This is a genomic window from Pseudomonas sp. SWRI18, from assembly GCF_014268345.1.
In the GTDB taxonomy this organism is placed as follows: Bacteria; Pseudomonadota; Gammaproteobacteria; order Pseudomonadales; family Pseudomonadaceae; genus Aquipseudomonas; species Aquipseudomonas cedrina.
Window position 1 is genome coordinate 1 of sequence record NZ_JACCQQ010000003.1, and the last position, 112,190, is coordinate 112,190.

108 protein-coding genes, 7 tRNA genes and 1 rRNA gene are annotated in these 112,190 nt (G+C 60.6%); 62 read left to right on the forward strand and 54 right to left on the reverse strand.

From position 1 onward, the window contains the following. Window positions 1-222: 222 nt before the first annotated feature. From rrf to H0Z09_RS04790, 4 genes are all read left to right on the forward strand, one after another. Window positions 223-338, forward strand: a 5S ribosomal RNA gene (gene rrf, locus H0Z09_RS04775). Window positions 339-495: 157 nt separating this feature from the next. Then, a complete protein-coding gene (locus H0Z09_RS04780) occupies window positions 496-1,155 on the forward strand; it encodes a paraquat-inducible protein A (protein ID WP_186687953.1) in 660 nt (219 codons plus the stop codon). Then, entirely contained in the window at window positions 1,142-1,765 is a 624-nt protein-coding gene (locus tag H0Z09_RS04785; protein WP_076951019.1) for a paraquat-inducible protein A, read from the forward strand. The genes H0Z09_RS04780 and H0Z09_RS04785 overlap by 14 nt, the downstream gene beginning before the upstream one ends. Continuing rightward, complete coding sequence (locus H0Z09_RS04790; protein ID WP_076951020.1) at window positions 1,758-4,061, forward strand: MlaD family protein; 2,304 nt, start codon at window positions 1,758-1,760, stop codon at window positions 4,059-4,061. The genes H0Z09_RS04785 and H0Z09_RS04790 overlap by 8 nt, the downstream gene beginning before the upstream one ends. A gap of 103 nt (window positions 4,062-4,164) precedes the next feature. On the opposite strand, the gene mksF is transcribed toward H0Z09_RS04790, so the two are convergent. The 3 genes from mksF to mksB are packed head-to-tail and all read right to left on the reverse strand — an operon-like array spanning window position 4,165 to window position 8,976. After that, window positions 4,165-7,005, reverse strand: coding sequence for an Mks condensin complex protein MksF (mksF, locus tag H0Z09_RS04795; protein ID WP_186687956.1), 2,841 nt, complete (start codon window positions 7,003-7,005; stop codon window positions 4,165-4,167). Next, window positions 7,002-7,709, reverse strand: a complete 708-nt coding sequence (mksE, locus tag H0Z09_RS04800; RefSeq protein ID WP_186687959.1) for an Mks condensin complex protein MksE — start codon at window positions 7,707-7,709, stop codon at window positions 7,002-7,004. The genes mksF and mksE overlap by 4 nt, the downstream gene beginning before the upstream one ends. Further along, entirely contained in the window at window positions 7,699-8,976 is a 1,278-nt protein-coding gene (mksB, locus tag H0Z09_RS04805) for an Mks condensin complex protein MksB (RefSeq protein WP_076951023.1), read from the reverse strand. The genes mksE and mksB overlap by 11 nt, the downstream gene beginning before the upstream one ends. 187 nt (window positions 8,977-9,163) lie before the next feature. Between mksB and H0Z09_RS04810 the strand changes: the two genes are divergently transcribed. Next, complete coding sequence (locus H0Z09_RS04810; protein ID WP_186688607.1) at window positions 9,164-9,910, forward strand: energy transducer TonB; 747 nt, start codon at window positions 9,164-9,166, stop codon at window positions 9,908-9,910. Continuing rightward, a complete protein-coding gene (gene rimI / locus H0Z09_RS04815) occupies window positions 9,903-10,355 on the forward strand; it encodes a ribosomal protein S18-alanine N-acetyltransferase (protein ID WP_186687962.1) in 453 nt (150 codons plus the stop codon). Before H0Z09_RS04810 ends, rimI begins: the two co-directional genes overlap by 8 nt. A gap of 150 nt (window positions 10,356-10,505) precedes the next feature. On the opposite strand, the gene H0Z09_RS04820 is transcribed toward rimI, so the two are convergent. Further along, on the reverse strand, window positions 10,506-10,910 hold the full coding sequence (locus H0Z09_RS04820; RefSeq protein WP_186687964.1) for a serine kinase/phosphatase: 405 nt from the start codon (window positions 10,908-10,910) through the stop codon (window positions 10,506-10,508). 139 nt (window positions 10,911-11,049) lie between these two features. Between H0Z09_RS04820 and can the strand changes: the two genes are divergently transcribed. After that, a complete protein-coding gene (gene can / locus H0Z09_RS04825) occupies window positions 11,050-11,694 on the forward strand; it encodes a carbonate dehydratase (RefSeq protein WP_053134092.1) in 645 nt (214 codons plus the stop codon). A 47-nt stretch (window positions 11,695-11,741) separates the two neighbouring features. Here the strand turns inward: can and H0Z09_RS04830 are convergent, their stop codons facing one another. The 3 genes from H0Z09_RS04830 to H0Z09_RS04840 form a co-directional block, all read right to left on the reverse strand. Then, window positions 11,742-12,911 carry a hypothetical protein gene (locus H0Z09_RS04830; protein WP_186687966.1) on the reverse strand — a complete coding sequence of 390 codons (1,170 nt, stop codon included), beginning with the start codon at window positions 12,909-12,911 and terminating at the stop codon, window positions 11,742-11,744. Window positions 12,912-13,034: 123 nt separating this feature from the next. After that, window positions 13,035-14,735, reverse strand: coding sequence for an acid phosphatase (gene acpA, locus H0Z09_RS04835; protein ID WP_186687968.1), 1,701 nt, complete (start codon window positions 14,733-14,735; stop codon window positions 13,035-13,037). Window positions 14,736-14,828: 93 nt separating this feature from the next. Beyond that, a complete protein-coding gene (locus tag H0Z09_RS04840) occupies window positions 14,829-15,149 on the reverse strand; it encodes a hypothetical protein (protein ID WP_186687970.1) in 321 nt (106 codons plus the stop codon). 271 nt (window positions 15,150-15,420) lie between these two features. On the opposite strand from H0Z09_RS04840, the gene H0Z09_RS04845 reads away from it, so the two are divergent. Next, window positions 15,421-15,711: a nucleotidyltransferase gene (locus tag H0Z09_RS04845; RefSeq protein ID WP_017844503.1), complete on the forward strand. Its 291-nt coding sequence runs from the start codon at window positions 15,421-15,423 to the stop codon at window positions 15,709-15,711. A 34-nt stretch (window positions 15,712-15,745) separates the two neighbouring features. On the opposite strand, the gene H0Z09_RS04850 is transcribed toward H0Z09_RS04845, so the two are convergent. Further along, the gene (locus tag H0Z09_RS04850; RefSeq protein ID WP_186687972.1) at window positions 15,746-17,164 is read right to left on the reverse strand and encodes a TIGR00366 family protein; all 1,419 of its coding nucleotides are present in this window, start codon (window positions 17,162-17,164) and stop codon (window positions 15,746-15,748) included. Window positions 17,165-17,349: 185 nt separating this feature from the next. Here H0Z09_RS04850 and H0Z09_RS04855 point away from each other — a divergent pair, with 185 nt between their 5' ends. Together H0Z09_RS04855 and H0Z09_RS04860 are read left to right on the forward strand one after the other, a co-directional pair. Next, window positions 17,350-18,639, forward strand: coding sequence for an MFS transporter (locus tag H0Z09_RS04855; protein WP_186687975.1), 1,290 nt, complete (start codon window positions 17,350-17,352; stop codon window positions 18,637-18,639). A gap of 118 nt (window positions 18,640-18,757) precedes the next feature. Continuing rightward, a complete protein-coding gene (locus H0Z09_RS04860; protein ID WP_186687978.1) occupies window positions 18,758-19,342 on the forward strand; it encodes a flavin reductase family protein in 585 nt (194 codons plus the stop codon). Between the two features lie 22 nt (window positions 19,343-19,364). Here the strand turns inward: H0Z09_RS04860 and H0Z09_RS04865 are convergent, their stop codons facing one another. Continuing rightward, window positions 19,365-20,174, reverse strand: a complete 810-nt coding sequence (locus H0Z09_RS04865) for an AraC family transcriptional regulator (protein WP_186687981.1) — start codon at window positions 20,172-20,174, stop codon at window positions 19,365-19,367. A 141-nt stretch (window positions 20,175-20,315) separates the two neighbouring features. Here H0Z09_RS04865 and H0Z09_RS04870 point away from each other — a divergent pair, with 141 nt between their 5' ends. Beyond that, window positions 20,316-20,954 (forward strand): LysE family transporter, encoded by a 639-nt coding sequence (locus tag H0Z09_RS04870; protein WP_186687984.1) that lies wholly within the window; start codon window positions 20,316-20,318, stop codon window positions 20,952-20,954. A gap of 157 nt (window positions 20,955-21,111) precedes the next feature. On the opposite strand, the gene pgeF (H0Z09_RS04875) is transcribed toward H0Z09_RS04870, so the two are convergent. After that, the gene (pgeF, locus tag H0Z09_RS04875) at window positions 21,112-21,834 is read right to left on the reverse strand and encodes a peptidoglycan editing factor PgeF (protein WP_076951033.1); all 723 of its coding nucleotides are present in this window, start codon (window positions 21,832-21,834) and stop codon (window positions 21,112-21,114) included. Between the two features lie 27 nt (window positions 21,835-21,861). Beyond that, entirely contained in the window at window positions 21,862-23,673 is a 1,812-nt protein-coding gene (gene ggt, locus H0Z09_RS04880; protein ID WP_346656779.1) for a gamma-glutamyltransferase, read from the reverse strand. Window positions 23,674-23,835: 162 nt separating this feature from the next. Between ggt and H0Z09_RS04885 the strand changes: the two genes are divergently transcribed. Beyond that, window positions 23,836-28,176, forward strand: a complete 4,341-nt coding sequence (locus H0Z09_RS04885; RefSeq protein ID WP_186687995.1) for an AvrE-family type 3 secretion system effector — start codon at window positions 23,836-23,838, stop codon at window positions 28,174-28,176. Between the two features lie 74 nt (window positions 28,177-28,250). On the opposite strand, the gene H0Z09_RS04890 is transcribed toward H0Z09_RS04885, so the two are convergent. Together H0Z09_RS04890 and H0Z09_RS04895 are read right to left on the reverse strand one after the other, a co-directional pair. After that, a tRNA-Met gene (locus tag H0Z09_RS04890) sits at window positions 28,251-28,327 on the reverse strand. A gap of 192 nt (window positions 28,328-28,519) precedes the next feature. After that, window positions 28,520-29,071: an RNA polymerase sigma factor gene (locus H0Z09_RS04895; protein WP_076951036.1), complete on the reverse strand. Its 552-nt coding sequence runs from the start codon at window positions 29,069-29,071 to the stop codon at window positions 28,520-28,522. Window positions 29,072-29,333: 262 nt separating this feature from the next. On the opposite strand from H0Z09_RS04895, the gene sctW reads away from it, so the two are divergent. From sctW to sctU, 11 genes are read left to right on the forward strand one after another with little or no spacing between them, the layout of a single operon-like run. Beyond that, window positions 29,334-30,398 carry a type III secretion system gatekeeper subunit SctW gene (sctW, locus tag H0Z09_RS04900; RefSeq protein WP_186687998.1) on the forward strand — a complete coding sequence of 355 codons (1,065 nt, stop codon included), beginning with the start codon at window positions 29,334-29,336 and terminating at the stop codon, window positions 30,396-30,398. After that, window positions 30,395-32,488 carry a type III secretion system export apparatus subunit SctV gene (sctV, locus tag H0Z09_RS04905; RefSeq protein WP_186688001.1) on the forward strand — a complete coding sequence of 698 codons (2,094 nt, stop codon included), beginning with the start codon at window positions 30,395-30,397 and terminating at the stop codon, window positions 32,486-32,488. The genes sctW and sctV overlap by 4 nt, the downstream gene beginning before the upstream one ends. A gap of 34 nt (window positions 32,489-32,522) precedes the next feature. After that, complete coding sequence (locus H0Z09_RS04910) at window positions 32,523-33,422, forward strand: FHA domain-containing protein (RefSeq protein WP_186688609.1); 900 nt, start codon at window positions 32,523-32,525, stop codon at window positions 33,420-33,422. Further along, window positions 33,419-34,777, forward strand: a complete 1,359-nt coding sequence (locus H0Z09_RS04915) for a FliI/YscN family ATPase (protein WP_186688004.1) — start codon at window positions 33,419-33,421, stop codon at window positions 34,775-34,777. Before H0Z09_RS04910 ends, H0Z09_RS04915 begins: the two co-directional genes overlap by 4 nt. After that, window positions 34,764-35,192, forward strand: coding sequence for a YscO family type III secretion system apparatus protein (locus tag H0Z09_RS04920; protein ID WP_186688007.1), 429 nt, complete (start codon window positions 34,764-34,766; stop codon window positions 35,190-35,192). Before H0Z09_RS04915 ends, H0Z09_RS04920 begins: the two co-directional genes overlap by 14 nt. Beyond that, window positions 35,189-35,647 carry a type III secretion system HrpP C-terminal domain-containing protein gene (locus H0Z09_RS04925; RefSeq protein WP_186688010.1) on the forward strand — a complete coding sequence of 153 codons (459 nt, stop codon included), beginning with the start codon at window positions 35,189-35,191 and terminating at the stop codon, window positions 35,645-35,647. The genes H0Z09_RS04920 and H0Z09_RS04925 overlap by 4 nt, the downstream gene beginning before the upstream one ends. Further along, window positions 35,644-36,657: a FliM/FliN family flagellar motor switch protein gene (locus H0Z09_RS04930; RefSeq protein ID WP_186688013.1), complete on the forward strand. Its 1,014-nt coding sequence runs from the start codon at window positions 35,644-35,646 to the stop codon at window positions 36,655-36,657. Before H0Z09_RS04925 ends, H0Z09_RS04930 begins: the two co-directional genes overlap by 4 nt. Continuing rightward, window positions 36,654-37,307 (forward strand): type III secretion system export apparatus subunit SctR, encoded by a 654-nt coding sequence (gene sctR / locus H0Z09_RS04935; RefSeq protein WP_186688016.1) that lies wholly within the window; start codon window positions 36,654-36,656, stop codon window positions 37,305-37,307. Before H0Z09_RS04930 ends, sctR begins: the two co-directional genes overlap by 4 nt. Before the next feature lie 7 nt (window positions 37,308-37,314). Then, window positions 37,315-37,578, forward strand: coding sequence for a type III secretion system export apparatus subunit SctS (gene sctS, locus H0Z09_RS04940; RefSeq protein ID WP_186688020.1), 264 nt, complete (start codon window positions 37,315-37,317; stop codon window positions 37,576-37,578). A gap of 10 nt (window positions 37,579-37,588) precedes the next feature. Further along, on the forward strand, window positions 37,589-38,377 hold the full coding sequence (sctT, locus tag H0Z09_RS04945; RefSeq protein WP_186688023.1) for a type III secretion system export apparatus subunit SctT: 789 nt from the start codon (window positions 37,589-37,591) through the stop codon (window positions 38,375-38,377). Next, window positions 38,374-39,471: a type III secretion system export apparatus subunit SctU gene (gene sctU / locus H0Z09_RS04950; RefSeq protein WP_186688026.1), complete on the forward strand. Its 1,098-nt coding sequence runs from the start codon at window positions 38,374-38,376 to the stop codon at window positions 39,469-39,471. Before sctT ends, sctU begins: the two co-directional genes overlap by 4 nt. Here the strand turns inward: sctU and H0Z09_RS04955 are convergent, their stop codons facing one another. The 17 genes from H0Z09_RS04955 to H0Z09_RS05035 form a co-directional block, all read right to left on the reverse strand. Next, entirely contained in the window at window positions 39,472-39,819 is a 348-nt protein-coding gene (locus H0Z09_RS04955; RefSeq protein WP_186688029.1) for a transcriptional regulator, read from the reverse strand. It abuts the gene before it with no gap. Window positions 39,820-39,830: 11 nt separating this feature from the next. Beyond that, entirely contained in the window at window positions 39,831-40,034 is a 204-nt protein-coding gene (hrpT, locus tag H0Z09_RS04960) for an HrpT family type III secretion system protein (RefSeq protein WP_076951048.1), read from the reverse strand. Continuing rightward, window positions 40,031-42,166, reverse strand: a complete 2,136-nt coding sequence (gene sctC, locus H0Z09_RS04965) for a type III secretion system outer membrane ring subunit SctC (RefSeq protein ID WP_186688032.1) — start codon at window positions 42,164-42,166, stop codon at window positions 40,031-40,033. The genes hrpT and sctC overlap by 4 nt, the downstream gene beginning before the upstream one ends. 14 nt (window positions 42,167-42,180) lie before the next feature. Then, window positions 42,181-42,573 carry a type III secretion protein gene (locus H0Z09_RS04970; protein ID WP_186688035.1) on the reverse strand — a complete coding sequence of 131 codons (393 nt, stop codon included), beginning with the start codon at window positions 42,571-42,573 and terminating at the stop codon, window positions 42,181-42,183. Between the two features lies 1 nt (window position 42,574). Continuing rightward, the gene (locus H0Z09_RS04975; protein ID WP_186688045.1) at window positions 42,575-42,793 is read right to left on the reverse strand and encodes a hypothetical protein; all 219 of its coding nucleotides are present in this window, start codon (window positions 42,791-42,793) and stop codon (window positions 42,575-42,577) included. Between the two features lie 106 nt (window positions 42,794-42,899). Next, the gene (sctL, locus tag H0Z09_RS04980) at window positions 42,900-43,475 is read right to left on the reverse strand and encodes a type III secretion system stator protein SctL (protein ID WP_186688047.1); all 576 of its coding nucleotides are present in this window, start codon (window positions 43,473-43,475) and stop codon (window positions 42,900-42,902) included. A 574-nt stretch (window positions 43,476-44,049) separates the two neighbouring features. Further along, the gene (sctJ, locus tag H0Z09_RS04985; RefSeq protein ID WP_186688050.1) at window positions 44,050-44,850 is read right to left on the reverse strand and encodes a type III secretion inner membrane ring lipoprotein SctJ; all 801 of its coding nucleotides are present in this window, start codon (window positions 44,848-44,850) and stop codon (window positions 44,050-44,052) included. 485 nt (window positions 44,851-45,335) lie between these two features. Then, complete coding sequence (locus H0Z09_RS04990) at window positions 45,336-45,536, reverse strand: hypothetical protein (RefSeq protein WP_186688053.1); 201 nt, start codon at window positions 45,534-45,536, stop codon at window positions 45,336-45,338. A gap of 266 nt (window positions 45,537-45,802) precedes the next feature. Next, a complete protein-coding gene (locus H0Z09_RS04995; protein WP_186688056.1) occupies window positions 45,803-46,726 on the reverse strand; it encodes a sigma 54-interacting transcriptional regulator in 924 nt (307 codons plus the stop codon). A 289-nt stretch (window positions 46,727-47,015) separates the two neighbouring features. Next, window positions 47,016-48,116, reverse strand: a complete 1,101-nt coding sequence (gene ychF, locus H0Z09_RS05000) for a redox-regulated ATPase YchF (protein ID WP_057725888.1) — start codon at window positions 48,114-48,116, stop codon at window positions 47,016-47,018. 21 nt (window positions 48,117-48,137) lie between these two features. After that, window positions 48,138-48,722 (reverse strand): aminoacyl-tRNA hydrolase, encoded by a 585-nt coding sequence (gene pth / locus H0Z09_RS05005; RefSeq protein WP_186688059.1) that lies wholly within the window; start codon window positions 48,720-48,722, stop codon window positions 48,138-48,140. Between the two features lie 167 nt (window positions 48,723-48,889). After that, on the reverse strand, window positions 48,890-49,492 hold the full coding sequence (locus H0Z09_RS05010) for a 50S ribosomal protein L25/general stress protein Ctc (protein WP_076951058.1): 603 nt from the start codon (window positions 49,490-49,492) through the stop codon (window positions 48,890-48,892). A gap of 136 nt (window positions 49,493-49,628) precedes the next feature. Next, the gene (locus H0Z09_RS05015) at window positions 49,629-50,570 is read right to left on the reverse strand and encodes a ribose-phosphate pyrophosphokinase (protein ID WP_003208392.1); all 942 of its coding nucleotides are present in this window, start codon (window positions 50,568-50,570) and stop codon (window positions 49,629-49,631) included. Between the two features lie 45 nt (window positions 50,571-50,615). After that, window positions 50,616-50,690: transfer RNA gene (locus H0Z09_RS05020), tRNA-Gln, on the reverse strand. A 36-nt stretch (window positions 50,691-50,726) separates the two neighbouring features. Beyond that, a complete protein-coding gene (gene ispE / locus H0Z09_RS05025; protein ID WP_189672084.1) occupies window positions 50,727-51,530 on the reverse strand; it encodes a 4-(cytidine 5'-diphospho)-2-C-methyl-D-erythritol kinase in 804 nt (267 codons plus the stop codon). Between the two features lie 49 nt (window positions 51,531-51,579). Next, window positions 51,580-52,197: a lipoprotein insertase outer membrane protein LolB gene (lolB, locus tag H0Z09_RS05030; RefSeq protein WP_186688064.1), complete on the reverse strand. Its 618-nt coding sequence runs from the start codon at window positions 52,195-52,197 to the stop codon at window positions 51,580-51,582. Between the two features lie 4 nt (window positions 52,198-52,201). Continuing rightward, the gene (locus H0Z09_RS05035) at window positions 52,202-53,926 is read right to left on the reverse strand and encodes a tetratricopeptide repeat protein (protein WP_186688065.1); all 1,725 of its coding nucleotides are present in this window, start codon (window positions 53,924-53,926) and stop codon (window positions 52,202-52,204) included. A 182-nt stretch (window positions 53,927-54,108) separates the two neighbouring features. Between H0Z09_RS05035 and hemA the strand changes: the two genes are divergently transcribed. The 6 genes from hemA to H0Z09_RS05065 all read left to right on the forward strand — a co-directional run bounded on the left by hemA (window position 54,109) and on the right by H0Z09_RS05065 (window position 59,488). After that, a complete protein-coding gene (hemA, locus tag H0Z09_RS05040; RefSeq protein ID WP_076951062.1) occupies window positions 54,109-55,398 on the forward strand; it encodes a glutamyl-tRNA reductase in 1,290 nt (429 codons plus the stop codon). Next, on the forward strand, window positions 55,395-56,477 hold the full coding sequence (gene prfA / locus H0Z09_RS05045; protein WP_076951063.1) for a peptide chain release factor 1: 1,083 nt from the start codon (window positions 55,395-55,397) through the stop codon (window positions 56,475-56,477). The genes hemA and prfA overlap by 4 nt, the downstream gene beginning before the upstream one ends. Window positions 56,478-56,489: 12 nt before the next feature. Beyond that, window positions 56,490-57,320 carry a peptide chain release factor N(5)-glutamine methyltransferase gene (gene prmC, locus H0Z09_RS05050; protein WP_186688068.1) on the forward strand — a complete coding sequence of 277 codons (831 nt, stop codon included), beginning with the start codon at window positions 56,490-56,492 and terminating at the stop codon, window positions 57,318-57,320. Continuing rightward, the gene (locus H0Z09_RS05055; protein WP_186688070.1) at window positions 57,314-58,069 is read left to right on the forward strand and encodes a molybdopterin-synthase adenylyltransferase MoeB; all 756 of its coding nucleotides are present in this window, start codon (window positions 57,314-57,316) and stop codon (window positions 58,067-58,069) included. The genes prmC and H0Z09_RS05055 overlap by 7 nt, the downstream gene beginning before the upstream one ends. After that, the gene (gene murI, locus H0Z09_RS05060) at window positions 58,062-58,856 is read left to right on the forward strand and encodes a glutamate racemase (RefSeq protein WP_186688072.1); all 795 of its coding nucleotides are present in this window, start codon (window positions 58,062-58,064) and stop codon (window positions 58,854-58,856) included. The genes H0Z09_RS05055 and murI overlap by 8 nt, the downstream gene beginning before the upstream one ends. Window positions 58,857-58,969: 113 nt before the next feature. Next, window positions 58,970-59,488 (forward strand): acyloxyacyl hydrolase, encoded by a 519-nt coding sequence (locus H0Z09_RS05065; protein WP_186688074.1) that lies wholly within the window; start codon window positions 58,970-58,972, stop codon window positions 59,486-59,488. A gap of 136 nt (window positions 59,489-59,624) precedes the next feature. Here H0Z09_RS05065 and H0Z09_RS05070 read toward each other — a convergent pair whose 3' ends face one another. The 7 genes from H0Z09_RS05070 to H0Z09_RS05100 all read right to left on the reverse strand — a co-directional run bounded on the left by H0Z09_RS05070 (window position 59,625) and on the right by H0Z09_RS05100 (window position 65,483). After that, entirely contained in the window at window positions 59,625-59,930 is a 306-nt protein-coding gene (locus H0Z09_RS05070) for a YkgJ family cysteine cluster protein (RefSeq protein WP_076951068.1), read from the reverse strand. Window positions 59,931-60,005: 75 nt separating this feature from the next. Beyond that, window positions 60,006-60,785: an SDR family NAD(P)-dependent oxidoreductase gene (locus H0Z09_RS05075; protein ID WP_186688077.1), complete on the reverse strand. Its 780-nt coding sequence runs from the start codon at window positions 60,783-60,785 to the stop codon at window positions 60,006-60,008. 45 nt (window positions 60,786-60,830) lie between these two features. Further along, complete coding sequence (gene phrB / locus H0Z09_RS05080) at window positions 60,831-62,276, reverse strand: deoxyribodipyrimidine photo-lyase (protein ID WP_186688078.1); 1,446 nt, start codon at window positions 62,274-62,276, stop codon at window positions 60,831-60,833. Then, window positions 62,277-63,206: a MerR family transcriptional regulator gene (locus H0Z09_RS05085; protein ID WP_186688080.1), complete on the reverse strand. Its 930-nt coding sequence runs from the start codon at window positions 63,204-63,206 to the stop codon at window positions 62,277-62,279. It lies immediately after the preceding gene. A gap of 3 nt (window positions 63,207-63,209) precedes the next feature. After that, window positions 63,210-64,169: a DUF523 and DUF1722 domain-containing protein gene (locus H0Z09_RS05090; RefSeq protein ID WP_186688082.1), complete on the reverse strand. Its 960-nt coding sequence runs from the start codon at window positions 64,167-64,169 to the stop codon at window positions 63,210-63,212. A 115-nt stretch (window positions 64,170-64,284) separates the two neighbouring features. Further along, window positions 64,285-64,500 (reverse strand): TIGR02450 family Trp-rich protein, encoded by a 216-nt coding sequence (locus tag H0Z09_RS05095; protein ID WP_186688083.1) that lies wholly within the window; start codon window positions 64,498-64,500, stop codon window positions 64,285-64,287. Then, complete coding sequence (locus tag H0Z09_RS05100) at window positions 64,497-65,483, reverse strand: FAD-dependent oxidoreductase (protein WP_186688085.1); 987 nt, start codon at window positions 65,481-65,483, stop codon at window positions 64,497-64,499. Before H0Z09_RS05100 ends, H0Z09_RS05095 begins: the two co-directional genes overlap by 4 nt. A gap of 211 nt (window positions 65,484-65,694) precedes the next feature. Here H0Z09_RS05100 and H0Z09_RS05105 point away from each other — a divergent pair, with 211 nt between their 5' ends. Continuing rightward, window positions 65,695-66,594 carry a TIGR01777 family oxidoreductase gene (locus H0Z09_RS05105; protein ID WP_076951075.1) on the forward strand — a complete coding sequence of 300 codons (900 nt, stop codon included), beginning with the start codon at window positions 65,695-65,697 and terminating at the stop codon, window positions 66,592-66,594. Window positions 66,595-66,608: 14 nt separating this feature from the next. Continuing rightward, window positions 66,609-67,634 (forward strand): ferrochelatase, encoded by a 1,026-nt coding sequence (gene hemH, locus H0Z09_RS05110; RefSeq protein WP_186688087.1) that lies wholly within the window; start codon window positions 66,609-66,611, stop codon window positions 67,632-67,634. A 122-nt stretch (window positions 67,635-67,756) separates the two neighbouring features. Here the strand turns inward: hemH and H0Z09_RS05115 are convergent, their stop codons facing one another. Next, window positions 67,757-69,853 carry a TonB-dependent siderophore receptor gene (locus H0Z09_RS05115; protein WP_186688089.1) on the reverse strand — a complete coding sequence of 699 codons (2,097 nt, stop codon included), beginning with the start codon at window positions 69,851-69,853 and terminating at the stop codon, window positions 67,757-67,759. A gap of 112 nt (window positions 69,854-69,965) precedes the next feature. Continuing rightward, window positions 69,966-71,120 (reverse strand): Do family serine endopeptidase AlgW, encoded by a 1,155-nt coding sequence (gene algW, locus H0Z09_RS05120; protein ID WP_186688092.1) that lies wholly within the window; start codon window positions 71,118-71,120, stop codon window positions 69,966-69,968. A 101-nt stretch (window positions 71,121-71,221) separates the two neighbouring features. Between algW and H0Z09_RS05125 the strand changes: the two genes are divergently transcribed. From H0Z09_RS05125 to cysN, 3 genes are all read left to right on the forward strand, one after another. Then, window positions 71,222-71,980 carry a Nif3-like dinuclear metal center hexameric protein gene (locus tag H0Z09_RS05125; RefSeq protein WP_076951079.1) on the forward strand — a complete coding sequence of 253 codons (759 nt, stop codon included), beginning with the start codon at window positions 71,222-71,224 and terminating at the stop codon, window positions 71,978-71,980. A gap of 177 nt (window positions 71,981-72,157) precedes the next feature. Next, on the forward strand, window positions 72,158-73,075 hold the full coding sequence (gene cysD / locus H0Z09_RS05130) for a sulfate adenylyltransferase subunit CysD (RefSeq protein WP_186688095.1): 918 nt from the start codon (window positions 72,158-72,160) through the stop codon (window positions 73,073-73,075). Between the two features lie 9 nt (window positions 73,076-73,084). After that, complete coding sequence (gene cysN, locus H0Z09_RS05135; RefSeq protein ID WP_186688098.1) at window positions 73,085-74,983, forward strand: sulfate adenylyltransferase subunit CysN; 1,899 nt, start codon at window positions 73,085-73,087, stop codon at window positions 74,981-74,983. Window positions 74,984-75,156: 173 nt separating this feature from the next. Here cysN and H0Z09_RS05140 read toward each other — a convergent pair whose 3' ends face one another. From H0Z09_RS05140 to H0Z09_RS05150, 3 genes are all read right to left on the reverse strand, one after another. Next, complete coding sequence (locus H0Z09_RS05140) at window positions 75,157-76,056, reverse strand: acyltransferase (protein WP_076951083.1); 900 nt, start codon at window positions 76,054-76,056, stop codon at window positions 75,157-75,159. Further along, window positions 76,057-78,156: a phosphate acetyltransferase gene (gene pta, locus H0Z09_RS05145; protein WP_186688101.1), complete on the reverse strand. Its 2,100-nt coding sequence runs from the start codon at window positions 78,154-78,156 to the stop codon at window positions 76,057-76,059. A gap of 79 nt (window positions 78,157-78,235) precedes the next feature. Further along, window positions 78,236-78,526 (reverse strand): DUF3565 domain-containing protein, encoded by a 291-nt coding sequence (locus H0Z09_RS05150; RefSeq protein ID WP_186688612.1) that lies wholly within the window; start codon window positions 78,524-78,526, stop codon window positions 78,236-78,238. Between H0Z09_RS05150 and H0Z09_RS05155 the strand changes: the two genes are divergently transcribed. Continuing rightward, window positions 78,525-79,010: a peptidylprolyl isomerase gene (locus H0Z09_RS05155; protein WP_003171645.1), complete on the forward strand. Its 486-nt coding sequence runs from the start codon at window positions 78,525-78,527 to the stop codon at window positions 79,008-79,010. The two genes, H0Z09_RS05150 and H0Z09_RS05155, sit on opposite strands and share 2 nt — an antisense overlap. A 265-nt stretch (window positions 79,011-79,275) precedes the next feature. Here H0Z09_RS05155 and rpsT read toward each other — a convergent pair whose 3' ends face one another. Next, window positions 79,276-79,554 (reverse strand): 30S ribosomal protein S20, encoded by a 279-nt coding sequence (gene rpsT, locus H0Z09_RS05160; RefSeq protein ID WP_003188401.1) that lies wholly within the window; start codon window positions 79,552-79,554, stop codon window positions 79,276-79,278. Between the two features lie 253 nt (window positions 79,555-79,807). Here rpsT and murJ point away from each other — a divergent pair, with 253 nt between their 5' ends. The 6 genes from murJ (at window position 79,808) to ispH (ending at window position 87,325) form a co-directional block, all read left to right on the forward strand. Then, window positions 79,808-81,346: a murein biosynthesis integral membrane protein MurJ gene (murJ, locus tag H0Z09_RS05165; protein WP_186688104.1), complete on the forward strand. Its 1,539-nt coding sequence runs from the start codon at window positions 79,808-79,810 to the stop codon at window positions 81,344-81,346. 119 nt (window positions 81,347-81,465) lie between these two features. Beyond that, the gene (gene ribF / locus H0Z09_RS05170; RefSeq protein WP_186688107.1) at window positions 81,466-82,404 is read left to right on the forward strand and encodes a bifunctional riboflavin kinase/FAD synthetase; all 939 of its coding nucleotides are present in this window, start codon (window positions 81,466-81,468) and stop codon (window positions 82,402-82,404) included. A 14-nt stretch (window positions 82,405-82,418) separates the two neighbouring features. After that, window positions 82,419-85,250 (forward strand): isoleucine--tRNA ligase, encoded by a 2,832-nt coding sequence (gene ileS / locus H0Z09_RS05175; protein ID WP_186688110.1) that lies wholly within the window; start codon window positions 82,419-82,421, stop codon window positions 85,248-85,250. Continuing rightward, window positions 85,243-85,752, forward strand: coding sequence for a signal peptidase II (gene lspA, locus H0Z09_RS05180; RefSeq protein ID WP_076951090.1), 510 nt, complete (start codon window positions 85,243-85,245; stop codon window positions 85,750-85,752). Before ileS ends, lspA begins: the two co-directional genes overlap by 8 nt. Further along, window positions 85,745-86,197 carry an FKBP-type peptidyl-prolyl cis-trans isomerase gene (fkpB, locus tag H0Z09_RS05185; protein ID WP_186688113.1) on the forward strand — a complete coding sequence of 151 codons (453 nt, stop codon included), beginning with the start codon at window positions 85,745-85,747 and terminating at the stop codon, window positions 86,195-86,197. Before lspA ends, fkpB begins: the two co-directional genes overlap by 8 nt. A 180-nt stretch (window positions 86,198-86,377) precedes the next feature. Further along, window positions 86,378-87,325: a 4-hydroxy-3-methylbut-2-enyl diphosphate reductase gene (gene ispH / locus H0Z09_RS05190; protein WP_076951092.1), complete on the forward strand. Its 948-nt coding sequence runs from the start codon at window positions 86,378-86,380 to the stop codon at window positions 87,323-87,325. On the opposite strand, the gene H0Z09_RS05195 is transcribed toward ispH, so the two are convergent. Continuing rightward, window positions 87,279-87,860 (reverse strand): GspH/FimT family protein, encoded by a 582-nt coding sequence (locus tag H0Z09_RS05195; protein WP_186688116.1) that lies wholly within the window; start codon window positions 87,858-87,860, stop codon window positions 87,279-87,281. The genes ispH and H0Z09_RS05195 overlap by 47 nt on opposite strands. A gap of 193 nt (window positions 87,861-88,053) precedes the next feature. Between H0Z09_RS05195 and pilV the strand changes: the two genes are divergently transcribed. The 5 genes from pilV (at window position 88,054) to thiO (ending at window position 91,367) form a co-directional block, all read left to right on the forward strand. Next, window positions 88,054-88,539 carry a type IV pilus modification protein PilV gene (gene pilV, locus H0Z09_RS05200; RefSeq protein ID WP_186688118.1) on the forward strand — a complete coding sequence of 162 codons (486 nt, stop codon included), beginning with the start codon at window positions 88,054-88,056 and terminating at the stop codon, window positions 88,537-88,539. Further along, window positions 88,536-89,243, forward strand: a complete 708-nt coding sequence (locus H0Z09_RS05205; protein WP_186688121.1) for a prepilin-type N-terminal cleavage/methylation domain-containing protein — start codon at window positions 88,536-88,538, stop codon at window positions 89,241-89,243. Before pilV ends, H0Z09_RS05205 begins: the two co-directional genes overlap by 4 nt. Before the next feature lie 8 nt (window positions 89,244-89,251). Continuing rightward, window positions 89,252-89,782 (forward strand): PilX N-terminal domain-containing pilus assembly protein, encoded by a 531-nt coding sequence (locus H0Z09_RS05210; protein ID WP_186688123.1) that lies wholly within the window; start codon window positions 89,252-89,254, stop codon window positions 89,780-89,782. 11 nt (window positions 89,783-89,793) lie between these two features. Further along, window positions 89,794-90,195 (forward strand): type IV pilin protein, encoded by a 402-nt coding sequence (locus tag H0Z09_RS05215; RefSeq protein WP_186688126.1) that lies wholly within the window; start codon window positions 89,794-89,796, stop codon window positions 90,193-90,195. A gap of 62 nt (window positions 90,196-90,257) precedes the next feature. Continuing rightward, the gene (gene thiO / locus H0Z09_RS05220; RefSeq protein WP_186688129.1) at window positions 90,258-91,367 is read left to right on the forward strand and encodes a glycine oxidase ThiO; all 1,110 of its coding nucleotides are present in this window, start codon (window positions 90,258-90,260) and stop codon (window positions 91,365-91,367) included. Here the strand turns inward: thiO and H0Z09_RS05225 are convergent. Together H0Z09_RS05225 and H0Z09_RS05230 are read right to left on the reverse strand one after the other, a co-directional pair. Beyond that, entirely contained in the window at window positions 91,354-91,587 is a 234-nt protein-coding gene (locus tag H0Z09_RS05225) for a PP0621 family protein (RefSeq protein WP_076951098.1), read from the reverse strand. The genes thiO and H0Z09_RS05225 overlap by 14 nt on opposite strands. A gap of 124 nt (window positions 91,588-91,711) precedes the next feature. Continuing rightward, window positions 91,712-92,737, reverse strand: a complete 1,026-nt coding sequence (locus tag H0Z09_RS05230; RefSeq protein WP_076951099.1) for an outer membrane protein assembly factor BamD — start codon at window positions 92,735-92,737, stop codon at window positions 91,712-91,714. A gap of 149 nt (window positions 92,738-92,886) precedes the next feature. Here H0Z09_RS05230 and rluD point away from each other — a divergent pair, with 149 nt between their 5' ends. From rluD to H0Z09_RS05265, 7 genes are all read left to right on the forward strand, one after another. Beyond that, window positions 92,887-93,849 carry a 23S rRNA pseudouridine(1911/1915/1917) synthase RluD gene (rluD, locus tag H0Z09_RS05235; protein ID WP_186688133.1) on the forward strand — a complete coding sequence of 321 codons (963 nt, stop codon included), beginning with the start codon at window positions 92,887-92,889 and terminating at the stop codon, window positions 93,847-93,849. Then, window positions 93,846-94,571: a peptidoglycan editing factor PgeF gene (gene pgeF / locus H0Z09_RS05240; RefSeq protein WP_186688138.1), complete on the forward strand. Its 726-nt coding sequence runs from the start codon at window positions 93,846-93,848 to the stop codon at window positions 94,569-94,571. Before rluD ends, pgeF (H0Z09_RS05240) begins: the two co-directional genes overlap by 4 nt. Window positions 94,572-94,718: 147 nt before the next feature. After that, the gene (gene clpB / locus H0Z09_RS05245) at window positions 94,719-97,283 is read left to right on the forward strand and encodes an ATP-dependent chaperone ClpB (protein WP_186688151.1); all 2,565 of its coding nucleotides are present in this window, start codon (window positions 94,719-94,721) and stop codon (window positions 97,281-97,283) included. 301 nt (window positions 97,284-97,584) lie between these two features. After that, window positions 97,585-97,660: transfer RNA gene (locus H0Z09_RS05250), tRNA-Asn, on the forward strand. Window positions 97,661-97,669: 9 nt separating this feature from the next. Beyond that, window positions 97,670-97,746, forward strand: a tRNA-Pro gene (locus tag H0Z09_RS05255). A 5-nt stretch (window positions 97,747-97,751) separates the two neighbouring features. Further along, window positions 97,752-97,827 (forward strand) — tRNA-Lys (locus tag H0Z09_RS05260). Window positions 97,828-97,921: 94 nt separating this feature from the next. After that, window positions 97,922-97,998: transfer RNA gene (locus H0Z09_RS05265), tRNA-Pro, on the forward strand. 193 nt (window positions 97,999-98,191) lie between these two features. Here the strand turns inward: H0Z09_RS05265 and H0Z09_RS05270 are convergent. The 3 genes from H0Z09_RS05270 to H0Z09_RS05280 are packed head-to-tail and all read right to left on the reverse strand — an operon-like array spanning window position 98,192 to window position 100,410. Beyond that, the gene (locus H0Z09_RS05270; RefSeq protein WP_186688154.1) at window positions 98,192-99,490 is read right to left on the reverse strand and encodes an NAD(P)/FAD-dependent oxidoreductase; all 1,299 of its coding nucleotides are present in this window, start codon (window positions 99,488-99,490) and stop codon (window positions 98,192-98,194) included. 60 nt (window positions 99,491-99,550) lie between these two features. Next, window positions 99,551-99,724, reverse strand: coding sequence for a DUF3094 family protein (locus tag H0Z09_RS05275; protein ID WP_076951104.1), 174 nt, complete (start codon window positions 99,722-99,724; stop codon window positions 99,551-99,553). A 56-nt stretch (window positions 99,725-99,780) separates the two neighbouring features. Next, window positions 99,781-100,410: a DUF1780 domain-containing protein gene (locus H0Z09_RS05280; protein WP_169377254.1), complete on the reverse strand. Its 630-nt coding sequence runs from the start codon at window positions 100,408-100,410 to the stop codon at window positions 99,781-99,783. A gap of 103 nt (window positions 100,411-100,513) precedes the next feature. Here H0Z09_RS05280 and H0Z09_RS05285 point away from each other — a divergent pair, with 103 nt between their 5' ends. Both H0Z09_RS05285 and H0Z09_RS05290 read left to right on the forward strand, forming a co-directional pair. Continuing rightward, on the forward strand, window positions 100,514-101,203 hold the full coding sequence (locus tag H0Z09_RS05285; protein ID WP_186688163.1) for an energy-coupling factor ABC transporter permease: 690 nt from the start codon (window positions 100,514-100,516) through the stop codon (window positions 101,201-101,203). A gap of 64 nt (window positions 101,204-101,267) precedes the next feature. Further along, complete coding sequence (locus H0Z09_RS05290; RefSeq protein ID WP_003171680.1) at window positions 101,268-101,483, forward strand: hypothetical protein; 216 nt, start codon at window positions 101,268-101,270, stop codon at window positions 101,481-101,483. Here the strand turns inward: H0Z09_RS05290 and yacG are convergent. From yacG to H0Z09_RS05310, 4 genes are read right to left on the reverse strand one after another with little or no spacing between them, the layout of a single operon-like run. Next, on the reverse strand, window positions 101,480-101,680 hold the full coding sequence (gene yacG, locus H0Z09_RS05295; RefSeq protein ID WP_003188437.1) for a DNA gyrase inhibitor YacG: 201 nt from the start codon (window positions 101,678-101,680) through the stop codon (window positions 101,480-101,482). The genes H0Z09_RS05290 and yacG overlap by 4 nt on opposite strands. After that, the gene (gene coaE / locus H0Z09_RS05300; protein WP_186688173.1) at window positions 101,677-102,300 is read right to left on the reverse strand and encodes a dephospho-CoA kinase; all 624 of its coding nucleotides are present in this window, start codon (window positions 102,298-102,300) and stop codon (window positions 101,677-101,679) included. The genes yacG and coaE overlap by 4 nt, the downstream gene beginning before the upstream one ends. Further along, window positions 102,297-103,163: an A24 family peptidase gene (locus tag H0Z09_RS05305; RefSeq protein WP_186688182.1), complete on the reverse strand. Its 867-nt coding sequence runs from the start codon at window positions 103,161-103,163 to the stop codon at window positions 102,297-102,299. The genes coaE and H0Z09_RS05305 overlap by 4 nt, the downstream gene beginning before the upstream one ends. Next, on the reverse strand, window positions 103,160-104,368 hold the full coding sequence (locus tag H0Z09_RS05310) for a type II secretion system F family protein (RefSeq protein ID WP_186688185.1): 1,209 nt from the start codon (window positions 104,366-104,368) through the stop codon (window positions 103,160-103,162). Before H0Z09_RS05310 ends, H0Z09_RS05305 begins: the two co-directional genes overlap by 4 nt. 202 nt (window positions 104,369-104,570) lie before the next feature. Here H0Z09_RS05310 and H0Z09_RS05315 point away from each other — a divergent pair, with 202 nt between their 5' ends. The 4 genes from H0Z09_RS05315 (at window position 104,571) to H0Z09_RS05330 (ending at window position 107,009) form a co-directional block, all read left to right on the forward strand. After that, window positions 104,571-104,984 carry a pilin gene (locus H0Z09_RS05315; RefSeq protein WP_186688615.1) on the forward strand — a complete coding sequence of 138 codons (414 nt, stop codon included), beginning with the start codon at window positions 104,571-104,573 and terminating at the stop codon, window positions 104,982-104,984. A 35-nt stretch (window positions 104,985-105,019) separates the two neighbouring features. After that, complete coding sequence (locus tag H0Z09_RS05320; RefSeq protein WP_186688188.1) at window positions 105,020-106,420, forward strand: O-antigen ligase family protein; 1,401 nt, start codon at window positions 105,020-105,022, stop codon at window positions 106,418-106,420. A gap of 48 nt (window positions 106,421-106,468) precedes the next feature. Next, window positions 106,469-106,541 (forward strand) — tRNA-Thr (locus H0Z09_RS05325). A 162-nt stretch (window positions 106,542-106,703) separates the two neighbouring features. Then, complete coding sequence (locus tag H0Z09_RS05330; protein WP_076951111.1) at window positions 106,704-107,009, forward strand: DUF6388 family protein; 306 nt, start codon at window positions 106,704-106,706, stop codon at window positions 107,007-107,009. Between the two features lie 149 nt (window positions 107,010-107,158). Here the strand turns inward: H0Z09_RS05330 and nadC are convergent, their stop codons facing one another. Next, window positions 107,159-108,007 carry a carboxylating nicotinate-nucleotide diphosphorylase gene (nadC, locus tag H0Z09_RS05335; RefSeq protein WP_186688191.1) on the reverse strand — a complete coding sequence of 283 codons (849 nt, stop codon included), beginning with the start codon at window positions 108,005-108,007 and terminating at the stop codon, window positions 107,159-107,161. A 191-nt stretch (window positions 108,008-108,198) separates the two neighbouring features. On the opposite strand from nadC, the gene H0Z09_RS05340 reads away from it, so the two are divergent. The 3 genes from H0Z09_RS05340 to ampE all read left to right on the forward strand — a co-directional run bounded on the left by H0Z09_RS05340 (window position 108,199) and on the right by ampE (window position 111,789). Further along, a complete protein-coding gene (locus tag H0Z09_RS05340) occupies window positions 108,199-110,331 on the forward strand; it encodes a DUF1631 domain-containing protein (protein ID WP_186688193.1) in 2,133 nt (710 codons plus the stop codon). A 61-nt stretch (window positions 110,332-110,392) separates the two neighbouring features. Continuing rightward, the gene (gene ampD / locus H0Z09_RS05345) at window positions 110,393-110,956 is read left to right on the forward strand and encodes a 1,6-anhydro-N-acetylmuramyl-L-alanine amidase AmpD (protein ID WP_076951114.1); all 564 of its coding nucleotides are present in this window, start codon (window positions 110,393-110,395) and stop codon (window positions 110,954-110,956) included. Beyond that, on the forward strand, window positions 110,953-111,789 hold the full coding sequence (ampE, locus tag H0Z09_RS05350; protein WP_186688195.1) for a regulatory signaling modulator protein AmpE: 837 nt from the start codon (window positions 110,953-110,955) through the stop codon (window positions 111,787-111,789). Before ampD ends, ampE begins: the two co-directional genes overlap by 4 nt. The last annotated feature ends 401 nt before the right edge of the window (window positions 111,790-112,190 follow it).

The window sequence follows — 112,190 nt, forward strand, 5'->3', positions numbered from 1 at the left end:
TTGGGTGTGTAAGCGCTGTGAGGCGTTGAGCTAACCAATACTAATTGCCCGTGAGGCTTGACCATATAACACCCAAGCAATTTGACTACTCGAAAGAGCATAAGATTGCGGTGTGTGAAGACGAGATGAACCGAAAGTTCGACGCTCACAAAACACCGACAGCTGTCACATACCCAATTTGCTGAAGCGAGGCCATCTGGTCACGACTCAGTACCCGAATTTCTTGACGACCATAGAGCATTGGAACCACCTGATCCCATCCCGAACTCAGAAGTGAAACGATGCATCGCCGATGGTAGTGTGGGGTTTCCCCATGTGAGAGTAGGTCATCGTCAAGATTAAATTCCGAAACCCCATTTGCGAAAGCAGATGGGGTTTTGTTTTGGGCGATCAGAAATTCAATCAACCCAACGTGCCCAACAAATCTGCACAGTTATTTCTGAACCAGACCACTAGAATACGCACCTAATCTTTTTTAGAGCCCGAGCCCTACTTATGCCCGATCCGGTTGATGCCCTTGAGGTGTCGGATTCAGCACTGGACGACCTGGTGGCATGCCATGAGTGCGACTTGCTGATGCGCAAACCAGTGCTCGCCCTTGGCGAAAAAGCCCAATGCCCGCGTTGCGGTTACGAACTTTACGCACACCGTCATAACGTCGTTGAGCGAAGCCTTGCCTTGGTGTTGGCCGCATTGCTGTTGTACATCCCAGCGAACTTTCTGCCCATCATGCAGCTCAACTTGCTCGGGCAGTCCTCCGAAGACACCGTATGGACCGGCGTAGTCGGTCTGTTCGATACCGGCATGCAAGGTGTTGCCGCCGTGGTGTTCCTGTGCAGTATGGGCATTCCATTGCTCAAGCTGCTGTGCCAACTGGCTGTGTTGCTCAGCATCCGTTGGAACATCGGGCGCAGTTATGGACTACTGCTGTACCGCATCTACCATCACATGAAAGATTGGGGGATGTTGGAGGTGTACCTGATGGGCGTATTGGTGGCGATCGTAAAACTCGCCGACATGGCCTCCATCACAATCGGCCTGGGCCTGGTCTGCTTTGTCAGTCTGCTGATGGTTCAGGTTCTACTTGAGGTGGTGATGTCGCCGCACCAGATCTGGCAGGCGCTGTCAGGAGAGGATGATCATGCGGGCGATTGATGCAGGCATTCTGGTTTGTACCGAATGTCACGAATTGAACAAACAAGACACCGATAGCGATGAGCAAACCTGCACCCGATGTGGTGCGCTGATCCATGCCCGTCGCCCCAACAGCCTCACCCGCACCTGGGCGCTGCTGATCACCGCAGCCATCTTGTACATCCCCGCCAACCTGCTGCCGATCATGACCGTCAATTCACTTGGGCAAGGGGAACCCAGTACCATCATGGCGGGTGTGATCCAACTGGTTCAGCACGGCATGTTCCCCATCGCAGCCGTGGTGTTCATCGCCAGTATCCTGGTGCCGACGTTCAAGCTGGTGGGCATCGGGCTGCTACTGTTCTCGGTGCAGCGTCACCAACCGCTGTCGGCGCAACAACGCATTGTGATGTACCGCTTTATCGAATTCATTGGCCGCTGGTCCATGCTGGATATCTTCGTGATCGCCATCCTGGTGGCGGTTGTTAACTTTGGGCGACTTGCCAGCGTCGAGGCCAATCTCGGCGCTGCGGCGTTCGCCAGTGTGGTGATCTTGACGATGCTCGCCGCAGTAACTTTTGATCCCCGACTGATTTGGGATAATACGGAGTCGGACGACGACCATGAGTGATTTGCCTAGAGCTAAAACCCGCCCAGCCTCCAATTGGTCGGCCATTTGGGTGTTGCCCCTGATTGCCCTGATCATTGGCGGGTGGCTGGGGTGGCGCGCCTATTCCCAGCAGGGCATCGATATTCAAGTGCGCTTTGAGAGCGGTGAAGGCATCCAGGTCAACAAGACCGAAGTGGTCTACAAAGGCATGCCGGTGGGCAAGGTCAAGGCCCTGGCCCTGGATGACGAAGGTAACAACCGCGGAGTCATCGCCACCATCGAAATGGACAAGGACGTCGAGCAATACCTCAGGACCAACACGCGCTTCTGGCTGGTCAAGCCGAGCGTCACCCTTGCGGGTATCACCGGCCTGGAAACCCTGGTATCGGGTAACTACATCGCCGCCAGCCCCGGCGACGGTGAACCCACGCGCAAGTTCAAGGCGCTCTCCGAAGAGCCACCGTTGTCCGACGCCAAGCCGGGATTGCACCTGACCGTCAAGGCTGACCGCCTTGGTTCGCTCAACCGTGGCAGCCCGGTGTTCTACAAGCAGATCCAGGTGGGCCAGGTTAAAAGCTACCTGCTTTCCGAAGACCAGAGCACCGTCGAGATCAAGCTTTATATCGAACCGACCTACGCCAGCCTGGTGCGCAAACACACGCGGTTCTGGAACGCCAGCGGCATCAGCATCGACGCCAACCTCTCCGGCGTGAAAGTGCGTAGCGAATCACTCTCCAGCATCGTCGCCGGCGGTATCGCGTTCGCCACGCCGGAGAACCGCAAGGACAGTCCGCCGACCGATCCGAGCCTGCCTTTCCGCCTGTACGAAGATTTTGACGCAGCCGCGGCGGGCATCCGGGTCAAGGTCAAACTTACCGACTTCGAGGGCCTGCAGGCCGGCCGCACGCCTGTGATGTACAAAGGCATTCAGGTCGGCAGCCTGAAAACCCTGAAGATCAACCCCGACCTTTCCAGCGCCAACGCAGAGCTTACCCTTGATCCGCTGGCCGAGGATTACCTGGTCCAGGACACTCAATTCTGGGTAGTCAAACCGTCTATTTCCCTGGCCGGCATCACCGGGCTTGAAGCCTTGGTGAAGGGTAACTACATCGCCATTCGTCCCGGCGACAAAGGCACCGCTCCACAACGCGAGTACGTCGCCCGCGCCAAGGCGCCGCCCCTGGACCTGCGCTCCCCAGGCCTGCATATGGTGCTGCTCACCGACAACCTCGGTTCCCTGGACGTTGGCAGCCCCATCCTCTACAAGCAGGTCAAGGTCGGCTCGGTACAGAGTTACCAGTTCTCGCGCAAGAACAAGCAATTGGTGATCGGCGTCCACATCGAGAAGGAATACGAAAACCTGGTCAACGGCTCGACGCGCTTCTGGAATGCCAGCGGCGTGACCCTGACTGGCGGCCTCACCGGCGGTATTCAGGTCAAGAGTGAATCCCTGGCGAGTCTGATGGCCGGCGGTATTGCCTTTGAAACGCCGGAACCAAACGTCCCGCTGAAAAAGCGCATCCCGCGTTTCCGCCTGTTCGCCGACCGCGAAGCCGCCAACCAGCACGGCACCTTGGTGACCATCAAAGTTGACCGCGCCGACGGCATGCGCCCTGGCACGCCGGTGCGTTTCAAAGGTCTGGACGTGGGCAAGATTGAACGCGTCGACCTCAGTGCCGACATGCAGTCGGTGCTGCTCAGCGCACGTATTACCCAGGTAGCCGATCGTATTGCACGCGTTGGTAGTCAATTCTGGGTGGTCAAGCCTGAGCTGGGGCTGATGAAAACCTCCAACCTGGAAACCCTGGTCACCGGGCAATACATCGAAGTGCAACCGGCTGCCAAAAGCGCCGGCCCGCAGAAGAGCTTCGTTGCGCTGGATCAGCCCCCTGAGGCCGTCCGTCAGGAAGCGGGCCTGCGCCTGACACTCAGCGCCGCACGCCGTGGCTCGTTGAAGGAAGGCGTACCCGTCACCTATCGTGAAGTCACCGTGGGCAAAGTGACCGGCTATGAGCTGGGCCAGACCGCCGACCGCGTATTGATCCACATCCTGATCGAGCCCAAGTACGCGCCGTTGGTACGCAGCGGCAGCCGCTTCTGGAACACCAGCGGCTTTGGCCTCGACTTCGGTCTGTTCAAAGGCGCGACGGTGCGTACCGAGTCCCTGGAAACATTGGTTGCCGGTGGCATCGCCTTCGCCACGCCCGACGGCGAGCGCATGGGCAATGCCGCCCGGCCCCAGCAAACTTTCCCGCTGTTCGACAAGTTTGAAGAGGAATGGCTGACCTGGGCGCCTAAAATCTCACTCGGAAAATAGCCCGAGGCGCGCCCTTCGCGAGCAAGTCGAATAGGCCGGCACAGACAACAAAAAAGGCCCCTGGGTTCTCACCCAGGGGCCTTTCGCATTTCAGTGCAACCGATCAGACCTCATCCAACTCCGGCTCGTCCGCCTGCACGTTCACCGTGGCCTTCACCCCATCGTGACGACGAATATACTTCCAATCCGCCTCATCGATATAAATCCCGTTCGGCCCGCTGCCGCCTTCCAGGTCGATCGCCACCTGGGCAGACACCTGTGGCTTCACACTGGCAAGGATCGGCACAAAGCCCAGCTGCAGACTGGTTTCCAACAACGCCGCCTGATTCTTCTCATCGATGTCCGCCGCCTCATCGAGGTAGTACGGCAAACGCACACGCCCGGCCTGGTCGCGATCCATCAAGTGCAGCAACAAGTACATGTTGGTCAGCGCCTTGATGGTCATGGTGGTGCCGTTGGACGCCGCACCATCGATATCGGTATGAATCACCGGCTGACCGTTTACCTTGGTGATCTCGAACGCCAGTTCGAACAAATCCTTTAGGCCCAACTGGTTATGGTTGGCAGCTACCAGGCGCGCCAGGTACTCCTTGGCTTCTTCGTTCTTGTTGTCCTGCTCGGCGCTATGGCTTAGGTCGAACACCGACAGCGTCTCGCCTTCTTCATACTGACCGGCACTGTGGATGATCTGGTCGATATGCTTGAGCGCTTCCTTGTTCGGCGCCAGCACAATACGGAAGCTTTGCAGGTTGGACACCTGGCGCTTGTTGATCTCGCGGTTGAACAACGCCAACTGGTGCTCAAGGCTGTCGTAGTCGCTACGGATATTGCGCAGGGTCCGGGCGATATCGGTGACGGCTGCACGGCGCGCCTTGCCCAGGGTCAGGGCTTCATCGGTACGGTGTGCATAAGCGTTGATCAGCAGTTGCAGGCGACGCTCAACGTCGTCCTCGCTGTCGAACTTGGCCACGCCCTTGAGGCGCACCTGCGCATACAGCGCTTCGATCTGGCCATCGGCGCGCAACAAACCTTGCCAGCTGTCCTGATAGTCATTGAGCAGCGGCAGCAGGTTGTCCATGGAATCGTCGACCGGGTCCATGAACGGCGTGCCGAACGGCAAATCCGCCGGCAGCAACTGACGACGGCGCAGCGCGTCATCCAGCGTGCGTTGCTTGGCTTCCATATCGCCGATCTGACGGCCAACCAATTGCAGCTTGGCCGACAGTTGCTGAACGCGCTCGGTAAAGGCATCGCTGGAACGCTTCAACTCATCTTGCGCCGCTTCCATCTGCGCCAGGGTTTCCAGTTTCTCGCCTTCTTCGGCACTCAGGGTTTGTGCGCGGCGGAAGTCTTCCAAAGCCTTCTGCGCGTCGAGTACCTGCTGGTACAGCGCTTCGGTCTGGGTCTTGCTCGCGGCGCGGTCGGAGGCTACGGCCTGCTGAGTCTTGAGTTGCTTGAGCTCTTTTTCCAGGCGCTCTTTCTGGTCACGCAACGCCGCGCGATCGGCCAGCGCCTGCAATGCCGGCGGCTCGATATGCGAGAGGTCGATGGCCAGCCCCGGCACTTCAAAACGCTCGCCTTTGAAACCATCGAGAATCAGCTCCAGGGATTTGACCCACCGGCCTTCCTCGTCCAGCGTGATGCCCTGCGCGCCCAACGGCAGGCTGAACAGCGAACTGTTGAACAGACGCATCAGACGTTCAACATCCGGCTGTGAGAACTCTTCCCGCAGCTTGGCGTAGCTGTTGTTGTCGGCATGATCAAGCTGCTGCTTGACCGATTTCAGGCGTTTTTCCAGGTCGCGCAAACGCTCGTCGAGATCCTCGGCGCTGAACTGCCGGGATTGCGCCAGGGCGCCGGCCAGTTCATCGTGGGCATCCTTGGCCGCCAGCAGTTGCTGCTCCAGCACCTTCACGTCATCGACCAAGGCGAAGCGGTGTTTGAGCACCGACAGCTCGCCCAGCCAGCGCTGGATGCCGCTGATCTCGCGCTCCAGGCGCATCAGCTCCTGGGTGCCGCCACGCTGGTCGTTCTGCAGCGCATCCTGCTCGTTGCGATAGTGCTCGGCCTGGATGGTGAGCTCTTCCTTGCGCGCACTGGCGTAGTCCGACCAGGTGCCCAGCAGCGAATCCAGCAGCGGTGACAGGCGATGCAGCTTGCCGCGCAAGATATCGCGTTGTTTCACGCCGTTTGCGAGCGCCTCGACCAAAGGCCCGGCGGCCACCAGCGAGTTGTAGTCCTGCTCCATGCGTCGTACATCGCGGAAGGCTTCTTCGCACGCGGCGATGTAATCAACACTGCCGGAACGCAGGCTGTGTTCAAACGCGTCCAGGAACAATTGCTTGAGCTTGGCCGCGGTGATTTCGCGCATGTGCAGCAAGTTGATAAACAGCGCGCGGAAGGTCTTCAGGCTTTGTTCGCTGGTAGAGCGCAGCGGAATCAGCGTCAGGTCCAGCGGGATCGACGTGTGGCCGCCCACCAGCAAGCGCCGCAGTTCATCAGGCTTGAGTTCGTAAGCTTTGAGGCCTTCGCGTTCAAGGTTGGTGAACAGCTCTTTCTGGCGCAGGCACGTGTCGTTTTTCTGGTAATGGGCCAGGTCCAGCTTGCCGGCATAGGCAAAGAACTGGTGACCGAAACCACCGCCCGGGCCGCGCCCGACCACGCCGATGACATGCGGGCCGTGAGGCAGCGAAACTTCCACCAGGATGTAGCTGGTGTCGGTCGCAAAGTAGAAGCGCCGGGATTGCTCCAGGGTGTACTTGCCGAAACTCATGTCCGACATGCGCGCCAGGATCGGGAACTGCAAGGCGTTGATCGACGCGGATTTACCCAGGTTGTTGGCGCCATACACCGACAGCGGTTCTTCCAGCGGGAACAAACCCAGGCTGTAGCCGGCGGTGTTCAATAGGGCGAAGCGGCGGATGCCGTAGCGTTCCTTGCTCATGCGTCGGTCTCCTGTTCTTCGGCAATGGCGCGGGCCATGGCGTCTTCTTCGCTTTCGTCCGCAAAGTCACTCAGATCGAGCGGATCATCGGTCTTCAGCAATTTCTCATCGCTGTCTTCATCGATGATCACCGGCGCAGGCAATGGCAATACGCTGTGTACGCTGGCGGCCAGGTCGCGGTCCTGCTGCACCGACAGGCACACATCGAGGAAACGGTGCATCGGCGGCAGGAAGCGGTAGATGCCGTTGTCTTCGCTGGCAAAACCCAGCTGAGTCATACGGCGCATGATTTTTTCTTCGAGCTCTTCCTGGGTCTGCACCTCGGCCTGCATAAACAGGTCGCGGTACTTCTCCAGCAGGGACGGCAGCTCATCGCGGCCGAGGCTGCCGCCGTCAAGCACGGCGATCGGGTCGCGGCCCTGGTCGGCCAGGTGCTCAACGAGAATGAAGGTGAACAACGCCAGGCGCTGGGCGGTTTTGTTCACCTGCGCGCTGGCAATCGCGGAGTCCGGCACGAAGTAGTAGAAACCTCGGGTATCGCACACCAGCTCAAAGCCCAAGGCCTTGAACAGCGTGCGGTACTGGTCCTGGAAGTTTGAGAGCTGCGCGTACAGCTCCGGATCACGTCGGCTGACGTGGTAACCCTTGAACAGCTCGCGAAAGATCGGCGCCAGCTGGGACAGTTCGGATAGATCAAGATGCATAGGGGATGCTCGCAGTATTCTCGGCGGCGTCGGTGCTGGCCGGGAGCAGGGCGAATGAGCGCAGGCTGACCTGATGCTCGTGGGTGTGGTAATCGCGGCGTTCCAGGCGTTCGCGCTTGAAGCGTTTTTCACGCGAGAGGCGCGAGAACCAGTACAGCAATTCGTCGGTGGCGCCGTCCGGTTCCTGCTCCAGCAGCCAGGTCATCAGGTCCGGCATCGGCAGCGCGTCTTCGCAGCGTTCGAGCATTTCCTTGACCGTGCGCGGCGCACGCTGGGCTTCGCCCTTGTGGGATTTGTGCGCCTTGGGGAAACGCGCCGGTTTCGGCTCGAAATTCGCCAGGGCATACACATAGGCTTCCACCTGGCTCGCGCTGCCGAGGAAGGTGCTTTGCGGGCGGGTGAACATCGGCATCGCCGCTTGCGGCACCGCGTCCAGGCCTTTGCGGCGGATAGCCGACAGGGCCAGCGCCGCGCCACGGGTCACGGCGTTGTGCCGGCGCGCTTCTTCGCGCAACGGCAACAGCAACTCGCGCGCATGACGCAAGGTCAACTGGGCGCTGGTCTGCATTTCGAGGATGCGCGCGTGGGTGCGCAGCAGCATGTCGTCATCCACCAGGTGGCCGAGGCGTTGCTGCTCGGTGAGCATGCGCAGCAGCACATTCTCGACCTTGCGCACGCCTTGCTCGAAGGCGCCGTCGGCATTAACCAGTTGGATCATCGGTTCGACGTATTCGTCCCAAGTCGCCAATACTTCGGCGTAGCGCTGGCGCAACGGGATCTGGCGGTCGCTGGTCTTGGCGCGGTCGGCCACGGCGGCGAGGGCCTGTTCGTCGTTGGCGAGTTTTTTCAGCACGTCGCGCACACGCATATCCAGCAGGCGCAGTTGGCGGGCCAGGTCGTGGCCATCGCGGATATCGAAGGCATCCTGGATGTAACCGGCCAGGCGCTCTAGGTGGCGCAGGTAGGCTTCGATCTCCAGGCACAGGCCAAGCCGGTGCTCCTTGCGAAGGTAAGCCAGGAAGTCGTGGATCTGCGCGTTGAGCTCGAAACGGTTCGGGCTCTTGGCGACAGGCACCAGAATGTCCAGGCGAATCCACACGTCCAGCAGGCTGGTAATGTCCTGTGGCGTGCTGTCCAGTTGTTGGGCGGCCAGTTGCGCGCGCAGTTCGCCAAGGCTCAGGGTGCCTTGGTCGAAGTGTTCGCACAGTGGCTCGAGCAAGGCCCAGTGTTCGGCGAGGGCGCGCAGGACGCGCTTGGGTTCGATCATGGGGATGGCCGGCTGGTTAGCGATTAAAAGTCGCGATTGTACTGCATCGAGCGCGGGATTTATCCACAGCCGGTCAGTGTGCAGTGGGCGATTGTTGCCGAACAGCGGTAGAATCCCCGCTCTTTAGTTATCCGCAAGTGGCCGAGCTGTGCTTACCGAGTCCCGACGTCGCGCTTACTTGACCGCCATGCAGGTGGTCAACTGGCTGCCCCGCACCGAACTGCCGTTTGCCGCGCCGTCGCGGCCCGAGCTGTTGCAGGCGCTTGAGCCCGAAGAGGCGTTCCAGGTGTCGGGCGAGGAAGCGGCCGCGCCGGTCGCGGTGGTCAAGCCGGTGCCCGAGTCACGCCCTGTGGTCGAGCGCGCGAAAATCGAAGTACCGCGCCCATCGCCGCTGGCCAAGGCGGCCGTGGTGGCCGAAGAGGCTGCCACGGTGGTCAAGGCGCCAGTGGTGCCGCCACCGCGTTTCGCCCTGCAATTGCTGCGCGCCGGGCGCTGCCTGCTGCTGGTGGAGTTGCCCACCGGTGAACGCTTCCAGACCCGTGACCCCGCCTACATGCTGCTCAAGGACATGCTGCGCGCCGCCGGCTTGCCCGACAGCCCGCAAATCGTCGGCGACCCGGTGCGCTGGCCATTGCTGGTGCGCGGCACCATGGACCAGGGCCCGGAAGCTGCGCGTGATTTTGTGCAAGGCTTTGTGTCGGCGCGCCTGGAAGACGAACCCTGCGTGTGCCTGTGGCTGATCGGTCTGCCCGCCGTGCGGTTTGCCGGCCAAGCGAATGCCGAAGCCTGGTACCGCGAGCTGCAGGTCGAAGGCCTGGGCTCGGTATGGGCCCTGCCGGGCCTGGAATTATTAATGGAAGAGCCACAGCGTAAGGCTGATGTCTGGCAAGCCATGCGCCGGCTGATGGCGCGCTGGAAAACAACCGATGAGTGAGGCTTTATCTTTCCGCCCGATGACCGAGGCCGACCTCGATACCGTGCTGAAAATCGAATACGCGGCGTTCAGCCACCCTTGGACCCGTGGGATCTTTCTCGACGGGTTGGGCAAATATCAGATCTGGCTGATGTTCGAAGGCGAGCAGCAGGTGGGGCACGGTGTGGTGCAGATCATCCTCGATGAAGCGCATTTGTTGAACATCACCGTGAAGCCGGAAAACCAGGGCAGGGGGCTTGGCCTGGCGCTGTTGGAGCATTTGATGTCCCGCGCTTATGCTGCGAATGCGCGGGAATGCTTCCTGGAAGTGCGTGACAGCAATACCGGGGCGTTCCGTTTGTACGAACGTTATGGTTTCAACGAAATTGGCCGTCGCCGCGACTATTATCCGGCCGTGGGTGGCCGCGAAGATGCGGTTGTCATGGCCTGCACCCTTGTTGATTAAACATGTAAAACCCTTGGACACCCCAGTACCTGTGGGAGCCGGGCTTGCCCGCGATGCAAGCACCTCGGTGTTTCAGTGAGACCGAGGTGATGCAATCGCAGGCAAGCCAGCTCCCACAGGGGCCTTTTTTACAATGAGTTCTGCGGTGTGTCAGCGGTTACCGTTTACAGGATCCAGGTCGGCCAGTTCGGCCTCATCCAATCCATTCCCGCCGCCAATGTCATCTTCATCTACAACGCTTAGATCGTAATCCGCCGGACCGTCTTCCCCTTCTTCCCGTGCATCGCGCGCGCCGTCTTCGCGGATCAGCGTCTCGGGGCTCATGTCATCGTCAGTCGATTCGTGGTCGGCGACCGACGCACCGGTCATCCCGGCTTCGCGCACCCGCTCGTCGGGCATCAGCTGCTCGCGCTCACCCGGCGGGATCTCATCGCCGATTTCCGCCGTCTGATCTTCCTGGTCAAAATCCAGCTCGCGCATCGAACCCATGCGATCTTCGTTGTCATCAATCGGTTCGGGCTGCGTGGCGCCGTAGGGACGTCGTGATTCAGTCATGGCCAATCCTCATACTGTGGGGCTTATAGTGTGTGGACCGTTGTAGCGCCTTAAAGATTCAAGCTAATTGCAGCTCGGCGTGACCCGGACGAGGGGTTGTCAGTCACAAAACTGCGCATCATTCCTGAGGCTTTCCCTGATGAACGAATTACAAGACCTGCTTGATAACAATGAACGCTGGGCGGACGCGATCAAACAGGAAGATCCCGAATTCTTCGCCAAGCTCGCCCGCCAGCAAACCCCGGAATACCTGTGGATCGGCTGCTCCGACGCCCGCGTACCGGCCAACGAGATCGTCGGCATGCTGCCGGGTGATCTGTTCGTACACCGCAACGTGGCCAACGTGGTGCTGCACACCGATCTCAATTGCCTCTCGGTGATTCAGTACGCGGTGGACGTGCTCAAGGTCAAGCACATCCTTGTCACCGGCCACTATGGCTGCGGCGGCGTGCGGGCTTCGATGCAGGACCGTCAGTTCGGCCTGATCGACGGCTGGCTGCGTACCATCCGCGACCTCTATTACGAAAACCGTGACGTACTGGCCCAACTGCCGACCGAAGAAGAACGCGTCGACCGCATGTGCGAGTTGAACGTGATCCAGCAGGTCGCCAATGTCGGCCACACCAGCATTGTGCAAAACGCCTGGCACCGTGGGCAGAGCCTGTCGATCCACGGCTGCATCTACGGCATCAAGGACGGGCGCTGGAAGAGCTTGAACACCACCATCAGTGGTTTCGAGCAGTTGCCGCCGCAGTATCGCCTGCGTCCGTTGGGTGAAGTCTAAGAGCCGACGCGGCTGCGCTTGTGTTCCAGCAAGCGCAGCCCCTGCAGCTACAGCGCCGGGATCGCCGTGGCTGGAATGGGAGCAGGGTTCTTCAGTTGTTTCAACTGGGTCTTGATCCCAGGCGTGGCGCATTTGGCATTTGCCTCTCCCGGGGACAGGTTGCGCACCGAGGTGTAGAACAATTCGCAGGTCTGCTCTTTGCGCGTGACCTGCCAGGTGTTCATGCACGCCTTGAGCGTTACATTCGGGTCGCTCTCGGGTTTTTGGCCCATGCCGGCCTGCCAGCAGGCGGCGCTCAAATCCTGGCCCATCACCTTCAAGCCGGCCTCGTCGGCTTTCTGCTCGTTGCCCTCGTAGGTATCGGGGCTTGCGGCATACCAGATGTAGCTCGGGTGGTTCGCCCCCAGCACGGACACGGTTTTGCCCGCTGCCGGGCTGATCTGCACCAGGCTCAATACACCCACCGTCTGCCCGTACTGTTGCTTGATCCAATTGCGCACCGGCGCGCCAAAGGCCACCATCGGTAACGCCCCTTTGTCGGACAGGCTCAGCTCCTGGACCATGCGCGTCTGGTAATCGGTGAAGTAGCTGTAGACGGTTTCCAGGTCCTTGCCCGCGTTGGACGGCGCGGCGATGGGCGCGATATCGATGATGGTCTGGTAAGTCGGGGTTTCAGTGGCAGGCACGCCATTATCCGCGAGCAGCGTTGCCCAGCGGTCGGTGGTGGCCGATTCCAGGTAATCCTGCGCTTGGGTCAGTGAATAATCGGGCGGGAAATGCAGCAACTCGATGCTTTTGCGATTTTCCAGGGCCATGCCCAGTGGCAGAAACAGGTACCAGTTGTAAGCCCACTTGCCGTCGCTGTTGAGCCGGCTGGCGCCTTGATAGGCCAGGTCGGCGGTATCGAGCAATCGGGTCAGGGGCTGGCCGTAACTGTCGGGCACACCGCTGAAAATCGCTGATACCTTGCCGTCCAGAGTCTTGACGCTGACTTTCGCTCGGCTGTACCCGTCCCGTTGCAGGCTCTGGTTCAGATAATGCTCGACAGTCTGTTCCAGCGTCCATGGCCGAAAGCAGATCACATTGCAGTTATTAGGGTAGGCGAACAGTTGGGTTACACGCTGCGTGCTCCCCAGAGGTACCTCAATGTCGGCCTGTACGACCGCACTCGCCATCAGTGCGGCCAGGGTGCAACACAGCCTGGTCGGTTTGAACATTGGTTGTTTCCTTGTCAGCGAAAGCCCGTCTGCGCGGGGTGAAAGCCCACCTCCACACAGTAGCGGCTGACCAGCAAAGGCGCGTTATAAATCATCAGGCATGTCGTTATTGGATAAGAAAACCTACAGGCTGAACTGCAAGGCGTTGCTCAAGTCGCCCATGGGTTTCTGGCCGCGGGCAATCATCGCGTCATCCCGCTGCTTGAGGCCGTCCAGTGTTTCCAGCTGGAATATGCGGGTGATCAGGCGCAGGATTGAAGCCGTGTCATACACCGTATGGTCCACCGTGCCTTTGCGCGCGAACGGCGACACCACCAGCGCCGGAACCCGCGTGCCCGGGCCCCACCGGTCACCTTTGGGCGGTGCGACGTGGTCCCACCAGCCGCCGTTTTCATCGACGGTCACCACCACCACCATGTTTGGCCACTGCGGGCTTTCTTGCAGCACCTTCAAGGCCCGCACGATATGACGGTCGCCCGAGGCGACGTCGGCATAGCCCGCGTGCATGTTCAGGTTGCCCTGGGGCTTGTAGAAGGTGACGGCGGGCAACTTGCCAGCTTGGGCATCGGCAAAGAATTTGTTGGTAACGGCCTCATCACCCAAGCCGCCATCGCGCAAGCGCTTGTCGCGCTCGGCGCGGTTCTGCGGGCCCTGTTGCTTGAAGTAGTTGAACGGCTGGTGGTGATACTGGAAGTTCGGAATCTTCGGAATGCCGCCCGAATCCTTGAATTGGTCCAGGGTCGCTTGCCATGCGCCGGCGTACCACGCCCAGTCGACGTTGTTTTTCGACAATTTGTCGCCGATGTGTTCGTGGGTCTGCGGCACCAGCACGTTGGGCAGGTCCGGTTTGGAATAATCCGGGTTTTGCGGGTCGCGAATCCAGGTCGGCCAGTAGGGCGGCGCCAGGGTGTTCACCGCGTAGCCATCCGGCGTCAGGGCGCTGGGGCCGAACTGCGGCGGCCCCGTCATTGCGCTGGCCGGGGACGTGTCCAGCGGTTTGAGGCGCGGGTCGTTGGGGTCATCGCTTTGCAGCGTGGCGATCTGCGCTTTGGCCACCGATTGAGCGGCATTCGGATAAACCGGCGCGGTAGCGCTGATCAGGTATTGGTGATTGAGGAACGAGCCACCAAAGGCCCCCTGGAAGAAGTTGTCGCAGAGCACGAACTCCTTGGCCACGTCCCACAGGCGCAGGGAATAACGACTCTGGGCGTAATGGCCCATCACCAGGCCGCCGGAATCGGCCCAGGCCACGAAGTTGTCGTTCTTGCCGCCGTTGATCTGCATCTGGTTCTGATAGAACACGTGCCACAAGTCGCGGGTGACCAGGCTCAAGGGCAGGTCTTCGGCGTTGGGGCCCTTGAGCGCGAACGGTGCGTTGGGCAGGTTTTCCTGGAATTGCGCTCCACTGGCATAGGTCACCCCGTCCACCGTCTGCGGGCCGACTTGCAACACCCCACCCCAGACAGGCGGCAGGGTGTTCAGTACGCTGGCGTCACGGTCGCGTTGCTGTGCGTCGGCGGGGGACAGTGCAGACAGCGGTTTCTCCACGCCGGGGAAATCGGCGAACAGATTGTTGAAGCTGCGATTCTCGGCGTAGATCACCACCACCGTTTTCACCTGCTCGCGCAAGGCCTTGTCCAGTTCTTGCGGGGTAAGCGGCCGCGCGTCCGGTTTGCCGGGCGTTTCGCTGGTATTGCCGCAGGCGCTCAAGGTTGCGCCGACCCCCAATACCGCGGCGCCCCCCAGGAAACGCCGGCGACTGGTGTCTACCGGCGGTTGGCCCGCGGCATCGGAGGAAGAGCGGTCTTCGTGATCGTCACTCATTGCGGGGAGTTCCTGGCGAGTTGTTGCAAGATGTTTCGCAGGACGGTAGCAATGGAATGTGACGGATCGAAGACAGAGATTTGAATCAGCCGATCACAGCAGGCGCAGCGCCAACTGGCTGCCGGCACGCAAGTACTCCACCTGCGCCGTCACCGCGTCCTTCACGATGGCCTCGCCGGTGCCGGTGAGCTTGGCCTTTTTGGAATCAATGACACTGGTCTGCAATAGCTGCATGGCCACGTCGATCGATTTCTGAAAGGCGGTCACGTTGTTATGCAGGCCGAACTCCTTGATAACGGTGGCCATGCGGCGATCGGCATCGTCCCGCAAGGCCCTGTACTCAGTGACCGAGACGTGATCGTCCTTGTAGATTTCAGTGATTAATTCTTCCAGCGATTTGGATAGCGGCGTCATCGGATTGTCCTTGATGGCTGTGGATGGGAATCCGAATCAGGTTAATCAAAGGTCTTGGCGGGGGGAGTCAGGGGTTGCCGTCGATTCAAGTGCGATAAGCCCATATGTTGATTCAGAAAAGTGACTTTCAAGCTTGTCGATTAATACTGGCTCAGATGTTTCAACGAATTTTGCCGAATCTCCCGGATACCTCATCTGAGCGTTACGCATATGTCTACAGCCGGCTGGCGCTGCTAGACTGGATCGATACTGGACATCATCGAGGCGAACCGTGAAACCTTCAACCGCCCTTGACCTACAGCGGGCCGCCGTCAGAGAAGTCGTCGGTCGTTTCCGCATCTCAAACCCCAGAGTATTTGGGTCTGTGTTACTGGGAACCGACCAAGAAGGCAGCGATCTGGATTTATTAGTCGATGCTCCGCCGGGAACCACGCTTTTTGATCTCGGTGGACTTCAGGTAGAGCTTGAGGATCTGCTTGGCGTCAATGTGGATTTACTGACGCCTGCCGATTTACCTTTGAAGTTTCGCGCAAAAGTCTTGGCCGAGGCGCGTCCGGTATGACAGCGAACCGTACAACAGGTGCTTCAACCGTTGATTAAGGCATCACCGGCGGCAAATACTTCAACGTCGTCCCCAGCGCCCACAGCAGGAACAACACCAGCGGCGTATGCACCAGCAACTGCACGAACGAAAACCCGATCAAGTCCCGCGCCTTCAAGCCCAATACCCCCAGCAGCGGCAGCATATAGAACGGGTTGATCAGGTTCGGCAGTGCCTCGGCCGCGTTGTAGATCTGCACCGCCCAGCCCAGGTGGTATTGCAGGTCATTGGCGACTTGCATCACATAGGGCGCTTCGATGATCCATTTGCCACCGCCCGAGGGGATAAAGAAACCCAGCACCGCCGAGTACACGCCCATCAGCAGCGCGTAGGTGTCGTGAGAGGCGATGGAGGTGAAGAAGGTCGAAATGTGGTGGGCCAGGGTCTGGCCGTCGCCGCCCTTGACCACGGTCATCAGCGCAGCGATCGACCCGTAGAGCGGGAACTGGATCAGCACGCCGGTGGTGGTTGGCACCGCTCGGGCGACGGCGTCGAGGAAGCTGCGCGGGCGCCAGTGCAGCAGGGCACCCACCATGATGAACAGGAAGTTATAGGTGTTCAGCCCCGAGATCGCGCTGATCGCCGGCTTGGTCGAGAACTCATGGAACAGCCAACCGGCCGCCAGGCAAGCCAGCAGGATGGTCAGCAGCGGGCTGTGTTCCAGCCATTCGCCCGGCCGGGTCGGCGCTTGTATCTTGGGCAGGTTGAACGCGGGGTCTACCCCACAGGCCTTGGCGTCGCGCGCGCTGTTCGGGCCGGGCGCGGTGGCGTAGGCGATGATCAGCGACACCACGATCAGCGCCAGCAACAGCACGCCGGATTGCCACAGGAAAATGGTGTCAGTGAACGGGATCACGCCTGTAATCGACAGGATCGACGGCGGCAGGCTGGCGGGGTTGGCCTGCAACTGCGCGGCCGACGACGACAGCCCCAATGCCCACACCGCACCCAGCCCCAGATAGGCCGCGGCACCGGCAGCGCGGTAATCCATGCGCAAATCAGTACGACGCGCCAGCGCCCGCACCAGCAAACCGCCGAACACCAGGGACAGGCCCCAGTTCAGCAAGGACGCGACCATGGAGATCAGCGCCACCCAGGCAACGGCCGACCGGCCGTTCTTCGGGATACGCGCCAGGCGATCAATCAGCTTTACGGCTGGCGGCGAGCTGGCGACCACATAACCACCGATCACCACAAACGCCATTTGCATGGTGAAGGGGATCAGGCTCCAGAACCCGTCGCCAAAGGCCTTGGCCGCCTCGGCGGGTGCGGCGCCCATGCCGAGGGTCGCCACGGCGACAATGATCACGGCGAGGGCGGCAAACACCCAGGAGTCTGGAAACCAGCGTTCGGCGAAGTTGGAGCAGCGCAGGGCAAATCGGGCATAGCGGCTTTCTTCGATAGCATCGGGCACGAGTCTTTCCTCTTGTCTTTATTATGGTGTTGGCAGTTTCACGGCATGTTCCGCTACCGCCCTTGATATGGGAATGCAGTTATCTTCATCGATCCATGAGGAAAACAAATATATCTGTCGTGATTGCCATCACTTGTCTCAGCTCATAACCTGCACGCCATTTTGTTTGTCTGCCGAGCCTCCACATGACTGCCACCCTTTCCTCACAGGCGCAGCGTTTTTCCCGCTCCGACTACAAAACCCTGGGCCTGGCCGCCCTGGGCGGTGCCCTGGAAATCTACGATTTCATTATCTTCGTGTTTTTCGCGCTGACCCTGAGCCAACTGTTCTTCCCGCCCGAAATGCCCGAGTGGCTGCGCCTGCTGCAAAGCTTCGGCATCTTCGTCACCGGCTACCTGGCGCGTCCGCTGGGCGGCATCCTGATGGCGCATTTCGCCGATCACCTGGGACGCAAGCGTGTGTTCAGCCTGAGCATCCTGATGATGGCGTTGCCCTGCCTGTTGATCGGGATCATGCCCACCTACGCGCACATCGGCTATTTCGCGCCGCTGATCCTGCTGGCGCTGCGCGTGCTGCAAGGCGCGGCAGTGGGCGGAGAAGTGCCCAGCGCCTGGACCTTCGTTGCCGAACACGCTCCTGCCCATCATCGCGGTTACGCCCTGGGCTTCCTGCAAGCCGGCCTGACGTTCGGCTACCTGCTCGGTGCACTCACTGCCACCTTACTGGCGCAAGTCTTCACCCCCGCCGAAATCCTCGACTACGCCTGGCGCTTTCCCTTCCTGTTGGGCGGTGTGTTTGGCGTGATCGGCGTATGGCTGCGACGCTGGCTCAGCGAAACCCCGGTATTCCTCGACATGCAGGCCCGTCGCCAGGCAGCCGCCGAGCTGCCGTTGCGCACCGTATTGCGTGACCACCGCGCCGTGTTGCTGCCGGCGATGATCCTCACCTGCGTACTCACCTCGGCCGTGGTGGTGCTGGTCGTCATTACCCCCACCATGATGCAGAAAACCTTCGGCATGAGCCCCAGCCACACTTTTGCTCTGAGTGCCTTGGGCATCGTGTTCCTGAATATCGGCTGCGTACTCGCCGGGTTACTGGTCGACCGCATCGGTGCCTGGCGCGCGGTACTCGTCTACAGCCTGTTGCTGCCGATGGGGATTGCGGTTCTGTACGCCAGCCTCATCAGCGGCGGCGTATGGCTGGGCGCGGCGTATGCCTTGGCCGGGCTCGGTTGCGGCGTGGTGGGCGCGGTGCCGTCGGTGATGGTCGGGTTGTTTCCGGCGCAGGTGCGCGTGTCGGGAATCTCCTTCACCTACAACATCGCCTACGCACTATGGGCCAGCACCACACCGCTGCTGTTGATTGCACTGATGCCGACCAGCCCGTGGATCTGCGTGATTTATTGCTCGGTGATGGGGACGGTGGGGGTGGTGAGCGTGGCGTTGTTTGGCAAGCGCCACACGTTAAAGGCCTGAGCCTTGAGTCAAGAAGTGCCAAAGCAGCAACGTACCGGACCCCGTCATGCTCCGATACTCGCGCGCCGGGGTCATCGGGTATCGTAGGGTTTATTTTTTCTGCAGAGTCTTTTCAACCATGAGCCCAGCCCATCACCGTCGCCCCGTTCCGCTGTCCAAGGCCTACCGCTTGCTCAACCACGGGCCGACCGTGCTGGTGAGCGCCGCCCACAACGGCCGGCGCAACATCATGGCGGCCGCCTGGGCGATGCCGCTGGACTTCGAGCCGCCGAAAGTCGCCGTGGTGTTGGACAAGGCCACCTGGACGCGCCAATTGCTTGAAGGCGCCGGCACATTCGTGCTTCAGGTGCCCTGTGCGGCACAGGCCGATCTGGTGCAGACGCTGGGTAATACCACCGGTGCCGAAACCGACAAGTTCGCTGCATACGGCTTACAGACATTCATCGGTGAACATACCGAGGCGCCCTTGCTGGAAGGTTGCGTGGCCTGGCTGGAGTGTCGTCTGTTGCCCGAGCCTCATATCCAGCAGACCTACGATCTGTTCCTGGGCGAAGTGGTCGCGGCGTATGCCGACGAACGTGTATTCAGCGAAGGCCGTTGGCACTTCGAAGGCCATGATCAACGGCGCACCTTGCACCATGTGGCGGGCGGGCATTTCCTCACAATTGGCCAGCCGATTGATGGGCATCAGCTTCCACACTGACGGCCCCCTCCCAGCGGTTCTGTCAGCGCCCGAGCATCTTCACCCAACGCGAAGGCGGCATGCCATAGGTGCTGCGAAATTGTCGGGTCATATGGCTCTGGTCGGTGAAGCCAGCGGTCAACGCCGCATCAACCAGCGATTGGCCCTGGGCCAGCAGGCTGCGCACCAGGTCCAGCCGGCGCATGGTCAGATAGCGATAGGGGCTGGTGCCGAACAGCACGCGAAAATCCCGCGACAGGGCCCAGCGGTCGCGGCCGGCGTGGTCGGCCATTTCATCCAGGGTGATGCTGCGACCCAGGGCGCCGTGGATGAATTCCCGGGCGCGCTCGGCGGCAACGTAGTCGAAGGTCTTGCGGCTGACGATGCCCCCCGAAACGTTGCTCAGCGCGTGGGCCAGGTCGAACAGTGCGTCCTGCTCCTGCAACGGGTCGAGGGGATTATCCAGGTTTTGCAGCAGCACTTCGCTGGCACGGAACAGCCTGGGGTCAGTGGATAGGCCATTGGGGATAAACGGCAACGGCTTGCCGCCAAGGATCTGCTGGATCAGTGACGGTTCCACGTAAATCATCCGGTATTTGAAGCCTTCGTCGCTGCCTGCGTGGCCGTCATGGGTTTCATCGGGGTGCAGCACCATGGTGGTGCCGGGCAGGCTGTGGATCATGGCGCCGCGATAGTGAAAACTCTGCACGCCCGTCAGTGTGCGCCCGATGGCGTAAGTGTCATGTCGGTGCGGATCGAAGGCGAAGCCGGCAAAGTACGCCTCGATCCGGTCCAGGCCGCTGGCATGCGGGGCGCGGTGCAGCCAGTCGAGGGTGGCGGTGGGTTTGCCCATGGTGACTTGTCACAAAAAGGAAGTTGGAAGCACGTTAGCCCAGTCTACAACCCTTGTCTGCGGGAGGCTTGTACGATTGTGCAGGGCGGGTACCAGGCCTATGATCGCCTTTCGTGTCTTGTGCTGATGGAGCTGCCTGCCATGGAATTTTTCAACCCCGCCTACGTGGCGCCCCTGGTTTCGCTGGCTTTGCTGTGGACGGTGGCGGTAGTGACGCCCGGCCCCAACTTTTTCAATACGGCGCAATTGGCCGCGAGCTGTTCGCGCCGCCATGGTGTGGTGGCGTCGGCGGGTGTGGCCACCGGTACAGTCATGTGGGGGCTGGCGGGCGGCCTGGGCATCAAGTCGCTGTTTACCGCGGCACCGATGTTGTACCTGGCGTTCAAGATCATCGGCGGCTGCTACCTGATTTACCTTGGGCTGAAACTGTTCAAGCGCTCGGCGCCGGCCATGGGCCAGAGTGTGCTGCCGGATCAACCCCGGCGCTCGCTGTTTTCCGCCTGGCGCCTGGGTCTGCTGGGTAACCTGTCCAACCCCAAGGCGGCCCTGTTTGTTGCCACCATCTTCGCCTCCACCATGCCGCCATCACCGTCGCCGATGCTGCTGACCCTGGCGGTGATCACCATGGCTACCTTGTCGTTCAGTTGGTATTCCTGCGTGGCCCTGGTGTTTTCCAGCGAGCGCATGGCCGATTTCTATAGCCGCTCGCGCAAGTGGCTCGACCGCTTTGCCGGGAGTTGCTACATGCTCTTCGGTGCACACCTGGTGGCGAATCGCTGACCGTGCATGGTAGTGAGCGGGCTTGCCCCGCGCTGGGTGGCGTAGCCGCCCCAACCAGGCGACCCGGCTCTACCTGGAGGTCGGCGGTGGCTTTAACGGGGCGGCTTCGCCACCCAGCGCGGGGCAAGCCCGCTCACTACAGAAGACCGCGTGTTTATCAAGGGCTGAGCGCAATCCACGAATAGATCAGCGTCTTCATTTCTTCCGGGTGATGCGTCCTGCGACGGTAGCTGGCAAACGCTGGTGAAGTGCAGTAAGTACACATTTCACTCACCTCGATCTGCTCCCGCCGAAGGCCCGCCGCCTGCAGCAACATCACCCCATACCCGCTCAAATCGAACCACGCACTTCCTTCTTGCCTGGCATGGGGCGGTGCTATTTCGGGTGACAGCAGCGGCGTCGGTTGCGCAGTGGTCCACGGCGCTGGGCCATCGCGCCACAAGTGACCCTGGTCCGCCTGGAGCCGGGCAACAAACTCTGCGCTGACTTCATAGCAGCATGGCTTGATCGACGGCCCGACCGCTACTCGCAACTGGTCCGTGGCAATGCCTGCATCGGTAAAGCGCTTGACGGCATTGGCGATTATCCCCGCCTGCAAGCCCTTCCAACCGCCATGCACAGCGGCTACCTTCTCGCCGTTTTGCGAGGCAATAAGTATGGGCAAACAATCGGCGGTGATCACCGCGATTGGCTGATGCTCACTCGTAAACACCCCATCCGCTTGTACCGTATTGGGCTGCAGGCCCGCTTGCCATTTAATCACCGAAGCGCTGTGCACCTGTTTGCAGATGAACACCTCTGCCGGGCGCAGCGGATCATTGATCGAACAAAAACCGTGGTCGATGCCAAGGATGGCACCGAGATTATCTGCCTGCTGCACGGGCGCTTTCTCCGTTGGATGAAATGTTCAGTCGCCGACCGCTTCGCCTTCACGCCTTGGGTCGGCGCCGCCGATCAGCGACACCTTGCCCTGGGCGTCCCGTGTTCGAACGATGGCCTGGATGCCGCTGGTCATCTCGATCTCGTTCAGCGCATGGCCTTTGTCCTTGAGTGCCTGTTTCAACGCAGGGCTGAACAGACCGGTTTCCAATTCGGTTGCGCCGTTGCGGCTGCCGAAGTTGGGTAGGCCTATTGCGGCTTGCGGGTCGAGTTTCCAGTCAAGCATCGCCACCAGGGACTTGCTCACGTACTCGATGATCTGCGAGCCGCCGGGCGAGCCGAGCGTGGCCAGCAACTCGCCGCTCTTGCGGTCGAACACCAGCGTCGGTGCCATGGCCGAACGCGGGCGTTTGCCCGGCTCGACACGGTTGGCCACGGGCTGGCCATCTTCCGCGGGAATGAACGAAAAGTCGGTCATCTGGTTGTTGAGCAAGAAGCCCTGAACCATGACATGGGCGCCAAACGCCGCTTCCACTGTCGTGGTCATCGACACGGCGCCGCCCCTGTCATCCACCGCCACCACTTGCGAGGTGGAGATGCGCAGTGGCGAACGATCCGGCGCGTACGCCACCTGGATGCCCGCAGGCAAGCCCGGCTTGGCGATACCCATGCTGCGCTCGCCGATTAACGCAGCGCGCTTGGCCAGATAGTCCGGGGCGATGAGGCCGGCGACCGGCACCGGGACAAAATCGGCGTCGGCAACGTAGAGCGCGCGATCAGCGAAGGCCAGGCGACCCGCTTCGGCCAGCAGGTGCACGGCGTCGGCTGTCGGCTCAAGGCTGGCCGGCGATGGGCTTTTCACCGGTTGCATCGCGGCGATGGCCAGCGCCGGGTCGCGGGCTTGCAGCGCCTGCAAGGTACCCAGGATTTGCGCGATAGCGACCCCGCCCGATGACGGCGGCGGCATGCCGCAGACTCTCCACTGCCGGTAGTCCGTGCACAGCGGCATGCGCTCCTTGGCTGTGTAGCCCTTCAGGTCCGCGAGCGACAGGCTGCCCGCGTTGCGATGGCCTTGCACTTTACGTGCGATCTCATCGGCAATCGGCCCGCGGTACAGCGCATCCGGCCCTTCCTTGGCAATGCGTTTGAACACGCTTGCCAGCGCCGGATTTTTCAACAGCGTACCGGTGGCTTTCGGGGTGCCATCGGCATTCAGGAAGTACGCGGCCATTTCGGGCGATTGCACGATATAGCGATCCGCCGCGATCAGGCTGTGCAGGCGCGCAGAAATGGCGAAACCCTGTTCCGAGAGCCGGATCGCCGGTTCGAACAGCTTGGCCCACTGCAGTCGGCCGGTTTTTTTGTGCGCCAGTTCGAGCGCCCGCAATACGCCAGGCGTGCCGACTGAACGGCCGCCTATCTGCGCCTCGGCAAACGTCATCGGTTTGCCGTCGGCCGTCAGGAACAACCGTTCGGTCGCCCCGGCCGGTGCGGTTTCACGGCCGTCATAGGCGTGCACGTTTGCGCCGTCCCACAGCATGATGAACGCACCGCCGCCGATGCCGGAGGACTGCGGTTCCACCAGGGTCAGCACCGCTTGCATCGCGATCGCCGCATCAATCGCCGAACCGCCCTGGCGCAACATCTCGCGCCCGGCTTCGGCGGCCAGTGGGTTGGCGGCAGCAGCCATATGGCGCTCGGCGTGGCGGGGGGCGAGGTTGGCGCGATAGCCCGAACCCAGCTCCGGTGCCGGCGGTTGCTCAGCGATGGGGGGGTGGCAGCCGACCAGAGCCAGGGCTATGGCAATCATCGGCAGTTGACGGTGGGAAATTGAAAGCACGCGGTGAACTCCGTTCATGTTGAGAATGTTCTGGCCTTTCCATGAGGACTTTACCGCAGCAGAGGATCGGGCGTTCCGGGGTGATTTGTTTTTCTTCACTGGAACCAACGCAATGCAGGTGCCCACAAGTCAACTGTGATCAATCTGATTCCGGAGTCTGTTATGCATAGAAAATTAGACGGTATCAAGTCGCTGCATGACGTTATCGAGCCCTCGTTCAAGCCGGTTAAAAACGATAATTCGACTTCCAATCAAGCTGCTGTGCCCGTCATGGCGCAACCCCACTATCAATCGCTGAACGCCGCTTCAATGCTTTGCAATATCCGCCTGGAGGGCGGGCGCTTGGAGCCTGACGGGAGCTTGGTCGGGCGCGATATCGCCAGCCACCTCAACGCGCCGGACAAGCACTATGTGGCTGACGGCAGCCCTGTCGTGGGCAGCAACACATTGCGTTTCAAGGACGAGCGACATCACCTGTTTCATATTCAGCCCACGCCGGCCGTTGCGGCGGTCTTTAAAAGCAGCCTGCCTGACACGGCCGGTGGCGAAGGTTCGGTAGCGTCTTTAAGCACTCCCGGCCGGGCGCATCTGGGGAGCATCAGTGGTGTGCAAACAACCGCAGAGGGCAAACAGTTTCGGCTGGAGGAAGGGCGTCTTTATCGTTTTGAGCCGCTCGCCCTGTCCTGGTTGCCCGACGCCGATAACCAGGCGTACAGCCGTCTCGGGCTGACGCGTGAGGGGCAGTTGTTGAAGACCCCCCAGGGTTCGCTGGACAGCAGCGCAGAGGGGCGCGCCTCGGTCGTGTTGAGTCAGGCACAGGGCGCGTCGGTTGTGCATGTTCATGGCGCAGACTCGGCAGTGGTACGTCCGGTTGATGAAAACGGCGCACCTGTACAGCTCGCGCGAATCGGCTTGGCTGGCAATGCGTTGTATGGCGCGACGGTCGACGGTGAACTGCTGCGTGCGGATGTGCGCCTGGCGCGCGACGGCGTGTTAGCGATGACGGGGCAATCGCTCGAATCAATGGAGCAGGCGTTAAAGGGCGCCGTGCGTGTCGAGGGGTTCTTTCATGATGACACCGGGCAGCTTAACGTTCAGGTTCGCGATGCCCGTCGGCAATTGCACAGCTCGCCCTTGGGTGAGGCTAACGGACTGCGCCCGCAGTGGAACCTGAGCGACGTGTGGGTCAAGGGCATCGAGAAAGGCCTGCCCTTGCCCAGCCAGCAGGCGCTGACGACGGCGATTGATCTTGGACAGCGGGGCAAGGTTGCGTTTGATTCCGGCAAATTGTTGAGCTGGGATCCACGAGCGCAACGCTGGGACAACACCGCGCAACAGAACGTGGCTCATCTGGAGCGTGGGCTGGACGGACGTGCCTACGCGCTGCAAGAGGGACAACTCAAAGCTGTGACGATCCAAAAAGTGCGTGATCCGGTCTTTGAGGGCGCCAGCTATGAATTAAGTACGCTTCCCAAGCCACGTCCCAATGTCTCACTGGTTGAGGTGCTCGCCGGGAACTCCCGGAATCCCGTCCGCGGCTTCGCTGTAGCCGACGGCCGCAATTTTGTAACCGTCAATAAAGACCATCAACTCCAGGTCTGCGTGGATGGGGTGGTCAGCCCATTGCGGCTTTCACCTGCTCTGGCGATAAAAACGCTGGCGCTCGATCATGAAGCCAATCTCTATACGCACACTCAAGACGGTGGGCTATTCAGGTTGGATCGCCAGGCCTGGCAGGGCAGCGACGGCGCCGCACATAACTGGACCAAGCTTGAGTTGCCGGAGCGACAGTCTTTGGAATCCTTGCGAATGGGGGCCGACAAGCACCTGATTGGCGGCTGGGACAAGCAATTCCATCGATTGGACAAGGCGGCCCCGAATGCACTGGAGTGGGGGCCATTGAGATCGGCGACGCAGGTACCGTTATTGGCCGATACCTTGACGGCCTCTAAAATGCGCAGGCCGGTATCAGACGGCGCGCTGACGGTGGGCAGCAATGTGATGGGGCAAACCCGTGAAGGTGTGCCGCTCAAACGCAGTTTTTTCCAAGGCATCAACGCCCACTTTCACCCCTTGGAGGCCCTTGGTGAGAAAGGCAAATCCATTCAACATTACGTTAAAGGGCGCCGGGGACTGGAGGACGTTTACGCTGCCGATAAGCAACTGCACCAACAGCTCAAACCCCTCTCCAAAACCAGGCCTGTTGCCACTGACCTGAGCGCTCGCCTGATGGCTTTGAGCGAATCCGGACCGCGGCAAGCGTTGGCCAAACAGCTCAGCCAGGCGTTGGCCAAGGTAGAAGACAGCAGTCAGTCAAGCGCCCGCTTGTTGGGGGATGTACATGGACTGACATTTGACCCACAGCCCACGCTGAGTCGAACGATGCCGAGCGCTGAATCGGCGCTGCACCAACTGTATGAAGCATTCAAACGGGTTACGCCTTCGCCGGGAAAATCAACGGCCGCTCTATTGGCCAACTTCGAAGGGCAAGGCTTGATGCTGCCCGAGTGGAAGCCGGAGCGTAAGCGAGATCTCGGTCACCCGTCGGCAATCATCGAGGCCGACCTGATTCACCATGCCGATACGCTAAAGCAACTGGCCGATATCGCCGAGGAGCTCGACAGCGTATCCGGTAATAGCCCAAGTGCCTTGAAAAGAATTCAAGCGTCGGCGGAGTCGGTGATGAGGGGGTTTGAAGAGAACCCGATCCATAAGCTGTCCAGCCAGAATATCGCCAGTTACGAGCAGGCCGAATCCCTGTATGACAACTTCAAGCTCTTGGCCAAAGATCTTGGAACACCAGGATCGGCCTTGCACTGGCACCTTTCGAGTCTGCTGGGATTGCCCGTCGATGCATCCATCAAGGATGCAATGACCCACCAGGTGCAGCAGCTGGACAGCGGCCAGACCCTCAGCCCCAGCCGGACCCAAGGCAAAAGCCTGGGGTTGATGGTGACCGGAATAAAACCTGTGGCGCCGGTGGAGTTTTTTCTGGGGGCCTCCAAGTCGCATACCCATGGCGTAAGTATCAGCCGTACCGACACAGGCGCGAGGGTGGAGATCAGCACGGACAACATGCGGCGCCTGGCCAGCTCTGTAGCCTCGGGTGTGACGTTAGGCCGAGGGGGTGGTGCCGTGGGGCCAGGCTTGCGGGTTGCGGGTGAGTTGACGGCTGCCGTTGCCAAGAACAAAAGCTCCAGCATCGGCTTTGACGTGAAGGAGGCGGACCTCGGCAAGATGATGTCGATCCTGATGGGGCAGGCTGGTGGTTTGCGCGACTTACTGGCGCTGGGAGAGAAACACGCGGCCGGCGAAAGCTCGAAATTCAGTGCTGACGTTAATCTGGATGTGCTCGCGCAGTTGCGTTTGATGTATAGCCCGCAGGAGGACATTGCTGAATTGGACTCGGTGATACGCGCCGGTATCGGGGTGGTAGGTAACCTTAACGTTGCGCACGCGGACAAGAGCCAATCCACCACGCGCTCTGCAACGGGCACCAGCCACGGCGAGGGAAGCAGTGCGCAATGGCTGAGACAGGGGGGGGTGGGGGCCAACTTCGCGCCGATCAATGCGCTGGCGCTGGGCAGCGCCGAAGCCGGCGGGCCAGCGACGGCCGCTTTTGCTTTGCCGGAAGTATCAGTCATGGTGAAACTTGATCGTGGGCAGTCACAGGCCTTCAGTTTTTCTTTCAAGGCGCCGCAATCGGTGACTCAATCTCAGATCGACGGCATTCAGCACAGCCTGTCACGCTATTCACCACAATTCAGACGGGACTTGGCCGGCACTGATCCGTCGGGTGCGCAGGGATCTGTGGGTGAACAACTGGCTACGTTGCAACGTTTTCTGACGACTCATCCGCCTTTGGCGACAAAGCCGGATGACTATTACGCTATCAGCCAGGCGCTGGACATGCTAATGACCCAGCAGGACCTGATGAATGGCGGTCTACGTCAGTTGGCGTCGGTCGAGTCCTCTGTTACACGTGTGGGGTTGCGTGACAATGGGCGGTATGGCTGGCTGGACGATGTCGCGCCGGCGAACAAGACAGCCATCGTAGAGTGGCTTCAGGATGACCCACAGTTTGCCCAGATAATCGAGCAGCTGCAGCGGGGCGACGGCACCTCAGTAAGGCTGGGCATGGAGCTCAAGCCAGAGATTCTGCGTACGATCGAACGTAGCCACCTTGCAGGTGAACGGACCGAGTCCTTGATCAAGCGTGCGCTGAGTGATCCCGGCAACCTGCGGGTCAAAAGCATGAGCATGAGCTATACCGCCAGCCAGTCACATGCCATGTCGGTGCCAGCCATGACGAATCTCAGTTTTTCCAGCAGCGCTACGCTCAGTCACACTCACAAACATGTCAACGTGGACTTCGAGTACGGGGCGAATGCGGATAAGCCGTTGCGAATGAACTTGAACGACACCTTGAATCCCTTGCCACGTCCTGATCTGACGATTGACTTGGCGGATCAGCGTATAAGGACGCCGAATTCCGTTGCATGAAGGGCCGCTACGGGGAGGGGGTGGCAACGGGCATAAAAAAACGGCCTACCTTTCGGTAAGCCGTTTTTAGTACTTGGTGGCTACACAGGGACTTGAACCCCGGACCCCAGCATTATGAATGCTATGCTCTAACCAACTGAGCTATGTAGCCAAGTGGCGCGCATTATTCGCGTAGAACGGGAATGCGTCAAGTATTTATTTTGAATTTTTATCTACGCTTTCAACTGTTTAAGGTAAATCGCCAGACTCGGGCGACGAGTGGCCGGCGATTCACCCTGCCGAGTAGCAAAAAAGCCTGATCGCGTTGGGCAGATATCCCTGCCACCCAACGCGGTGCCTGCCTTTAAGGATACTGCGAGTTGTGAGTGGCGCGTTTGAGTTGTTCGCGCGCCCTGGACAGACGCGAACGAACAGTGCCGATAGGAATATCCAGAGCGTCCGCCGTGTCCTGATAGCTGCCGTCAGTTTCCAGCGAGGCGTACAGTGTCTTGCGCATTTCCACCGGCAGATGGTCGATAGCGCTGAGGGTTTTTTCCAGGCGACGGTTGACCTCGAACTCCCAGTCCAGGTTGTGGTTATCGTCCTGCCCATGCCACAAGGCCTCATCGAATTCACAATGCACGGGCTTGGCGTACAGGCGCCTGAAGTGATTGCGGATGAGGTTTTGCGCAATACCGCACATCCAGGTGCTAAGCGTCGCATTGCCGCTGAAACGTTCCCGGTTGCGCCAGGCTTCCAGGTACGTCAACTGCAAAAGGTCATCGGCATCTTCCGGGTTGAGTACGCGCTTGTGAATGAAGCGCCGAAGTTTTTTTTGCTGATCGTCCGTCAGGTGAAGCATGAATTGAGGCGAGCTGCCAACGAGGTGCGCTAAAGCTTCAATAGGGATATTCATGATTATTTCCTTGGAGTAGACGCAGTCGAAAAGGTATCGACGGGAACCCCTTTTGCACTGGCTATGCCAAGGAAATGAACTCAATAACTATTTGATTTATAATGATAAATATCTAGAAATAAGATGATTTTGTGCAGTGATTGGCATAGAGCCCTGAAGCTCTGTGCAAGTCCTTTCAAATTCGTCGTGGGATCCGACGGGATGGAACCGTTTGAGTGGGGCTTGCCACACAGGGAAACACTCTTCCTGTGCAGGTCTGTTCATGAAAGTCGAATCCTCTTCCGATGTGCAAACGGTCCAACTACTGGATCAACCTGCTGTCATCCAGACCTCTACGCCGGTGCCCGTCAATGGTGTGGATGAACTCGCTCACCTGTTCAATCAGGAAGTGGCAAACAACAGTCAGCCGTTGAGTCAGCGCAAGATGAGCGTGCGCGTGCCGCCGATTGAAAAAATGGCGGAGCTGTATCGCCAGTTGGGGCATCCGGCCAAGAAGACCCTGGCAATGATGTCGTTGCTGGCAAGGGAAGCGTTACGCCAGCGCGCTGACGTTAAAGACTTGCTGGAGCTTTCCGAGGGCGACCCCGCGCGCGCGTTCGTCGTCCTGACGCATGTGGCGGCGCAGGCGGACGCCGAGGTGCGACCCTCCGAAGCGGCCTTGGCGCGGGATGCCATCGCCAACCTGGAGGTCCGTTTCAAAGGGGAGATCCAGGCCGGCCTGAACATCGCTCTGGCGCTGCAAGCGGCCAGTGTCGACCCGCAGGAGCGCCAGGCGCTGCGTACGCTCTACTACGCCAGTGTGGTTACACGACAATCGTTGGCGACGATGATGCAAGCGCTGCTGGGGGTGTACGGAGGCGAGCGGTTTGGCGACGGGCTCAGGGTGATGCGAAAAGCCTTGGCGGACGACATCGCGGCCAAGGTGTCTTCAATGCCGACACCTCTGTTGCGCAGCTTGTTACTGGGCCTGCAGAGCTGTGGACAGTTGAGCGGCGTGTTGGCGGGTTGTCATGCGCTGGTCGAGCGCCTGGGTATAGATCACGACGCAGTGAACCTGCTGCAGCGCATGCTGAGTTTCGCCGGCACCGGCATCACAGCGGCTGAAATCCTGCGGATCGGTGATGAGCTGGCGGGCGGCCCTGACGAGCGCAAGTTGGTCTCGCTCAATGCGCTCTACCCCTTGGTCCAGCAATTGCCCCTGGCGTTGTGGCTCGACAGCCGGGTACGCGAAGAAACCCTTCGTAGTTTCCTGGCGGTGATCGGAGAAATGGACCGTATAACGCGCGGCCCTGCACGTTTTCCAGGTGAGCTGGGGGCCATGGCGTGACTGCGCTTTCGGCCATCAACCGCTTTTTGCTCAAGGTGGCGCAGCGCGCCGAAGTATTGGGCGCCGTGGTGGTGATGGCCATCGTATTCATCTTTATCGTGCCGCTGCCCACCTGGCTGGTGGACATTCTGATCGCGCTCAATATCTGCATCTCGTGCCTGCTGATCGTGCTGGCGCTCTACCTTCCGGGCCCCCTGGCATTTTCGTCGTTCCCGTCGATTCTGCTGTTGACCACCATGTTTCGCCTGGCGCTATCGATTGCGACGACGCGCCTGATCCTGCTGGAGCAGGACGCCGGTGACATCGTTGAGGCGTTCGGCAATTTTGTGGTCGGCGGCAACCTGGCCGTGGGGATGGTGATCTTCCTGATCCTGACCCTGGTCAACTTCCTGGTGATCACCAAGGGCTCGGAGCGGGTGGCCGAAGTGGCGGCGCGTTTCAGCCTGGATGCGATGCCCGGCAAGCAAATGTCCATCGACAGCGACCTGCGTGCCGGCCTGATTGACGGCATGCAGGCACGGGACAAACGCGAGCAGTTGTCCCGTGAGAGTCAATTGTTCGGAGCGATGGATGGCGCCATGAAGTTCGTCAAGGGTGACGCCATTGCGGGTTTGATCATAGTCGTGGTCAACCTGTTGGGGGGCTTCTCAACGGGCATGTTCCAACACGGCTTGAGCGCTGCCGATTCAATGGCGCTGTATTCGGTGCTGACCATCGGCGATGGGCTGATCGCGCAGATTCCGGCGCTGCTGATCTCCCTTACCGCCGGCATGATCATCACCCGTGTAGCGCCGGACGGGCGCAGGGGCGTCAGCAACATGGGCGCCGAAATTGCCCGGCAAATGACCAGCGAGCCCAAGAGCTGGATGATCGCCTCCGTGGGGATGCTCGCCTTTGCCGCGGTACCCGGCATGCCTACCGGGGTGTTTGTTCTCATCGCGCTGATCACCGGCAGCCTGGGGTATTACCTGATGCGCCAGCGCCAACGGCAGGAGCAACCCGAAGCAGAAACCGCCGAAGCGGTGCGCCCCGAAGAGAACGGTCGTGAAGATTTGCGCGGGTTCGATCCGTCCAGGCCCTACCTGTTGCAGTTCTCTCCGGTGCTGCGGGGGACCCCTGAAGTGACGGATCTTATTCATTCGATCCGCCAGGCCCGCAATGCGCTGGTCGCCAATATTGGCCTGACACTGCCACCGTTCGAGGTTGAGCTTGATGACTCATTGGCCGACGATGAAATGCGCTTCTGCGTGCATGAAGTGCCGATGGTCAAGGCGTCGGTCGTCAACCATGTGGCGGTTGAGCGCAAGGCCCTGACGGTTGATCCGGAGCACGGCATACCCGGGCTTGCGGAGCGCGATGAGCAGGATTGGCTCTGGCTGGCGCCGGATGATCCGCTGCTCGACGACCCGCAGTTGGAGCGCTTCAGCGCGGCGAGCCTGATCGTTGAGCGCATGAAACAAGCCATGATGCTCAGCGGGCCGCAATTCCTGGGGGTTCAGGAGAGCAAGTCGATCCTCAGTTGGCTGGAGCACAATCAGCCGGAACTGGTTCAGGAACTGCAGCGGATCATGCCGCTGTCGCGCTTTTCGGCGGTGCTGCAACGCCTGGCCAGCGAAGGTGTGCCGTTACGGGCCGTGCGGCTGATTGTCGAGTCGTTGATCGAGTACGGCCAGCATGAACGTGAGCCGGACGCGTTGGCCGATTACGCGCGCATTGCGCTTAAAGCACAGATCTACCACCAGTACAGCGAAGCCGACGGTCTGCATGCCTGGTTATTGTCGCCGCAGACCGAAAACATCCTGCGCGAAGCCCTGCGCCAGACCCAGACCGGGGTGTTCTTCGCCCTGGAGGACGAACATAGCGCGGCGTTGGTCGGGCTGCTCAATCAAGCCTTTTCCGTGCGTCCGAAACTCAAGAGCGTGATGTTGGTGGCGCAGGACTTGCGCAGCCCGCTGCGCACGTTGCTGGTGGAAGAATTCAATCACGTGCCGGTGCTGTCTTTTGCCGAACTGGGCAGCGCCTCCAAGGTCAAGGTGCTGGGACGCTTCGACCTTGGCCAGGACGAGCTGATGCGCGGTGCGGTGGCATGAGGGGCTGGTCATGTCCGGCACGGAAGGTTTGATGATGTTCGAGCTGCGGGTGCTTGATGGGCGCCATCAGGGCGCTGCGCTGCCCTTGTTTGGCGAGCAATGGAGCATCGGCGCCAGCGCCGATTCTGACTTGGTGCTGACCGATCCAGGCATCGCCGAGCAGCATGCGCGGCTGCGACTCATCGATTCGAACTGGTCGGTGCAGGCCGAGGCGGGGTTGTTGCAGGACGCCAATGGTCAGACGTTGGCACAGATCGCACACCTTGCCCTGAACGTCACGTTTTCGGTGGGGAGCGTGCGGCTGTGCGTCACCTCGGCTGATGAGCCCTGGCCGCAGGCGCCAGACCCTGCGCCTTCGGTGCCGCCGCAGGTCAACGAGCCGGTGCGAACGCTTAAGTTATCGACCATCTCGCAATCGCAGCAGAAGCGCCTGATCAGCCTGGTGTTGGTGGTCACGGTCATCTTCATCGTAGTGGGCATGGCGACCACCGGGGAGCCTGGCGCCCAGGCTTCGTTGATGCCGCCCGTGGCGCAGAAACATGAATTGGCCTCGCCCTTTGAGGTGCGCCAGCAGTTGTTGAAGATGCTCAACGAGCGGGAGCTGAGCCAGCGCATCAGCTTGCAAGTGATCAATGGGCAAGTCGCGCTCAGTGGGGACGTGTCACAGGATGACGTGGAGCTGGTTGCGCGCATGCTCAGCCGTTTTGGCGAGCAGTTCGACAGCGCGGTGCCAGTGATCAGCCGTGTTCGCGCACGTGATGGGACGCTGCCGTTCAAGATTGTGCAGATCGTGGGCGGGCCCAATGGCCACGTGGTGCTGGAGGAGGGCAGCCGACTGTTTGTCGGGGATGAAGTGGATGGCCTGCGCCTGGTGCTGATCGACAACAGCAAAGTAATCTTCGATGGCGTTCAACGTTATGAGGTGCGCTGGTGAACGCCGAACTGCAAGCGCGTCTCGACGCCTGGCAGCAGCGCCAGGCCCGATCGTTGGCCACCTTCGCGCCCGTGACGATGCGCGGTCGAATCCAGCGCGTGAATGGCATGTTGCTGCAGTGCCGGCTGCCTCAGGCGCGCATTGGTGATTTGTGCCAGGTAGAAAAAAAGCCTGGCGACTACATGCTGGCGGAAATCATCGGTTTCGATCAGCAGGATGCCGTGCTCAGTGCCTTGGGTAACCTGGAAGGCGTGCAGGTGGGGGCCGGCGTGGAGCGTCTTGGCGTTTCGCATCGGGTTCAGGTCAACGATGCATTGCTGGGCCAGGTGCTGGATGGTTTCGGGCGGCCGATTACGGGGGAAGGCCCCAGTGCGTTTGTCGAGACGCACGTTGCGGACTCCAGCGCGGTGTTGTGCGAAGCGCCTCTGCCCACCGAGCGGCCACGCATCAACCGCGCGCTCGCCACCGGGGTGCGTTCGATCGACGGCTTGCTGACACTGGGCGAAGGCCAGCGTGTGGGCCTGTTCGCCGGGGCCGGCTGCGGCAAGACCACGCTGTTGGCCGAGATCGCCCGTAACGTTGATTGCGATGTCATCGTGTTCGGCCTGATCGGCGAGCGGGGCCGGGAGCTGCGCGAATTTCTCGATCATGAACTCGACGATCAACTGCGCTCCAAAGCGGTACTGGTGTGTGCAACGTCCGATCGTTCCAGCATGGAACGGGCACGTGCAGCCTTTACCGCCACCGCATTGGCTGAAGGTTTCCGGCGCAAGGGGAAACGGGTATTGCTGCTGATTGACTCCCTGACCCGTTTCGCCCGTGCCCAGCGCGAAATCGGCCTGGCCGCCGGCGAACCCCTGGGCCGCGGCGGCCTGCCGCCTTCGGTGTACAGCCTGTTGCCGCGGCTGGTAGAGCGCGCCGGGTTGACCCGTGAAGGTGTGATCACCGCGATCTACACCGTACTGATCGAGCAAGACTCCATGAATGACCCGGTGGCCGACGAGGTTCGCTCGCTGCTCGACGGCCATATCGTGCTGTCCCGTAAGTTGGCCGAGCGTGGGCACTACCCGGCGGTGGACGTGCTGGCGAGCCTGTCGCGAATCTTGAGCAACGTCGCCGAGCCTGCGGATATCCAGGCGGGTACGGCGTTGCGACGTTTGTTGTCGGCCTACCAGCAGATCGAACTGATGCTCAAGCTTGGGGAATACCAGCCGGGCAGCGACGCGCTGACCGACCTGGCCGTGGACAGTCGCCAGGCTGTCGATGGTTTTTTGCGCCAGGACTTGCGTGAGCCCGCATCGATGGAAACCACGCTGGAACACCTTAAGGAGCTGACGGCCAATGTCCCATTCTGACGTGCTGCTCGGTGAGGTCGAGACACTGCGGCGCCTGCGTCGGCACCGGGCTGACCGGGCCGAACGTGCCCTGCGTGAAGCGAAGCGGGCCCAGCAGGCGCTGCTGGCGCATATCCAGCAGGCCCAGGATGCGCTTGAGCAAACCCGGCAGGAGGAAGCCCTGCAAAGTGCACAGCTGCTCAGCCAGCACCAGGGCCAGGTCCTGAGCATGCAGGCCCTGAAATCCTGGGGGACACAGGAGCGTTCGCTGTCTGCCAACACCCGCCGCGAAATGGGCCAGTTGGAGGCATTGAAGGAACAGCGGGAAGAAAAGCAAACCCGCGTCGGCAGTGCCCAAAAACAAGTCACCGAATGCCTGCGTCAGGTGGAAAAACTTCAAGAACTGTCTCTTTTACTGGCGCAGGAGCCGACATGACCCAGGTTTCAGATAAACCCGCTGAACGTCCACGCCTGCGTGAAGCGCGAGAGGACCGTGAGTCGGGAACCGCGGGCGTGGTGCCGGCGGAATTGACGCGGTTATTCGCGCAGTTGTGGACCGATGACGGGGACGGCTCGGGTGCGCACACTTCGCTGTCGAGTTCGAAGGGGGTAGACAGCATTGCCATGATCGAGGCAATTACCGAACACTTGGCACCTCGTATTCAAGCTGTCTCGCAATGGCCGCTTCAGGCCGTGTTGTACGTGCCTCGCCTGGGGCGGATCAACGCCCGCGTGCGCCGCGAGCAGGGCGCCTGGAGTATCGACCTGGAAGCGCAAGAGGATGCGACCGCGCGCTGGCTCAGTGGCGTACGGCAACCCTGTGAGGACCGGCTCGCGGTGGCGCTGGGGCAGCCGGTCAGCCTGCACCTGTCTACTGTCGGCCGCGCATGATAATGCCGCTGCTGAGCTTGCCTGCGGTCAAGGGCGACACGGTTGCCGCGCGTCGTCGACTCGGGCGTGGCCTTTGCCTGCCATTTCAGGTGGCCGAACAGCGTGGTCAATTACGGCTCGAACCGGGCCGTGCTCCCGCAGCGGGCGAGGCTGTGTGCTTCGAAACCGTGTGCGGTGTGCTGGCGCTTGCTGAGGCCGGGCCGTTGCTCAGCCTGTTGGGTGAATGCCCGGTGACGTTGGCCCCATCCGGCAACGATCCGGACTCCTGGTTCTGGGCGCTGTTCCAGCATCACCTGAGCCCTCAGGTAATAGCGCTGCTGGGCTACGTACGATTGCTGGAGGCCCCGCGACCCAAAGCGTTCGGCTGCCGACTCAGCGTGACTCTGGGGCAATCCCGGGTCGAGGGGTATGTGTGGCTGACTCCCGAGAGCTTCCTGACGTTGTGCGAAGCCGGGCCATGGCGTGCTACGGCCGCGCCGCTTCCGGCGTCTTTTCCACTGGCCATCGCGGTGATCCTTGGGCGCGTGCAGTTACCGATCGCGCAAGCCCGCAGCCTGCGGGCCGGTGACGTGCTGGTGCTTGAGCAGACGTTCTTTCGCGCGCAGGGCGATGGCTACCTGCAGCTGGGCACCCGGCGACTGCACGGGTGCATTGACGATGACAGCGGGCCGTTGTGCCTGACCCTTACTTCAATCGAGGACACGTCTGTGGACGAAGAATTCATAGCCCCCCACTACCCTGGGGATGAGGACGGCGAGCCCGTGGTGGATGTATTCGGTCACGAGCCGTTCGATGAGCTGAGCATGGCGTTGAACGTACGCTGCGGCACGCTGAACCTGACCCTGGGTGAGTTGCGCAACCTCGCGCCCGGTGCGGTGCTGGGCATTGCCGGCTACGCGCCGGGCATGGCCGGGCTTTATTACGGCGACCGGCCCATCGGCCAGGGGCAGTTGGTGGAAGTCGACGGGCGGCTGGGCTTGCAGCTGTCCCGTGTGATGTTCGGACGATGATCCTTCAGGGGTTGGACCCCTTAGTCCTGGCGGTATTTCTTGCGGCACTGTCATTGATGCCCATGCTGTTGATCGTCTGCACCGCGTTCTTGAAGATCGTGATTGTGCTGATGATCACCCGTAACGCCATCGGTGTGCAGCAGGTGCCACCGAGCATGGCCATCAACGGTATCGCGCTGGCGACCACGCTATTCATCATGGCACCGGTGGGGTATGAAATTGCCGAGCACGTCAAAGCCTCGCCTTTGGACGTGAGCAACGTGCAAACGCTCCTGCAGACAGGCAATGAAGCCATCAAACCGTTGCGTGCCTTCATGCTGCGCAACATCGACGCGGATGTGCTGACGCACCTGCTGGAAAACACCGCGCGCCTGTGGCCCGCGCAAATGGCGCAGCAAGTGCAGCGCGAGGACCTGATCCTGCTGATCCCGGCATTCGTGCTGTCGCAACTGCAGGCGGGGTTCGAGATCGGCTTCCTGATCTACATTCCTTTCATCGTCATTGACCTGATTGTCTCCAACCTGCTGCTGGCGCTGGGCATGCAAATGGTCTCGCCGATGACGATTTCCCTGCCGCTCAAGCTGCTGTTGTTCGTGATGGTGTCCGGTTGGTCGCGTCTGCTCGACAGCTTGTTCCTCTCCTATCTCTGAGTGGCTTATGGAACCGATCGTGCTATTCAAGCAGGGCATGTTGCTGGTGGTCGTGCTGTCGGCGCCACCGTTGATCGTGGCGGTGATAGTTGGGGTGATGACGTCCCTGGTGCAGGCATTGATGCAGGTTCAGGACCAGACGCTGCCCTTTGGCATCAAGCTGGTGGCGGTAGGGGTCACGCTGATCATGACCGGCCGTTGGATTGGCGTTGAGTTGATCCAGCTGATCAACCTGACGTTCGACATGATCGGCCGTTCGGCCCTGAACTGAGACGCTGCCCGTGCTGCTTTATCTCGAATATCTGCCCAGCCTGGTGATCGGCATGGCGCGTATCTACCCCTGCGGCATCCTGGTGGCGGCGTTCTGTTTTCAACACATACGTGGCATGCCGCGGCATACCCTGGTGATGGTCATGGCGTTGATGCCGGCGCCGGGTATCCACGCCGCGTTGGCGGGCCAGGACTACTCGGCGATGCTGCTGGGTGCGTTGGTGCTCAAGGAGGTGGCCCTGGGGATTTTACTGGGGGTGCTGCTGGCGATGCCGTTCTGGATGTTCGAGTCGGTGGGCGCGCTGCTGGACAACCAGCGCGGCGCCTTGGCGGGGGGGCAGCTCAACCCGTCGCTGGGGCCGGACGCGACGCCGATCGGGCACTTGTTCAAGCAACTGGCAATTTTCCTGTTGATGGTCAGTCTCGGGTTGGGGACGCTGACCCAGGTTATCTGGGACAGTTACCAGATCTGGCCGCCCACTCTGTGGTTTCCACTGCCTGCCGCCAATGGCATGGATGTGTTTGTCGGCCTGCTTGGCGATACCTTCACACACATGCTGCTCTATGCCGCGCCCTTTATCGCGGTGTTGCTGTTGCTGGAATTCGGTATTGCGTTGCTGGGGGTCTACAGTCAGCAATTGCAGGTAAGCACGTTGGCGCCACCGGTCAAATGCCTGGCGGGTATCGGTATCCTGCTGCTGTACTTCGCGCTGCTGCAGGACCTGATCGTCGGGCGCATGGGCTTGCTGGGTGACCTCAAACACTCACTGGGAGTGTTGATCAAGGTCGCTAACCCATGAGTGATTCAGGCGAAAAAAAGCACCCGGCTTCGGCCAAGAAACTGCGTGACCAACGCAAGAAAGGCCAAGTCGCGCAAAGTCAGGATGTGGCAAAACTGATGGTGCTCACGGCCATCAGCGAGATCGCCCTGGCCACCGCCGAAACCAGCTTGCAGCGCTTCCAGCAGTTGATGCTGTTGCCGATATCGCGCCTGGACCAGCCCTTTGTGCGAGCGCTGGAAGAAGTGTTGTTTGAAGGGCTGGGTGTGTTTTTTTCATTCGCTCTGTTGATGGCCGGCGTGGCGATTACCACTAAGCTGATCAGCAGTTGGATGCAGTTCGGACTGTTATTTGCCCCCGAAACCCTGAAACTGGATTTCAACCGTCTCAACCCCATCAGCCAAATCAAGCAAATGTTCTCGGCCCAGCAGTTGATGAACCTGTTGATGAGTGTGGTGAAAGCCTGTCTTATCGGGTTGATTGTGTATGTGGTCGTCCGTCCCTCCTTGAGCACGCTGATCAACCTGGCCACGAGTGATCTGCAGAGTTACATCCTTGCGCTGATCGCGCTGTTCCGCCACCTGCTGCATGTGTGCCTGGGCATGCTGCTGGTACTGGCCCTCATCGACCTGGTCATGGTGAAACACTTTTTCGCCAAGCGCATGCGCATGACCCAGGTGGAGGTCGTCAAAGAGTACAAAGACATGGAAGGCGATCCTCACGTCAAAGGCCAAAGGCGTTCGCTGGCCTATCAACTGGCCCAGGAAGAACCGAAGGTCAAGCTGCCCAAGCTGGAGGAGTCCGACATGCTGGTGGTCAACCCGACACACTTTGCTGTCGCCTTGTATTACCGCCCCGGTAAAACGCCGCTGCCGCTGCTGGTGAGCAAAGGCACGGACGACGAAGCGCGCAAATTGATCCGTCGCGCCAAGGCGGCCGATGTGCCGGTAATCCAGTGTGTATGGCTGGCCCGCACGCTCTACACGAAAAAACTGGGGGCCAGTATCCCCCGGGAAACCTTGCAGGCCGTGGCTCTGATCTACCGCACCCTGCGTGAGCTGGATGATGAAGCCAAGCGCGAAACCCTGGAGCTGCCCGAGCTTGAGCAGCGTTGATCAGCGACTTGTGGGCGAGTCCAGCGTTTGCAAATTGGCCAGCGACAGCATCCGGCTGAGGATCCTGTCGAGCTCACTGGTGTTTGCCGGCATGGCGTGCCAGATCACCAGGGCGTGCTGGGCGTCGAGGTAGACAAAACAGCCGTCGAACGCCAAAGCCTGCTCAAAGCGTCGTTCCAATACACGCTGCAATTGCCCGGCCTGCACGGCTTCGCGAGCCACCTGCAGGGCCAGTCCCGGCCGGTTTCCCGCATGCAATGCGCAGACCTTGATCCCTTGCGCGAGGGGCAGGTGAGCGGCAGTGCCGCTCATCAGAGCGTCCAGGAATACCTGGCGTTGATCGGACATAGGTTGGTGCCTCACCGTTCCAGCGAGACCGTCTGGTAATCCGCCCGCTCGCCGGCGGGGCCGGGCTCGACGCGCATCTGCGGCGGCCACCAGATCACCATCTTGTCCTTGGACGATTGCGGGCGTGAGCACGAATCACCTTTGCAGGTGGGAGTACAGCCGGTGATGAGCACCGCTGCGCCGATCAGGGTCATGCACAAGAGTCTGAGTTTCATGGCGTAGCCTTCTGGGCTGGAGTGATCAGGGAAGGGCGCGGCACGCTGAGGTGTTCGTCCTTCACCACGGGACGCATGGCGATAAAGACTTCGGCCTCTTCCCCCGGCTTGAGCCAGGCGCGCGGCCACACGGTGACCGCCAGGGTCTGCGAATTGCTGCATTCCTTTTCGTCGATACGCACATTGCGTTTGAACTGGTTGCGCAGCACCACGACCGCCACGTTGTACTCGGGGCCTGCGAACCATTGGCTGCGCTCGGTATTCAACGCCAGCAAGTCACGGGTGCTGCACAAGGTGCTGAGCCCCAGGGGCATCGGCGCCGACTTGAACGCCTTGGGCACTTCCCCACTGACCAGGCGCGCCAGGGTGCTGATGATGTCACTGCGCTTGATCACCGGCTCGTGAGGCGAATAGCGCCTGGCCAGTGGGGTGAGGGCGGCTTGCAATTCGGCTTGGTCGGCCTGCGGCAAGTAGCGCGACGGGTCGTCCTGATCGCCGATGACCCGTGGTGTAAGGATGAACAAACGCTCACGCCGATTGTTCTGGCGCTCGGTCGAGGAAAACAGCAATTTGCCCAACAGCGGAATATTCCCCAGCAGGGGGACCTTGTTTTGTTTGTCGGTACTTTGCGTGACATGAAAACCGCCGACGACCAGCGAACGTTTTTCCTCCATCACGGCTTGGGTGCTGACCTTGCCTCGGCGTACATCAAGGTGGTTCGGGTCGGGGTTGCTCTCGTCGAAATTGCCGTCCTCTATATCCACAGCCAAATGGATCTGATGAACGCCGCGGCTGGTGGTAACCCTGGGCACGACCTGAAAACTGGTGCCCACGGTGACCGGCAGAATAGTGGCGTATTCACTGCCGGGCGTCAGGTATTGGGTGCGGTTGAAGTCGATCACCGCCGGTTGGTTTTCCAGGGTGAGCACCGAAGGGTTCGAGACCATGGTCGCCAGCCCCTTGGCTTCCAGCGCGCGGATATCGGCGTTGAAACGGTCACGGCTTCCAATCGACAACTGCGACGAGGTGCCGGGTGCCATGTTGACGCCACCCCGGAAGCGGCTGTTCTGGAAGCCCCATTTCACCCCGAATTCGCGCAATTGCGTGCGTTCGATATCAAGAATGATCGCATCGATTTCGATCAGCTTGCGCGCCACGTCAAGTTGGGTGATCAGCTCCCGGTACATGGCCTGGCGTTCCGGCAAGTCATAGATGAGCACGGCGTTGTTGCGCACATCGGCTTCGACGCGGATGCGGCTGTTGGATACCGGAGCGCGCGGGGTCAGCGCCGGGCCTGGGTCAAACTGCCCCATATTGCCATTCGCACCGAGCATCTGGCCCAGCAGCGGGTTGCCCAACCGGGGCACGTTCGGCGTGAGGGGGGCCGGTTGGGAGGTGGGGCGTTGGTTCAGTGCAGAAAGCGACGAGGCGGAACGGGGCTCCAATAGCTGCCGCAAAATGCTGGCGACGCCAGGGACGGTGAGCTTTTCGCCGCGATAATCCACATGGCGATCCGCCGCATTGGCAAACTTCAACGGGTAACTCAACACACTCTGCTTTTCATCCGGCGAGCGACGCTGGCTGCTGAACTGCTTGATCTGTTCGATATAGCGCTTGGGGCCGGAAACCAGTACCACACCGTCTTCCGGCAACTCGCCCCAGCCGAAACGGCTGTCGAGCAGGCCGATATCGGTGAGGGCCTGCTTGAGGTCGGAAATGGTCTCCGACGAGACTTCCAGGCGCGCGGACTCCTGCTGATCCAGCGTGCTGATGAACAGGGTGTTGTTGTAGAGATACCACTGAAAACGGTGCTCAACGCCCAGCCTGTCAAGCATGGATTGCGGTGTGTTCGCGCGGATCTTGCCGTTGACGTCCCCCTCCAGCAGGCCCTCGATTTGCAGTTGCGTGCCGAAGGTCTGGGCGAAGTCTTCGAGTACTTCGCGTAAGGGTTTGTGGTCGGCCTCGTAGGCGTAGGCGGTGTTTTTCCATTCCGGGGGGATGGCGGCGAAGCTGTTTTCCACTGGAGTCAGCAGGCTGGAAAGCAGGAGCACGCTGTACCAAGTCGTTCGTCGGGATGAAACGCCGCGCGCATCTTGGCTCAAGCTGCGGCGCTTGTGGATCTTGTTATACATATAGAGTTCTCTGGTTAGTACGACAGTGAACGTAGCGAGGTGGGTTTGAGGTGCTGGGCTGGGCGAGCAAGGCGTGCGAACGTGGCACGCCATATGTCGCGCTGGTTGAGCAGGGTTTCAAGACAAGCGAGCACCTGTGCTTCTCCCTGCCCATCGCGCAGGGCTTGAATCAGCCAGAGTTCGCCACTGTCAGCTCTTCGGGCCAATGCGCCTTGAAAAAGACTCAGGCTGACCTCGCCCAAACGCAGCCAACTTTGCACGGTCGGGTTATCTGACGATGTGGAAGTCAGCTGAGCCTCCAACAGAATGAGGGCTTCCTGACGTTTTAACGTGATTTCGTCGTTACCTTCAAAGAGGGAGAGTTTTTTTTCGTGACCGCTCAACCAGTCACGGATGAGACCTTTCATCTTATTGAAAACTTTCAATAGTGGTTTTGAGAGACAGCTGTTCAATCCGAAGATTCTCCGTGAACAGTGCGTTGGTAGCAGTCGCTTGCATTGATAACCGAAGGAACAGGTCAGCATCCTGTTCATCTTTCATGGCATCAAGGGGAAGTGAATCAAGTTTTTTATACACGGAGTCAGCAATTTTTAATGCTTGATATGAGAGAGCCTTAGAGACGGTCATGGCTGTTCCTTTAGAATCGTACATTGAGTTTTTATTTGCTAATCAGGTGTTGCTGTCACGTGCGATTGGAGACATAAACTGTGCAGCGTTAGCATTCGAGTTAAAACTAATTTGCGTGTTTGAAAAAATCAGCAAGCATGGCGCTCCAACTGATGCGAAAGTCCCCCTCATCTGTTTTCAAAACCAGTGTTTGAGGCGTGAGTGTCTCGTCGGCGTGAAGTTTCCAAACGCTGGCTTTGTGATAGGCAAGGCATTGTTTTATCTCTTCAATATCATGGGGGTGGCAGAGTAGGATCGCACTGATTTCGTGGACTTGATTGGCCAGTAATTGCTTCAAAAGAGCCGCCAGTCTAGTGGGCGCAACCGTTTCATCCAGCAGGCAGCGAATGGCCTCACGTGTGATGGAGTTCGCGTAGTGTTCGAGCCTGTCGCACATGGTTTGACGGTCGTGTTCCCAACGCTTGAGTTGAGCATCAGCGCGTCGCCAGATTTCCAGCGATGCCTGCTCTCGCAGCGATTCGCATTTTTTTTTGGTCAAATTCAGTAGCTCGTCGGCTTGCTCATTGGCTTGCCTCAAGAGCTGCTCTGCTTGCTTCCAATTTGCAAGGTCTTCCCGTGGGATGAAGTTGCGTAGCAATCCGCGCTTGTCCTTGGAAAACTCTATGGCATATCGACATAGCATCATTGATCTCCTTACCCATGTGAGTCAGGAAACTATCGAGTCGCTTGGCATGGATGTGACACGCCAGACGACTGCCTGCCAGAGCGTATTTAAGCGGCTGCTCGCGTTTTCAAGGCAGGTAGGGCTCTGTTCAATCCGATAGGCCCGTTCACGGGAAAAGCGCAATCTCAGGCGCTGCCATATAGTCGGTTCGAGCCAGCTATGAAGCAAGTGCAATGGATCGGCATCGAGTGGCAGCATTTCAGGCGGCAGTGCCTTGTGAAGGCGTAGGCACCACAGGTGATGATTCTCGCTCAGAAGCGGAGTCGCCTGAGGATTGAAGGTGCCGTGAACCAGTATCAGCGCCAAGGCGAGTTGTTCGCTCGACGCAAGGGCCAGACGCAGTACTGAGGGCTGTGGGGCAGGGGGTAAGCAGGTACTCACACCCATGAAATCCCCTGGCACCGACCGCCGGCTCCGATAAAGTGCGTCAATCGTCGCGTACTGACTGTCCTTCCAGTCTTCATGGGCAAACCTCCAAGGGAATGCCCACCATTGAGCCCAGGCCAAGTGTTCGTTCCTTGTGTATTCGGTTCTAAGCATCATGAGCCGGGCCAGTTGATGCGCCAGGGACAGACGACGCTTGTACAAGTCGCCGACGCCGACGGTGCAGAAACAATCCGGCTACCACGGTCACCAGGGAGCCGAGCAAAGAGACGATTACGCTGCTTCTCCAAAAACCGAGATCCTCACCGGGCACTAGAAAAGGGCCGAAATACACCAGGTGTTGCTGCTCCTGATATGGGGTGGCAGGCACGAATATCACGCTGAGTTTTTGCGGGTTGTCGATGGCTGTGGCCATTCCTGGAATGCTGCTTGCGACCATCCGGCGAACGCGCGCGCGGATGTTATCGGGATCCAGGCGTGGATCGTGTTTTATGAACACTGAAGCGGACGCTGGCTGGACCGGTTCACCTGGCGCGATGCGTTCCGGCAGTACCACATGCACTCGGGCAACGATGACGCCGTCAATTTTAGACAGCGTGGCTTCAAGCTCTTGAGACAAGGCGTAGATATAGCGTGCGCGCTCTTCCAGTGGTGTGGAAATAACGCCTTCCTTGCGAAAAGTATCGCCCAGCGTGGTCCTTGCCACTCGGGGGAGTCCGGCGGCCTCCAGTGTGCGTACGGCGCGCCCCATGTCGTTTGCTTTGATCGCCACGATAACACCGTCTTTGGCTGGAATTTTTTGTGCGCGAATATGTTTATCTGCCAATTCTGCTATGACCTCGTTCGCTTCTTGCTCAGAGAGTTGGCGATGAAGTTCGACGCGGTCGCTACAACCATTCAGCATAAGAGCAGCGCTCAAGAGTAATGCACGAGGCAAGAAATTGCTCATGAGGACTATTGCAGGTTAGATATTTTGTCAATGCCTTGAGTTGACTTGGCAAGGCATTTAACTAACATCTGGGAGGTCACCTGAATGTTGGCCAACAGCCCTGGGAACGCCCTGAACCGCTCGATATCTATCTGCTTATTGGTTGATTTCAGTAATTTCACCATTCGGGTTTTCGAGGTCTGTAAAGGGTTAATGGCTTCGGCCACGACGGGTGATAGAACAGGTTTGGTACTGGAGATCTGTGTCATTGTTGAGTTTTCGAGCAGTGACGCAAAGAAGCACGAGTCTCTACTGCATATCGACTGATCTGCGACATCGGCAGAGTTGAGGTCTGAGTTTTTCTCAGAAGCAACATATTCTCTTATTTTCATAGGATGCCTATTGTATGAGTTGTCTGCAGAAGACCTTACGAATAAAAGTGAACACTTACTACTGGTGGGTAGCGGGTGACCTCTCGGGCGGAGGTGCCCGAGAGGTAGCAGCTATTAAGTCTTGGCAACTTGGAGAAGGTCGTTCATGAATTTTTTTTCGACTTGCTGTTTCGCTGAGTAAAGGTTCTTGGCTTTACTATCTTCGTTGAGCTCATTTGCAGAGCCAGAACTTGCACCTGACTCAAGCGATGAGCTGTTAAAGTTTCCCTGTCCATAGTATGGATTTGGTGGAGCGTAACCGTTGACTGAACTCATAAAAAACTCCAGATAGTAATTTTCTAAGGGGTGTTTAATTTGCGGTCGATCAAGATTGGGAGGTTTTTAGGACTGCTCACAAAATAATCTTGGCACTAAATATGTGGTGTGTAGTGGGAAGGCGTTCCCTGCTGTTGTTGTTTAAATGTTTCTAAGTGTGTTAGCGTTGGGTGTTAGCCAGGTTTTTCTCCAGAGCGCTGAGAGAAGCAGTACCTAGAATTATTAAATGGGTGCATGGCCGCCGTGCATCTTTAAAACAATCAGACTTATCCCAGCAATATTCCCAACTGTTTCATCCGGTAATACAACGTGCGCTTGGGAACACCCAGCTCTACCGCCACGGTATCTACACAATGCTGGTGACGGCTCAAAGACTCTTCAATAAATGCTTTTTCAATTTGCTGCAGACGTGCTTTCAGGTTCGTCTGTGTGTCAGCCTGACCAGTCACGGGGATTGAAAGTGGCGGTAACCCCAGTACGAACCGTTTAGCCGTCGAACGCAACTCGCGAACATTGCCCTGCCAAGGGTGGCATAGCAGTTGCTGCAGCAATTCGCCAGACGGCTGCGGCACGGAGCATTTGAACTGATCGGCTTCCTCACGGATCATTACCAGGAACAGCGGAATGATCAGTTCGCGTTGGTTTCGAAGCGCCCTAAGCTGGATAGTGACGACATTAAGGCGGAAGTACAGATCGCGCCTGAAGGTGCCTTGCTCGACCATTTCATGCAATGAATGCTGCGCTGATGCTATGACGCGCATGTCCACCGGGATGAACCGCGTCGAACCCAGGCGCTCAACGCCGCGTGATTCCAGCACGCGTAGCAGTTTGGCCTGCAGGCTCACCGGCATGCTGTCGATTTCATCCAAGTACAGCGTGCCCAGGTGGGCGGCCTCGACAACGCCTGCCCGCGATTGTATTGCTCCGGTGTAGGCACCGCTGTTGACGCCGAACAATTGGCTTTCCGCAAGACTTTCCGGGATAGCCGCACAGTTTACGGCGACGAAATTACCCCGTCGGCCGGAGAGGTGATGAATGCGCTGCGCCAAAGTGTCCTTGCCAGTGCCGGTTTCCCCTAGCAACAAGATGTCAATGTTGAGCGTAGCAGTGCTGGCCAACATGCTTTCAATATCAGGATCGTCAATCAGGGAGATCTCCGTCTCATTTTCCATGTGGTCGAACGCCGACATCGAATGATTACTCCATAATCACTATTGGGTTACGGTTTGCAGGCTGACTCCAGTAGATCGAATTTTATAAGTGTTGTCACTTGCTCGCGTTGTCGTTATTTGTCCAGTCTGCGTAGGATAAATTAGATTGTTAGTTGGTATTATCGGCGGACGAATAAGTGAGTAAGAAAGATCTGAAGTTGCTCGAGCTCTGGCTGAGGGTTTAGTTTTAAAGTTCATAAACAGTCACCCACAAAAAAGCCGATGCAATGCATCGGCTTTTATTTGCGATGTAAACCGCAGGTAATATTTACACGTTAAAACGGAAGTGCATCACGTCGCCATCCTTCACGATGTATTCCTTACCTTCCAAACGCCACTTACCCGCTTCCTTCGCTCCCGCTTCACCCTTGTATTGAATGAAGTCGTTGTACGCGATCACTTCGGCACGGATGAAGCCTTTCTCGAAGTCGGTGTGGATCACACCAGCCGCCTGCGGCGCGGTGGCACCGACCTTGACGGTCCAGGCGCGCACTTCTTCGACACCCGCAGTAAAGTACGTCTGCAGGTGCAGCATTTCGTAACCGGCGCGGATCACGCGGTTCAAGCCAGGCTCTTCCAGGCCCAGGGCCTCGAGGAACATGTCCTTTTCTTCGCCGTCATCCAGCTCGGCGATTTCCGCTTCGATCTTGTTGCACACCGGTACAACGATCGCACCTTCTTCGTCGGCGATAGCCTTGACCACATCCAGCAGCGGGTTGTTTTCGAAGCCGTCTTCAGCAACGTTGGCGATGTACATAACAGGCTTAGTGGTCAGCAGGTGGAAGCCCTTGATCACCGCTTTTTCGTCGGTGCTCATGTTCTTCATCAGGCTGCGTGCGGGCTTGCCTTCGGTGAAGTGAGCGATCAACTGCTCCAGCAGGCCCTTCTGGACCACCGCATCCTTGTCGCCGCCCTTGGCGTTGCGTGCGACTTTCTGCAGTTGTTTCTCGCAGCTGTCGAGGTCGGCGAAGATCAGTTCCAGGTCGATGATCTCGATGTCGCGCTTGGGGTCGACGCTGTTGGAGACGTGGATCACGTTCTCGTCTTCAAAGCAGCGGACCACGTGGGCGATGGCATCGGTCTCACGGATGTTGGCGAGGAACTTGTTGCCCAGGCCTTCACCCTTCGAGGCACCGGCTACCAGGCCGGCGATGTCGACGAATTCCATGGTGGTCGGCAGGATGCGCTTGGGGTTGACGATGGCCGCCAGCGCCGCCAGGCGTGGATCAGGCATGGCCACGATGCCGCTGTTGGGTTCGATGGTGCAGAAGGGGAAGTTCTCCGCTGCGATACCGGACTTGGTCAAGGCGTTGAACAGGGTGGATTTGCCGACGTTGGGCAGGCCGACGATGCCGCAATTGAATCCCATGGTGTTTCCCCTCGGTAAGAGTCAGGCCTTCTGGCTGTGCAGGTTTTTCATCGCGCGGTTCCATTCACCGGCGAAGATATCCGGCAGCACGCCGAGGGCAAAGTCGATGCTGGCATCGAGTTTTTCCTGTTCGGCGCGTGGCGCACGACCCAGGACGAAATTTGAAACCATACTGGCAACGCCTGGGTGGCCAATGCCGAGCCGCAGACGGTAGAAATTATTCTGATTACCCAGCTGCGCGATGATGTCGCGCAGGCCGTTGTGCCCACCGTGCCCGCCGCCCAGCTTGAGCTTGGCAACGCCGGGCGGCAGGTCCAGTTCGTCGTGGGCCACCAGGATCTCTTCGGGTTTGATCCGGAAGAACCCCGCAAGCGCCGCGACCGCCTGGCCGCTGCGGTTCATGTAGGTGGTGGGTATCAGCAGACGAACATCCTGACCCTGGTGCGAGAAGCGCCCGGTCAGGCCAAAATATTTGCGATCGGCCGCAAGGGAAATACCTTGTGCGTGGGCGATGCGCTCAACAAAAAGGGCCCCCGCGTTATGCCGGGTCTGTTCGTATTCGGCGCCTGGATTTCCCAGGCCAACGATCAGTTTAATGGCAGTCACGACAGGGGCCCTTCCTTTGGAGTTGTGGATAACATCGCCAGACCTGGGTGCGGCGAAAGTGGACGACATTACATCATTTACTCAAGAGTAAACGCCGCGTTATCGCCCGCTTTCTCGCTACGTTTCGGTCCGCGATGTTTCCTCAAGCTCCTTCGTTGCAGAGCGTATTACTCAGCAGCGGGTTCGCCAGCTTCATCTTCAGCTACAACACGTGGCGCGTGGACGTTGGCAACAGCCTTGTCGTCGTTGTGAGCCAGTGCAACGAACTCAACGCCTTTAGGGGCCTTGAGGTCGGACAGGTGAATGATGGTGCCGACTTCAGCGTTCGACAAGTCGACTTCGATGAACTCAGGCAGGTCTTTCGGCAGGCAGGTCACTTCCAGCTCGGTGGTGGTGTGGGAAACAACGCCACCTTTCTTGACCGGAGCTTCTTCGCCTACAAAGTGCACAGGCACGATGGCGGTCAGTTTCTGGCCGGCAACAACGCGAACGAAGTCAGCGTGCATGATGAACTGCTTGGACGGGTGACGCTGCATCGCTTTAACGATGACGTTCTGCTTGGTGCCATCGACGTTCAGCTCGATCACGTGGCTGTAGGCAGCTTCGTTTTCGAACAGTTTGGCGATTTCCTTGGACAGGATGGTCACGGATTCAGCAGGCTTGTTGCCACCGTATACAACGGCTGGGATGTTGGCGGCATGACGCAGGCGGCGGCTCGCACCTTTCCCCAGGTCAGTACGCGCTTGGGCGTTCAGAGTAAAATCATTCATGTTGTATCTCCAAAATAGCCATCATCGAGCGGCGTTTGCGACCAGCGCCGTACTCGACATGGGCAAAAAAGCCCCGCCCCAACAGAATGTCGGGGCGGGGCGCTTTTCGTCAGAGGATGTACCGAAGGTTTGACCCTTAGCGGAACATCGCGCTGATCGATTCTTCATTGCTGATGCGGCGAACCGCCTCGGCAACAACCGGTGCGATATCCAGTTGACGGATACGCGAACAGGCTTGTGCAGCAGCGGACAACGGGATGGTGTTGGTCACCACCAGTTCGTCCAGCATGGAATTTTCGATGTTCTCGATCGCTCGGCCGGACAGCACAGGGTGTGTGCAGTAGGCGAAGACTTTAGCCGCGCCGTGCTCTTTCAAGGCTTTGGCCGCGTGGCACAGGGTGCCGGCGGTGTCGACCATGTCATCAACCAGAATACAGGTACGCCCTTCGACATCACCGATGATATGCATCACTTCAGAGTGATTGGCTTTCTCGCGGCGTTTGTCGATGATCCCGAGATCCACGCCCAGGGATTTGGCAACAGCCCGTGCACGCACGACGCCACCAATGTCCGGGGACACGATCATCAGGTTTTCAAAGCGCTGGTCTTCGATGTCATCCACCAGGACGGGGGAGCCGTAGATGTTATCTACCGGAATATCGAAGAACCCCTGGATTTGGTCAGCGTGCAGGTCAACCGTGAGAACACGGTCGATGCCTACCACGGTGAGCATGTCAGCCACGACTTTCGCGCTGATAGCCACACGTGCGGAACGCGGACGGCGGTCCTGACGGGCGTAACCAAAGTAAGGGATTACAGCTGTGATTCGAGTCGCTGAGGAGCGGCGGAAGGCATCAGCCATCACGACGAGTTCCATCAGGTTATCGTTGGTCGGAGCGCAGGTCGGCTGAATAATGAAGACGTCTTTACCGCGAACGTTTTCATTGATCTCGGCGGTAATTTCGCCGTCGGAGAACTTGCCGACAGAGATGTCACCGAGAGGGATATGCAGCTGACGTACGACACGTCGAGCCAGATCGGGGTTGGCGTTCCCCGTAAAGACCATCATCTTGGACACGCGCAGTACCTAGAGGCTGAGGGTAACCTGGATGAGTATGGAAAATGGCAGGGGCGGCTGGATTCGAACCAACGCATGGCAGGATCAAAACCTGCTGCCTTACCGCTTGGCGACGCCCCTGTATCTGTTGCAACGAGTGCCTGGCACTCGATTCCTTTAGAGCAGATTTTGCAGCTTGCGATGCAACATCGAAACGTTGCTTCCCTTTGCTACAAACCCTGTAAGGGTCTCTGTAAGAAGGGCCGAGACTTTATCAGCTTCAGCTTTGCTTGGGAAGCCCCCAAACACACAACTTCCAGTTCCGGTTAATTTTGCTTCGGTAAATTTACCTAACAAATTCAAAGCGTTACGTACTTCTGGATAACGCCTTGCTACAACCGGTAAGCAGTCATTTCGACTGTTTCCCTTGGGAACGGGGCGCACTTTAATGGGAGGAGTGTTACGTGTCAACAGCGGATCTGAAAAAATTTCTGCTGTACTTACAGATACTTGCGGAACAAGCACGACGTACCACGGCTCTTCGGGGTATTCAGGGGTCAGTTTTTCGCCCACGCCCTCGGCGAAAGCCGCGTGCCCATGCACGAAAACCGGGACGTCGGCGCCCAGCGTCAGGCCCAGCGCGGCAAGGCGATCGTGGTCCCAGCCCAGCTGCCACAGGTGGTTCAGGCCGAGCAATGTGGTCGCGGCGTTCGAGCTGCCGCCGCCGATGCCGCCGCCCATGGGCAGGATCTTATCGATCCAGATATCAATGCCCAGCGTGCAGCCGGACTGTTCCTGAAGTTTTTTCGCGGCCTTCACGATCAGGTTGCTGTCGTGAGGGACGCCTTCGAATTCAGTATGCAGCCGGATCACGCCGTCGTCGCGCACGGCGAAGGTCAGTTCATCGCCGTAGTCGAGAAACTGAAACAGCGTCTGCAACTCGTGGTAGCCGTCGTCGCGGCGACCGAGAATGTGCAGCATCAGATTCAGCTTGGCCGGGGAGGGCAGGGTCAATGTTTGTCCGGACACGTCATTGCCCCAGCTTGCGCGGTTGCCAGTCCTTGATCACCAGCGTGACGTCCAGGTCGGCGCCATGCAGCTTGATGCGCTCGGGCAGCCAGTAACCGCCTTGTTCCACGTAGCTCAAGTATTCGACCTGCCAGCCATCCTGTTCCAGGCCGGCCAGGCGGCTGTCGCCGTTGAGGGTCAGGCGGCTCTTGCTGTCAGGCGCGGGCAGGCCGCGTACCCACCAGACCAGGTGCGACACCGGCAGCTTCCAGCCAATCTGTTCTTCCAGCAGCGCCTCGGGCGAGGTCGCTTCGTAGCGGCCCTGGTTGGCCACCTCGAGGCTGACTTGCCCAGGGCGGCCGGTCAGGCGCGCGGCGCCACGGCCCAGCGGGCCCGACAGGCGAATGTCGTAGTAGTCCTGGCGTTGCAGCCAGAACAAGGTGCCGCTGCCGGAGTCTTTCGGCGCGCGCACCCCCACTTTGCCTTCGATCTGCCAGCCATCGATACTGCTGAGCTGGTCCTTGTGCTGCTTCCATTGCGCCGGGTTGCCCTGGCCCTCAACGGATTCGCGGGCGCCAAAACCCGCGCAACCGGCGAGCAGGGCGATGAAGCTGAACATGACAACGTGGCGCAAAAACATAAGCTTAAAGGGTCTCGGATCCGGTCAGGCGCTTGATGGTGCTGCGCAGGATGGGGCTTTCGGGCTGTTCCTTGAGGAATTTTGCCCAGATTTGACGCGCTTCGCGCTGCTTGCCATTGGCCCACAGCACTTCGCCCAGGTGCGCGGCGACTTCGTGGTCGGGGAAGCGCTCCAGCGCCTGGCGCAGCAAGCGTTCGGCTTCGTCCAGGTTGCCCAGGCGGTAATTCACCCAGCCCAGGCTGTCGAGCACGGCGGGGTCTTCCGGGTTGAGCTTGTGGGCTTGCTCGATCAGTGCCTTGGCTTCGGCGTAGCGCGTGGTGCGGTCGGACAGGGTGTAACCCAAGGCGTTGAGGGCCATGGCGTTGTCCGGGTCGCGCTTGATGATCAGGCGCAGGTCCTTTTCCATCTGCCCCAGGTCGTTGCGTTTCTCCGCCTGCATGGCGCGGGTGTAGAGCAGGTTCAAATCGTCGGGGAATTGCAGCAAGGCTTGTTGCAGCACTTTCCAGGCGCGCTCGCCCTGATTGTTGGCCGACAAGGTCTCGGCCTGGATCAGGTACAGCTGGATCGCATAATCAGGTTCGGCATCGCGGGCCGCGGCCAGGCGTTTTTCCGCCTCGTCGGTGCGCCCGTTGCCCATCAGGATATCGGCCTGGCGCAATTGAGCCGGCAGGTAATCGTTGCCGGGGCCGACCTGGGCGTACTCAAGCAGCGCGGCCTGCGGGTCGTTGCGCTCCTCGGCGATACGGCCAAGGTTCAAGTGCGCCGAGTCCACATGGCTTTCACGCTGGATCAACTCTTCAAGATAACCCTTGGCCTCATCCCAGGCCTTCGCTTCCAGGCACACCAATGCCAGGGAATAGCGCAATTCGTCGTCGTCCGGGTATTGCTGGACCAGGCTGGCGAACTGCACTTTGGCGTCCTCCATGCGGTCCTGCTCCACCAGCATGCGCGCATAGGTCAGGCGCAGGCGTTTGTCATCCGGGTACTTCTTGATGCTTTTTTCCAGCAGCGGAATCGCTTCCTTGCCGCGACTGAGGTTCTGCAACAAACGTGCGCGCAGCAGGATCGGGGCGATTTCGCCTTCTTCCGGCGGGTTCTGTTCCAGCAGCTTGAGCGCCGCGTCGGCTTCGTCGTCCTGCTGCAGCAGCAAGGCCTTGCCGAAAATCAGCTGGCTGTTCTTCGGGTGCTTTTGCAGCAGGCGGTCGAAACTTTTCATCAGGCCGTTGCGCGTGTCCTGGTCGGTGTCGGCCGCCGACAGCGCGAGGAAATCGAAATGCGTGTCGCCCTTGCCCTGCAGGACTTTTTCCATATACACCATGGAGTCGTCATAGCGCCCGGCGCGCGCCAATTGAATGGCCGCCGCCCGCTGTGCTTCCAGATCATCCGGTGCGTTTTTCGCCCAGATCAGCGACGTGTCCAGCGCTGCCTGGTCGGCGCCCAGGTACTCGGCGATGCGAAACGCGCGCTCGGAAATCCCCGGGTCCTGGGTGTTGATGGCCTGGGTCACGTAGTTATCCAGCGCAATATCAAAGCGATTGCGCTGGCCGGCCAGCTCCGCGCTCAGCAGGCTGAACACCGTTTCTTCACTGAACGAGGAATAAACCTTGGGCTTTTCAGGGGCGGGGGTGCTCTCTTCCACCGGCGGCGTACCGTCCGGCGACACGGGTGCCATGGCCTGGCAGCCGCTGAGGAAGACAAAAGCAAGGAGCAACGCGGAAGATCTATTCATATAGGAAGAGGACGACTAACCTGCGGTCGGATCATCATGACACAAGCCTTCGGCCAAACATAACCGAGTCTCAATGGATGCCTTTATAGGCACAACGTATAGGGACAATAGACGACGGTGGTTGTTCTGAATCTTTCGAAGTAGGACAATTGTCGGCTTCCCGACATCATCAGCGATATTGAATGGCCTTCCTCGCACTCGGTATTAACCACAAGACTGCCTCAGTAGACGTGCGCGAGCGCGTGGCGTTTACGCCGGAGCAGTTGGTTGAGGCCCTGCAGCAGCTCTGCCGGCTCACCGACAGTCGCGAAGCTGCGATCCTTTCGACCTGCAATCGCAGCGAGCTTTATATAGAGCAGGAGCATCTCTCGGCGGATGTCGTGCTGCGCTGGCTGGCCGATTATCACCATCTGGACCTCGACGACCTGCGCGCAAGCGCCTATGTGCATGAAGAGGATGCGGCAGTTCGTCACATGATGCGTGTGGCCGCCGGCCTCGATTCGCTGGTGTTGGGCGAGCCGCAGATCCTGGGCCAGATGAAATCCGCCTACGCCGTGGCGCGTGAGGCCGGCACCGTCGGTCCGCTGTTGGGGCGCCTGTTCCAGGCCACTTTCAACTCGGCCAAGCAGGTGCGCACCGACACCGCCATTGGCGAAAACCCGGTGTCCGTGGCCTTTGCCGCGGTCAGCCTGGCCAAACAGATTTTCAGCGACTTGCAACGCAGCCAGGCCCTGTTGATCGGCGCCGGTGAGACCATCACCCTGGTCGCCCGTCATCTGCATGAGCTGGGCGTAAAGCGTATCGTGGTGGCTAACCGCACCCTGGAGCGCGCCAGCATTCTCGCCGAGCAGTTCGGTGCCCATGCCGTGCTGTTGGCGGATATCCCGGCCGAGCTGGTGCGCAGCGACATCGTCATCAGCTCCACCGCCAGCCAGCTGCCGATTTTGGGCAAAGGCGCGGTCGAAAGCGCGCTGAAGCTGCGCAAGCACAAACCTATCTTTATGGTGGATATCGCCGTTCCACGGGATATCGAACCCGAAGTCGGCGAGTTGGACGACGTTTACCTGTACAGCGTCGACGACCTGCATGAAGTGGTCGCCGAAAACCTCAAGAGCCGCCAGGGCGCTGCCCAGGCGGCCGAGGAAATGGTCAGCACCGGCGCCGAAGACTTTATGGTGCGCCTACGCGAATTGGCGGCGGTGGACGTGCTCAAGGCGTATCGTCAGCAAGGCGAGCGCCTGCGCGACGAGGAGCTGGTCAAGGCCCAGCGCTTGCTGGCCAACGGCAGCAGCGCTGAAGACGTGCTGATGCAATTGGCCCGCGGCCTCACCAACAAGTTGCTCCACGCGCCCAGCGTACAATTAAAAAAGCTGACCGCCGAAGGCCGCCTCGATGCGCTGGCCATGGCCCAGGAACTCTTTGCCCTCGGTGAGGGCGCGCCAGATAGCTCTTCGGATAAAAAACCGCAATGAAAGCGTCACTGCTCAATAAACTGGACGTGCTCCAGGACCGCTTCGAAGAACTGACCGCCTTGCTCGGCGATGGCGAGGTCATCTCCGATCAAGCCAAATTCCGTGCCTACTCCAAGGAGTACGCCGAAGTCGAGCCTGTGGTGGCGACGTATAAAAACCTGCTGAAAGTGCAGGCCGACCTTGAAGGTGCCCAGGCGCTGCTCAAGGACAACGACCCGGACATGCGAGAAATGGCCGTGGAAGAAGTCCGAGAAGCCAAGGAAAAACTGGCCGAGCTGGAAGGCGACCTGCAACGCATGCTGCTGCCCAAGGACCCGAATGACGGGCGCAACGTGTTCCTCGAAATCCGTGCCGGTACCGGCGGCGACGAGGCGGCGATCTTCTCGGGCGACCTGTTCCGCATGTATTCGCGTTATGCCGAGCGTCGCGGCTGGCGGGTCGAGATACTGTCTGAAAACGAGGGCGAGCACGGCGGCTATAAAGAAGTTATCGCCCGGGTCGAAGGCGATAACGTCTACGGCAAGCTCAAGTTCGAGTCCGGCGCGCACCGCGTCCAGCGCGTGCCGGCCACAGAATCCCAGGGCCGTATCCATACCTCGGCGTGCACCGTCGCCGTTTTGCCCGAGCCGGACGAACAGGAAGCCATCGAGATCAACCCGGCCGACTTGCGCGTCGACACCTACCGCTCGTCGGGCGCGGGTGGCCAGCACGTCAACAAGACCGATTCGGCGATCCGCATCACTCACTTGCCTTCAGGCATTGTGGTGGAGTGCCAGGAGGAACGTTCCCAGCACAAAAACCGTGCACGGGCCATGTCCTGGCTGTCGGCCAAGCTCAACGACCAGCAGACCAGTGCCGCCGCCAATGCGATCGCCAGCGAGCGCAAGTTGCTGGTGGGCTCGGGCGACCGCTCCGAGCGCATCCGTACCTACAATTTTGCCCAGGGCCGGGTGACCGACCACCGGGTCAACCTCACCCTGTATTCCCTCGACGAGATCCTCGCCGGTGGCGTGGATGCGGTGATCGAGCCGTTGCTCGCCGAGTACCAGGCCGATCAGCTCGCGGCGATAGGCGAATAAACAGGTGATTAAATGACCATCATCGCCAGCCTGCTGCGCGCCGCCGACCTGCCCGATTCGCCGACCGCACGCCTGGACGCCGAATTGTTGCTGGCGGCTGCCTTGGGTAAATCGCGCAGCTACCTGCACACCTGGCCGGAGAAAATCGTCAGCAGCGAAGACGCGCTGGCGTTTGCCGGCTACCTGCAGCGCCGTCGTGGTGGTGAACCGGTGGCTTATATCCTGGGGCAGCAGGGGTTCTGGAAGCTGGACCTGGAAGTTGCGCCCCACACGCTGATCCCGCGTCCGGATACCGAATTGCTGGTGGAAGCGGCCCTGCAATTATTGCCGGCCACGCCCGCCAAGGTCCTCGATCTTGGCACCGGTAGCGGCGCCATTGCCCTGGCTCTGGCCAGTGAGCGTCCGGCCTGGCAGGTCACCGCCGTCGACCGCGTGCTGGAAGCCGTGGCCCTGGCCGAACGCAATCGCCAGCGCCTGCACCTCAATAACGCCAGCGTACTGAACAGCCATTGGTTCAGCGCCCTGCAAGGCCAGGTCTATGACCTGATCATCAGCAACCCGCCTTACATCGCCGACAACGACCCGCACCTGGCGGCGGGCGATGTGCGCTTTGAACCGGCCAGCGCACTGGTGGCCGGCCGTGACGGCCTGGATGACCTGCGCCACATCATCAAACAAGCGCCGGCCCATCTGAATGCGGGCGGCCGGTTGTTGCTGGAACACGGTTACGACCAGGCTTCGGCGGTGCGCGACCTTCTGCTGAGCGAGGGTTTCGAGGACGTACACAGCCGTATCGACCTCGGCGGCCACGAGCGTATCAGCCTGGGGCGCCGGCCGTGCTGAGCGATCAGGAGCTGTTGCGCTATAGCCGGCAGATTCTGTTGCAGCATGTCGACATCGACGGCCAATTGCGTCTGAAAAACAGCCGCGCGTTAATCGTCGGCCTCGGTGGGCTAGGCGCCCCCGTTGCGCTGTATCTGGCCGCCGCTGGTGTGGGCGAGTTGCATCTGGCGGACTTTGACACCGTCGACCTGACCAACCTGCAGCGCCAGATCATCCACGACACCGACAGCGTCGGGCAGACCAAGGTCGATTCGGCCCTGCGCCGCCTCACCGCCATCAACCCCGAGATCACACTGATCGCCCACCGCGCCGCGCTGGATGCCGACTCCCTGGCGGCGGCGGTAGGTGCGGTGGACGTGGTACTCGATTGCAGCGACAACTTCTCCACCCGCGAAGCGGTCAACGCGGCCTGTGTCGCCGGCGGCAAGCCTTTGATCAGCGGCGCGGCGATTCGCCTTGAAGGCCAGCTGTCGGTATTCGACCCGCGTCGCGCCGAAAGCCCGTGCTACCACTGTTTATACGGCCACGGCAGCGACACCGAACTCACCTGCAGCGAAGCGGGCGTAGTCGGCCCGCTGGTGGGGCTGGTCGGTAGCCTGCAAGCCCTGGAAGCCCTGAAACTGCTGGCTGGTTTCGGTGAACCCCTGGTCGGGCGCTTGTTGCTCATCGATGCCCTGACCACGCGTTTTCGCGAGTTGCGCGTCAAGCGCGACCCCGGTTGCAGCGTGTGCGGGACCGAGCATGGTTAAGGACGCCCCCATTGGTGTGTTCGATTCCGGTGTCGGCGGCTTGTCGGTATTGGACGAGATCCAGCAGCTACTGCCCCATGAGTCGCTGCTGTATGTGGCCGACTGCGGGCACATCCCCTATGGTGAGAAAACCCCGGCCTTTATTCGTGAGCGTTCGCGGCAAGTCGCGGCGTTTTTTCGCGAGCAGGGCGCCAAGGCGTTTGTAATTGCCTGCAACACCGCAACCGTCGCGGCGGTTGCCGAGCTACGCCAGGACTACCCCGATTGGCCGCTGGTGGGCATGGAGCCTGCCGTCAAACCCGCGGCCGCCGCCACCCGCAGCGGCGTGGTCGGCGTGCTCGCCACCACCGGCACCCTGCAGAGCGCCAAGTTCGCTGCGCTGCTGGACCGCTTTGCCACCGATGTGCGGGTCATCACCCAGCCCTGCCCGGGCCTGGTGGAATTGATTGAAACCGGCGACCTGAACAGCCCCATCCTGCGGCAGATGTTGCAGGGCTACATCGAGCCGCTGCTCAGCGCCGGTTGCGACACCATCATCCTGGGTTGCACCCACTATCCCTTCCTCAAGCCGCTCCTGGCCCAGATGCTCCCTCCCAGCATCATCCTCATCGACACCGGCGCCGCCGTGGCCCGCCAGCTCAAGCGTTTGCTGGGCGAGCGCGACCTGCTGGCCGTCGGCAACCCGGCGCCTGCACGGTTCTGGACCAGCGGGGATCTGTCTCATTTCAGAAACATCCTACCTACACTATGGAAATTTCCCGGAAATGTGGGTAATTTTGGTTCGTGAAAATTTCGTGAAATAAACACGGTTTTCCACTGAACTTCTGCATTAACGGCGACTTCTATAGCAAGTTAGCCGGTACATAAAATCTTACAACGTCGTTAGAAGGGATGTTTCATATGAAGCGTTTTCTCTGTTTGGCTGCGCTTGCGGTCGCGGTAATGGGACACTCTTTTTCGGCGCAGGCAGCCGGGCTGGAGTTTGGTCTGGGCGCCACCAGTGATTCGACGCTGACCTATCGGTTGGGGTTGACGTCGGACTGGGACAAGAGCTGGATGCAAAGCGACACAGGTCGTCTGACCGGCTACTGGAGCGGCGCCTATACCTATTGGGAAGGTGATGACCGTGCGGGCGCGAGCAGCCTGTCGTTCTCGCCGGTCTTTGTGTATGAGTTTGCCGGGCAGTCGGTCAAGCCTTACATCGAAGCCGGCATCGGCGTGGCCGTGTTCTCCCGCACCAAACTGGAAGACAACAACATCGGCCAGGCTTTCCAGTTCGAAGACCGCCTGGGTTTCGGCCTGCGCTTTACCGGCGGGCATGAAGTGGGCATTCGTGCCACTCACTACTCCAATGCCGGCCTCAGCAGCCACAACGATGGGGTAGAGAGCTACGCGCTGCACTACACCATGCCGCTGTAATTCTTCAGAACACCGCAGCCCCCTGTGGGAGCGGGCTTGCTCGCGAAAGCGGTGTATCAGTTGGCACATGTCTGACTGACACACCGCTTTCGCGAGCAAGCCCGCTCCCACATTCAGATCTGCGCTGATCACAAGATCAGCGATACGCCGTCGCAATCCCCTTGCGCTCTTCCAGGCACTCCGGCGCGCCCATCTCGAACTCCCGGCAAATCAGCGGCCGTCGCTCGTAAATCGTACACATCATCGTGTCTCGATCCAGCGCCGCGCACCATCCATCGTCCAGGCGCAGCATCACTTCGCCGCCCCAGTCGTCGGTGTCGATATAGCGCTCCGGCACGCCGGTGTCGGTGATCAGCATGACTTCCAACTGGCAGCAACAGGCCGCGCATGTGGAGCAGGTGACGGCGGGTTCGGCGATTTGGGTGTGGGGGATGTGGGTCATGGCGGCAGCTTCAAGCTTTGAGCGGCAAGCTGCAAGTAAAAGTACGCCCGTTTGTCGCTGGGTTGGTGGCGATCTTCACCGGTCATCCTTTCTCGGCGGCGGGCTGCGTAACATGCGCTTGCCGATAATGAGCTGCGCGCGGTCCGGCAGTTTCGACAGCGGCCAGAGGGTCGCGATAGACAGCGCAGGGAAGGCAATTTCCAGCGGGCGTTTTTCCAGCGTGGCGAAAATATGCTTCGCGGCTTTGTCCGCCGGCCAACTGAGGGGCATGGGAAAGTCATTGCGTTCGGTCAGCGGTGTGGCGTCAAAACCTGGGCTGATTACCGTGACGTCGATATTGTCCGGCGACACGCTGATGCGCAGGGAGTCGAACAGGTAACGCAAGCCGACCTTGGACCCGCCGTGGGCTTCGGCGCGCGGCATCGCCAGGTAGGTCACGGCGCTGGCGACGCCGACCAGGTGCGGACTGTGACCGGCGCGCAACAGCGGCAGGGCGGCTTCGATGCAATAGCTGCTCGCCAGCAGGTTGGTGCGTACCACATGCTCGATGATCGATGAATCGAACTGCCTGGCATCCACGTACTCACAGGTGCCAGCATTCAGGATCACCGTGTCCAGCGCGCCCCAGACACCGCCGATATGTTCACCGATCTCGCGCACAACCTGGCTGTTGGTCAGGTCGCCTGCCACCACCAGCACTTGGCCGGGGAATCGCTGGGCAAGCGCTTCCAGAGGCACTTTTGTGCGCGAGCTGAGTGCGACTTGGGCGCCGCTGTTGAGCAACTCCACGGCCAGCGCGGCGCCAATGCCATTGCCGGCGCCCGTCAACCAATAACGGCGCGGTGTCAGGCTCATCCGATTCTCCTCTTCAGGTGGCGGTAAACCTTTTCACCCAGGAAATCACTCATGCTCGCCGCCTGCAGCGTGGCGCGACGGCAGGCTGCGGAAAGCGGCCAGCGCGCGTTCACGGGATTTTTTCAGGTCGACAATCGAGCGCGGGTAGTCGGCCACGCCAAACAGGCCGCCGACGGCTTCGGGATTATGCACGTCCTTTTTATTCAGCGCTGCCAGTTCCGGCAGCCAGCGCTTGATGAAGAGGCCTTCGCTGTCGAACTTCTCCGACTGGCTCAACGGGCTGAATATCCGAAAGTACGGCGCCGAGTCGGTGCCGGTGGACGAACTCCATTGCCAGCCACCGTTGTTGGCGGCCAGGTCGCCGTCTATCAAGTGACGCATAAAGAAGCGCTCGCCTTCGCGCCAATCGATCAACAGGTTCTTGGTCAGGAACATCGCTACGACCATGCGCAGGCGGTTGTGCATCCAGCCGGTTTCGAGCAACTGGCGCATGGCGGCGTCGATGATCGGCAGGCCGGTGCGCGCTTGCTGCCAGGCAGCGAGGTCTTCGGGCGAGTTGCGCCAGGCCACGGCCTCGGTTTCGGGGCGGAACGCACGGTGGCGCGATACCCGCGGGTAACCCACCAGAATGTGCTTGTAGAACTCGCGCCACAGCAGTTCGTTGACCCAGGTGATAGCACCCTTGTCGCCGCTTTCGAACTCGCCGCCGTTGGTTTGCAGCGCGGCGTGCAGGCACTGGCGCGGCGAGACCACGCCTGCCGCGAGGTAGGCGGAGAGCTGGCTGGTACCAGGTTTGGCGGGAAAGTCGCGCTCGTCCTTGTAATAGCTGATCTGTTGATCGGCGAAGGCATCCAGGCGGCGCCGGGCTTCGTCTTCACCGGCGGGCCAGAGGGCGCGCAACGCATCGCTGGGCGGTGCGAAACCTGCGACTGTTGTCGGGACCGCATCGCTCTTGAGCGGGATCGGCGCCTGCGCGTTTGGCGGCGCAACCATCCGTGGGAGGGCGCTGTGCAGGCGGTTATAGCAGACCTTGCGGAACTGGCTGAACACCTGGAAATAGGTACCGGTTCGGGTCAGCACGCTGCCGGGTTGGAAGAACAACTGGTCCAGGTAGCTGTGGAAAGTGACGCCTTGCCCTTCCAACAGCTTGGCCACGGCCGCATCGCGACGGCTTTCGTGGATGCCGTATTCCTCGTTGACATGCACCGACGCCACCGACAGTTCGCGGCACAGCTGGCTCAGCACGCCAGGCGCCTGGTCCCAGGTGGCTGCTGTGCGGATCAGCAGGGGAATGTTCAGTGCGCCCAGCGTCTTGCTCAGCGCTTGCAGGTTGCGCAGCCAGAAGTCGACTTTGCACGGCGCATCATCGTGGGCCAGCCACTGCTCGGGCGTGATCAAGTACACCGCCGCGACCGGGCCCCGCTGGCTCGCGGCGGTCAAGGCGGTATTGTCATGCAGGCGCAGGTCGGTGCGCAGCCAGATCAGATGCATTTAAAGAAGTCCACGCTGGATCAATAGCTGGTGCGCCGACAACGGGTCTTCGGCGACGAACAATTCAGGAATGTCATGGGTTAATACCGCAAGCTCGGCCTGGTGGATGCAGACCGTTGGTCCGACAATCAGCTTCGGGCAATCGATACCGCTCAGCAGCTTTGCGAATGCCGGCAACTGCATTGGCTTGCTTGAATACAGCAGCACCGCGCGCGGTTGCAGGTGTTCCACCGCCAGGGCCAGCTCACCCGCTGGCAGCGGCCAGTCGAACACTTCCACCGGGCAGTCGGCACTGCTGGCCAGCCAGGCGCTGAGCCACAGATGCGGCTCCAGCGGCAGGTCGGATTGATTGACCAGCAACAAAGGCGCGCCGTGCAACTGGCGATTGTTGTGGTAGATGCGTGCACCGAACTTGCTGCGCAGCCAGGACAGGAAAAATACCCGCTCCATCTGCGCGCCGAACTGGCCCTGCCAGCGTTGTTCCAGTTCCTGCAGCAGCGGCAGCAACAACTGCTCGCACAAGGTACGTGGCGGGTAGAGCGCCATGGCCTGGTTGAAGACGTCGTCGACGCGGCGCTCCGTCAGCTCGCTGATGGCTTGCACCAGGTTCTGGCGCAAGCCGTGCCATTCATTTTCCACGGCATCCGGCAGGGCCTGGGCCGAGTCGATCAGGCCTTTTACCTGGCTGACCGGCACGCCACGATTGAGCCAGGTGAGGATGGTATGGATACGTTGCACATGCGCGTCGCTGAACAGCCGATGCCCCTTGGGCGTGCGCTGGGGCACGATCAGGCCGTAGCGGCGTTCCCAGGCGCGCAGCGTGACGGCGTTGACGCCGGTCTGGCGCGCCACTTCGCGAATCGGCAGCCAGCCGTCCTTGAGGGCTTGGGCGATGTCTTCGCCGGGTTCGTCTTGCAGGGCAGCTTTCATCGTCTAGATCGCATTACGTAGGCTGAGGTTTTCCGGGTGCGGCTGCAAGTAAGCCTGCTGCGCGATATAGCGGTCCGGGTGCTGGCGAAAGTGATGTTTGAGCAAAGTCAGCGGCACCACCAGCGGCACGATACCGTGGCGATATTGGTCGATGACGGTTTGCATTTCCTGCTTGTCGTCGGCGCTGATGGCCTGCTTGAGGTAGCCGCTGATGTGCTGCAGCACATTGGTGTGAGTGCCACGGGTCGCGCACTTGGTGAGGCCGGTCATCAGGTCGCTGAAGTAGCAACTGGCCAGTTCATCCAGGTTGGCGTCCTTGGTCATGCTGCCCAGCAGGTGGCCGAGGCGTTTGTAGTGCGCCGGGCTGTGGGCCATCAACAAGTATTTGTAGCGCGAATGAAAGGCCAGCAGGCCGTGGCGGGTCAGGCCTTGCGCGAGCAATTGCTGCCAACTGGCATACACGAAGACGCGGGTCAGGAAGTTTTCCCGCAGCACCGGGTCGTTCAGCCGGCCGTCTTCTTCCACCGGCAGGTCGGGGTGACGCGCGCAAAACGCCTGGGCATAAATGCCGCGCCCGCCGCCGTCCACCGGGGTGCCGTTTTCGCGGTACACCTTGACCCGCTCCAGGCCGCACGAGGGCGATTTCTGCATAAAGATGTAGCCGCACAGGTCAGTGTGTTCCGAGGCCATCTGCCGGCCATAATCGTCCAGCGGCCGGGTCACGTTCAGCTCGCGGTTGACCGTGCCCACGGCCTGCGGCTGGGCGGGGTCGCCGACCAGGCGGATCGGTTCGCGGGGGATGCCCAGGCCAATGGCGACTTCAGGGCACAGCGGCACGAAGTCGAAATAGTCGATGAGGGTCTGGCTGCACAGCAAGGATTGTTTATGACCGCCGTTGAAGCGCACGTTCTCACCCAACAGGCAGGCGCTGATGGCGATCTTCGGTTTGGTGGTATCGGACATAAACAACCCCTCGGCAAAATTCCTGTACAAGGATTTAATCTTGTACAACTAAATCTCATCATAGATTCGATGCTGTACAAGTCAATTTTTTTGTATAGGTATTTTCGAGGCAGGTTTATTTCCAGCCGATTTTCCAGGCGCCGGCGTCTTGTAGAACCTGCCAGGTGAGGCGCTCAGCGCGCCGGGTCAGCACAGCTTGCAGCTCGACCTCCAGCACAGTGCCTTCTTCGTCACGAAACAATTCTGTGACCAGAAAGTGTTTTTCTTTGTTCCGTGGGCGTGCTGCTGTCCATTTTGACAGCAGCAATTTGGCGGGATTGAGGCGGTTCATTGCAGGTGCTCGATCAAACGCCGCGCGGCTTCCTGGCCACTGAGCCATGCGCCCTCGACCCGGCCCGACAGGCACCAGTCGCCACAGACGTACAGCCCCAGGTCGGCGTCGGCAAGCACGCCGAACTCGTGGGCGCCGGCCGGACGCGCATAGAGCCAGCGGTGCGCCAGGCTGAAGGAGGGCGCCGGCATGGCGCTGTGCAACAGTTCGGCAAACGCGCCGTGCAGGTACTCGATCACGCCCTCCCTGGGCAGGTCCAGGTGCGCCTTGCTCCAGGCGCTGGTGGCATGCAGCACCCAGGTGTCGAGGCTGCTGTCGCGCCCAGGCTTGCTGCGGTTTCGCGCGAGCCAATCGAGGGGGCTGTCCTGTACGAAGCAACCTTCCATCGGCGTGTCCAGCGGCTGTTCGAAGGCCAGGGCGACGGCCCAGGTCGGTTCCATCTTCACCGCGGCGGCCACGCTCGCCAGCTTGGGCGCCGCAGCCAGCAGGGCGGTGGCCTGTGGCGCGGGGGTGGCAATGATGACCTGGCTGAACGGGCCATGACTGCCGCCGTCGGCATCCAGCAAACTCCAATGCTGTTGGCCTTGGAAAACCTCGGTGATACGACAGCCGAACTGCACGGGCAAATCATCGAGCAAGGCCCGGGTGATTGCGCTCATGCGCGGCGTGCCGACCCAGCGGATCTGCTCATCGGGGGAAGGCGTGAGTTGGCCGGATTTGAAATGATAGAGCTGCGGTTGCCATTGCTCGGCAACCCCCAGCGCCTGCCAGCGTTGCACCTCGTTGACGAAGCGCCGGTCGCGTGCGGTGAAGTATTGGGCGCCCATGTCCAGTGCGCCGGCATCGCTGCGTTTGCTGGACATGCGACCGCCGCTGCCGCGGCTTTTATCGAAGAGCTGTACAAGGTGCCCAGCCTCTTTCAGTGCTCGGGCGGCGGAAAGTCCGGCGATGCCGGTACCGATAATCGCGATGGGTAGAGTCATGGTGAGCCTCGTTTACCGTTGCATACAGGCTACGCCGACACCAATAGCTGTACAATATTGTTTTTTGGTATAAGTTTTGGCGTACCTGATTGTCTGGCGTGGCCTATGGTTAAAGCTGCGGCTATAACCGAAACCACGCCCGATTACACATTGATCCCTGCTTATAAAATAGACCAGTGATCGGCGGCGAACGTTACATGAGGAGCGTCCCATGCATATTTTGCTGACCGGCGGTACCGGCTTGATCGGTCGCCAACTCTGCCAACACTGGCTTGCCCAAGGGCATCGCCTGACCGTATGGAGCCGTCACCCTGAAGAGGTCGCCGCTTTGTGCGGCGCCCAAGTGTTGGGTGTCGCTCGGCTGGAGGAGGTGATCGGCGCAGTGGACGCGGTCGTCAACCTGGCCGGCGCGCCGATTGCCGATCGTCCCTGGACCCATAAGCGCAAGGCGCTGTTGTGGAGCAGTCGCATCAGCCTCACCGAAACCCTGCTGTCCTGGCTGGAGAGCCATGCGCAAAAACCTGCCGTATTGATTTCCGGATCGGCGGTGGGTTGGTACGGCGATGGCGGCGAGCGCGAACTGAACGAAGCCAGCGGCCCGGTACAGGACGATTTTCCCAGCCAGTTGTGCATCGCCTGGGAAGAAACCGCCCAGCGCGCCGAAGCCTTGGGCATTCGCGTGGTGCTGGTGCGCACCGGCCTGGTGCTGGCCGCCGAGGGCGGCTTTTTGTCGCGCCTGTTGTTGCCGTTCAAACTGGCGCTGGGCGGGCCTATCGGTAACGGTCGGCAGTGGATGCCATGGGTGCATATCAAGGATCAAATCGCCCTGATTGATTTTCTTCTGCACAAGCCTGACGCCAGCGGTCCTTATAATGCCTGCGCGCCGCACCCGGTGCGCAATCGCGAGTTTGCCAAGACGCTGGGCCAGGTGCTGCACCGCCCGGCGTTCATGCCGATGCCGGCCTTTGCGTTGAAGGTGGGGCTGGGCGAATTGTCCGGCCTGTTGCTGGGTGGGCAGAAGGCGGTACCCGAACGGTTGCTGGCCGCCGGTTTCACTTTCCAGTTCACTGAATTGCGTGCGGCTCTGGACGACGTGTCCAGCCGCCTCTGAAGATAGGATGTTGCATGACGGATCACGCGTTGTTACTGGTCAACCTGGGCTCGCCAAAGTCCACTTCGGTGGCCGATGTGCGCAGCTACCTCAATCAATTCCTGATGGACCCTTATGTGATCGACCTGCCGTGGCCGGTGCGCCGCTTGCTGGTGTCGCTGATCCTGATCAAGCGGCCCGAGCAGTCGGCCCACGCGTATGCCTCGATCTGGTGGGACGAAGGCTCGCCGCTGGTGGTACTCAGTCGCCGCCTGCAGCAGCAGATGACCGCGCAGTGGACCCAAGGCCCCGTGGAATTGGCGATGCGCTACGGCGAGCCGTCCATTGAAACTGTACTCACGCGCCTCGCGGCCCAAGGCATCCGCAAGGTCACCCTGGCGCCGCTGTATCCGCAGTTTGCCGATAGCACCGTGACAACGGTGATTGAAGAGGCCAAGCGGGTTGTGCGCGAGAAGAGACTGGACGTGCAGTTCTCGATCCTGCAGCCGTTCTACGACCAGCCGGAATACCTCGATGCCCTGGCGGCGAGCGCTCGGTCTTATGTCGAGCAGGATTACGACCACCTGCTGCTGAGTTTCCACGGGCTGCCTGAGCGCCACCTGACCAAGCTCGACCCGACGGGCCAGCATTGCTTAAAGGATGCGGACTGCTGCAAGAACGCCTCCGCCCAGGTGATGAAGACCTGCTATCGCGCGCAATGCTTCAGCGTCGCCCGCGATTTCGCCGCGCGTCTGGGCTTGCCGGATGACAAATGGTCGGTGGCCTTCCAATCGCGCCTGGGCCGCGCCAAGTGGATCGAACCTTACACTGAAGCCCGCCTGGAAGCCCTGGCCAGGCAAGGCGTGAAAAAGCTGCTGGTGATGTGCCCGGCGTTTGTCGCCGATTGCATCGAGACGCTGGAAGAGATCGGCGATCGCGGGCTGGAGCAGTTCCGCGAGGCGGGGGGGGAAGAGCTGGTGCTGGTGCCGTGCCTGAATGATGATCCGCAGTGGGCTAAGGCGCTCAATACCCTGTGTGAGCGCGCACCGATTACGCTGTAACCAAGCCTTGTAGTGATCCAATTGTGGGAGCTGGCTTGCCTGCGATAGCGGTCTGTCAGTTAGCTCATCACTGCCTGATACACCGCTATCGCAGGCAAGCCAGCTCCCACATGTTGATTGTGTTACAAGTTCAGGGTCAGGCTCACCGTGAGATTGCGCGGCTCACCCGGGTTGATCCAATAGGTGCTATAGGACCGTTCGTAGTACTTTTCATCAAACAGGTTGTTGAGGTTCAAGCCCACGGTCACATTCTCCGTGGCCTTGTAGTGGGCCAGCAGATCCACGGTATGGTACGCCGGCAGCTCGAAACCCGTGCCGGCCTCACCGGAGCGATCGCCCACATAGGTAAACGCCGCCCCCAGGTCGGAGCCGCGCAACACGCCATCCTGGAATTCATACACGCCCAACAGACTGCCGCTGCGCTTGGCCACGCCGAGAATCCGGCTGCCGGCTGGAATGCTTTTATCGCCTTTGGTGACTTCGGCGTCGATGTAGGCAAAGGCGCCAATCACCCGTACGGCGTCAGTCACTTGCCCGGTCAGTTGCAGGTCGACGCCCTGGCTGCGCGCCTTGCCCACGGCGCGGTTGAGGTTGGTGGTCGGGTCCAGCGTGAGCACGTTTTCCTTTTCGATATGGAACGCCGCGAGGGTGGCGCTGAGGCGGTCGTCGAACAGTTCGCTCTTGATCCCCACTTCGTAACCCACGCCTTCTTCCGGCTTGAACGGCTTGTTGTCGGCGCCCAGGCCGCTGTTGGGTTTGAACGAGGTGGAGGCGTTGGCGAACACGCCGACTTGCGGCGTGAGCTGATAGAGCAGGCCGGCGCGCTGGGTGAATGCATCGTGGGTCTGCCGACTTGCAGGTGCGTTGCGTGTGAAGTCATCGATGCTCTGCTCGAAATGCTCGAAACGCGCACCGATCATGCCGCGCAGCCGATCGGTGAACACGATCTGGTCTTGCAGGTTCAGCGCATGGCTTTTGGTCTGTTCGAAGAAGTCCGTGCCGGAGCGCACGCCGTTGGGCTTGGCCTGACTGTACACCGGAGTGTAGATGTCGATGGCGTAAGGGCTGCCGCTGATGGCCGTCACACGTTCCTTCTTGCGGTAATCCTCATACTCGGTGCCGACCAGCAGTTCATGCTGCCAACTGCCGATGTCGAACAAACCACGCAGTTCAAGCTGGGTGATGCTGTCGTGCCAACCCATCGAGCGTTCGCGGTAGCGGCGGTTGATCGTCTGGCCATCGGGGTTCAGCGCACGGTTTTCCGAGGCGTCGCCCCACAGGCTGCCTTGTTTGTAGTGGCTGGCCAGGCGCAGTTTCCAGGCGTCGTTGAGGTGGTGCTCAAGCGTGGCCTGGAGGCGGTTGTTATGGTTGTCGATATCGCCATCGTTGGGCTCGCCGAGGAAGGTGGAGCGCGACATACCCGCAGCGTCGACAATGCCACGGTCGAAGGTGGAGCTGTGGCGCACGAATTCGCTTTCCACCAACAGGCTGGTGTCCGGGTCCAGTTGCCAGCTGAACGAAGGGGCGACGAATACCCGCTTGCTCTGCACATGGTCGCGAAAGCTGTGGTTGTCTTCCACCGCCAGGTTGACCCGCGACAGCACCTTGCCTTCGCTGTCCAGCGGGGTGTTGACGTCCAAGGCGGTGCGGTAGCGGTCCCAACTGCCGGCGCTGGTCTGAAGGGTGGTGAAGGCTTCGGGCTGGGGTTTCTTGGTGACGATATTTACGGTGCCGCCGGGATCGCCGCGCCCGTAGAGGCTGGCGGCGGGGCCCTTGAGCACTTCGATGCGTTCGATATTCGCCGCGTCCGGTGTGCTCGGGTAACCACGGTTGGCACTGAAACCGTCCTGGTAGAACTCTGACGTGGTGAAACCGCGCACGCTGTATTCGTAGAGGGTGAGGCCACCGAAGTTGTTTTGCTTGGACACACCGCCGGCGAACTCCAAGGCGCGTTCCACGTTGGTGCTGCCCAGATCCTTGAGCACCGTGGCGGGAATCACGCTGATCGATTGTGGGATATCGCGAATGGCCGTGTCGGTTTTTGTCGCGCTGGCGGAACGGGTCGCGCGGTAGCCGGTGACCGGGCCGGTGGCGGACTCATATGCGTCAGTAGTGACACTGATAGCGTCGAGTTCCAGGGTGTTTTCTTCAGCGAAGGCGGGGTCGAGCAGCAAACCCAAGGCCAGGCCAGCCAGGGGGGCAAACTTTCGAGACGGCATGATAGAGCGTTCCAATGTCGATATTGAAACAATATAACATGACCAATGAGAATGAATTGCTTTGAAATATATTCTTACAGGTACCCGCGAACGGGTACCTCGGCCAGACCGCTTATTCTTCTTCCTTGACCGGCGCGGGCGGTGGACGCAGGCCGATTTCCGCCAGCAGCTTGATCTCCTTTCCGTTGCGCATCACCTGGATCGCCACCTTGTCGGTCGGCTTGATCCGCGCCACCTGGTTCATCGACTTGCGCCCGTCGCCCGCCGGTTCGCCGTTGATGCTGAGGATCACATCCCCCAGTTGCAGGCCGGCTTTCTGGGCCGGGCCGTCACGGAAGATCCCCGCGACCACGATGCCAGGGCGCCCAGTCAAGCCAAACGACTCGGCCAGCTCCTTGGTCAGCGGCTGCACTTCAATCCCCAGCCACCCGCGAATCACCTGGCCGTGTTCGATGATCGACTTCATCACTTCCATCGCCAGCTTCACCGGGATCGCAAAGCCGATGCCCTGTGAACCGCCGGACTTGGAGAAAATCGCCGTGTTGATGCCCGTCAGGTTGCCATTGGCATCCACCAGCGCGCCGCCGGAGTTGCCCGGGTTGATCGCGGCGTCGGTCTGGATGAAATCTTCGTAGCTGTTAAGGCCCAACTGGTTACGCCCGGTGGCGCTGATAATGCCCATGGTCACGGTCTGGCCCACCCCGAATGGGTTGCCGATGGCCAGTGCCACGTCACCTACCCGCAAACCGTCGGAGCGGCCCAGGGTGATGGATGGCAGGTTCTTCAAGTCGATCTTCAACACGGCAAGGTCGGTTTCCGGGTCGCTGCCCACCACACGGGCCAGGGTTTCGCGGCCGTCACGCAGGGCCACCACGATCTGGTCGGCGCCGGTGGTCACGTGGTTGTTGGTGAGGATGTAGCCTTCGGGGCTCATGATTACCCCGGAACCCAGGCTGGATTCCATGCGGCGTTGCTTGGGCCCGTTATCGCCGAAATAGCGGCGAAACTGCGGGTCCTCAAATAGCGGATGGGCCGGTTTGTTGATGACCTTGGTGGTATACAGGTTGACCACGGCCGGGGCGGCGATGGTGACCGCATCGGCATACGTGACGGGGCCTTGCACCACCGCGCTGGTCTGCGGCGCCTGTTGCAGGTTCACATCAAGGCTGGGTAGACCCACCAGCCCCGGGAAACGCTGAATAATCAGCATCGCGATCAGCACGCCAGCCAGCAATGGCCATCCAAAAAAACGCAGCGCCTTGAGCATCAAGTAAGTCCTGACAGGTTGCAGGGGGCGGGAGAGCGCCCATAATGTCGCGCATTATACGAGGCTGCGACGCCTGCGAACGGGATATTTAGGAGACTTTTATGGCCGTCCCCCTTACCACCCTCGTCGAGGAAGCGGACCGCTACCTCGGCAGTGCAAAAATTGCCGATTACTGCCCCAACGGTCTGCAGGTCGAGGGGCGCCCGCAGGTGATGCGTATCGTCAGCGGCGTGACCGCAAGCCAAGCCCTGCTGGACGCCGCCGTCGACGCCCAGGCCGATCTGATCCTGGTGCACCACGGCTATTTCTGGAAAGGCGAAAACCCCTGCATCACCGGCATGAAGCAGCGCCGCCTGAAGACGTTGCTCAAGCATGACATCAGCCTGCTGGCCTACCACCTGCCGCTGGACCTGCACCCCGACGTCGGTAATAACGTGCAGCTTGCCAGGCAACTGGACATCACCGTCGAAGGCCCGCTGGACCCGAGCAATCCCAAAGTCGTCGGCCTGGTCGGCTCCCTCGCCGAGCCGTTGTCACCCCGCGACTTCGCTCGCCGTGTGCAGGAAGTCATGGGCCGCGAACCGCTGCTGATCGAAGGCAGCGAGATGATCCGCCGCGTCGGCTGGTGCACCGGCGGTGGCCAGGGCTATATCGACCAGGCGATTGCCGCCGGCGTCGACCTGTACCTGAGTGGCGAAGCATCGGAGCAAACTTTCCATAGCGCGCGTGAAAACAACATCAGCTTTATCGCCGCCGGCCACCACGCCACCGAGCGTTATGGCGTACAGGCGCTGGGGGATTACCTGGCACGGCGCTTTGCGCTGGAGCATCTGTTCATTGACTGCCCCAACCCGATTTAACTGTCACCTGGCATCAAATGTGGGAGCTGGCTCCCACAGGAAGCCCAAACCTCGGGGCATATTCATATATCGTTTCGATCTAGCCGGCGCCCTGATTAGAAGCAGGTGCTGTGCTAGCATGCCCCGCTCGAACACGGCCCGCTGGCCGTCCATAAGATCGTTTTTCCGTGAGTAACCATGGTCGACAAACTGACGCATCTCAAACAGCTGGAGGCGGAAAGCATCCACATCATCCGCGAGGTCGCCGCCGAGTTCGACAACCCGGTGATGCTCTACTCGATCGGTAAAGACTCCGCCGTGATGCTGCACCTGGCACGCAAGGCCTTCTTCCCGGGCAAGCTGCCGTTCCCGGTGATGCACGTCGACACTCGCTGGAAATTCCAGGAGATGTACGCGTTCCGCGACAAAATGGTCGAAGAGCTGGGCCTGGACTTGATCACGCACATCAACCCCGATGGCGTGGCGCAGAACATCAACCCGTTCACCCACGGCAGCGCCAAGCACACCGACATCATGAAGACCGAAGGCCTCAAGCAGGCCCTGGATAAGCATGGTTTCGACGCAGCGTTCGGCGGCGCCCGTCGCGATGAAGAGAAATCCCGCGCCAAAGAGCGCGTGTACTCGTTCCGCGACAGCAAGCACCGCTGGGACCCGAAGAACCAACGGCCCGAGCTGTGGAACGTCTACAACGGCAACGTCAACAAGGGCGAGTCGATCCGCGTGTTCCCGCTGTCCAACTGGACCGAGCTGGACATCTGGCAGTACATCTACCTGGAAGGCATCCCGATCGTGCCGCTGTACTTCGCCGCCGAACGCGACGTGATCGAGAAGAACGGCACGCTGATCATGATCGACGACGAGCGCATCCTCGAGCACTTGTCCGACGAAGACAAAGCCCGCATCGTCAAAAAGAAAGTCCGTTTCCGTACCCTGGGCTGCTACCCGTTGACGGGCGCGGTGGAGTCCGAAGCCGAGACGCTGACGGACATCATTCAGGAAATGCTCCTGACGCGAACTTCCGAGCGCCAGGGCCGTGTCATCGACCACGATGGTGCCGGCTCCATGGAAGATAAAAAACGTCAGGGTTATTTCTAAGGGGTTGTCATGTCGCACGTATCTGATTTGATCAGCGAGGACATCCTCGCCTACCTGGCCCAGCACGAGCGCAAGGAAATGTTGCGCTTCCTGACCTGCGGCAATGTCGACGACGGCAAGAGCACCCTGATCGGGCGCCTGCTGCACGACTCCAAGATGATCTACGAAGATCACCTGGAAGCCATCACCCGCGATTCGAAAAAATCCGGCACCACCGGCGATGACATCGACCTGGCGCTGCTGGTCGACGGCCTGCAGGCCGAGCGTGAGCAGGGCATCACCATCGATGTGGCCTACCGCTACTTCTCCACCGCCAAGCGCAAATTCATCATCGCCGACACCCCCGGCCATGAGCAGTACACCCGCAACATGGCCACCGGTGCATCCACCTGTGACCTGGCGATCATTCTGATCGACGCCCGCTACGGCGTGCAGACCCAGACCCGTCGCCACAGCTTCATCGCCTCGTTGCTGGGCATCAAACACATTGTGGTGGCCGTCAACAAGATGGACATCAATGGCTTTGACCAGAGCGTATTCGAGCAGATCAAGGCCGATTACCTGAAGTTCGCCGACGGTATCGCGTTCAAGCCAAGCACCCTGGCGTTCGTGCCGATGTCGGCGCTCAAAGGCGACAACGTGGTGAACAAGAGCGAGCGTTCGCCCTGGTACACCGGCCAGTCGCTGATGGAGATCCTCGAAACCGTCGAGATCGCCAACGACCGCAACTACACCGACCTGCGCTTCCCGGTGCAGTACGTCAACCGTCCGAACCTGAACTTCCGGGGTTTTGCCGGCACCCTGGCCAGCGGCATCGTGCACAAGGGCGACGAAGTCGTGGTGCTGCCGTCGGGCAAGAGCAGCCGCGTGAAATCCATCGTCACCTTCGAAGGTGAACTGGAGCACGCAGGTCCCGGTCAAGCGGTGACGCTGACCATGGAAGACGAGATCGATATCTCCCGTGGCGACCTGCTGGTACACGCCGACAACGTGCCGCAAGTGACCGACGCGTTCGACGCCATGCTGGTGTGGATGGCCGAAGAGCCGATGCTGCCGGGCAAGAAGTACGATATCAAGCGCGCCACCAGCTACGTGCCGGGGTCCATCACCAGCATTGTGCATCGCGTGGATGTGAACACCCTGGCCGAAGGCCCGGCGAGCTCGCTGCAACTGAACGAGATCGGCCGGGTCAAGGTCAGCCTCGACGCCGCTATCGCCCTGGACGGTTACGACAGCAATCGCACCACCGGCGCGTTCATCGTCATCGACCGCTTGACCAACGGCACCGTGGCCGCCGGCATGATCATCGCCCCGCCGGTCACTCACGGCAGCGCGGCGCAGCATGGCAAGTTGGCCCATGTGGCCACCGAAGAGCGCGCCCTGCGTTTCGGCCAGCAACCGGCGACCGTGCTGTTCAGCGGTTTGTCGGGCGCCGGCAAGAGCACCCTGGCCTACGCGGTCGAACGCAAATTGTTCGACATGGGCCGCGCGGTGTTCGTGCTCGATGGTCAGAACCTGCGTCACGACCTGAACAAAGGCTTGCCGCAGGATCGTGCTGGCCGCACCGAAAACTGGCGTCGTGCCGCTCACGTGGCGCGCCAGTTCAACGAAGCGGGCCTGTTGACCCTGGCCGCGTTTGTCGCGCCGGATGCCGAAGGCCGCGAACAGGCCAAGGCGCTGATCGGTGCCGAGCGCCTGCTGACGGTCTACGTGCAAGCCTCGCCGCTGGTGTGTGCCGAGCGTGATCCGCAAGGTCTTTACGCCGCCGGTGGGGATAACATTCCGGGCGAGTCCTTCCCGTACGACGTGCCGTTGAATGCCGATCTGGTGATCGACACCCAGGCCCTGTCGCTGGAAGAGAGCGTCAAGCAAGTGCTGGCGTTGTTGCGTCAGCGCGGCGCGATCTAAACCTCGCGGCCACAAAAAAGCCCGCCACCGATCACTCGGTGGCGGGCTTTTTACATTTTCAAGGTTGGGCTCGGTCAATGTGGGAGCTGGCTTGCCTGCGATAGCTGACTGTCAGTTGATAAATGTGCAGCTGGCCCACCGCTATCGCAGGCAAGCCAGCTCCCACAGGTTGATCAGTGTTTACCTGGGAATTCTGTGTGCAGTCTTTCCAGCAACTGATCCTTCTCTTCCCACAACCGGTTGATCCACCCCTGGAACGCCAGCCGATACTCCCCATCCTGCTCATAATTCTTGCCAATGAACTCAGCCGGGATCGGCACTTCCTCAAACTGAACCACGACGTCCTTCACCTTCCCGCACAGCAAATCCCAGTACCCAGGACGCCCGGCAGGGTAGTGAATGGTCACGTTCACCAGCGACTTCAACTGCTCGCCCATGGCGTCCAGCACAAACGCAATCCCGCCAGCCTTGGGTTTGAGCAAATAGCGAAACGGCGAGTTCTGCTGCGCATGTTTGCCGGGTGTGAACCGTGTGCCTTCGGCAAAGTTAAAGATGCCTACCGGATTGTGGCGAAATTTCGCACAGGTCTTGCGCGTGGTTTCCAGGTCCTTGCCTTTCTTCTCCGGGTGTTTCTCCAGGTACGCCTTGGTGTAGCGTTTCATGAACGGAAAGCCCAACGCCCACCAGGCCAGGCCAATCACCGGCACCCAGATCAGTTCCTGCTTGAGAAAGAACTTCAAGGGGCGAATGCGGCGGTTGAGCACGTATTGCAGCACCATGATGTCGACCCAGCTCTGGTGGTTGCTGGTCACCAAGTAGGAGTGTTGATAGTCCAGGCCTTCAAGGCCTTTAAGGTGCCAGCGCGTGCGTTGCACTAGGTTCATCCAGCCCTTGTTGTTGGTCACCCAGGCTTCGTGAGTGTGGTTCATCAGCCATTCGCTGAAGCGCTTGGCAAACGGCAGCGCCTTGAACAGCGCGACGATAAACAGGAACGAACACAGCAGGATCGTGTTCAGCGCCAGCAACAGGGACGCGATCACACCACGCACGGCGGCAGGTAGAAAATCCAGCATTTAGATATCCATAGGTCGGTTGGCGGCTTGGATCGCAGTGAGCGCGATGGTGTACACGATGTCGTCCACCTGGGCACCGCGTGGCAGGTCGTTGACCGGTTTGCGCAGGCCCTGCAGCATCGGCCCGAGGCTGACGCAATCGGCGCTGCGCTGTACGGCTTTGTAGGTGGTGTTGCCAGTATTCAGGTCCGGGAACACGAATACCGTGGCCTTGCCGGCGACCAGGCTGTCGGGCGCCAGTTGGCGGGCCACGGTTTCGTTGGCGGCGGCGTCGTATTGCAGCGGGCCGTCGATCAGCAGCGAACTTTGCTGTTCGTGGGCGAGCAGGGTGGCTTCGCGGACTTTCTCCACTTCCTCGCCACTGGCCGAATCGCCGCTGGAATAGCTGATCATCGCCACGCGCGGGGTAATGCCGAACGCGGCGGCGGAATCGGCGCTTTGCAGGGCAATCTCCGCCAGGTCGGCGGCGCTCGGGTGCGGGTTCATCACACAGTCGCCGTACACCAGCACCTGCTCCGGGAACAGCATGAAGAACACCGACGACACCAGCGTGCAGCCCGGCGCGGTCTTGATCAACTGCAGGGCGGGGCGGATGGTATTGGCGGTGGAATGAACGACGCCGGAGACCAGGCCGTCCACTTCATCCAGGGCGAGCATCATCGTGGCGATCACCACGGTGTCTTCCAGTTGCTGCTCGGCCATCGGCGCGTTGAGGCTCTTGCTCTTGCGCAACGCGACCATCGGTTCGACATAACGCTGGCGAATCAGGTCCGGGTCGAGAATCTCCAGGCCTTCGGGCAGTTCGATGCCCTGGGCGCGGGCGACCGCTTCCACATCCGCCGGCTTGGCCAGCAACACGCAGCGGGCAATGCCACGGGCCTGGCAGATGGCGGCGGCTTGCACGGTCAGCGGCTCGCTGCCTTCGGGCAACACGATGCGCTTGTTGGCGGCCTGGGCGCGCTGGATCAACTGGTAACGGAACACGGCCGGCGACAGGCGCATCTCCCGTGGCGTGCCGCAACGCTGGTGCAGCCAGCGCGCATCGAGGTGGCTGGCGACGAAATCGGTGATGATCTCCGCGCGCTCGCGGTCATCGATGGGGATTTCCTTGTTCAGGCCATTGAGCTGGTTCGCGGTGTCGTAGGAACCGCTGCTCACCGACAGCACCGGCAGCCCGGCCTGGAAAGCGCCTCGGCACAGCTCCATGATGCGCGGGTCGGGCAGGGTGTCGCTGGTCAGCAACAGGCCGGCCAGGGGCACGCCGTTGATCGCGGCCAGGCTGACGGCGAGAATGATGTCGTCGCGGTCGCCGGGCGTCACCACCAGCACGCCGGGCTTGAGCAGCTCTACGGTGTTGCGCATGGTGCGCGCGCAGATAATGATCTTGGTCATGCGCCGGGTTTCATAATCGCCAGCGTTGAGGATCTGCGCGCCCATCAGGTCGGCGACATCGCGAGTGCGCGGCGCGTTGAGTTCGGGCTGGTAGGGAATGCAGCCGAGCAGGCGGAAATCACCGCTGCGCAACAACGGGGAATGTTCCTTGAGGCGCGCCGAGAAGGCTTCCATGCTCTCGTCGGTGCGCACCTTGTTGAGGATCACGCCGAGCACTTTCGGGTCTTTCGGGCCACCGAACAGTTGAGCCTGCAGTTCCACGCGGCCGGAGAGTTCGGTGAGCACTTCGTTTTCCGGGGCCGAGACCAGGATTACTTCCGCGTCCAGGCTCTTGGCCAGGTGCAGGTTGACCCGTGCTGCATAGCTGGCGCTGCGGGTCGGCACCATGCCTTCGACGATCAATACGTCCTTGCCCACCGCCGCCTGCTGATACAGCGTGATGATTTCTTCAAGCAGCTCGTCAAGCTGACCGTCGCCAAGCATCCGCTCGACATGGGCCAGCCCCAGGGGTTGCGGCGGCTTCAGGCCGTGGGTGCGCGCGATCAGTTCGGTCGAACGCTCGGGGCCGGTGTCTCCCGGATGCGGCTGGGCAATCGGCTTGAAAAAACCGACTTTCAGGCCGGCTCGCTCAAGGGTGCGCACCAGCCCAAGGCTGATGGAGGTCAGACCCACACCAAAATCGGTGGGCGCGATAAAAAAAGTTTGCATGCGAATTCTCTGGAGTTGCATGGCTTGGGTGGCGCTCTATGGCTGAGCGCCTACCGCGAATCAGGTGCCAAGGTTATCGTTATTCGGGCTCTTGCGCACACCAGCCGCAGGCAAAGGACTGGCCTATTTTTTCAATACGTTGCGCAGGGTCGAGCACCCAGGCGCGCGACTTCCAGGGCGGCTGATGACGCAGGTGCTGGGTGTGGCCGCAGGACAGCTCGGCCACCCAGTGTTGGTCGTCATCCTGGTGGAACCCGATGATGAAGGATGCCGTTGATCGGTTCCGTCCGTCCGGGTTCTGTTCGCTTTCGGGCAAATCCTTGTTTAGACTTGTCCGTTCTTCATTCTTATGCAAAAGGTCTCGCCCCATGACGATCGCCGCTAACAAGGCTGTCTCCATCGACTATACCCTGACCAACGACGCTGGTGAGGTCATCGACAGCTCAGCCGGCGGCGCGCCGCTGGTCTACCTGCAAGGCGCGGGTAACATCATCCCAGGCCTGGAAAAGGCCCTGGAAGGCAAGGCAGTTGGTGATGAACTGACCGTCGCCGTAGAACCTGAAGATGCCTACGGCGAATACTCAGCCGAGCTGGTCAGCACGCTGAGCCGCAGCATGTTCGAAGGCGTCGACGAGCTGGAAGTCGGCATGCAGTTCCACGCCTCCGCGCCGGACGGCCAAATGCAGATCGTCACCATCCGCGACCTGGATGGCGACGACGTGACCGTCGACGGCAACCACCCGTTGGCTGGTCAGCGCCTGAACTTCCAGGTGAAGATCGTCGCCATTCGCGACGCTTCCCAGGAAGAAGTGGCCCACGGCCACGTTCATGGTGAAGGCGGTCACCACCATTGATCGATGGTTTGATCAAGCGGTAGCAAAAACGCCCCGACTGGTTCGGGGCGTTTTTTTGCCCAAAAATGTGGGAGCTGGCTTGCCTGCGATACAGACAACTCGATACATCAGGCATACCCGGTTGGTGCTATCGCAGGCAAGCCAGCTCCCACATTTTGATCGGCATGCTCCAGATATGAGCTACAAACAAAAATGCCCCATACCTTTCGGTACGGGGCATTTCCTAACTGTTTCACAACCTGGGTTGCGTTGCAGTTCTTACCACTTAGGCTGCAGCAGGAACGCTCAGAGCCTTGATGTGGCCATTCAGGCGGCTCTTATGACGAGCGGCCTTGTTCTTGTGGATGATGCCTTTATCGGCCATACGGTCGATAACTGGCACAGCCAGAACGTAAGCAGCTTGGGCTTTTTCAGCGTCTTTGGTGTCGATGGCTTTAACTACATTCTTGATGTAGGTACGAACCATGGAACGCAGGCTGGCGTTGTGGCTGCGACGCTTCTCAGCCTGTTTTGCACGTTTTTTGGCGGAAGGTGTGTTGGCCACCGTCGAGCTCCTCGAAAGACTTTTTAGGAAATAGCAAACAAAATAGGCCGCGAATCATGCCGATGACTTGACGGGTTGTCAAGGGCGGCTGATGCGAACTGCTGAGTGGTCGATCTGAAGAGGCGGGTGATTTATTTCCGGCGCTTGACCTGTAAACTCGCGAGCTTTGGCTCTGTGCTGTTGCAGGCGCGCAGTATCGCATAAGTGGGCGCTTTGTTCGCCTGCTCTTTATCTATAGGCGCAAACTCTTTCAATGAATCTGCTTAAATCGTTGGCCGCGGTCAGCTCTATCACGATGATCTCCCGGGTTCTGGGGTTCGTGCGCGACACCCTGCTGGCGCGCATTTTTGGCGCCAGCATGGCCACGGATGCCTTCTTTATTGCCTTTAAATTGCCCAACCTGCTGCGGCGGATCTTCGCCGAAGGCGCATTTTCCCAAGCCTTCGTGCCGATCCTGGCCGAATACAAGACCCAGCAGGGCGAGGAGGCGACCCGCACCTTTATCGCCTATGTCTCGGGCCTGTTGACGCTGGTGTTGATGCTGGTGACCATTCTCGGCATGCTCGCCGCCCCCTGGGTGATCTGGGCCACGGCGCCTGGCTTTGCCAATACGCCGGAAAAGTTTGCGCTGACCACTGATCTGCTGCGGGTGACCTTTCCTTATATATTGCTGATCTCGCTTTCGTCATTGGCCGGGGCGATCCTCAATACCTGGAACCGGTTTTCGGTGCCGGCCTTCGTGCCGACCCTGCTGAACGTCAGCATGATCCTCTTCGCCCTGTTCCTCACACCGTACTTCGATCCGCCGGTGATGGCCCTGGGTTGGGCCGTACTGGCCGGCGGCCTGGCGCAATTGCTTTACCAACTGCCGCACCTGAAAAAGATCGGCATGCTCGTGTTGCCGCGCCTGAACCTCAAGGACACCGGCGTATGGCGCGTGATGCGCAACATGCTGCCGGCGATCCTCGGCGTGTCGGTCAGCCAGATTTCGCTGATCATCAACACCGCGTTCGCTTCGTTGCTGGTGTCCGGCTCGGTGTCGTGGATGTACTACGCCGACCGGCTGATGGAATTACCGTCCGGCGTATTGGGCGTGGCCCTGGGCACGATCCTGCTGCCGACCCTGGCGCGCACCTACGCCAGCAAGGATCGCCAGGAATATTCGCGCATTCTCGATTGGGGGCTGCGCCTGTGCTTTGTGCTGGTGCTGCCGTGTGCGCTGGCGCTGGGGATCCTGGCAGAGCCGTTGACCGTGTCGCTGTTTCAATACGGCCAATTCGATGCCCATGACGCCCTGATGACGCAGCACGCCCTGGTCGCCTATTCCGTCGGGCTGCTGGGCATTATCGTGATCAAGGTGCTGGCGCCGGGCTTTTATGCCCAGCAGAACATCCGCACACCGGTGAAAATCGCGATTTTCACGCTGATCGTGACCCAATTGCTTAACCTTGTGTTCATCGGCCCGTTGCAACATGCCGGCCTGGCCCTGGCCATCAGTGCCGGTGCGTGCATCAACGCCGGCCTGCTGTATTACCAGTTGCGTAAACAAAAGATGTACCAGCCGCAACCGGGCTGGGGGCTGTTTGCCCTTAAGCTGTTGGTCGCGGTGGCGATGATGTCGGCCGTGTTGCTGGGCCTGATGCACGTTATGCCTGCCTGGAGCGAAGGCGGCATGCTGGAACGCTTCATGCGCCTTGGCGTGCTGGTAGTCGCCGGTGTGCTGGTGTACTTCGGGATGTTGCTGCTGCAAGGCTTTCGCCTGCGCGATTTCAATCGCAAGTCGTTGAGCTAGAGAGTTTGCCGCGATAAAACGGTTGTTTTAGCGATTCGATCCATTTGGCCTGCGGTGTTGCCTGTCGTCCGGGGCCGGGTGTGGTTATAATCGACCACTTTATGAGCAAGAAGCGCGTTATGCAGCTGGTTCGAGGTCTCCACAACCTGCGCCCCGAGCATCGGGGCTGCGTCGCCACTATTGGCAACTTTGACGGTGTTCACCGTGGCCACCAGGCTATCCTGGCCCGGCTGCGCGAGCGCGCGGTCGAGTTGGGCGTGCCCAGCTGCGTGGTGATTTTCGAGCCGCAGCCGCGGGAATATTTTACCCCCGAGACTGCGCCGGCCCGTCTGGCCCGCCTGCGTGACAAGCTGCAACTGCTGGCTGAAGAAGGCGTGGACCGCGTCCTCTGCCTGGCCTTCAACCAGCGCTTGCAAAGCCTGAGCGCCGCCGAGTTCGTCGACCGTATCCTGGTCGATGGCCTGGGCGTTGAGCATTTGGAGGTCGGCGACGACTTCCGCTTTGGTTGCGACCGCGTCGGGGATTTCGATTTCCTGCAGCAGGCCGGCGCCAACCAGGGGTTTACCGTCGAAGCCGCGCAAACCGTTGAACTCGACGGCCTGCGCGTGAGCAGTACCCAGGTGCGTAACGCCTTGGCCGCCGCCGACTTTGCCTTGGCCGAGCGTTTGCTAGGTCGCCCGTTCCGCATTGCCGGTCGGGTTCTGCACGGCCAGAAGCTGGCGCGCCAATTGGGCACGCCAACCGCCAACGTGCAACTCAAGCGCCGCCGTGTGCCGCTGACCGGGGTTTACCTGGTCAGCGTCGACATCGACGGCCAATCGTGGCCGGGAGTCGCCAACATAGGCGTCAGGCCCACGGTTGCAGGTGATGGCAAGGCCCACCTGGAGGTTCACCTTTTGGATTTTGCCGGTGATTTATACGACCGGCGTTTGACGGTGGTTTTCCACCAGAAGCTGCGTGAAGAGCAGCGTTTCGCCTCCCTCGAGGCGTTGAAAACGGCGATCAATGCGGATGTCGCCGCCGCCCGTGCACTAGCCGCACCTAGCGCCCATCGCTAACCGAAGAGCCTTAAATGACCGACTATAAAGCCACGCTAAACCTTCCGGACACCGCCTTCCCAATGAAGGCCGGCCTGCCACAGCGCGAACCGCAGATCCTGCAGCGCTGGGACAGTATTGGCCTGTACGGAAAGTTGCGCGAAATTGGCAAGGATCGTCCGAAGTTCGTCCTGCACGACGGCCCTCCTTATGCCAACGGCACGATTCACATCGGTCATGCGCTGAACAAGATTCTCAAGGACATGATCCTGCGCTCCAAAACCCTTTCGGGCTTCGATGCACCGTATGTCCCTGGTTGGGACTGCCACGGCCTGCCGATCGAGCACAAGGTCGAGGTCACCTACGGCAAGAATCTGGGCGCGGACAAGACCCGCGAACTGTGCCGTGCCTATGCCGCCGAGCAGATCGAAGGCCAGAAGTCCGAATTTATCCGCCTGGGCGTGTTGGGCGAGTGGGACAACCCCTACAAGACCATGAGCTTCAAGAACGAGGCCGGTGAAATCCGCGCCTTGGCCGAAATCGTCAAGGGCGGTTTCGTGTTCAAGGGCCTCAAGCCCGTGAACTGGTGCTTCGACTGCGGTTCGGCCCTGGCCGAAGCGGAAGTCGAGTACGAAGAGAAGAAGTCCTCGACCATCGACGTGGCCTTCCCGGTCGCCGACGAGGCCAAGCTGGCCCAGGCGTTCGGCCTGGCGTCGCTGGCCAAGCCGGCGGCCATCGTGATCTGGACCACCACCCCGTGGACCATCCCGGCCAACCAGGCGCTGAACGTGCACCCGGAATTCACCTACGCCCTGGTGGACGTCGGTGACCGCCTGCTCGTGCTTGCTGAAGAAATGGTCGAGGCCTGCCTGGCCCGCTACGAACTGCAAGGTTCGGTCATCGCGACCACCACCGGCTCCGCGCTGGAACTGATCAATTTCCGCCACCCGTTTTATGACCGCCTGTCGCCGGTGTACCTGGCTGACTACGTTGAACTGGGCTCGGGTACCGGCATCGTTCACTGCTCGCCTGCCTACGGCGTCGATGACTTTGTGATCTGCAAGCAGTACGGCCTGGTCAACGACGACATCATCAACCCGGTGCAAAGCAACGGCGTGTACGTGCCGTCGCTGGAGTTCTTCGGCGGCCAGTTCATCTTCAAGGCCGATCCGGCGATCATCGAAAAGCTGCGTGAAGTCGGTGCGCTGATGCAAACCGCCACCATCCAGCACAGCTACATGCATTGCTGGCGCCACAAGACCCCGCTGATCTACCGCGCCACCGCGCAGTGGTTTATCGGCATGGACAAAGCGCCGACCAGCGGCGAAACCCTGCGTAACCGCGCTATCGAAGCCATCGAAGACACCAAGTTCGTGCCGGCCTGGGGCCAGGCGCGCCTGCATTCGATGATCGCCAACCGTCCGGACTGGTGCATCTCCCGCCAGCGTAACTGGGGCGTGCCGATCCCGTTCTTCCTGAACAAGGAAAGCGGCGAGCTGCACCCGCGCACCGTCGAGCTGATGGAAGCCGTGGCCCAGCGCGTTGAGCAGGAAGGCATCGAAGCCTGGTTCAAAATGGACGCCGCCGAACTGCTGGGCGATGAAGCGCCGCAGTACGAAAAGATCAGCGACACCCTCGACGTGTGGTTCGACTCGGGCACTACCCATTGGCACGTGCTGCGCGGTTCCCACCCGATGGGCCACGAGACCGGCCCGCGTGCCGACCTGTACCTGGAAGGTTCGGACCAGCACCGTGGCTGGTTCCACTCGTCGCTGCTGACCGGTTGCGCCATCGACAACCACGCGCCGTACCGCGAATTGCTGACCCACGGCTTCACTGTCGATGAAAACGGTCGCAAGATGTCCAAGTCGCTCAAGAACGTGATCGAACCGAAAAAGATCAACGACACCCTGGGCGCCGACATCATGCGCCTGTGGGTCGCCTCGACCGATTATTCGGGCGAAATTGCCGTCTCCGAGCAGATCCTTGCCCGTAGCGCCGACGCCTACCGTCGCATCCGCAATACCGCACGCTTCATGCTGTCGAACCTGACCGGCTTCAACCCGGCCACCGACATCCTGCCGGCCGAGGACATGCTCGCCCTCGACCGTTGGGCCATGGACCGCGCGCTGTTGTTGCAGCGCGAGTTGCAGGAAAGCTACGGCGAATACCGTTTCTGGAACGTCTACTCGAAGATCCATAACTTCTGCGTGCAGGAGCTGGGTGGGTTCTACCTCGACATCATCAAGGACCGCCAGTACACCACCGGCGCCAACAGCAAGGCGCGCCGCTCGGCGCAGACCGCGCTGTACCACATCAGCGAGGCGCTGGTGCGCTGGATCGCGCCGATCCTGGCGTTCACCGCCGACGAGCTGTGGGAGTACCTGCCGGGCGAGCGCAACGAGTCCGTCATGCTCAACACCTGGTACGAAGGCCTGACCGAACTGCCGGCCGACTTCGAACTGGGCCGCGAGTACTGGGAAGGCGTGATGGCCGTGAAGGTTGCGGTGAACAAGGAGCTGGAAGTGCAGCGTGCGGCCAAGGCCGTCGGTGGCAACCTGCAAGCCGAAGTCACCCTGTTCGCCGAGGAAGGCCTGAGCGCCGACCTGGCCAAACTGAGCAATGAGCTGCGCTTCGTGTTGATCACTTCTACCGCCAGCCTGGCGCCGTTTGCCCAGGCGCCGGTGGACGCTGTCGCCACCGAAGTGCCGGGCCTCAAGCTCAAGGTGGTCAAGTCGGCCTTCCCCAAGTGCGCCCGCTGCTGGCATTGCCGTGAAGACGTCGGCGTGAACCCTGAGCATCCGGAAATCTGCGGTCGTTGCGTCGACAACATCAGCGGTGCCGGCGAGGTTCGCCACTATGCTTAAAACCAGTCGTTTCGGACGTCTGGGCTGGCTCGTGCTGAGCCTGCTGGTGCTGGTCATCGACCAGGTCAGCAAGGCTCATTTCGAAGGCTCCCTGCAGATGTTCCAGCAAATCGTGGTGATCCCGGATTACTTCAGCTGGACCCTGGCCTACAACACCGGCGCTGCCTTCAGCTTTCTGGCTGATGGCGGTGGCTGGCAGCGCTGGCTGTTCGCCGTGATCGCGCTGGTGGTCAGCGCGGTACTGGTGGTGTGGCTCAAGCGCCTGGGGCGCGATGACACCTGGCTGGCCATCGCCTTGGCCCTGGTTCTGGGCGGCGCGCTGGGCAACCTGTACGACCGCATTGCCCTGGGCCATGTGATCGACTTTATCCTGGTGCACTGGCAGAACCGCCATTACTTCCCGGCGTTCAATTTTGCCGACAGCGCCATCACCGTCGGTGCAATCATGCTGGCGCTGGACATGTTCAGAAGCAAGAAAACCGGAGAGACCGTCAATGACTGATCAGGTATTGGCCGGGCAACGCATCGGCCAGAACACGGAAGTCACTTTGCATTTCGCACTGCGCCTGGAGAACGGCGACACGGTCGACAGCACGTTCGACAAAGCCCCCGCCACCTTCAAGGTCGGCGACGGCAACCTGCTGCCGGGTTTCGAAGCGGCCCTGTTCGGCTTCAAGGCTGGCGACAAGCGTACCCTGCAGATCCTGCCGGAAAACGCCTTCGGCCAGCCCAACCCGCAAAACGTGCAGATCATCCCGCGCTCGCAGTTCCAGGACATGGACCTGTCGGAAGGCTTGCTGGTGATCTTCAACGATGCGGCGAATACCGAGCTGCCCGGTGTGGTGAAAACCTTCGATGACGCGCAAGTGACCATCGACTTCAACCACCCGTTAGCCGGCAAGACACTGACCTTTGACGTTGAGATTATTAACGTCAAAGCGCTGTAACCGACCGCGCGCGGTCTAGAATGTGGGAGCGGGCTTGCTCGCGAATGCGGTGGTTCAGTTAAAACATCTTTGACTGACACACCGTATTCGCGAGCAAGCCCGCTCCCACCTTTGATCTTCATTGTCAGTTGGGTTAGCGTCAAACCTGACCCAAAGTGGCTGCAAGACACGAGGCACAGCATGCAAATCAAACTCGCCAACCCCCGTGGCTTCTGCGCCGGTGTGGACCGGGCGATCGAAATCGTCAACCGCGCCCTGGAAGTCTTCGGGCCGCCGATCTACGTGCGCCACGAAGTCGTCCACAATAAATTCGTGGTCGAAGACCTGCGCGCGCGCGGTGCCATTTTCGTCGAAGAGCTGGACCAGGTCCCGGATGACGTGATCGTCATCTTCAGCGCCCACGGCGTCTCCCAGGCCGTGCGTACCGAAGCGGCGGGCCGTGGCCTGAAAGTCTTTGATGCAACCTGCCCACTGGTGACCAAGGTACACATCGAAGTCGCGCGCTACAGCCGTGACGGTCGAGAGTGCATTCTGATCGGCCATGCCGGGCACCCGGAAGTCGAAGGCACCATGGGCCAGTACGACGCTGGCAATGGTGGCGCCATTTACCTGGTTGAAGACGAAAAAGACGTCGCCAACCTGCAGGTGCATAACCCCGAGCGCCTGGCATTCGTGACCCAGACCACCTTGTCCATGGACGACACCAGCCGCGTGATCGACGCGCTGCGCAGTCGCTTCCCGGCCATTGGCGGGCCACGCAAGGACGACATCTGCTACGCTACCCAAAACCGCCAGGACGCGGTCAAGCAATTGGCGGATGAATGCGATGTGGTGCTGGTAGTGGGCAGCCCCAACAGCTCCAACTCCAACCGCCTGCGCGAACTGGCTGAGCGCATGGCAACGCCGGCGTACCTGATCGATGGTGCCGAAGATATGCAGCGCAGCTGGTTCGAGGGCGTCGAGCGTATCGGCATCACGGCGGGCGCTTCGGCGCCGGAAGTGCTGGTGCGTGGTGTGATCCAGCAACTGCACGCCTGGGGTGCCACCGGGGCCGATGAACTGGCTGGCCGCGAGGAGAACATCACCTTCTCCATGCCCAAGGAGCTGCGGGTTCGCTCGCTGCTTTGACTGCCCGGGTGCCGGAGTCGCTCCGGCACAATGCCTGCTCGGCTCTTTCGCTGCGCAGGCTGATGCGCCCGCTGGGCGCCAGGACGACCTGGAACCGGCTCTCTGCCTGGTCCCGGGCACACACATGCACAGTGCCGGCTCGAAACCCTCCCCCTGAAAACACCGGTTCGCCCAACCCGCTGAAGCGCACTTGGTTCTTCAGCGGCCCATTGCCCACGACCGGCACCTGCCCGCTGTCCTGACGTTCCAGCAGCACTGGATTTGTATCGTCCAGATAGCCGCGTCCGCTTAGGTCCGCGATTACCCGCCAACCTCGCCCCCAGTCTTCGTCCAGGGCGTAAATGACCACCGCCTGGTTGCGGGCGATGGCTTCGGTGCGTGCGTAGCGCAGCCCTCCCGCCAGGGACTGTGCCGCGCTATGTCGTTGCTGTGATTCCAGCAGGTTCTTGAAGCCGGGCACGGCCAGGTTGGCCAGGATGCTGCTGATGATCAGTCCGAGCAGCAGTTCTATCAGGGTGAAACCTCGTTGTTGCATGCGCCGTCCCTCCGTGGATTCAGGTCGAGCCTTAGGTATAGCGCCCGGGCTGCGGCGCTGGATGGTGGCCTTTATGTCCAAAGTATTTCCCTTTGTTCCTGGAGCGGCGCCGGCGAAAAACCGGCGCTAGTCTTGGGTCGCACAGCAGACTTGAGCTGCTTTTTTTCGGCCCTCGACACGGAAGACGACGGTAATGCTTGCCTGCCCCCACACCGGTTTTTCCCAGGATTTGCCTCGCCACCAGGTCGGCATGACGCTGATTGAGGTGCTGATCGCAGTACTGATTCTCGCCGTTGGCCTGCTGGGCTCGGCGGTGATCCAACTAAACGCGCTCAAATACACCGACAGTGCCAGGATGACCAGCCAGGCCAGTTTCATTGCCTATGACATGCTTGATCGCATCCGCGCCAACTCGGCCGCCGACTACACATGGGGGCGGTCCGGGCGTGCCCCGGCGAGCATCGCTGACGCCAGCGTGCGCGATCTGGACCTGCATGATTTCGAGGCGAACATCCTTGGCTTTGCCGGGGAGGGCGGCAAAGGCTCGGTGTCGGTCAGCGCAAGTGAAGTGACTGTCAGCATCAGTTGGGATGACAGTCGAGGGGCTAACAGGCCGGGCGCCAGGGAAACGTTCACCCTGACCAGCCGTATCAGTGATGAGCCGGGGGTGGCCCAATGAGGCGGCGTGTTCGAGGTTTCAGCCTGGTGGAGTTGCTGCTGGCGCTGGCAATGGGCTTGGTGCTGGTGCTCGGGGCCAGCCAGGTCGTGATAAGCACCAACGCCACCCACGCCAGCCAGCAGGCCGCCATGCTGCTGCAGGATGATGCGCGGTTCGTGCTAGGCAAGATAACCCAGGATATTCGCCAGGCCGGCATGTTCGGCTGTCTGGCCACGGGGTTTATCGACAACGCCCCGCCAATCTTTGACCAGCCTGTCAGTTGGGCTGCCGGGACGGGCGCGAAGACGCTCACGCTGGTGACTGCGGCTGTCGGTAGTGAGAGTGGCAAGCCGGACTGGACCGTGTTGTCCGACTGCACCGGTACCGCCCAGGCGTATGCCGCAAGCGGCCCAGCGCCTGCACCCGGTCAGATCCGTTTTGCGTTGCGTCAACTCACCTACACCTTCGAAGCGGGGCAATTGAAGGTCAGCACGCCTGCGGCTCCGGCCAAGGCGGTGTTGGTGGATAACGTGCAGGCATTCGATATCAGCTTTGGCGTATCCGCCAAGCCCTCATCGGTGGAGGTGGTGCGCTACGACGCGAGCCCGGCCGACCTGTTTCTGGTGCGCAGTGTGCGCATCCGGATGACGCTGCAAGACCCGACCGGTCGGGTAAAAGACCAAACCTACAGCGTCGTCGCGGCGCTGCGAAACCGTCTGGGGTAGGGCGACCAATGATGCTCACAGAAGGTTTTCGTTTGCGCCAGGCCGGCATGGTGCTGCTGATCAGCCTGGTGTTCCTGTTGCTTGTGTCGCTGGTGGGTATGACATCGATGCAAGGCGCCATTACCCAGCAAAAGATCAGCGCCAGCCTTTGGCACCGCAATCAGTCGCTGCAAAGTGCCGAAAGCGGTTTGCGGCACGGAGAGTCTGCCGTACGGCGGTCCTTCGCAGCGCTGCCGTTGTGCCAGTCAGTTGTCTCCTGTGCGCCACCGCAAGCGGCTTTTTCGGTAGTCGGGTCCGGCGTGGACCCTATTTCGGGCATGACGTGGGTGGCGCTGAAGGGCGGCCTGTACGGCGTCCAGTTTCTGGGGCCTTCCGTAGGGCTGGCGCATCTACCGCCACACACCCAGGCATGGGTTTACCGAGTGACGGCAGTCGGGCTGAGCGGCCAAGTGCGCACGGTGCTGGAGAGCGTCTATGCGCGGGTAGAAGAGGAGAGCGGCGCGCGATTTCGGCGTGTGGCATGGCGGCAACTTCGATAGGGAGCAATGGAATGGGCATGGATAGCCAGGGGTTTACCCTGATCGAGTTACTGATCGCCGTGGCGATCATCGCTGTATTGGCCGGGATCGCTTACCCCGGGTACACCGGCCACATGAAAAAGGTCTATCGCGCCGAGATCGTCGCGTTGTTGATGGAGCAGGCTCAGCACCTGGAGCGCTTTTATACGAGGAATGGCACTTTTATTGACGCAGACGGCCTCAGTGCGGGCAATGATCACTATAGAATCAGCGCTGCATTGAACCCTCGGGATTTCCAGCTGGTGGCCACGCCCGCCGTCGACTCGGTCATGCTCGGCGATCCTTGCGGTGACTTCAGCCTGAGCAGCACCGCTGCGCGGGAAAACCCCGGCGCGGCACCGGGAATGGCGCGCAAGCTGTGCTGGGGGCAATGATGAGGATGCTGGATGATTGGGCGCCAGGTGCGCTTGTTCCTATTTATCGGCTGGATCAAATGATGGCAGAGCAACAGCGGGTAGTGATTGTCGGTGGCGGAGTCATCGGCTTGTTGACGGCGTTCAACCTGGCGACCCAAGGGCAAGCAGTGGTGTTACTGGAGCGCGCGGCTTTGGGCCAGGAGTCATCCTGGGCGGGCGGTGGCATTGTTTCGCCACTCTATCCCTGGCGCTACGGCCCGGCGGTCACCGCGCTGGCGCATTGGTCCCAGGATTTTTATCCACAACTGGCGCAGCGTCTGTTTGCCGCGACGGGCGTTGACCCCGAGGTGCATACCACTGGCCTGTATTGGCTGGACCTGGACGACGAAGCCGAAGCCCTGGCCTGGGCTGCGCGGGAAGGGCGCCCATTGAGCAAAGTAGACGTCTCGGCGGCCCTCGAAGCCGTTCCGGTACTGGGTGGTGGGTACTCCCAGGCGATCTACATGGCCAATGTCGCCAATGTGCGCAACCCGCGGCTGGTCAAGTCCCTCAAGGCGGCGCTGCTGGCGTTGCCTGGCGTGACTGTTCATGAGCAGTGTGAAGTGACCGGGTTTGTTCTGGATGCCGGCGATGTAGTGGGCGTGAATACCGCGGAGGGTCCGGTGCTGGGCGATCAGGTCGTGTTGGCGGCGGGGGCGTGGAGCGGTGAGTTGCTCGGCACGCTGGGCCTTTCGTTGCCGGTCGAGCCGGTCAAAGGCCAGATGATCCTGTACAAATGCGCCTCGGACTTCCTGTCGAGCATGGTCCTGGCCAAGGGGCGTTATGCGATCCCGCGACGTGACGGGCATATCCTGATCGGCAGTACCCTGGAGCATGAAGGGTTCGACAAAACCCCCACCGAAACGGCGCTGGAAAGCCTCAAGGCCTCAGCGGTGGAGTTGATCCCCGCCTTGGCCGACGCCGAAGTGGTGGGGCATTGGGCCGGATTGCGCCCCGGTTCGCCCCAGGGCATCCCGTACATCGGCCGGGTGCCGGGCTTCAACGGGTTGTGGCTCAACTGCGGGCATTACCGCAACGGCCTGGTACTGGCGCCAGCGTCCTGCCAATTGTTTACCGATTTGCTGCTGGCGCGTGCGCCCATCATCGACCCGACGCCGTATGCGCCCGAAGGCCGGCTCAGCGCTGGATAGACTTGGGCCCTTGTTCCAGGTGCGCCTGGGTGCAATACCACTCCTGGCGCGAGCTCAAGGCGCGATCCTGTGGCAGGTGCACGCCGCAGTGGGCGCAGCGCACCATCAGCGCGGCGCCGGGCTCGCTGGCGCGCTGTCGTTTAGCGGCCGGGCTTTTGAATTTGCGCCAGAACCATACCGCGGCGGCAATGACGGCAATCCAGAACAGTAGACGAAGCATGATGGCGGTTTCTCGACAAGGAATGCGCCAGTTTAGCCAAGGACCTGCCAAGCGCACAGCGCAATAATACCGCCCACAAAAAAGGAGCCTCGAAAGGCTCCTTCTTCTATGGCGCGGGGTGCAATCAGTCGAACACACCAAAGGTCATGTAGCTGAACCACGAGCGGTCCTGGTTGTTGCCCAGGGCCTCTGGTTCTTCCTCTTCGATCACGTCGCCGTTCTCGTCATGGGGCTTGAGGTCCGAAGGGATGGCCTCCTTAGCGTCCTGGTACTGCTTGATCACGTCCTGGTTGGCGCGGGTTTCGCCCGGCGGCAGCGGTGGACGGGACTCGATCAGGCCCAGGGTGTACTTGCTCAGCCACGAACGGTTGTCCGCTTCGTCAACCTGAGGCACGAACTGGCCATCTTTCAGGCTTGGGTGATCCGGGTAGTTGAGCTTCAGGGTTTCCAGGCTGGTGCTGGCCAGGTCGTCCAGGTGCAGGCGCTGGTAAGCCTCGGTCATCACGGCCAGGCCGTCACCCACCGATGGGGTTTCCTGGAAGTTCTCCACCACGTAACGGCCACGGTTGGCTGCTGCCACGTAAGCCTGACGGGTCAGGTAGTAGTGAGCCACGTGGATCTCGTAGGACGCCAGCAGGTTGCGCAGGTAGATCATGCGCTGCTTGGCGTCCGGCGCGTAGCGGCTGTTGGGGTAGCGGCTGGTCAGCTGGGCGAACTCGTTGTAGGAGTCGCGGGCGGCGCCCGGGTCACGCTTGGTCATGTCCAGCGGCAGGAAGCGCGCCAGCAGGCCGACGTCCTGGTCGAACGAGGTCAGGCCCTTCATGTAGTAGGCGTAGTCGACGTTCGGGTGCTGCGGATGCAGGCGGATGAAACGCTCGGCGGCGGACTTGGCAGCTTCCGGCTCGGCGTTCTTGTAGTTGGCGTAGATCAGCTCGAGCTGGGCCTGGTCGGCGTAGCGCCCGAACGGATAACGCGACTCCAGTGCCTTCAGCTTCGCTGTGGCGCTGGTGTAGCTATTATTGTCCAGGTCTTTCTGAGCCAATTGGTACAGCTCGACTTCGCTCAGGTTTTCGTCGACGACTTCCTTTGTTGACGAGCAAGCAGCAGTCATGGCGAGGATGGCGATCAGCAGCAGGTGTTTCACTTGCATGGCGGCTTGCGTCCCTATGACGGCCGCTGTCTTGGGCGGGGCCGTCCTGTTATGATGAGCGCCCCGTTGAAAGCCTCGGGGCAAAAGACGCCGTATTTAACCACAAGCGCGCAGCCGAAACCAAAGGCTGTGCCACGCCTAGTCTGAGCATGTCCGATAAAATTGAACTTCGCGCAGAGGTGCCGTCCGAATTGGGCGGCCAACGCCTCGATCAAGTCGCCGCACAATTATTCGCTGAGCACTCGCGCTCGCGCCTTTCCGCCTGGATCAAAGACGGCCGCCTGACTGTGGATGGAGCGGTTATCCGCCCGCGAGACATAGTTCATGGCGGTGCGATTCTTGAGCTGACCGCCGAGCAGGAAGCCCAGGGAGAATGGGTCGCCCAGGACATCGAGCTGGACATCGTCTATGAAGACGACGACATCCTGGTCATCAACAAACCCGCAGGCCTGGTGGTTCACCCGGCGGCCGGGCACGCTGATGGCACCCTGCTCAATGCCTTGCTGCACCATGTGCCGGATATCGTCAACGTCCCGCGCTGCGGCATCGTGCACCGTCTGGACAAGGACACCACCGGCTTGATGGTGGTGGCCAAGACCATTCAGGCGCAGACGCAGTTGGTCACACAATTGCAAAGCCGCAGCGTCAGCCGTATCTACGAGTGCATCGTGATCGGCGTGGTGGTGGCCGGCGGCAAGATCAACGCGCCGATCGGTCGTCACGGTCAGCAGCGCCAGCGTATGGCGGTGATGGAGGGCGGCAAGCAGGCCGTCAGCCACTACCGTGTACTCGAGCGTTTCCGCTCCCACACCCATGTGCGGGTCAAGCTGGAAACCGGGCGTACCCACCAGATTCGCGTGCACATGGCCCACATCAACTTCCCGTTGGTCGGGGATCCGGCCTACGGCGGCCGCTTCCGTATCCCGCCGGCAGCCAGCCAAACCATGGTTGAATCGCTCAAAAGCTTCCCGCGCCAGGCATTGCACGCGCGTTTCCTGGAGCTGGATCATCCGACGAGCGGTAAGCGGATGAGCTGGGAATCGCCTCTGCCGGACGATCTGGTCTGGTTGTTGTCGCTGCTCAAGCAGGATCGCGAGGCGTTTATCGGATGAGTGACTGGCTGATTCCTGACTGGCCTGCGCCGGCTCGGGTGAAGGCCTGCGTCACCACCCGCTCGGGCGGCGTCAGTCTGGCGCCGTTCGACACCCTCAACCTGGGCGATCACGTCGAGGACAACCTGCAAGCCGTCCTTGAAAATCGCCGTCGTCTTACCGATGCCTTCGCGGTCCAGCCGGCCTGGTTGCGTCAGGTCCACGGCGTGACCGTGGTCGAGGCCGACCCGAGCCGTACGGTCGAAGCCGACGGCAGCTGGACCGGCACGCCTGGCATCGCCTGCACCTCAATGACTGCCGATTGCCTGCCCGCGTTGTTCTGCAACCGCGCCGGCACCCGCGTGGCGGCGGCCCATGCCGGCTGGCGCGGCTTGGCGGCGGGCGTGCTGGAAGCAACGGTCGAGCGCCTTGATGCCAGGCCTGAGGACGTGTTGGTCTGGCTCGGCCCGGCAATCGGTCCGCAAGCCTTTGAGGTCGGCCCGGAAGTGCGTGAGGCCTTCATGCAGCAACTGCCGGCCTGCGCCGAAGCCTTTGTGTCGAGCGGCAATCCCGGCAAGTTCATGGCCGATATCTATCAGCTGGCCCGTCTGCGCCTCGCCGCACGCGGCGTCACTGCTGTATATGGTGGCGGTTTGTGCACGGTGACCGACCCGCGTTTCTTTTCGTACCGGCGCAGTTCGCGCACCGGACGTTTTGCCTCCCTTATCTGGCTTGACCGCTAGACTCTCCTGATCTGGGTCAACACTGATCCATATCACCCGTCACTCGCTTGAATCCTCCAGAATCCACCCCATCTATAAGGGTATCTGGCAGGTTTCTTCATTCAGGAATGTTTTATAGCTCCGGCCTGCTCAAAAGGAAGGTGACTAATGCGTATTGATCGTTTAACCAGCAAATTACAGTTGGCACTGTCTGACTCCCAATCCTTGGCGGTGGGCCTCGACCACCCGGCCATCGAGCCCGCGCACTTGATGCAGGCGCTCCTTGAGCAGCAAGGTGGTTCCATCAAACCCTTGCTGATGCAGGTGGGTTTCGACGTCAACAGCCTGCGCAAGGAGTTGAGCAAAGAGCTCGACCAACTGCCAAAAATCCAGAACCCTACCGGCGACGTGAATATGTCCCAGGACCTGGCGCGCCTGCTCAATCAGGCAGACCGCCTGGCGCAGCAAAAGGGTGACCAGTTCATCTCCAGCGAACTGGTGCTGCTTGCCGCGATGGACGAAAACAGCAAGCTCGGCAAGTTGTTGCTGGGCCAGGGCGTGAGCAAAAAAGCTCTGGAAAACGCCATCAACAACCTGCGTGGCGGCGATGCCGTCAACGACCCTAACCACGAGGAGTCGCGCCAGGCCCTGGATAAATACACCGTCGACCTGACCAAACGCGCCGAAGAAGGCAAGCTTGATCCGGTGATCGGCCGTGACGATGAAATCCGTCGCACTATCCAGGTCCTGCAGCGCCGCACCAAGAACAACCCGGTGCTGATCGGCGAGCCTGGCGTGGGTAAAACCGCGATCGCCGAAGGCCTGGCTCAGCGCATCATCAATGGCGAAGTGCCGGACGGCCTCAAGGGCAAGCGCCTGCTGTCGCTGGACATGGGGTCGCTGATCGCCGGTGCCAAGTTCCGCGGTGAATTCGAAGAGCGCCTTAAATCCCTGCTCAATGAGCTGTCGAAGCAGGAAGGGCAGATCATTCTGTTCATCGACGAACTGCACACCATGGTCGGCGCCGGTAAAGGCGAAGGCTCGATGGATGCCGGCAACATGCTCAAGCCCGCCTTGGCGCGGGGTGAATTGCACTGCGTGGGTGCCACCACGCTCAACGAGTATCGCCAGTACATCGAAAAGGACGCAGCCCTTGAACGGCGCTTCCAGAAAGTGCTGGTGGAAGAACCGAGCGAAGAAGACACCATCGCGATCCTGCGTGGCCTGAAAGAGCGCTATGAGGTACACCACAAGGTGGCCATCACTGACGGCGCGATCATTGCGGCGGCCAAATTAAGCCACCGCTACATCACCGACCGCCAGTTGCCCGACAAGGCCATCGACTTGATCGACGAAGCGGCCAGCCGTATCCGCATGGAGATCGACTCCAAGCCGGAAGTGCTCGACCGCCTGGATCGGCGCTTGATTCAATTGAAAGTCGAGTCCCAGGCGCTGAAGAAAGAAGAAGACGAGGCGGCGAAGAAACGCCTGGAAAAACTTCAGGAAGAAATCGTCCGCCTGGAACGCGAGTATTCGGACCTGGAAGAAATCTGGACCTCGGAAAAAGCCGAAGTGCAGGGCTCTGCACAGATCCAGCAAAAGATCGAGCAGTCGCGCCAGGAACTGGAAGCCGCGCGCCGTAAAGGCGACCTGAACCGCATGGCCGAGTTGCAATACGGGGTGATCCCGGATCTGGAACGCAGCCTGCAGATGGTCGATCAGCACGGTAAAAGCGAGAACCAGTTGCTGCGCAGCAAGGTCACCGAGGAAGAAATTGCCGAAGTCGTGTCGAAATGGACCGGCATTCCGGTGTCGAAAATGCTCGAAGGCGAGCGCGACAAGCTGCTGAAAATGGAAAGCCTGTTGCACCAGCGCGTCATCGGCCAGGAAGAGGCGGTGGTCGCGGTGTCCAACGCGGTGCGGCGTTCCCGGGCCGGGCTGTCCGATCCGAACCGTCCGAGCGGCTCGTTCATGTTCCTCGGCCCGACCGGTGTGGGTAAGACCGAGTTGTGCAAGGCCCTGGCCGAGTTTCTCTTCGATACCGAAGAGGCGATGGTGCGGATCGATATGTCCGAGTTCATGGAAAAACACTCGGTGGCTCGCTTGATCGGTGCGCCACCGGGCTACGTGGGCTACGAAGAGGGCGGTTACCTGACCGAAGCCGTGCGGCGCAAGCCTTACTCGGTGATCCTGCTGGATGAGGTCGAGAAGGCGCACCCGGATGTGTTCAACATCTTGCTGCAGGTGCTGGAAGATGGCCGCCTGACGGACAGCCACGGGCGTACCGTGGACTTTCGCAATACAGTGATCGTGATGACCTCCAACCTGGGCTCCTCGCAGATCCAGGAATTGGTCGGTGATCGCGAAGCCCAGCGCGCCGCGGTGATGGATGCACTGACCAGCCACTTCCGCCCGGAATTCATCAACCGGGTCGATGAAGTGGTGATCTTCGAGCCATTGGCGCGGGATCAGATCGCGGGTATTACCGAGATCCAGCTGGGCCGCCTGCGCAGCCGTCTGGCCGAGCGCGAGTTGTCGCTGGAACTGAGCCGCGAGGCTTTGGACAAGCTGATCGCGGTGGGTTACGACCCGGTGTATGGCGCACGGCCGTTGAAGCGTGCGATCCAGCGCTGGATCGAAAACCCGCTGGCCCAGCTGATCCTGTCGGGCAACTTTATGCCGGGCACCAGCGTCGAGGCGACCGTGGAAAACGACGAAATCGTCTTCCACTGAGCCCGGGCTGCAGGCCGATAAGACAAGGCCCCGCATTGCGGGGCCTTTTTTTTCGATAGGGCGTTGAACTGTAAGGCAAAGGCTTGTAAAGTGCGCCCCGCAGCAACGTCAGCCCACGGGTTTCTTCTCCCCAAGAAGAAATCAGAAAGAAGCGCAAATCATTGTCTTAAAAGCAATTTAAAGGGTTGACAGGGGTTTTTAAGATTGTAGAATAGCGCGCCTCAGACACATGAACGTAGCGATACGGGCAAGTCGAAGAGAAGGTTACACCGCTGTAAAGTTGCACTTTGAAATATGTAGTTCCGTGATAGCTCAGTCGGTAGAGCAAATGACTGTTAATCATTGGGTCCCAGGTTCGAGTCCTGGTCACGGAGCCAATTTCAAACCGGGGTATAGCGCAGTCCGGTAGCGCGCCTGCTTTGGGAGCAGGATGTCGGGAGTTCGAATCCCCCTACCCCGACCATATTTGGGTCGTTAGCTCAGTTGGTAGAGCAGTTGGCTTTTAACCAATTGGTCGTAGGTTCGAATCCCACACGACCCACCATTTTTGAAACCAGTTAACGCTGGAATCAGATCTTAAGATCAGAGGCCAAAAGCGCTGATCGAAGAAGGCGACTGAAAGGTCGCCTTTTTTTTACCGGGGTATAGCGCAGTCCGGTAGCGCGCCTGCTTTGGGAGCAGGATGTCAGGAGTTCGAATCCCCTTACCCCGACCATATTAAAAATCCTCGTATCGAAAGATACGGGGATTTTTTTTGCGCGCACAAATCCTGAACTCACCGCAAACAGAATGTGGGAGCGGGCTTGCTCGCGAAAGCGGTGGTTCAGTGCCAGATGTACTGGCTGACACACCGCTTTCGCGAGCAAGTCGAATCGTCGCACCGCCGCTCCCACATGGGTTTTGTGGTGTTAGTGGAGTTTGAGTCTAGGCTCAGTCCCACGCCCGATCCGGCTGCCCAGCATCAACATCGCCGTACGGAAAACCCCATACAGCGCCATCTGGTGCATGCGGTACAGCGACACATAAAACATCCGCGCCAACCAGCCTTCCAGCATCACGCTGCCCGTCAGGTTACCCATCAAGTTGCCCACCGCCGAAAACCGCGACAGCGAGATCAGCGAGCCGTAGTCGGTGTACTTGTAGCTTGGCAGCGCCTTGCCTTCAATGCGCAGCTTCAGCGACTTGGCCAGCAGCGAGGCTTGCTGATGAGCCGCCTGGGCCCGTGGCGGCACATTGCGGTCGGTGCCGGCTTGCGGGCAGGCCGCGCAGTCGCCAAAGGCAAAGATGTTTTCGTCGCGGGTGGTTTGCAGTGTCGGCAATACCTGCAGTTGATTGATGCGGTTGGTTTCCAGGCCATCGATGTCCTTGAGGAAACCTGGGGCGCGAATGCCGGCGGCCCAGACCTTGAGGCTGGCGGGGATGATCTGGCCGCTGCTGGTGATCAGGGCATCGGCCGTCACTTCACTGACCGCCGAGTTTGTCAGTACCGTTACCCCGAGCTTCTCCAGGGTTTTATGCACCGGCACGCCGATACGCTCCGGCAGCGCGGGCAACACCCGTGGGCCGGCTTCGATCAGGGTGATGTGCATGTTTTCCGGCTTGATGCGGTCCAGGCCATAGGCGGCCAGTTCGTGGGCGGCATTATGCAGTTCGGCGGCCAGCTCGACCCCGGTAGCACCGGCGCCGACGATGGCGACGCTGATTTTTTCCACCACGTCGGTCTGCCCGGCGTGGGCGCGCAGGTAATGGTTGAGCAATTGCTGGTGGAAGCGCTCGGCCTGCTTACGGGTATCGAGGAACAGGCAATGTTGCGCCGCGCCTTCGGTGCCGAAATCGTTGGTGGTGCTGCCTACCGCGATGACCAGGCTGTCATAGCCCAGCACGCGCGCAGGCACCAGCTCACGGCCTTCTTCATCGAGGGTGGCGGCCAGCTGGATCTTCTTCTGCTCACGGTCAAGCCCGCTCATGCGCCCCAGTTGGAACTCGAAGTGGTTCCATTTGGCCTGGGCGACATAGTTGAGTTCGTCTTCCGACGAGTTCAGCGAGCCGGCCGCCACTTCGTGCAGCAAGGGCTTCCAGATGTGAGTCAGGTTGGTGTCCACCAGCGTGATGCTGGCGGTGCCGCGCTTGCCCAGGGTCTTACCCAGGCGGGTCGCCAACTCCAGGCCGCCGGCGCCGCCGCCGACGATAATAATACGATGGGTCATGGGGATATCTCGCAAGGCTAAAGGAAATCGGAGCAGTTACCCCCGCGAGCGCCAGGCAGCTCATAGCGTCAGGTAACTCAAAAGGCGACTCAGCAGGCCGAGGCCGATCACCACGGCAAGCACTACACCCAGGAGCAGCCACGGCCGGAAAGGCTTGCGCTCGACCTGGTGTTGAGAGAGTTGCAGGTACTCTTCGACATGCTGTTGGTCATCGGGGTTCAGGCGGCTGGTCATAAAGGCCTCGTCAGGTAGACGTTGCAAAAGGGCACCACGTTACAGTCCCGCCGGCATCAGAGGCTGATGCCCACGTCGAATACTACGCTGCGGCCCAGGTTATTGCGCAAGAAGTCCGGCGCGTCCGGGTGAGCGAACAGCACCCGGGCAAAGGTCGGTCCCACCAGGGATAGCGATCGCCAGCCCTGGCGCAGGTATTCCGTGGGCGGTGGGAAGTGGCTGTTCAGGTCGAGCACTTCACGCTTGAGGCTGGCGAAGGCGACGATATCCAGCTCCCCCAGGTCCATGCCGCGTTCTTTGTAGTTATGCGCCTTCTTGCGCAAGGTGGGCGCCAGGCGCAATAAAAACTCATGGGCCGGGATGCGTCGCGGCTTGGCTTCGCGCCGCACCAACTGGCTGAGGGAAAAGGCGCTGCGCCGACGCAGCAGTTCGTCACGCCATTCATCGTTCAGCCGGCGGCCTTCGTCGAGCACGAAAAACACTTCGAAGCTGGCATCGCGAAACAACACGTCCGGCGGTTCTTGCCCGGCGGCGTGAAACTCTTCGGCCCGGTAAGGCACGTTCAGGCCCTGCAACAGCCGCTGGCAGACCCAACGCTCACGCTCCCATTTGCGGGCATTGGACAAGAACGCGTTGGCTTGTTCGGCCGCTACGGTGAGCAGGCGCAAATAATCTGAGTCATCCATGGTTAGCAGCTTAGCGCCCAAATCATGACCGCAGGAAGTCCCGCTATCAAACGTCGGTGTAGACTGACCACTCGACGGAGGGTCCAACAGGGAGAGTGCTGCCGTGATCAGTGCCGCGATGCTGGCGCCGACAACTCTGGGTGTCGGCTGGCTGTTGTTTACACCCGTGGTGCTGTGGGCGCTCCTGCGCTCACCCTGGGTCGAGTTGTTTGCCGACCGGCGGCGCCAGCATTTGCTGTTCGGCACGGTGTTCGCGCTGTTCATGCTGTGGCTGGTACGAAGGGATTTCGATACCGGTGTGTCCTACCACTTTATCGGCATGACCGCCGTGACCTTGTTGCTGGATTGGCCTCTGGCGATTGTCGGCGGCTTTGCCGCGCAGTTGGGTTTAGTCCTGTTGGGGCGCCAGGACCTGGCAGCCGTTGGCGTCAACGGCCTGCTGCTGATCATGCTGCCGGTGCTGGTCACTGAAACATGCGCGTTGCTGGTCGAGCGTGCGCAACCGCGTAACCCCTTTGTGTATATCTTCTGCTGCGGCTTTTTCGCCGCCGCGCTGTCAGCCTTGCTCTGTCTGTTGGTCGGGCTGGGGCTTTTGTGGTTCGACGGGCGCTTTGCCATGCCCGAATGGCTCGAGGACTTCGTTGGCTACCTGTGGCTGATCATCTTCCCCGAGGCTTTCATCAACGGCATGGTGATCAGCGCCTTGGTGGTGTTCTGTCCGCAATGGCTGGAGACCTTCAACCGTACCCGCTATCTATCCGCCCCTTGGAAAGATGACGACCCGTCGGGTTGATCCAGATCAAGCCCCGGGCGGACGCGCAGGCTCATGCTTTCCAAAATTTTCAGGAGCACCAATCATGAGTGTGTACGAATGGGCACGGCAGGAGTTGCGCAGAAGCCAGGACGCGGCACAGGAAATCGGTTTTGACCCCGGTTTGACCCTGCGCGCCATGCTGAGCGCGGTCGTGCAGCAGAGCAAGGGCGTACGCAGCTTTGAAGACCTGGCCGACGAGCTGCAATACCTTGCAGAGAACCTCGACGACCAGCAGGAATACGCCTTTATGCGCCCTTAGTGGCGCGGCGGCAGGTCTTCGGAAAACAACTCGTCCTCGGCATCCGGAGCCACGGGGATCTTGTGTTCCTCAGCGGCCCAGGCGCCCAAGTCGATCAGTTTGCAACGGTCCGAGCAGAACGGCCGGTTGAGGTTGGTCGCTTTCCATTCCACGGGGGCGCCGCAGGTTGGGCAGTCGACGGTCAAGGGTTGGCTCATGTTCGGCCTCCACGCAAAGTAAGGTAAAAGTGGTGCAGTCGCTCGACCTCGCCGTGCAGCCAGGCAAGGTCCCGGTCATTGACCAGTATGTCGTCGGCATGGTTCAGGCGGTCTTCACGACTGGACTGGGCCTTGAGAATCGCCTGTACCTGTTGTTCGCTGATGCCGTCGCGCTGCAGGGTACGCTGAATCTGCAGCGATTGCGGCACGTCGATCACCAGGATGCGTTGGGTCATGCTGTACTGGCCTGACTCGATCAGCAGTGGCGACACCAATATTGCGTAAGGCGACTGCGCGCGCGCCAGGTGGCTGCGAATCTCCTCGCCAATCAGCGGATGCAGCAAGGCTTCGAGCCAGCGGCGCTCTTCGGGTACTTCAAAGATCAGCTTGCGCAATGCGCCGCGGTCCAATTGGCCGTCGGGCAGCAGCACGCCGGCACCAAAGTGTTCGGTGATGCGCGCGAGCGCCGGCCGGCCAGGCTCGACAACCCAGCGGGCGGCATGGTCGGCGTCCACCAGATCGATACCCAGGTCGATGAAGTGCTGGGCGGCCGCGCTCTTGCCGCTGCCAATGCCGCCGGTGAGCCCGAGAATCCAGGGTGTTGCGACAGAAGTGGTCATCTGAAACCGACAGACTGCAAATAGAAGTCGGTTATTTGACCACCCCAGAGCAATGCAATCCAGCCGGCAATTGCCAGATACGGACCAAATGGCATGGGTGTCGACGCCTGGGCCTTGCGCAGGCGCATCAGGATCAAGCCCACCACCACCCCGACCAGTGATGACATCAGCAGCGTCATCGGCAGGATCTGCCACCCCCCCCACGCGCCGAGCAGCGCCAGCAACTTGAAGTCGCCGTGACCCATGCCGTCTTTGCCGGTGGCCAGCTTGAACAGCCAGAACACGCTCCAAAGGCTCATGTATCCGAGCACGGCGCCCCACAGGGCATCGGGCAATGTCGTCAGCAGGTCGAACCCGTTGGCGATGAGTCCCAGCCACAGCAGCGGCATCACCAGCACATCCGGCAACAGTTGATGGTCCGCATCGATCAGGCTCATTGCCAGCAACCCCCAGCTCAGCACCAGCATCGCGCCTGCCTGCCAGCCAGAGCCGAAATGCCAGGCCACCAGGGCCGAGATCAACGCGCAGGCCAGTTCGGTCAGCGGGTAGCGGGCGCTGATCGCCCCCTGGCAATGGGCGCAACGGCCTCTGAGCAACAGGTAACTGAGCAGCGGAATATTTTCCCAGGGGCGTATCGGATGGTTGCAGTGCGGGCAGCAGGAGTTGGGCTGCATGAGGTTGTAGGTCGGCCCGCCGGGCTCGGCGGGCAGGCCGAGTACCTCATGGGCCTGGGCGCGCCATTCGCGCTCGAGCATTTTCGGCAGGCGCCAGACCACCACGTTGAGGAAGCTGCCGACGATCAGCCCCAACACCGCCGCCATCACGATAAAAGCCCATGGGTATGCAACCAGCAGCAGGTTCAAAACGTGCTCCCCAGTTGGAAGACCGGCAAATACATGGCGATCACCAAGGCGCCGACAATGCTCCCCAGAACCACCATGATCAGTGGCTCCATCAGGCTGGTGAGGTTATCGACGAGGTTGTCCACGTCGGCCTCGTAATGGTTTGCGACTTTTTCCAGCATGCGGTCCAGCGTGCCCGACTCTTCGCCGATGGCGGTCATCTGGATCGCCATGGCGGGAAACAGGCCGCTGGCGAGCATGGATTGATTCAACGGCATGCCAGTGGAAACCTCGTGTCGCATCTGTTCGATTGCCTGTTTGAACGGCCCCGAGCCCACGGCGCCGGCGACCGATTCCAGTGCCTGCACCAGTGGAACGCCAGCGGCAAAGGTGGTGGAAAGCGTGCGGGCGTAGCGGGCCACGGCGGATTTGCTCAACAGTTTGCCTGCCAGCGGCGCTTTCAACAAACCGGTGTCGATCCAAAGGCGCAAGGCAGGCAGGGTTCGATAGGCGTGGCGCAGCCCCAGGCCAGCCGCCGGAACGCCGAGTGCCAGGACCCACCAGGCTCGCTGCATGAACTCGGACAGGGCAATCACCTGCAACGTGAAACCGGGCAGCGTGCCGTCGACCCCGGCGAACAGGTTCTGGAACTGCGGCACGACGTGGATCAACAGCACGCCGGTGACAAGGCTGGCCACCACCAGCACTGCAATCGGGTAGGTCATGGCTTTTTTGATTCTGGCCTTTAAGTGCTCGCTCTTTTCCCGATGGATCGCCACGCGTTCCAGCAGCGTTTCAAGCGCCCCGGCCTGCTCGCCGGCGGCCACCAGGTTGCAATACAGCGCATCGAAATAGCGCGGCTGTTTGCGCAGCGCTTCAGCCAGGCTGGAGCCGGCGGCGATTGCCTGTTTCAAGCCTTGCACCCGTTCACGCACCGCTCGGTTGTCGAAGCCCTCGCTGATGATGTCGAAGGCTTGCAGAAGCGCAATGCCGGCTTTGAGCAACGTGGCCAGTTGGCGCGTGAACAGGGTGATGTCCGTCGATTTGATCGACGGTGCCAGGCTCTGCAGCACTGGGGATTGCTTGCGGACCTGCTCGGGGCTGATGCCTTGCCGGCGCAATTGAGCCTTGACCAGGGCCAGGTTGTGCCCTGTGGTTTGCCCGGACACCCTGCGTCCTTTGCGGTTGATGCCTTCCCAGGCGTACATCGTCGAAGCGTTGTCCATGTCTCGTTTCCGCACAGAGGTCGTCGAAGATTTATAGCGTAGTCAGGTGACGGATTCGGGCAGGCCGACAGCCTTGGATAAAATGTCAGAATATGCGTCTCGTGCGCGATCAAGCGCCTGCGGATGAGTACACTGGCGCCGCAGCACAACACGGGGCGCAGGAAGCGCCTTGTCATGAGTTCTATCCTGGAGATTGAATGTGATACGTCAAAAAGGCTTTACCCTGATCGAGCTGTTGATCGTCGTGGCAATCATCGGCATCTTGGCCACCATCGGCCTGCCGATGTATACCACCCACCAGGCCAAGGCCAAGTTCACCGCCGGCCTGGCTGAAATCACCGCGTTGAAGCCCGGCTATGAAGACACCATCAACCAGGGCACCGTCCCCACCCTGGCCTTGATCGGCGGCACCAGCCCGACCGCCAATTGCAAAATCGACGTGGCAGGCGATGTGGCCACGGGTGCGGGCTCCATCAGTTGCGAAATACTCGATGCGCCGGCGCCAGTGCTGGGCAAGACCATCAGCCTGACGCGCAACGCTACCAGCGGTTGGAAATGCACCACCACCGCCGACGCAAAATATGTCGCCAAGGGTTGCGGCGCCTCCGGCGCATAACTGCTGAACCCTCCACAGGGAAGTCGAGGTGGTCGATGACGTTATCCGTTCCGCAACGTGGCGGTGTTTTTCTGGTAGCCGTGGTGTGCCTTCTGGTGTTGGGCATTTGTGCACCGTTCAGCGGGCATGATTTGCAGCGAGCGATGCAGATTGCCATCGGGGCTTGTGCGGTGCTCTACGGGCTGTCAGTCGCGCGCGTTGAACGGCTGGTGAATCGGCCTACCGCTCGGGGGCTGGCGCTGATTGTCGTGTTGGGCCTGGCGTCCGCAATGCTGGCCCACCAGCCGCTCTGGGCGCTTGCCGAAGTGGCGTTGTTTGTCAGCTGCGGCGCGATTGCCGTGGCCTTCGCCTTGCTGCGTCGCCACGGGGGAGAGCGTCTGGATCGTGCCTTGATCCTGATAGTGGTATTGCTGTGCCTGATCAAGTCGATTCAATACCTGTATGCGGGAATCCTTGCGTTCGCCAGCGCCGAACGGACGCTGGACCCTGACCTGTTGCTTTCGGGCTTTTCCAACAAGCGTTTCTACGGCCAGTTCCAAACGTTTACCCTGCCATTGCTGGCGCTTCCCTTGTTGATCCCTGGGCTTTCCCGCTCACTCAAAGCGTGGGTGTTTGCATTGCTGTGCGGGTGGTGGCTGATCGCGATCGGCGGCGGCACGCGTGGCACCTGGCTTGGTATGGGCGCGGCGGGCTTGGTGCTGGCGGTGCTGGGGCCACGGGGGCGGCGCTGGCTGGGTTGGCAATTGGCCGCATTGCTGGGCGGGCTGTTGTTGTATTGGCTGGTGTTTACGGTGCTGGCGGATTATCTGGGGATAGCGGTCGCCAATGGCGCCGGTGACCGCCTTACCACCTCCCTGTCGGGGCGCGGCCCGATCTGGTGGCAGGCGTGGCATATGCTCACCGAGCGGCCCTGGTTGGGCTTCGGGCCGATGCATTTTGCCGATATCGCCAACAAAATTGCGGCCCACCCCCATCAGGCGGTCCTGCAATGGGCCAGTGAATGGGGTGTGCCATCGGCTTTGTGCGTCGCGTTGCTGGCGTGGCACGGAGGCTGGGCCACGTTCGGTGTGCTGCGTGAGCGTGCGTTGAGCGCCGAGCGGGCAGACCTGCTGCGGCTGTGCTTGTTTGCCGCCTTGGTCGGCGCGCTGGTGCAGTCCATGGTCGATGGCGTGATTGTGATGCCCAACTCCCAGGTCTGGCTGGCGCTGGTGGTGGGCTGGTTGATGGGGCTCCACGTGTGGCGCACACCGCCAACCACAGAAACTCCCCTGGCCTGGGCTGCCTGGAAAACCCTGAGTGTGCTGGCCGTTGGTCTGTTGATTTTCATTGCTGCGCGCGATGTACCTCACATCAAGCAAGCGCAGCAGCAGTACCTGGACGCTCATGGCAGCTTGCTGCAACCGCGCTTCTGGGCCCAGGGCGTGATCGCCCGCTGAGGGCCGTAAGTTGCCGGACGCCCGATGCGGTGCTAGCTTTAGCCCACTGCCCGTGTAGCTCAGCCGGTAGAGCAGCGCACTCGTAACGCGAAGGTCGCAGGTTCGATTCCTGTCTCGGGCACAAAGGCAACAAAGGCAGCACCGTTTTCAAAGGCAATGTTTTCAGATGATCCCAGAATGGTTCTGAAGGCCAGACGAGCCGGCATGTAAGCCCGCTCTTTTGTATCTGCGCAACCTTGATGACCCAGATGCATCCCCATTCCTCGATCTTAAGAGAACGCACATGACCACGACTGAAATGACCCAGCAAGCGCGGCACGAAGAAGCACTCAATAAATACCTTGAGGCCACGCCGCAGCTTAAGGAAGAGATCAAGGACCTGAGCGCCGACGATCAGCGCGACCAGATTCAGTGGGCATTCGAAGACGAGGCCGAGAGCCAGAATCTTCAGCCTTGGGAACTGACCCTCAAGTACACCTCGACACCGGAAGAATTCGAAACCGCACGGCTGGCCTTGCACAAAGAGGCAGCCGAGGTGCTGGGCGTCGAATGGGACGAATATTGCGAAATGAATAACCTGGTGGTCTGAGGTTGTAGTGAGCGGGCTCGCCCCGCGCTGGGTGGCGAAGCCGCCCCAAACCAGGCGACCTGATTCTACCTGGAACTCAGCGAAGTCCTTATTGGGGCGGCTTCGCCACCCAGCGCGGGACAAGCCCGCTCACTACACGAGCCCGATGTTTAGATGCTGAGGCGCATCGACAAATCCACCGCCTTCACATCCTTGGTCATCGCGCCAATGGAGATGTAGTCCACCCCGGTCTCTGCAATGGGCAGCAGGGTGCTCTCATTGATCCCGCCGCTGGCCTCCAGTTTCGCCTTGCCGCCGTTCAGACGCACGGCTTCGCGCATATCGTCCAGGCTCAACTCGTCGAGCATGATGATATCGGCACCCGCCGCCAGGGCTTCGCGCAGTTCATCCAGGCTCTCTACTTCGACTTCCACTGGCTTGCCGGGTGCGATCCCATGGGCGGCCGTGATTGCCTGGGCAATGCCACCGCAGGCGGCAATATGGTTTTCCTTGATCAGGAACGCGTCATACAAACCGATACGGTGGTTGTGGCAGCCGCCGCAGGTGACGGCGTACTTCTGCGCCAGGCGCAGGCCCGGCAGGGTCTTGCGGGTATCCAGTAGTTTGACCTGGGTGCTGGCGACAATATCAGCCAGGAAGTGGGCGCGAGTGGCGACGCCGGACAGCAGCTGGAGGAAGTTCAGCGCGCTGCGTTCGCCGCTGAGCAGCGAGCGTGCGGGGCCTTCAAGGTGGAACAGCACCTGGTCGGAGCTGACGCGGTCGCCATCGACCACCTGCCAATGCACGGCGACGCGTGGGTCCAGCTGGCGGAAGACCGCATCCACCCAGGCGGTACCGGCGATCACCGCTGCGTCACGGGTAATGATAGTGGCCGTGGCCAGCCGTTCGGCCGGGATCAATTGCGCAGTGATGTCGCCGCTGCCGATGTCTTCCATCAGTGCTCGGCGCACGTTGGCTTCGATTTCGGCGGTGAGGTCGGCAAGACGGAGATTCGGCATAACAGGCTCCACAGACAAAGTGCGCCGATTATAGGGGCAGTGTGCGTCCGAACCCAGGCTCACCACTCATTTACCGTGCAACGGCAGAGTTTGCTGGCGCAACCGGCCACATTTGCAAGATAATCTGGCGCCTTGCAATTGGCGTCATAGCTTTGACGTTAACACCCATACCGCCGTTTCAGGAGGCCAGGATGCACAATGACGGAAAGGTGGTGCCGATCAACAAGGCACACGCTACGCCATCGCCGCTCGCCCGACTGCCGGTGGTGTTGCTGCAGGTCCGCGACAAGGCGGCGCAACAGTTGCAGCAAGGGCTGCAGGACCTGTTCGATAACGCCGACGACACCTTGTTCGAAATGGCCGATAAGTCGCGCAACAATCTAGACCAGCATATTTTCTTTGAGGCCATGCGCGACCTGCGCCTCAAGCGCAAGAACTTCGAGCGCGTGTTCATGGCGCGTCTGTTTGAAGCTTTCGCCCGCCTGGGCCAGGCGGGGCGGGGTGAGGCGCAACTGGTGCCTGTGGTTTCTTATGAGGCGGCATCAGGGGCATCCAAGGATGACCTGGAAAAAACCGTGGCGCTGGAGGCCATGTTGGGCCGGGTGCGCCACCGTGACGGCGTGGCCCTGGGGCAACTCACCGCACGGTTGAGCGCTTTGCTGGGCAACCGCCTGGATGACCGCGAGAACCCGTTGGGGCCCGCGCTGCTGTGTGAGTTTTTCCTGCACGCAGGGCGCAGCCTGGGCGTGGAAATCCGCGTCAAACTGATCATGCTCAAACTCTTTGAAAAATACGTGCTCAGTGACGCCGACCAGCTCTACGGCGAAGCCAATCAATTGCTGCTCGCAACGGGCGTGTTGCCTGAACTCAAGGCCGTGCCGTCGCGTCGTCTCGAGACGCGGGCGGCGCGTGATTACCCGCGCCAGGAAAGCCTGCCCGCCGCCGATCAGCTCGTGGGCGCAAATGATCAGGAGGCCTTTGCCGTGCTCCAGACGTTGCTCACGGCGGTGCGCGGTAGCGTTGCGCCAACGCTGGAGCCCAGCGCCGAACCCTCGCCCATTTCTACCCGCGACCTGTTGCGCCTGCTCTCCCACCTGCAGCAGTACGTGCCGGAGCCTGAGGCCGAGGACGATTTCGACCTGCGTAACCAGCTCGAACAGCTACTCACTCGCGTCAGCGTCAAGAGCGGCAAATCGCGGGTGGTGGAAGAGGCGGACGAAGACGTGATCAACCTGATCGCGCTGCTGTTCGAATTCATCCTCAACGACCGCGCGCTGCCCGATGCCTTCAAAGCCTTGATCGGTCGCCTGCAGATCCCGATGCTGAAAGTGGCGCTGCTCGACAAGCGTTTCTTCAGCCGCGCCAGCCACCCGGCGCGGCGCCTGCTCAACGAAATCGCGGCCGCGGCCATCGGCTGCAGCGAGCGTGACCCCCTGTACCTGCGCATCGAGCAAGTGGTGCAGCGCCTGCTCAATGAGTTCGGCGAAGATCCGGTAATATTTTCCCAGCTGCTTTGCGAGTTCAGCGCGTTTACCGCCGATGAGCGGCGGCGCAGTGACCTGCTCGAACAACACACCCGCGATGCCGAAGCAGGGCGCGTGCGCACTGAAGCTGCCCGTCAGCGCGTGGCCGACATACTGAATAAACGGCTGCTGGGCAAAGTCCTGCCGCGTCCGGTCGTGCAGTTCCTGCAACAGGCCTGGAGCCAGGTGCTGCTGCTGGCCAGCCTCAAGCACGGCGAGCAGTCGGTGCAATGGCAAGCGGGGTTGCGCACCATGGACGAGTTGATCTGGAGCGTCAGCCTTCAGCAAGACACCGAAGCCGGGCGCCATCTGGCGGAGCAACTGCCAGGCTTGCTCAAGGCCTTGCGCGACGGTTTGACCAGTGCCGCGTTCGACCCCTTCAGCACCCGCGAATTCTTTTTGCGCCTGCAGGCCCTGCATATCCAGGCGCCTGAAGGGGGCGATGAGTTGATCGAAGTCAATGAGCCGTTTGTGCCGGGCGCGACGTCAGCCGACCCGATCACCCTGTCGGACGATGACCCTGACCTTCACAAGGTTCATCAGCTCAAGGAGGGTAGCTGGGTGGTCTTCGAGCAAGACAATGCCGACGCACTGCGGTGCAAGCTGACGGCGATCATGGCGCCGGCCAACGCTTACATTTTTACCAGCCGCACGGGACTCAAGGTGCTGGAAAAGAGTGCTGGCCAACTGGCGTTGGCCTTCAAGCATGGCGCACTGCAGACCTTGGATGGCGGCCCCTTGTTCGAGCGCGCACTGGCCGCCGTGGTGGGCAAGCTGCGCCAACTCAATCGCGGCAAGTGATCGCAACCAGGGGGCCGAACGCGGCATACTGGTCACCTGTTGTCTCGTTCAAGGAACCCGTATGCAGTTGGACCCCATCAGCGGTTGGTGCCAGGGCATCCGTCATTGCCCTTCACCCAACTTTAACGAGCGCCCCGCAGGCGAAATCTCACTGTTGGTGGTGCATAACATCAGCTTGCCACCGGCGCAGTTCGCCACAGGTAAGGTGCAGGAGTTTTTCCAGAATCGCTTGGATGTCACGGAACATCCCTACTTTGAAGGAATTGCCGACCTACGGGTATCTGCGCATTTTCTGATTGAGCGTGATGGTGCGGTGACGCAGTTTGTGTCCTGTCTCGACCGCGCCTGGCATGCCGGGGTTTCGCAGTTCGAGGGCCGGGAAACCTGCAATGACTTCTCCCTGGGGGTGGAACTGGAAGGCACTGATGATCAACCGTTCACCGACGCCCAATATGCGGCGCTGATCGACCTGACCCGCCAGTTGCTGGCGGCTTACCCAGGCATCACTGCCCAGCGCATTTGCGGTCACAGCGACATCGCCCCGGGACGCAAGACCGATCCCGGCCCGGCTTTTGATTGGACGCGCTTTCGCAGCGCCCTGCAGGATGGAGGACACGCACGATGAGTTTCCTGGTGTTGGTGCTGGCCGTATGGATCGAGAAGTTCTCGGCCCTGCGCCAGCGGTTGCAGCGTGACGGCGGTTGGTTGCGCGAACTGGCCAAGCTGGAATCGAGCCCGCGCATGGGCAAGCGGCCCTGGCTGATTCTGGCGTTGCTGGTGTTGCTGCCGGTGGCGTTGCTGGCCTTGTTATTGCTGGTGCTGGAGCCGGTGGCCTATGGGCTGTTGGCGTTGCCGGTGCACCTGCTGGTGGTGATCTACAGCCTGGGCCGCGGTGATCTGCTCGCCGGCCTCGGTCCCTTCCGCGATGCCTGGCGCCGTGGCGACCTGCAGGCCGCCGAGCATGTGGCCGAACGTGACCTGAGCCTTAACGCCGACAACGGCGAGCAATTGCTTGAACGTGTCCAGGGCCACCTGTTGTGGCAGGCCTACCAGAGCTTTTTCGCGGTGATTTTCTGGTACTTCCTACTGGGGCCGGTAGCGGCCCTGGCCTATCGCCTGCTTGCCCTGGCCAGTGCGCACAGCAAGAACCCGCTGGTGGCCGAGCGCGCCACGCAACTGCGCCACGCATTTGACTGGGTGCCGGTACGCCTGCTGGCGGCCAGTTTTGCCCTGGTCGGCAACTTCGTCGCTGTCGGCCGTGTGATGCTGCACGAATTGCTGAACTGGGACATCAGCGCCGCCCAACTGGTGGAAAAAGTCGGCTTGGCTGCCGCTGAAATTCCTCCGCCGGCGCTGGGTCCTGATGGCGTCAACAGCCTGGACAGACTGTGGGAATTGCTGCTGCGCGCGGCGGTGCTGTGGTATGCAGGGTTTGCGATCTGGACGGTTTTGCCCTAGCCAGACGGGCCCCGAGATTAAAAGCAAAAGCGCGACGAACCGGTCAAGCTGTGGGAGCTGGCTTGTCGGATCGCCGCACCGCTGCGATGCAGGCGCCTTGGTACATCAGGCATACCCGGTTGATGCCATCGCAGCATGGGTATCTACACAATTTTCAACGGTGTGTGGCGAGGAGCTTGCCTGGCGGCCTTCGGGCCGACCGTTTTTTTGGGTTTGACGGAGTACATATCCGTTGCTGCGGTAACGGCGGCTTAGGGTTCCGCCCTTACGGCGGGTCACTTTTTGGAGAGCGCAAAAAGTAACCAAAAACGCTTCGCCCCACCACTCGGTGCCTCGCCTAGGCTCGGCATGCCCGTAATCCGACATTGATTTGGGGGGCCGCCGCCACGCGCCATCCATGG

Coding starts and splice junctions, on each gene's coding strand:
- sctR (WP_186688016.1), top strand. CDS start 36,654: ATGATCCTTCAGGGGTTGGACCCCTTAGTCCTGGCGGTATTTCTTGCG.
- H0Z09_RS04860 (WP_186687978.1), top strand. CDS start 18,758: ATGAGCCCAGCCCATCACCGTCGCCCCGTTCCGCTGTCCAAGGCCTAC.
- clpB (WP_186688151.1), top strand. CDS start 94,719: ATGCGTATTGATCGTTTAACCAGCAAATTACAGTTGGCACTGTCTGAC.
- H0Z09_RS05125 (WP_076951079.1), top strand. CDS start 71,222: ATGGCCGTCCCCCTTACCACCCTCGTCGAGGAAGCGGACCGCTACCTC.
- H0Z09_RS05035 (WP_186688065.1), bottom strand. CDS start 53,926: ATGAATAGATCTTCCGCGTTGCTCCTTGCTTTTGTCTTCCTCAGCGGC.
- H0Z09_RS04970 (WP_186688035.1), bottom strand. CDS start 42,573: ATGAAAGGTCTCATCCGTGACTGGTTGAGCGGTCACGAAAAAAAACTC.
- H0Z09_RS05105 (WP_076951075.1), top strand. CDS start 65,695: ATGCATATTTTGCTGACCGGCGGTACCGGCTTGATCGGTCGCCAACTC.
- hrpT (WP_076951048.1), bottom strand. CDS start 40,034: ATGAAACTCAGACTCTTGTGCATGACCCTGATCGGCGCAGCGGTGCTC.
- H0Z09_RS04830 (WP_186687966.1), bottom strand. CDS start 12,911: ATGTTCAAACCGACCAGGCTGTGTTGCACCCTGGCCGCACTGATGGCG.
- H0Z09_RS04930 (WP_186688013.1), top strand. CDS start 35,644: ATGATAATGCCGCTGCTGAGCTTGCCTGCGGTCAAGGGCGACACGGTT.
- H0Z09_RS05115 (WP_186688089.1), bottom strand. CDS start 69,853: ATGCCGTCTCGAAAGTTTGCCCCCCTGGCTGGCCTGGCCTTGGGTTTG.
- can (WP_053134092.1), top strand. CDS start 11,050: ATGAACGAATTACAAGACCTGCTTGATAACAATGAACGCTGGGCGGAC.
- thiO (WP_186688129.1), top strand. CDS start 90,258: ATGGCAGAGCAACAGCGGGTAGTGATTGTCGGTGGCGGAGTCATCGGC.
- H0Z09_RS05205 (WP_186688121.1), top strand. CDS start 88,536: ATGAGGCGGCGTGTTCGAGGTTTCAGCCTGGTGGAGTTGCTGCTGGCG.
- mksF (WP_186687956.1), bottom strand. CDS start 7,005: ATGAGCAAGGAACGCTACGGCATCCGCCGCTTCGCCCTATTGAACACC.
- sctU (WP_186688026.1), top strand. CDS start 38,374: ATGAGTGATTCAGGCGAAAAAAAGCACCCGGCTTCGGCCAAGAAACTG.
- sctS (WP_186688020.1), top strand. CDS start 37,315: ATGGAACCGATCGTGCTATTCAAGCAGGGCATGTTGCTGGTGGTCGTG.
- ispE (WP_189672084.1), bottom strand. CDS start 51,530: ATGCTGCACATTCTCGGTCGCCGCGACGACGGCTACCACGAGTTGCAG.
- H0Z09_RS05340 (WP_186688193.1), top strand. CDS start 108,199: ATGCACAATGACGGAAAGGTGGTGCCGATCAACAAGGCACACGCTACG.
- rimI (WP_186687962.1), top strand. CDS start 9,903: ATGAGTGAGGCTTTATCTTTCCGCCCGATGACCGAGGCCGACCTCGAT.
- rluD (WP_186688133.1), top strand. CDS start 92,887: ATGTCCGATAAAATTGAACTTCGCGCAGAGGTGCCGTCCGAATTGGGC.
- H0Z09_RS04885 (WP_186687995.1), top strand. CDS start 23,836: ATGCATAGAAAATTAGACGGTATCAAGTCGCTGCATGACGTTATCGAG.
- nadC (WP_186688191.1), bottom strand. CDS start 108,007: ATGCCGAATCTCCGTCTTGCCGACCTCACCGCCGAAATCGAAGCCAAC.
- lolB (WP_186688064.1), bottom strand. CDS start 52,197: ATGTTTTTGCGCCACGTTGTCATGTTCAGCTTCATCGCCCTGCTCGCC.
- pta (WP_186688101.1), bottom strand. CDS start 78,156: ATGCAAACTTTTTTTATCGCGCCCACCGATTTTGGTGTGGGTCTGACC.
- cysD (WP_186688095.1), top strand. CDS start 72,158: ATGGTCGACAAACTGACGCATCTCAAACAGCTGGAGGCGGAAAGCATC.
- H0Z09_RS05230 (WP_076951099.1), bottom strand. CDS start 92,737: ATGCAAGTGAAACACCTGCTGCTGATCGCCATCCTCGCCATGACTGCT.
- H0Z09_RS05065 (WP_186688074.1), top strand. CDS start 58,970: ATGAAGCGTTTTCTCTGTTTGGCTGCGCTTGCGGTCGCGGTAATGGGA.
- prfA (WP_076951063.1), top strand. CDS start 55,395: ATGAAAGCGTCACTGCTCAATAAACTGGACGTGCTCCAGGACCGCTTC.
- ychF (WP_057725888.1), bottom strand. CDS start 48,116: ATGGGATTCAATTGCGGCATCGTCGGCCTGCCCAACGTCGGCAAATCC.
- pilV (WP_186688118.1), top strand. CDS start 88,054: ATGCTTGCCTGCCCCCACACCGGTTTTTCCCAGGATTTGCCTCGCCAC.
- H0Z09_RS05095 (WP_186688083.1), bottom strand. CDS start 64,500: ATGAACCGCCTCAATCCCGCCAAATTGCTGCTGTCAAAATGGACAGCA.
- H0Z09_RS05155 (WP_003171645.1), top strand. CDS start 78,525: ATGACGATCGCCGCTAACAAGGCTGTCTCCATCGACTATACCCTGACC.
- H0Z09_RS05225 (WP_076951098.1), bottom strand. CDS start 91,587: ATGCTTCGTCTACTGTTCTGGATTGCCGTCATTGCCGCCGCGGTATGG.
- H0Z09_RS04810 (WP_186688607.1), top strand. CDS start 9,164: ATGCAGGTGGTCAACTGGCTGCCCCGCACCGAACTGCCGTTTGCCGCG.
- H0Z09_RS05070 (WP_076951068.1), bottom strand. CDS start 59,930: ATGACCCACATCCCCCACACCCAAATCGCCGAACCCGCCGTCACCTGC.
- murJ (WP_186688104.1), top strand. CDS start 79,808: ATGAATCTGCTTAAATCGTTGGCCGCGGTCAGCTCTATCACGATGATC.
- H0Z09_RS04855 (WP_186687975.1), top strand. CDS start 17,350: ATGACTGCCACCCTTTCCTCACAGGCGCAGCGTTTTTCCCGCTCCGAC.
- H0Z09_RS04975 (WP_186688045.1), bottom strand. CDS start 42,793: ATGACCGTCTCTAAGGCTCTCTCATATCAAGCATTAAAAATTGCTGAC.
- hemH (WP_186688087.1), top strand. CDS start 66,609: ATGACGGATCACGCGTTGTTACTGGTCAACCTGGGCTCGCCAAAGTCC.
- phrB (WP_186688078.1), bottom strand. CDS start 62,276: ATGCATCTGATCTGGCTGCGCACCGACCTGCGCCTGCATGACAATACC.
- H0Z09_RS05140 (WP_076951083.1), bottom strand. CDS start 76,056: ATGCTGGATTTTCTACCTGCCGCCGTGCGTGGTGTGATCGCGTCCCTG.
- H0Z09_RS05290 (WP_003171680.1), top strand. CDS start 101,268: ATGAGTGTGTACGAATGGGCACGGCAGGAGTTGCGCAGAAGCCAGGAC.
- H0Z09_RS05215 (WP_186688126.1), top strand. CDS start 89,794: ATGGGCATGGATAGCCAGGGGTTTACCCTGATCGAGTTACTGATCGCC.
- H0Z09_RS04840 (WP_186687970.1), bottom strand. CDS start 15,149: ATGACGCCGCTATCCAAATCGCTGGAAGAATTAATCACTGAAATCTAC.
- hemA (WP_076951062.1), top strand. CDS start 54,109: ATGGCCTTCCTCGCACTCGGTATTAACCACAAGACTGCCTCAGTAGAC.
- H0Z09_RS05210 (WP_186688123.1), top strand. CDS start 89,252: ATGATGCTCACAGAAGGTTTTCGTTTGCGCCAGGCCGGCATGGTGCTG.
- ampD (WP_076951114.1), top strand. CDS start 110,393: ATGCAGTTGGACCCCATCAGCGGTTGGTGCCAGGGCATCCGTCATTGC.
- H0Z09_RS04925 (WP_186688010.1), top strand. CDS start 35,189: ATGACCCAGGTTTCAGATAAACCCGCTGAACGTCCACGCCTGCGTGAA.
- pgeF (WP_186688138.1), top strand. CDS start 93,846: ATGAGTGACTGGCTGATTCCTGACTGGCCTGCGCCGGCTCGGGTGAAG.
- H0Z09_RS05075 (WP_186688077.1), bottom strand. CDS start 60,785: ATGAGCCTGACACCGCGCCGTTATTGGTTGACGGGCGCCGGCAATGGC.
- coaE (WP_186688173.1), bottom strand. CDS start 102,300: ATGACCACTTCTGTCGCAACACCCTGGATTCTCGGGCTCACCGGCGGC.
- H0Z09_RS05310 (WP_186688185.1), bottom strand. CDS start 104,368: ATGGACAACGCTTCGACGATGTACGCCTGGGAAGGCATCAACCGCAAA.
- H0Z09_RS05150 (WP_186688612.1), bottom strand. CDS start 78,526: ATGGGGCGAGACCTTTTGCATAAGAATGAAGAACGGACAAGTCTAAAC.
- murI (WP_186688072.1), top strand. CDS start 58,062: ATGGTTAAGGACGCCCCCATTGGTGTGTTCGATTCCGGTGTCGGCGGC.
- acpA (WP_186687968.1), bottom strand. CDS start 14,735: ATGAGTGACGATCACGAAGACCGCTCTTCCTCCGATGCCGCGGGCCAA.
- sctC (WP_186688032.1), bottom strand. CDS start 42,166: ATGTATAACAAGATCCACAAGCGCCGCAGCTTGAGCCAAGATGCGCGC.
- H0Z09_RS05090 (WP_186688082.1), bottom strand. CDS start 64,169: ATGTCCGATACCACCAAACCGAAGATCGCCATCAGCGCCTGCCTGTTG.
- H0Z09_RS05100 (WP_186688085.1), bottom strand. CDS start 65,483: ATGACTCTACCCATCGCGATTATCGGTACCGGCATCGCCGGACTTTCC.
- prmC (WP_186688068.1), top strand. CDS start 56,490: ATGACCATCATCGCCAGCCTGCTGCGCGCCGCCGACCTGCCCGATTCG.
- H0Z09_RS04870 (WP_186687984.1), top strand. CDS start 20,316: ATGGAATTTTTCAACCCCGCCTACGTGGCGCCCCTGGTTTCGCTGGCT.
- yacG (WP_003188437.1), bottom strand. CDS start 101,680: ATGAGCCAACCCTTGACCGTCGACTGCCCAACCTGCGGCGCCCCCGTG.
- H0Z09_RS05330 (WP_076951111.1), top strand. CDS start 106,704: ATGACCACGACTGAAATGACCCAGCAAGCGCGGCACGAAGAAGCACTC.
- mksB (WP_076951023.1), bottom strand. CDS start 8,976: ATGATCGAACCCAAGCGCGTCCTGCGCGCCCTCGCCGAACACTGGGCC.
- H0Z09_RS05320 (WP_186688188.1), top strand. CDS start 105,020: ATGACGTTATCCGTTCCGCAACGTGGCGGTGTTTTTCTGGTAGCCGTG.
- H0Z09_RS04780 (WP_186687953.1), top strand. CDS start 496: ATGCCCGATCCGGTTGATGCCCTTGAGGTGTCGGATTCAGCACTGGAC.
- H0Z09_RS05195 (WP_186688116.1), bottom strand. CDS start 87,860: ATGCAACAACGAGGTTTCACCCTGATAGAACTGCTGCTCGGACTGATC.
- H0Z09_RS05280 (WP_169377254.1), bottom strand. CDS start 100,410: ATGGATGACTCAGATTATTTGCGCCTGCTCACCGTAGCGGCCGAACAA.
- H0Z09_RS04895 (WP_076951036.1), bottom strand. CDS start 29,071: ATGAATATCCCTATTGAAGCTTTAGCGCACCTCGTTGGCAGCTCGCCT.
- algW (WP_186688092.1), bottom strand. CDS start 71,120: ATGCTCAAGGCGCTGCGTTTTTTTGGATGGCCATTGCTGGCTGGCGTG.
- mksE (WP_186687959.1), bottom strand. CDS start 7,709: ATGCATCTTGATCTATCCGAACTGTCCCAGCTGGCGCCGATCTTTCGC.
- sctJ (WP_186688050.1), bottom strand. CDS start 44,850: ATGAGCAATTTCTTGCCTCGTGCATTACTCTTGAGCGCTGCTCTTATG.
- H0Z09_RS05270 (WP_186688154.1), bottom strand. CDS start 99,490: ATGACCCATCGTATTATTATCGTCGGCGGCGGCGCCGGCGGCCTGGAG.
- sctL (WP_186688047.1), bottom strand. CDS start 43,475: ATGCTATGTCGATATGCCATAGAGTTTTCCAAGGACAAGCGCGGATTG.
- fkpB (WP_186688113.1), top strand. CDS start 85,745: ATGACTGATCAGGTATTGGCCGGGCAACGCATCGGCCAGAACACGGAA.
- H0Z09_RS05275 (WP_076951104.1), bottom strand. CDS start 99,724: ATGACCAGCCGCCTGAACCCCGATGACCAACAGCATGTCGAAGAGTAC.
- H0Z09_RS04790 (WP_076951020.1), top strand. CDS start 1,758: ATGAGTGATTTGCCTAGAGCTAAAACCCGCCCAGCCTCCAATTGGTCG.
- H0Z09_RS04865 (WP_186687981.1), bottom strand. CDS start 20,174: ATGGGCAAACCCACCGCCACCCTCGACTGGCTGCACCGCGCCCCGCAT.
- ribF (WP_186688107.1), top strand. CDS start 81,466: ATGCAGCTGGTTCGAGGTCTCCACAACCTGCGCCCCGAGCATCGGGGC.
- ileS (WP_186688110.1), top strand. CDS start 82,419: ATGACCGACTATAAAGCCACGCTAAACCTTCCGGACACCGCCTTCCCA.
- H0Z09_RS04820 (WP_186687964.1), bottom strand. CDS start 10,910: ATGACTGAATCACGACGTCCCTACGGCGCCACGCAGCCCGAACCGATT.
- cysN (WP_186688098.1), top strand. CDS start 73,085: ATGTCGCACGTATCTGATTTGATCAGCGAGGACATCCTCGCCTACCTG.
- H0Z09_RS04785 (WP_076951019.1), top strand. CDS start 1,142: ATGCGGGCGATTGATGCAGGCATTCTGGTTTGTACCGAATGTCACGAA.
- ampE (WP_186688195.1), top strand. CDS start 110,953: ATGAGTTTCCTGGTGTTGGTGCTGGCCGTATGGATCGAGAAGTTCTCG.
- H0Z09_RS05085 (WP_186688080.1), bottom strand. CDS start 63,206: ATGAAAGCTGCCCTGCAAGACGAACCCGGCGAAGACATCGCCCAAGCC.
- H0Z09_RS04990 (WP_186688053.1), bottom strand. CDS start 45,536: ATGAGTTCAGTCAACGGTTACGCTCCACCAAATCCATACTATGGACAG.
- lspA (WP_076951090.1), top strand. CDS start 85,243: ATGCTTAAAACCAGTCGTTTCGGACGTCTGGGCTGGCTCGTGCTGAGC.
- H0Z09_RS05010 (WP_076951058.1), bottom strand. CDS start 49,492: ATGAATGATTTTACTCTGAACGCCCAAGCGCGTACTGACCTGGGGAAA.
- H0Z09_RS04955 (WP_186688029.1), bottom strand. CDS start 39,819: ATGTCCGATCAACGCCAGGTATTCCTGGACGCTCTGATGAGCGGCACT.
- H0Z09_RS04920 (WP_186688007.1), top strand. CDS start 34,764: ATGTCCCATTCTGACGTGCTGCTCGGTGAGGTCGAGACACTGCGGCGC.
- sctW (WP_186687998.1), top strand. CDS start 29,334: ATGAAAGTCGAATCCTCTTCCGATGTGCAAACGGTCCAACTACTGGAT.
- H0Z09_RS04910 (WP_186688609.1), top strand. CDS start 32,523: ATGTTCGAGCTGCGGGTGCTTGATGGGCGCCATCAGGGCGCTGCGCTG.
- ispH (WP_076951092.1), top strand. CDS start 86,378: ATGCAAATCAAACTCGCCAACCCCCGTGGCTTCTGCGCCGGTGTGGAC.
- H0Z09_RS04995 (WP_186688056.1), bottom strand. CDS start 46,726: ATGTCGGCGTTCGACCACATGGAAAATGAGACGGAGATCTCCCTGATT.